103 protein-coding genes and 3 tRNA genes (2 of these 106 running past the window's edge) are annotated in these 113,349 nt (G+C 73.3%); 43 read left to right on the forward strand and 63 right to left on the reverse strand.

Annotation, left to right across the window (positions count from 1 at the left end; genetic code table 11):
- On the forward strand, window positions 1-1,195 hold the 3' portion of the coding sequence (ppdK, locus tag GFH29_RS18415; protein WP_153325201.1) for a pyruvate, phosphate dikinase. 1,475 nt of this gene lie to the left of the window's left edge; 1,195 of the gene's 2,670 nt are visible here — the last part of the coding sequence; the start codon falls outside the window, past its left edge; the stop codon is at window positions 1,193-1,195.
- Between the two features lie 258 nt (window positions 1,196-1,453).
- Here ppdK and GFH29_RS18420 read toward each other — a convergent pair whose 3' ends face one another.
- Both GFH29_RS18420 and GFH29_RS18425 read right to left on the reverse strand, forming a co-directional pair.
- The gene (locus GFH29_RS18420; RefSeq protein WP_153325202.1) at window positions 1,454-2,404 is read right to left on the reverse strand and encodes a universal stress protein; all 951 of its coding nucleotides are present in this window, start codon (window positions 2,402-2,404) and stop codon (window positions 1,454-1,456) included.
- A 129-nt stretch (window positions 2,405-2,533) separates the two neighbouring features.
- Window positions 2,534-4,252, reverse strand: coding sequence for a GAF domain-containing sensor histidine kinase (locus GFH29_RS18425; RefSeq protein WP_153325203.1), 1,719 nt, complete (start codon window positions 4,250-4,252; stop codon window positions 2,534-2,536).
- A gap of 204 nt (window positions 4,253-4,456) precedes the next feature.
- Here GFH29_RS18425 and GFH29_RS20525 point away from each other — a divergent pair, with 204 nt between their 5' ends.
- Window positions 4,457-4,885, forward strand: coding sequence for a pyridoxamine 5'-phosphate oxidase family protein (locus GFH29_RS20525; RefSeq protein ID WP_194289096.1), 429 nt, complete (start codon window positions 4,457-4,459; stop codon window positions 4,883-4,885).
- Window positions 4,886-4,909: 24 nt separating this feature from the next.
- Here the strand turns inward: GFH29_RS20525 and GFH29_RS18435 are convergent, their stop codons facing one another.
- Window positions 4,910-5,560, reverse strand: a complete 651-nt coding sequence (locus GFH29_RS18435) for a response regulator (protein ID WP_153325205.1) — start codon at window positions 5,558-5,560, stop codon at window positions 4,910-4,912.
- A gap of 193 nt (window positions 5,561-5,753) precedes the next feature.
- On the opposite strand from GFH29_RS18435, the gene GFH29_RS18440 reads away from it, so the two are divergent.
- From GFH29_RS18440 to cydD, 4 genes are all read left to right on the forward strand, one after another.
- Window positions 5,754-7,034 (forward strand): Acg family FMN-binding oxidoreductase, encoded by a 1,281-nt coding sequence (locus GFH29_RS18440; RefSeq protein ID WP_153325206.1) that lies wholly within the window; start codon window positions 5,754-5,756, stop codon window positions 7,032-7,034.
- Between the two features lie 158 nt (window positions 7,035-7,192).
- Window positions 7,193-8,641, forward strand: coding sequence for a cytochrome ubiquinol oxidase subunit I (locus GFH29_RS18445; RefSeq protein WP_153325207.1), 1,449 nt, complete (start codon window positions 7,193-7,195; stop codon window positions 8,639-8,641).
- A 31-nt stretch (window positions 8,642-8,672) separates the two neighbouring features.
- On the forward strand, window positions 8,673-9,692 hold the full coding sequence (gene cydB / locus GFH29_RS18450; RefSeq protein WP_153325208.1) for a cytochrome d ubiquinol oxidase subunit II: 1,020 nt from the start codon (window positions 8,673-8,675) through the stop codon (window positions 9,690-9,692).
- Between the two features lie 124 nt (window positions 9,693-9,816).
- Entirely contained in the window at window positions 9,817-13,182 is a 3,366-nt protein-coding gene (gene cydD, locus GFH29_RS18455) for a thiol reductant ABC exporter subunit CydD (protein ID WP_153325209.1), read from the forward strand.
- Window positions 13,183-13,201: 19 nt separating this feature from the next.
- Here cydD and GFH29_RS18460 read toward each other — a convergent pair whose 3' ends face one another.
- Window positions 13,202-13,642, reverse strand: a complete 441-nt coding sequence (locus tag GFH29_RS18460) for a pyridoxamine 5'-phosphate oxidase family protein (RefSeq protein WP_153325210.1) — start codon at window positions 13,640-13,642, stop codon at window positions 13,202-13,204.
- Between the two features lie 129 nt (window positions 13,643-13,771).
- Here GFH29_RS18460 and GFH29_RS18465 point away from each other — a divergent pair, with 129 nt between their 5' ends.
- Window positions 13,772-14,701, forward strand: coding sequence for a universal stress protein (locus GFH29_RS18465; RefSeq protein ID WP_153325211.1), 930 nt, complete (start codon window positions 13,772-13,774; stop codon window positions 14,699-14,701).
- Window positions 14,702-14,722: 21 nt separating this feature from the next.
- Here GFH29_RS18465 and GFH29_RS18470 read toward each other — a convergent pair whose 3' ends face one another.
- Window positions 14,723-15,799, reverse strand: coding sequence for a PP2C family protein-serine/threonine phosphatase (locus GFH29_RS18470; RefSeq protein WP_153325212.1), 1,077 nt, complete (start codon window positions 15,797-15,799; stop codon window positions 14,723-14,725).
- A 194-nt stretch (window positions 15,800-15,993) separates the two neighbouring features.
- Between GFH29_RS18470 and GFH29_RS18475 the strand changes: the two genes are divergently transcribed.
- Window positions 15,994-17,160 (forward strand): acyl-CoA dehydrogenase family protein, encoded by a 1,167-nt coding sequence (locus GFH29_RS18475; RefSeq protein WP_153325213.1) that lies wholly within the window; start codon window positions 15,994-15,996, stop codon window positions 17,158-17,160.
- Between the two features lie 18 nt (window positions 17,161-17,178).
- Here GFH29_RS18475 and GFH29_RS18480 read toward each other — a convergent pair whose 3' ends face one another.
- Both GFH29_RS18480 and GFH29_RS18485 read right to left on the reverse strand, forming a co-directional pair.
- Window positions 17,179-19,458: a SpoIIE family protein phosphatase gene (locus tag GFH29_RS18480; RefSeq protein ID WP_194289095.1), complete on the reverse strand. Its 2,280-nt coding sequence runs from the start codon at window positions 19,456-19,458 to the stop codon at window positions 17,179-17,181.
- A 100-nt stretch (window positions 19,459-19,558) separates the two neighbouring features.
- Window positions 19,559-20,116, reverse strand: coding sequence for a GNAT family N-acetyltransferase (locus GFH29_RS18485; protein ID WP_153325215.1), 558 nt, complete (start codon window positions 20,114-20,116; stop codon window positions 19,559-19,561).
- A 65-nt stretch (window positions 20,117-20,181) separates the two neighbouring features.
- Here GFH29_RS18485 and GFH29_RS18490 point away from each other — a divergent pair, with 65 nt between their 5' ends.
- Window positions 20,182-20,838: a PaaI family thioesterase gene (locus tag GFH29_RS18490; RefSeq protein ID WP_153325216.1), complete on the forward strand. Its 657-nt coding sequence runs from the start codon at window positions 20,182-20,184 to the stop codon at window positions 20,836-20,838.
- A gap of 27 nt (window positions 20,839-20,865) precedes the next feature.
- Here the strand turns inward: GFH29_RS18490 and GFH29_RS18495 are convergent, their stop codons facing one another.
- On the reverse strand, window positions 20,866-22,374 hold the full coding sequence (locus GFH29_RS18495) for an NAD(P)/FAD-dependent oxidoreductase (RefSeq protein WP_153325217.1): 1,509 nt from the start codon (window positions 22,372-22,374) through the stop codon (window positions 20,866-20,868).
- A 285-nt stretch (window positions 22,375-22,659) separates the two neighbouring features.
- On the opposite strand from GFH29_RS18495, the gene GFH29_RS18500 reads away from it, so the two are divergent.
- Window positions 22,660-23,595, forward strand: a complete 936-nt coding sequence (locus GFH29_RS18500) for an ATP-binding protein (protein WP_153325218.1) — start codon at window positions 22,660-22,662, stop codon at window positions 23,593-23,595.
- A 36-nt stretch (window positions 23,596-23,631) separates the two neighbouring features.
- Here GFH29_RS18500 and GFH29_RS18505 read toward each other — a convergent pair whose 3' ends face one another.
- The 4 genes from GFH29_RS18505 to GFH29_RS18520 all read right to left on the reverse strand — a co-directional run bounded on the left by GFH29_RS18505 (window position 23,632) and on the right by GFH29_RS18520 (window position 25,545).
- Entirely contained in the window at window positions 23,632-24,006 is a 375-nt protein-coding gene (locus GFH29_RS18505) for a metallopeptidase family protein (protein WP_194289094.1), read from the reverse strand.
- A gap of 118 nt (window positions 24,007-24,124) precedes the next feature.
- Window positions 24,125-24,201 (reverse strand) — tRNA-Asp (locus GFH29_RS18510).
- A 112-nt stretch (window positions 24,202-24,313) separates the two neighbouring features.
- Window positions 24,314-24,386: transfer RNA gene (locus GFH29_RS18515), tRNA-Glu, on the reverse strand.
- 67 nt (window positions 24,387-24,453) lie between these two features.
- Entirely contained in the window at window positions 24,454-25,545 is a 1,092-nt protein-coding gene (locus GFH29_RS18520; protein ID WP_194289565.1) for a dihydrodipicolinate reductase, read from the reverse strand.
- A 217-nt stretch (window positions 25,546-25,762) separates the two neighbouring features.
- On the opposite strand from GFH29_RS18520, the gene GFH29_RS18525 reads away from it, so the two are divergent.
- Window positions 25,763-25,839, forward strand: a tRNA-Phe gene (locus tag GFH29_RS18525).
- A gap of 87 nt (window positions 25,840-25,926) precedes the next feature.
- Here GFH29_RS18525 and GFH29_RS18530 read toward each other — a convergent pair.
- The gene (locus GFH29_RS18530) at window positions 25,927-26,718 is read right to left on the reverse strand and encodes a hypothetical protein (RefSeq protein WP_228387608.1); all 792 of its coding nucleotides are present in this window, start codon (window positions 26,716-26,718) and stop codon (window positions 25,927-25,929) included.
- Window positions 26,719-26,794: 76 nt separating this feature from the next.
- Between GFH29_RS18530 and GFH29_RS18535 the strand changes: the two genes are divergently transcribed.
- The 5 genes from GFH29_RS18535 (at window position 26,795) to GFH29_RS18555 (ending at window position 35,452) form a co-directional block, all read left to right on the forward strand.
- Window positions 26,795-27,571 (forward strand): SDR family oxidoreductase, encoded by a 777-nt coding sequence (locus GFH29_RS18535; RefSeq protein ID WP_153325220.1) that lies wholly within the window; start codon window positions 26,795-26,797, stop codon window positions 27,569-27,571.
- Between the two features lie 325 nt (window positions 27,572-27,896).
- Entirely contained in the window at window positions 27,897-29,207 is a 1,311-nt protein-coding gene (locus tag GFH29_RS18540; RefSeq protein WP_153325221.1) for an HNH endonuclease signature motif containing protein, read from the forward strand.
- A gap of 567 nt (window positions 29,208-29,774) precedes the next feature.
- A complete protein-coding gene (locus GFH29_RS18545) occupies window positions 29,775-32,903 on the forward strand; it encodes a response regulator (RefSeq protein ID WP_153325222.1) in 3,129 nt (1,042 codons plus the stop codon).
- Window positions 32,900-34,234 carry a hypothetical protein gene (locus GFH29_RS18550; protein ID WP_153325223.1) on the forward strand — a complete coding sequence of 445 codons (1,335 nt, stop codon included), beginning with the start codon at window positions 32,900-32,902 and terminating at the stop codon, window positions 34,232-34,234. The genes GFH29_RS18545 and GFH29_RS18550 overlap by 4 nt, the downstream gene beginning before the upstream one ends.
- 99 nt (window positions 34,235-34,333) lie before the next feature.
- Window positions 34,334-35,452: a Glu/Leu/Phe/Val family dehydrogenase gene (locus GFH29_RS18555; protein ID WP_228387609.1), complete on the forward strand. Its 1,119-nt coding sequence runs from the start codon at window positions 34,334-34,336 to the stop codon at window positions 35,450-35,452.
- A gap of 138 nt (window positions 35,453-35,590) precedes the next feature.
- Here GFH29_RS18555 and GFH29_RS18560 read toward each other — a convergent pair whose 3' ends face one another.
- The 3 genes from GFH29_RS18560 to purF form a co-directional block, all read right to left on the reverse strand.
- Window positions 35,591-35,779 (reverse strand): DUF3073 domain-containing protein, encoded by a 189-nt coding sequence (locus tag GFH29_RS18560; protein ID WP_153325225.1) that lies wholly within the window; start codon window positions 35,777-35,779, stop codon window positions 35,591-35,593.
- A 174-nt stretch (window positions 35,780-35,953) separates the two neighbouring features.
- The gene (purM, locus tag GFH29_RS18565) at window positions 35,954-37,057 is read right to left on the reverse strand and encodes a phosphoribosylformylglycinamidine cyclo-ligase (RefSeq protein WP_153325226.1); all 1,104 of its coding nucleotides are present in this window, start codon (window positions 37,055-37,057) and stop codon (window positions 35,954-35,956) included.
- Window positions 37,058-37,068: 11 nt separating this feature from the next.
- Entirely contained in the window at window positions 37,069-38,631 is a 1,563-nt protein-coding gene (gene purF, locus GFH29_RS18570) for an amidophosphoribosyltransferase (RefSeq protein ID WP_153325227.1), read from the reverse strand.
- A gap of 116 nt (window positions 38,632-38,747) precedes the next feature.
- On the opposite strand from purF, the gene GFH29_RS18575 reads away from it, so the two are divergent.
- Window positions 38,748-40,523 (forward strand): sensor histidine kinase, encoded by a 1,776-nt coding sequence (locus GFH29_RS18575; RefSeq protein ID WP_153325228.1) that lies wholly within the window; start codon window positions 38,748-38,750, stop codon window positions 40,521-40,523.
- 50 nt (window positions 40,524-40,573) lie between these two features.
- On the opposite strand, the gene GFH29_RS18580 is transcribed toward GFH29_RS18575, so the two are convergent.
- The 3 genes from GFH29_RS18580 to GFH29_RS18590 are packed head-to-tail and all read right to left on the reverse strand — an operon-like array spanning window position 40,574 to window position 43,355.
- A complete protein-coding gene (locus GFH29_RS18580; protein WP_153325229.1) occupies window positions 40,574-41,920 on the reverse strand; it encodes a dipeptidase in 1,347 nt (448 codons plus the stop codon).
- Between the two features lie 28 nt (window positions 41,921-41,948).
- The gene (locus tag GFH29_RS18585) at window positions 41,949-42,308 is read right to left on the reverse strand and encodes a sterol carrier family protein (protein WP_153325230.1); all 360 of its coding nucleotides are present in this window, start codon (window positions 42,306-42,308) and stop codon (window positions 41,949-41,951) included.
- 9 nt (window positions 42,309-42,317) lie between these two features.
- Window positions 42,318-43,355, reverse strand: a complete 1,038-nt coding sequence (locus GFH29_RS18590) for a helix-turn-helix transcriptional regulator (RefSeq protein WP_153325231.1) — start codon at window positions 43,353-43,355, stop codon at window positions 42,318-42,320.
- 61 nt (window positions 43,356-43,416) lie between these two features.
- On the opposite strand from GFH29_RS18590, the gene GFH29_RS18595 reads away from it, so the two are divergent.
- Both GFH29_RS18595 and GFH29_RS18600 read left to right on the forward strand, forming a co-directional pair.
- A complete protein-coding gene (locus GFH29_RS18595; RefSeq protein WP_153325232.1) occupies window positions 43,417-44,439 on the forward strand; it encodes an ABC transporter ATP-binding protein in 1,023 nt (340 codons plus the stop codon).
- Window positions 44,436-45,236 carry an ABC transporter permease gene (locus GFH29_RS18600; RefSeq protein WP_153325233.1) on the forward strand — a complete coding sequence of 267 codons (801 nt, stop codon included), beginning with the start codon at window positions 44,436-44,438 and terminating at the stop codon, window positions 45,234-45,236. Before GFH29_RS18595 ends, GFH29_RS18600 begins: the two co-directional genes overlap by 4 nt.
- Before the next feature lie 3 nt (window positions 45,237-45,239).
- Here GFH29_RS18600 and GFH29_RS18605 read toward each other — a convergent pair whose 3' ends face one another.
- The 4 genes from GFH29_RS18605 to purL all read right to left on the reverse strand — a co-directional run bounded on the left by GFH29_RS18605 (window position 45,240) and on the right by purL (window position 50,171).
- Window positions 45,240-45,971: an alpha/beta hydrolase family protein gene (locus GFH29_RS18605; RefSeq protein WP_153325234.1), complete on the reverse strand. Its 732-nt coding sequence runs from the start codon at window positions 45,969-45,971 to the stop codon at window positions 45,240-45,242.
- A gap of 125 nt (window positions 45,972-46,096) precedes the next feature.
- Window positions 46,097-47,344: an IS30 family transposase gene (locus GFH29_RS18610; RefSeq protein WP_153321564.1), complete on the reverse strand. Its 1,248-nt coding sequence runs from the start codon at window positions 47,342-47,344 to the stop codon at window positions 46,097-46,099.
- Window positions 47,345-47,473: 129 nt separating this feature from the next.
- A complete protein-coding gene (gene arfB / locus GFH29_RS18615; RefSeq protein ID WP_153325235.1) occupies window positions 47,474-47,899 on the reverse strand; it encodes an alternative ribosome rescue aminoacyl-tRNA hydrolase ArfB in 426 nt (141 codons plus the stop codon).
- Complete coding sequence (gene purL, locus GFH29_RS18620; protein ID WP_153325236.1) at window positions 47,892-50,171, reverse strand: phosphoribosylformylglycinamidine synthase subunit PurL; 2,280 nt, start codon at window positions 50,169-50,171, stop codon at window positions 47,892-47,894. Before purL ends, arfB begins: the two co-directional genes overlap by 8 nt.
- 246 nt (window positions 50,172-50,417) lie before the next feature.
- Here purL and GFH29_RS18625 point away from each other — a divergent pair, with 246 nt between their 5' ends.
- Window positions 50,418-51,827 (forward strand): glycoside hydrolase domain-containing protein, encoded by a 1,410-nt coding sequence (locus GFH29_RS18625; RefSeq protein ID WP_153325237.1) that lies wholly within the window; start codon window positions 50,418-50,420, stop codon window positions 51,825-51,827.
- A gap of 99 nt (window positions 51,828-51,926) precedes the next feature.
- Here GFH29_RS18625 and GFH29_RS18630 read toward each other — a convergent pair whose 3' ends face one another.
- Genes GFH29_RS18630 through purS form a run of 3 tightly spaced genes read right to left on the reverse strand, consistent with a single transcriptional unit; the run spans window position 51,927 to window position 53,301 of the window.
- Window positions 51,927-52,373 (reverse strand): DUF3817 domain-containing protein, encoded by a 447-nt coding sequence (locus tag GFH29_RS18630; protein ID WP_153325238.1) that lies wholly within the window; start codon window positions 52,371-52,373, stop codon window positions 51,927-51,929.
- Window positions 52,370-53,035: a phosphoribosylformylglycinamidine synthase subunit PurQ gene (gene purQ, locus GFH29_RS18635; RefSeq protein WP_153325239.1), complete on the reverse strand. Its 666-nt coding sequence runs from the start codon at window positions 53,033-53,035 to the stop codon at window positions 52,370-52,372. The genes GFH29_RS18630 and purQ overlap by 4 nt, the downstream gene beginning before the upstream one ends.
- On the reverse strand, window positions 53,032-53,301 hold the full coding sequence (gene purS / locus GFH29_RS18640) for a phosphoribosylformylglycinamidine synthase subunit PurS (protein WP_153325240.1): 270 nt from the start codon (window positions 53,299-53,301) through the stop codon (window positions 53,032-53,034). The genes purQ and purS overlap by 4 nt, the downstream gene beginning before the upstream one ends.
- Before the next feature lie 80 nt (window positions 53,302-53,381).
- On the opposite strand from purS, the gene GFH29_RS18645 reads away from it, so the two are divergent.
- The gene (locus tag GFH29_RS18645) at window positions 53,382-53,906 is read left to right on the forward strand and encodes a general stress protein (protein WP_153325241.1); all 525 of its coding nucleotides are present in this window, start codon (window positions 53,382-53,384) and stop codon (window positions 53,904-53,906) included.
- 13 nt (window positions 53,907-53,919) lie between these two features.
- Here GFH29_RS18645 and GFH29_RS18650 read toward each other — a convergent pair whose 3' ends face one another.
- The 3 genes from GFH29_RS18650 to GFH29_RS18660 all read right to left on the reverse strand — a co-directional run bounded on the left by GFH29_RS18650 (window position 53,920) and on the right by GFH29_RS18660 (window position 56,922).
- Window positions 53,920-55,488, reverse strand: a complete 1,569-nt coding sequence (locus GFH29_RS18650) for a long-chain-fatty-acid--CoA ligase (RefSeq protein WP_153325242.1) — start codon at window positions 55,486-55,488, stop codon at window positions 53,920-53,922.
- A gap of 133 nt (window positions 55,489-55,621) precedes the next feature.
- Entirely contained in the window at window positions 55,622-56,017 is a 396-nt protein-coding gene (locus GFH29_RS18655) for an SRPBCC family protein (protein ID WP_153325243.1), read from the reverse strand.
- 8 nt (window positions 56,018-56,025) lie between these two features.
- Complete coding sequence (locus GFH29_RS18660; RefSeq protein ID WP_153325244.1) at window positions 56,026-56,922, reverse strand: phosphoribosylaminoimidazolesuccinocarboxamide synthase; 897 nt, start codon at window positions 56,920-56,922, stop codon at window positions 56,026-56,028.
- Window positions 56,923-57,042: 120 nt separating this feature from the next.
- Here GFH29_RS18660 and GFH29_RS18665 point away from each other — a divergent pair, with 120 nt between their 5' ends.
- From GFH29_RS18665 to GFH29_RS18675, 3 genes are all read left to right on the forward strand, one after another.
- Window positions 57,043-58,488, forward strand: a complete 1,446-nt coding sequence (locus GFH29_RS18665) for an MFS transporter (protein WP_228387610.1) — start codon at window positions 57,043-57,045, stop codon at window positions 58,486-58,488.
- 40 nt (window positions 58,489-58,528) lie between these two features.
- Complete coding sequence (locus GFH29_RS18670; RefSeq protein WP_153325245.1) at window positions 58,529-59,971, forward strand: MFS transporter; 1,443 nt, start codon at window positions 58,529-58,531, stop codon at window positions 59,969-59,971.
- Between the two features lie 71 nt (window positions 59,972-60,042).
- Window positions 60,043-60,612: a hypothetical protein gene (locus GFH29_RS18675; RefSeq protein WP_153325246.1), complete on the forward strand. Its 570-nt coding sequence runs from the start codon at window positions 60,043-60,045 to the stop codon at window positions 60,610-60,612.
- An 11-nt stretch (window positions 60,613-60,623) separates the two neighbouring features.
- Here GFH29_RS18675 and GFH29_RS18680 read toward each other — a convergent pair whose 3' ends face one another.
- The 5 genes from GFH29_RS18680 to GFH29_RS18700 form a co-directional block, all read right to left on the reverse strand.
- Entirely contained in the window at window positions 60,624-61,661 is a 1,038-nt protein-coding gene (locus GFH29_RS18680; RefSeq protein WP_153325247.1) for a hypothetical protein, read from the reverse strand.
- On the reverse strand, window positions 61,658-62,224 hold the full coding sequence (locus GFH29_RS18685; protein ID WP_153325248.1) for an RNA polymerase sigma factor: 567 nt from the start codon (window positions 62,222-62,224) through the stop codon (window positions 61,658-61,660). The genes GFH29_RS18680 and GFH29_RS18685 overlap by 4 nt, the downstream gene beginning before the upstream one ends.
- A gap of 94 nt (window positions 62,225-62,318) precedes the next feature.
- On the reverse strand, window positions 62,319-63,749 hold the full coding sequence (purB, locus tag GFH29_RS18690; protein WP_153325249.1) for an adenylosuccinate lyase: 1,431 nt from the start codon (window positions 63,747-63,749) through the stop codon (window positions 62,319-62,321).
- Window positions 63,749-65,020, reverse strand: coding sequence for a phosphoribosylamine--glycine ligase (gene purD, locus GFH29_RS18695; protein ID WP_153325905.1), 1,272 nt, complete (start codon window positions 65,018-65,020; stop codon window positions 63,749-63,751). Before purD ends, purB begins: the two co-directional genes overlap by 1 nt.
- Before the next feature lie 82 nt (window positions 65,021-65,102).
- Window positions 65,103-66,386, reverse strand: a complete 1,284-nt coding sequence (locus GFH29_RS18700) for an adenylosuccinate synthase (protein ID WP_153325250.1) — start codon at window positions 66,384-66,386, stop codon at window positions 65,103-65,105.
- Window positions 66,387-66,524: 138 nt separating this feature from the next.
- On the opposite strand from GFH29_RS18700, the gene GFH29_RS18705 reads away from it, so the two are divergent.
- Together GFH29_RS18705 and lysS are read left to right on the forward strand one after the other, a co-directional pair.
- The gene (locus GFH29_RS18705; RefSeq protein WP_228387611.1) at window positions 66,525-67,442 is read left to right on the forward strand and encodes a diacylglycerol/lipid kinase family protein; all 918 of its coding nucleotides are present in this window, start codon (window positions 66,525-66,527) and stop codon (window positions 67,440-67,442) included.
- Between the two features lie 72 nt (window positions 67,443-67,514).
- Entirely contained in the window at window positions 67,515-69,233 is a 1,719-nt protein-coding gene (lysS, locus tag GFH29_RS18710; RefSeq protein ID WP_153325251.1) for a lysine--tRNA ligase, read from the forward strand.
- Between the two features lie 15 nt (window positions 69,234-69,248).
- On the opposite strand, the gene GFH29_RS18715 is transcribed toward lysS, so the two are convergent.
- A complete protein-coding gene (locus GFH29_RS18715) occupies window positions 69,249-70,217 on the reverse strand; it encodes a YeiH family protein (RefSeq protein WP_153325252.1) in 969 nt (322 codons plus the stop codon).
- A gap of 101 nt (window positions 70,218-70,318) precedes the next feature.
- Between GFH29_RS18715 and GFH29_RS18720 the strand changes: the two genes are divergently transcribed.
- Window positions 70,319-71,224: a LysR family transcriptional regulator gene (locus GFH29_RS18720; protein WP_153325253.1), complete on the forward strand. Its 906-nt coding sequence runs from the start codon at window positions 70,319-70,321 to the stop codon at window positions 71,222-71,224.
- A gap of 22 nt (window positions 71,225-71,246) precedes the next feature.
- On the opposite strand, the gene GFH29_RS18725 is transcribed toward GFH29_RS18720, so the two are convergent.
- From GFH29_RS18725 to fbaA, 3 genes are all read right to left on the reverse strand, one after another.
- Window positions 71,247-71,663 carry a DUF3151 domain-containing protein gene (locus GFH29_RS18725; protein ID WP_153325254.1) on the reverse strand — a complete coding sequence of 139 codons (417 nt, stop codon included), beginning with the start codon at window positions 71,661-71,663 and terminating at the stop codon, window positions 71,247-71,249.
- Window positions 71,664-72,009: 346 nt separating this feature from the next.
- Entirely contained in the window at window positions 72,010-72,729 is a 720-nt protein-coding gene (locus tag GFH29_RS18730; protein ID WP_153325255.1) for a hypothetical protein, read from the reverse strand.
- Window positions 72,730-72,948: 219 nt separating this feature from the next.
- Entirely contained in the window at window positions 72,949-73,980 is a 1,032-nt protein-coding gene (fbaA, locus tag GFH29_RS18735) for a class II fructose-bisphosphate aldolase (protein ID WP_153325256.1), read from the reverse strand.
- A gap of 206 nt (window positions 73,981-74,186) precedes the next feature.
- Here fbaA and GFH29_RS18740 point away from each other — a divergent pair, with 206 nt between their 5' ends.
- Window positions 74,187-74,939: a septum formation family protein gene (locus tag GFH29_RS18740; RefSeq protein WP_194289063.1), complete on the forward strand. Its 753-nt coding sequence runs from the start codon at window positions 74,187-74,189 to the stop codon at window positions 74,937-74,939.
- Window positions 74,940-74,959: 20 nt separating this feature from the next.
- Here the strand turns inward: GFH29_RS18740 and GFH29_RS18745 are convergent, their stop codons facing one another.
- Window positions 74,960-75,616, reverse strand: a complete 657-nt coding sequence (locus GFH29_RS18745) for a TrmH family RNA methyltransferase (RefSeq protein ID WP_153325907.1) — start codon at window positions 75,614-75,616, stop codon at window positions 74,960-74,962.
- 133 nt (window positions 75,617-75,749) lie between these two features.
- Between GFH29_RS18745 and GFH29_RS18750 the strand changes: the two genes are divergently transcribed.
- Entirely contained in the window at window positions 75,750-76,514 is a 765-nt protein-coding gene (locus GFH29_RS18750) for a DedA family protein (RefSeq protein WP_228387612.1), read from the forward strand.
- Window positions 76,515-76,544: 30 nt separating this feature from the next.
- Here GFH29_RS18750 and GFH29_RS18755 read toward each other — a convergent pair whose 3' ends face one another.
- Window positions 76,545-77,222 (reverse strand): DedA family protein, encoded by a 678-nt coding sequence (locus tag GFH29_RS18755; RefSeq protein ID WP_153325258.1) that lies wholly within the window; start codon window positions 77,220-77,222, stop codon window positions 76,545-76,547.
- Window positions 77,219-77,758, reverse strand: a complete 540-nt coding sequence (gene pyrE / locus GFH29_RS18760) for an orotate phosphoribosyltransferase (protein ID WP_228387613.1) — start codon at window positions 77,756-77,758, stop codon at window positions 77,219-77,221. The genes GFH29_RS18755 and pyrE overlap by 4 nt, the downstream gene beginning before the upstream one ends.
- A 54-nt stretch (window positions 77,759-77,812) precedes the next feature.
- Here pyrE and GFH29_RS18765 point away from each other — a divergent pair, with 54 nt between their 5' ends.
- Window positions 77,813-79,003, forward strand: a complete 1,191-nt coding sequence (locus tag GFH29_RS18765) for a pyridoxal phosphate-dependent aminotransferase (protein WP_153325259.1) — start codon at window positions 77,813-77,815, stop codon at window positions 79,001-79,003.
- 3 nt (window positions 79,004-79,006) lie between these two features.
- Here GFH29_RS18765 and GFH29_RS18770 read toward each other — a convergent pair whose 3' ends face one another.
- The 8 genes from GFH29_RS18770 to GFH29_RS18805 all read right to left on the reverse strand — a co-directional run bounded on the left by GFH29_RS18770 (window position 79,007) and on the right by GFH29_RS18805 (window position 89,057).
- Window positions 79,007-80,227: a hypothetical protein gene (locus GFH29_RS18770; protein WP_153325260.1), complete on the reverse strand. Its 1,221-nt coding sequence runs from the start codon at window positions 80,225-80,227 to the stop codon at window positions 79,007-79,009.
- 81 nt (window positions 80,228-80,308) lie between these two features.
- Complete coding sequence (clpB, locus tag GFH29_RS18775) at window positions 80,309-82,903, reverse strand: ATP-dependent chaperone ClpB (protein ID WP_153325261.1); 2,595 nt, start codon at window positions 82,901-82,903, stop codon at window positions 80,309-80,311.
- Between the two features lie 126 nt (window positions 82,904-83,029).
- Window positions 83,030-83,524 (reverse strand): VanZ family protein, encoded by a 495-nt coding sequence (locus GFH29_RS18780; protein ID WP_153325262.1) that lies wholly within the window; start codon window positions 83,522-83,524, stop codon window positions 83,030-83,032.
- Between the two features lie 12 nt (window positions 83,525-83,536).
- Window positions 83,537-83,971, reverse strand: a complete 435-nt coding sequence (locus tag GFH29_RS18785; RefSeq protein ID WP_153325263.1) for a heat shock protein transcriptional repressor HspR — start codon at window positions 83,969-83,971, stop codon at window positions 83,537-83,539.
- The gene (gene dnaJ, locus GFH29_RS18790) at window positions 83,971-85,149 is read right to left on the reverse strand and encodes a molecular chaperone DnaJ (protein WP_153325264.1); all 1,179 of its coding nucleotides are present in this window, start codon (window positions 85,147-85,149) and stop codon (window positions 83,971-83,973) included. Before dnaJ ends, GFH29_RS18785 begins: the two co-directional genes overlap by 1 nt.
- A gap of 113 nt (window positions 85,150-85,262) precedes the next feature.
- A complete protein-coding gene (grpE, locus tag GFH29_RS18795) occupies window positions 85,263-85,904 on the reverse strand; it encodes a nucleotide exchange factor GrpE (RefSeq protein WP_153325265.1) in 642 nt (213 codons plus the stop codon).
- Window positions 85,901-87,751 carry a molecular chaperone DnaK gene (gene dnaK, locus GFH29_RS18800; protein ID WP_153325266.1) on the reverse strand — a complete coding sequence of 617 codons (1,851 nt, stop codon included), beginning with the start codon at window positions 87,749-87,751 and terminating at the stop codon, window positions 85,901-85,903. The genes grpE and dnaK overlap by 4 nt, the downstream gene beginning before the upstream one ends.
- Window positions 87,752-87,974: 223 nt before the next feature.
- Window positions 87,975-89,057, reverse strand: coding sequence for a hypothetical protein (locus GFH29_RS18805; RefSeq protein WP_153325267.1), 1,083 nt, complete (start codon window positions 89,055-89,057; stop codon window positions 87,975-87,977).
- A gap of 359 nt (window positions 89,058-89,416) precedes the next feature.
- On the opposite strand from GFH29_RS18805, the gene GFH29_RS18810 reads away from it, so the two are divergent.
- Entirely contained in the window at window positions 89,417-90,187 is a 771-nt protein-coding gene (locus GFH29_RS18810; protein WP_153325268.1) for a M28 family metallopeptidase, read from the forward strand.
- 7 nt (window positions 90,188-90,194) lie between these two features.
- Here the strand turns inward: GFH29_RS18810 and GFH29_RS18815 are convergent, their stop codons facing one another.
- Complete coding sequence (locus tag GFH29_RS18815; protein WP_153325269.1) at window positions 90,195-91,574, reverse strand: CapA family protein; 1,380 nt, start codon at window positions 91,572-91,574, stop codon at window positions 90,195-90,197.
- A 9-nt stretch (window positions 91,575-91,583) separates the two neighbouring features.
- A complete protein-coding gene (locus tag GFH29_RS18820; RefSeq protein ID WP_228387614.1) occupies window positions 91,584-92,093 on the reverse strand; it encodes an NUDIX domain-containing protein in 510 nt (169 codons plus the stop codon).
- Between the two features lie 65 nt (window positions 92,094-92,158).
- On the opposite strand from GFH29_RS18820, the gene GFH29_RS18825 reads away from it, so the two are divergent.
- A complete protein-coding gene (locus GFH29_RS18825) occupies window positions 92,159-93,007 on the forward strand; it encodes an aldo/keto reductase (protein WP_153325271.1) in 849 nt (282 codons plus the stop codon).
- Between the two features lie 12 nt (window positions 93,008-93,019).
- Here the strand turns inward: GFH29_RS18825 and GFH29_RS18830 are convergent, their stop codons facing one another.
- Entirely contained in the window at window positions 93,020-93,526 is a 507-nt protein-coding gene (locus GFH29_RS18830; RefSeq protein WP_153325272.1) for a MarR family winged helix-turn-helix transcriptional regulator, read from the reverse strand.
- A 40-nt stretch (window positions 93,527-93,566) separates the two neighbouring features.
- On the opposite strand from GFH29_RS18830, the gene GFH29_RS18835 reads away from it, so the two are divergent.
- On the forward strand, window positions 93,567-94,514 hold the full coding sequence (locus GFH29_RS18835) for an EamA family transporter (RefSeq protein WP_153325273.1): 948 nt from the start codon (window positions 93,567-93,569) through the stop codon (window positions 94,512-94,514).
- A 6-nt stretch (window positions 94,515-94,520) separates the two neighbouring features.
- Here GFH29_RS18835 and GFH29_RS18840 read toward each other — a convergent pair whose 3' ends face one another.
- The 3 genes from GFH29_RS18840 to GFH29_RS18850 form a co-directional block, all read right to left on the reverse strand.
- Complete coding sequence (locus GFH29_RS18840) at window positions 94,521-95,054, reverse strand: hypothetical protein (protein WP_153325274.1); 534 nt, start codon at window positions 95,052-95,054, stop codon at window positions 94,521-94,523.
- A 135-nt stretch (window positions 95,055-95,189) separates the two neighbouring features.
- Window positions 95,190-95,684 (reverse strand): nitroreductase/quinone reductase family protein, encoded by a 495-nt coding sequence (locus GFH29_RS18845; RefSeq protein ID WP_228387615.1) that lies wholly within the window; start codon window positions 95,682-95,684, stop codon window positions 95,190-95,192.
- An 8-nt stretch (window positions 95,685-95,692) separates the two neighbouring features.
- On the reverse strand, window positions 95,693-96,163 hold the full coding sequence (locus tag GFH29_RS18850) for a nuclear transport factor 2 family protein (protein ID WP_228387616.1): 471 nt from the start codon (window positions 96,161-96,163) through the stop codon (window positions 95,693-95,695).
- A gap of 98 nt (window positions 96,164-96,261) precedes the next feature.
- On the opposite strand from GFH29_RS18850, the gene GFH29_RS18855 reads away from it, so the two are divergent.
- From GFH29_RS18855 to GFH29_RS18885, 7 genes are read left to right on the forward strand one after another with little or no spacing between them, the layout of a single operon-like run.
- Window positions 96,262-97,140, forward strand: a complete 879-nt coding sequence (locus GFH29_RS18855; RefSeq protein WP_153325276.1) for a TIGR03619 family F420-dependent LLM class oxidoreductase — start codon at window positions 96,262-96,264, stop codon at window positions 97,138-97,140.
- On the forward strand, window positions 97,137-98,336 hold the full coding sequence (locus GFH29_RS18860; RefSeq protein ID WP_228387617.1) for a hypothetical protein: 1,200 nt from the start codon (window positions 97,137-97,139) through the stop codon (window positions 98,334-98,336). Before GFH29_RS18855 ends, GFH29_RS18860 begins: the two co-directional genes overlap by 4 nt.
- Window positions 98,333-99,178 carry an SDR family oxidoreductase gene (locus GFH29_RS18865; protein ID WP_228387618.1) on the forward strand — a complete coding sequence of 282 codons (846 nt, stop codon included), beginning with the start codon at window positions 98,333-98,335 and terminating at the stop codon, window positions 99,176-99,178. The genes GFH29_RS18860 and GFH29_RS18865 overlap by 4 nt, the downstream gene beginning before the upstream one ends.
- The gene (locus GFH29_RS18870) at window positions 99,175-100,359 is read left to right on the forward strand and encodes a sulfotransferase family protein (protein ID WP_228387619.1); all 1,185 of its coding nucleotides are present in this window, start codon (window positions 99,175-99,177) and stop codon (window positions 100,357-100,359) included. The genes GFH29_RS18865 and GFH29_RS18870 overlap by 4 nt, the downstream gene beginning before the upstream one ends.
- A gap of 6 nt (window positions 100,360-100,365) precedes the next feature.
- Entirely contained in the window at window positions 100,366-100,830 is a 465-nt protein-coding gene (locus tag GFH29_RS18875; RefSeq protein WP_153325277.1) for an anthrone oxygenase family protein, read from the forward strand.
- Window positions 100,831-100,872: 42 nt separating this feature from the next.
- The gene (locus GFH29_RS18880; RefSeq protein WP_153325278.1) at window positions 100,873-101,340 is read left to right on the forward strand and encodes a GNAT family N-acetyltransferase; all 468 of its coding nucleotides are present in this window, start codon (window positions 100,873-100,875) and stop codon (window positions 101,338-101,340) included.
- Between the two features lie 21 nt (window positions 101,341-101,361).
- Window positions 101,362-102,150, forward strand: coding sequence for an acyl-CoA thioester hydrolase/BAAT C-terminal domain-containing protein (locus GFH29_RS18885; RefSeq protein ID WP_228387620.1), 789 nt, complete (start codon window positions 101,362-101,364; stop codon window positions 102,148-102,150).
- A gap of 46 nt (window positions 102,151-102,196) precedes the next feature.
- Here the strand turns inward: GFH29_RS18885 and GFH29_RS18890 are convergent, their stop codons facing one another.
- Together GFH29_RS18890 and GFH29_RS18895 are read right to left on the reverse strand one after the other, a co-directional pair.
- Window positions 102,197-102,595, reverse strand: coding sequence for a hypothetical protein (locus GFH29_RS18890; RefSeq protein WP_153325279.1), 399 nt, complete (start codon window positions 102,593-102,595; stop codon window positions 102,197-102,199).
- Window positions 102,596-102,631: 36 nt separating this feature from the next.
- The gene (locus GFH29_RS18895) at window positions 102,632-103,891 is read right to left on the reverse strand and encodes an HNH endonuclease signature motif containing protein (RefSeq protein ID WP_153325280.1); all 1,260 of its coding nucleotides are present in this window, start codon (window positions 103,889-103,891) and stop codon (window positions 102,632-102,634) included.
- 867 nt (window positions 103,892-104,758) lie between these two features.
- Between GFH29_RS18895 and GFH29_RS18900 the strand changes: the two genes are divergently transcribed.
- Window positions 104,759-105,013 carry a hypothetical protein gene (locus GFH29_RS18900; protein ID WP_153325281.1) on the forward strand — a complete coding sequence of 85 codons (255 nt, stop codon included), beginning with the start codon at window positions 104,759-104,761 and terminating at the stop codon, window positions 105,011-105,013.
- 13 nt (window positions 105,014-105,026) lie between these two features.
- Here the strand turns inward: GFH29_RS18900 and GFH29_RS18905 are convergent, their stop codons facing one another.
- Genes GFH29_RS18905 through GFH29_RS18915 form a run of 3 tightly spaced genes read right to left on the reverse strand, consistent with a single transcriptional unit; the run spans window position 105,027 to window position 107,940 of the window.
- Window positions 105,027-105,962 carry an alpha/beta hydrolase gene (locus GFH29_RS18905; protein ID WP_153325282.1) on the reverse strand — a complete coding sequence of 312 codons (936 nt, stop codon included), beginning with the start codon at window positions 105,960-105,962 and terminating at the stop codon, window positions 105,027-105,029.
- Window positions 105,959-106,561 (reverse strand): TetR/AcrR family transcriptional regulator, encoded by a 603-nt coding sequence (locus GFH29_RS18910; RefSeq protein ID WP_153325283.1) that lies wholly within the window; start codon window positions 106,559-106,561, stop codon window positions 105,959-105,961. The genes GFH29_RS18905 and GFH29_RS18910 overlap by 4 nt, the downstream gene beginning before the upstream one ends.
- Window positions 106,558-107,940 (reverse strand): flavin-containing monooxygenase, encoded by a 1,383-nt coding sequence (locus GFH29_RS18915; RefSeq protein ID WP_153325284.1) that lies wholly within the window; start codon window positions 107,938-107,940, stop codon window positions 106,558-106,560. The genes GFH29_RS18910 and GFH29_RS18915 overlap by 4 nt, the downstream gene beginning before the upstream one ends.
- A 129-nt stretch (window positions 107,941-108,069) precedes the next feature.
- Here GFH29_RS18915 and GFH29_RS18920 point away from each other — a divergent pair, with 129 nt between their 5' ends.
- Both GFH29_RS18920 and GFH29_RS18925 read left to right on the forward strand, forming a co-directional pair.
- Window positions 108,070-108,792 (forward strand): SDR family NAD(P)-dependent oxidoreductase, encoded by a 723-nt coding sequence (locus GFH29_RS18920; protein ID WP_153325285.1) that lies wholly within the window; start codon window positions 108,070-108,072, stop codon window positions 108,790-108,792.
- Window positions 108,793-108,845: 53 nt separating this feature from the next.
- Window positions 108,846-109,100 (forward strand): GlsB/YeaQ/YmgE family stress response membrane protein, encoded by a 255-nt coding sequence (locus GFH29_RS18925; protein WP_153337696.1) that lies wholly within the window; start codon window positions 108,846-108,848, stop codon window positions 109,098-109,100.
- 151 nt (window positions 109,101-109,251) lie between these two features.
- Here GFH29_RS18925 and GFH29_RS18930 read toward each other — a convergent pair whose 3' ends face one another.
- The 3 genes from GFH29_RS18930 to hutI all read right to left on the reverse strand — a co-directional run.
- A complete protein-coding gene (locus tag GFH29_RS18930) occupies window positions 109,252-112,185 on the reverse strand; it encodes a helix-turn-helix transcriptional regulator (protein ID WP_194289064.1) in 2,934 nt (977 codons plus the stop codon).
- Between the two features lie 91 nt (window positions 112,186-112,276).
- Window positions 112,277-112,420, reverse strand: coding sequence for a hypothetical protein (locus GFH29_RS18935; RefSeq protein ID WP_153325287.1), 144 nt, complete (start codon window positions 112,418-112,420; stop codon window positions 112,277-112,279).
- Window positions 112,421-112,630: 210 nt separating this feature from the next.
- Window positions 112,631-113,349, reverse strand: the 3' portion of a protein-coding gene (gene hutI, locus GFH29_RS18940; protein ID WP_153325288.1) for an imidazolonepropionase. 445 nt of this gene lie beyond the right edge of the window; only the last 719 of its 1,164 coding nucleotides appear in the window; its start codon lies off the right edge, out of view — the gene reads right to left on this strand; its stop codon occupies window positions 112,631-112,633.

The following is a 113,349-nucleotide window of genomic DNA, read 5'->3' on the forward strand; positions in this document are numbered from 1 at the left end:
CATCTCCATCGACGGCGCCACCGGCGAGGTCTTCGCCGGCGCGGTGCCGGTCTCCCCCTCCGACGTGGTGCGCTACTTCGAGGGCGAGGACGTCGACGCCGACGTCGTGCTGGCGGTCGATGAGGTCATGACCCACGCCGACTCCCGGCGCCGCATGAAGGTCCGCGCCAACGCCGACACCGCCGAGGACGCCGCCCGCGCCCGCCGCTTCGGCGCCGAAGGCATCGGCCTGTGCCGCACCGAGCACATGTTCCTCGGTGACCGAAGCGAGCTCGTCGAGCACCTCATCGTCGCCGAGGACGCCGCCGGGCAGGAGGCCGCGCTCGACGCGCTGTTGCCGCTCCAGCGGGCCGACTTCGCCGGCATCCTCGAGGCGATGGACGGCCTGCCGGTCACCATCCGCCTCATCGACCCGCCGCTGCACGAGTTCCTGCCCGACTACACCGAGCTTTCGGTCAAGGTGGCGCTCGCCGAGGCCGCCGGCGGCGCCGACGAGCGCGACGTACGACTCCTCGACCACGTACGCCGCCTGCACGAGCAGAACCCGATGCTCGGCCTGCGCGGCGTACGACTGGGCATCCAGATCCCCGGCCTGTTCGTGATGCAGGCCCGGGCGATCCTCGAGGCCGCCGCGGACCGCATCGAGGCCGGCGGAACCCCGCTGCCCGAGATCATGGTCCCGCTGGTGGCCAGCGTGCGCGAGCTCGACGTGGTCAAGCGCGACATCCTCGCGGTCGCCGAAGAGGTCCAGGCCTCCCGCGGCGTCGAGATCGACGTCAAGGTCGGCACCATGATCGAGCTGCCGCGCGCGGCGTTCCTCGCCGACCGGATCGCGGCCTCGGCGGAGTTCTTCTCCTTCGGCACCAACGACCTGACCCAGATGGCGTGGGGCTTCTCGCGCGACGACGTGGAAGCGGCGTTCTTCTCGAAGTACTTCGAGCACGGCATCTTCGACGTCTCGCCGTTCGAGTCGCTGGACCAGCGCGGCGTCGGCGGCATGGTCGAGATGGGCACCCAGAAGGGCCGGGCCACCAAGCCCGACCTCAAGGTCGGCGTCTGCGGCGAGCACGGCGGCGACCCGGTCTCGATCCACTTCTTCGAGTCCGTCGGGCTGGACTACGTGTCCTGCTCGCCGTTCCGGGTGCCGATCGCCCGCCTCGAGGCCGCCCGCGCGGTCCTCGGCACCGACGCCTGAGCCTTCCGCACCACCTGCGCGCCCCCGGTCACCGACCGGGGGCGCGTTGTCGTGCGCCATTGGTGCCGACTCGGCGCGCCATTGGCGCCGACTCGCGCAACCATTGGCGCCGACTCGGCGGGGAAGGTGAAGCAACGGCGGCCCGGGCGGGGGCCTCCCTCAAGGCTGCGGTGGGAGCGTGCTCGACCACCGCTCCCCGCACACGGGCCGCCGTACCTCCTCCCGAGGCTCCCTCAAGCCCAGGAGGAGGAGTCGTTGTCAGCGCAGGATCTGGCCGTCCTCCTCGAGCACCAGCCCGGGCACCAGGTCGTCGACGGGCCCGTCGGGGATCACCTCGACCGGCGCCTCGGAGAGCCGCAGCAGGGACCGCGCGACATTGCCCAGCGGCCAGATCCGTGCGGCGTCACGGCGCCGGCGCAGCACGACGACCACGTCGACGGCCGCGCTGTGCCGCACCAGCACCTCCGCGGGGGTGCCGTGCTCGGCGTGCATCTCGATGTGGACGTCGGGGTACTCCGCGCGCCACGGGGCGAGCAGCGAGGTCAGCATCCGCAGCCCCTCGTCACGCCACTCCTCGGGACGGACCCGCTGGGCGATCAGGTCGGAGTAGGCGTCCGGCATCCGCCAGGCGTGCACCACGACCAGCGTCGCGCCGCGCTCCCGCGCGAACTCGAAGGCCCGCGAGAGCAGGTGCGGCGAGACGGCGGGACGCTTCACGCCGAGCAGCACCCGACCGTGCCCCGCGGCCCCGGTCCAGTCCTCGGGGACGACCACCGCGCGGACCGGTGCGCGGGCCGCGACCGCTGCGGTGGTGGCGCCGGCGACCATGCGGTCCACGCCGGTGCGGGTCTCGCGACCCAGCACCAGGAGGTGTGCGGTGCCCGTGCCGCGCAACAGGCCGGTCACCCGCGACCCGGTCTCGTGAGCAGTCTCGATGAGCAGGTCCGGCTGGCGCTCGAGCGCCTCGCTGCGTGCCGCGGCGAGGACCTCCTCCGCCGCGCCCCGCAGGTCCGTGAGCGTCAGCGGCAGCGGCGCCATCGGGACGTAGGAGGGGCTCACGTGCACCAGGCGCAGCACCGATCCCTCGCGAGCGGCCACGTCCGCGGCGTACCGGATCGCGCCGACGCTGCGCGCGGTGCCGTCGACGCCGACCGCGACGACCTCCGCCGTGGGGTCGGTGCGGTGCTCGGACCTGTCCTCGGGGGACATCGCTGCTCCTGTGCTGTGCGGGCGGGACACTGCGATCCTCGCCGCGCCCGACCCGAGGGCCACAGGGTCCAACGTCCCGGATGCGCCGGGACGGGGGTCCGTCGGGGCCGCTCCGGGCTGCGGAGGCGCTCAGCAGCGGGCCGGCACGATCCAGGTCAGCGTGGTGCCCTCGCCGGGGGCGCTGCGCACCTCGCAGCGACCGCCCAGCTCCTCCGCGCGACGACGCATGTTGCCCAGCCCGCTCTCGCGTACGTCGGGGGGCAGCCCGCGACCGTCGTCGGCGACCCGCAGGACGATGTCGGCGCCGGCGGCCAGGCTGACCTCCACGCCCTGGGCCTCGGCGTGCCGGCTGGCGTTGGACAGCGCCTCGCCGAGCACCGCCAGCAGGTGCGGGGCGACGTCCTCGGAGACCAGCGTGCGCACCGGTCCGGTGAAGCGCAGCACCGGGCGGAACTTCAAGGTGCCGGCGGCCCGGTCGACCATGCGGGTCACCTCGGCCTGGATGTCGGAGGCGTGCTCCATCGCGCCGAGGGCGAAGATCGAGCGACGGATGTCCTTGATCGTGGCGTCGAGCTCGTCGACGCTGCCCTCCAGCCGCGCGGCCAGCTCGGGGTTGTCGGAGGTCTTGGCGGTGCTCTGCAGCGTCAGCCCGACCGCGAAGAGCCGCTGGATGACCAGGTCGTGCAGGTCGCGGGCGATCCGGTCGCGGTCCTCGAACAGCGCCAGACGCTGCTGGTCGGAGTGGGCGCGCGCGACCTGGAGGGCCAGCGCGGCGTGCTCGGCGAAGCTCGCCGGCAGCTGCGGGTCGATCTCGTGGTGCAGGGCCGCGTTCTCGAGGGTCCAGGCGAGACCCAGGGCGCCTTCCACCCCGTCGGGGGTGCGCAGCGGGACGATGACCGCCGGGCCCTGCGCGCCGTCGTCCAGGGAGAGCCGGTCGAGGGAGAGCGCCGTACCCGTGCGGACGACGGTGCGGGTGTGCTCGGCGGCCGCCGCGGCCTGGGTGCCGGGCTCGGTGCCCGCGGCACGGGCCACCACCTGGAGCAACAGGTCGTCCTCGTCGGAGCCGGTCACGATCCACGACAGGTCGGCCTCGGCGACCTCGCGGGCCCGGTCGGCGACCGCCTGGAGCGCGTCGAGCCCGTGCACCGAGCCGGCCAGCAGCCCGGTGATCTCGGCGGTCGCCGCGAGCCAGCGCTCGCGGCGCGCCGCCTCCTCATAGAGCCGCGCGTTCTCGATCGCGACACCCGCGGCGGCGGCCAGCGCGACCACGACCTCCTCGTCGCCCTCGGTGAAGTCGCCGCCGTCGGCCTTCTCGGTGAGGTAGAGGTTGCCGAAGACCTTGTCGCGGATCCGCACCGGGACCCCCAGCAGCGAGCGCATCGGCGGGTGGTGCGTCGGGAAGCCGTACGACTCGGGGTGCGCGGCGATGTCGTGCAGGCGCAGCGGCTCGGGGCGGTCGATGATCAGGCCGAGCAGTCCGTGGCCGTCCGGCAGCGCGCCGATCTTGGTGACCGTCTCCTCGTCCATCCCGTGGTGGACGAAGGTCCGCAGCCGCTTGTCGGGTCCGCTGCCGAGCACGCCGAGGGCGGCGTACTTGGCGTCGACGAGCCGGCTGGCGACCTCCACGATCCGGGTGAGCACCCCGTCGAGGCTGAGGTCGGCCGCCATCACCACCACGGCGTCGAGCAGCAGCCTCAACCGGGCCTGCTCGTCGCGCACTCCCCCGACGCGGGCCAGCACCTCGCGCAGCAGCTCATCGAAGGGGATCTCGTCCCGTGCGGGCGCTGGGTCCGTGGCCGGATGCGGCGCTCGCGGGTCCTCAGGCGGGGTCCCGTCGTTGCGCACCATCGGCGTGTCCTCCTCGGCGGATCCGGGGCGGCGCCCGCTTGCGACAGCACCGATCGGCCCCGGCAGGAACCGAGGTTAGCAACGCCAGCGCCTCCACACCGCCCCTCGCGCTCCACCTCACACCCCGACTCGCGGAAGGGGGTGACCGGGGTGGGGGCACGATGGGCGGCAGAGGTCCGAGGAGCGACCGGGATCGGAGGAAGCATGGACGCGCCACACGACGACGCACTGCGCTGGGGCACGGGGCCACTCATCGAGCTCGACGAGGGCGAGTGCTGGACGCTGCTGGCCTCCCGCGAGCTCGGGCGGATCGCCTGGACCGGCCCGAGCGGGCCGGCGCTGCGCCCGGTCAACCACGCGGTCAGCGACGGCGTGCTGTGGCTGCGGACCACGGCGTACTCCTCGCTCGCCCAGCAGATCGACGACAGCCCGGTCGCCTACGAGGTCGACGACCTCGACGACCGCACCCGCGCCGGGTGGAGCGTGGTGGTCGAGGGCACCGCCCGCCTGGTCTACCCGGGCCGCGAGGGCCCGAACCCGCCGGACCTGCAGACCTGGCCGAGCGGCCCGCGGCCGGTCTGGGTCGAGGTGGTCCCGCGCGCCGTCACCGGGCGCCGCCTGGTGGCGGGCTGACCCAGCGCGGACCCAGGACCGGGCTCAGTGCCGGTGCTTGGTGGCGTAGATCGCGGCCTGCGTGCGGCTGTCGAGCCCGAGCTTGGCGAGCAGCGAGGAGACGTAGTTCTTGATCGTCTTCTCGGCGAGGAACATGTGCTCGGCGATCTGCCGGTTGGTCATGCCCTCGGCGATCAGGTCGAGGATCTTCTGCTCCTGGCTGGTCAGCCGCTCCAGGTTGGAGTCGCGCGGCGGGCCGCTGCGCAGCCGCTCGAGCACCTGCGCGGTCACCGCCGGATCGAGCATCGACTGGCCGTCGGCCACCCGGCGGACCGTGTCGATGAGGTCGTTGCCCCGCACCTGCTTGAGCAGGTAGCCCGCCGCCCCGGCCATGATCGCGGCGAACAGGGCCTCGTCGTCGTCGTAGGAGGTCAGGATCAGCGCGTGCACCGACGGGTCCAGCGACCGCACCTCCCGGCACACGTCGATGCCGGAGCCGTCGGGCAGGCGGCCGTCCAGGATCGCCACGTCGGGGCGCAGCGCGGGGATCCGCGCGGCCGCCTCCTTGGCCAGGCCGGTCTCGCCGACGACCTCGATGTCGCCCTCGCTCTCGAGGAGGTCCTTGATCCCGCGCCGGACGATCTCGTGGTCGTCGAGCAGGAAGACGCGGATCGGCGTGGTGCGTGGCTCAGCCATGCGCCCGAACCTACCGGCTGACGTCCTCCGACGCCCGTCCCGATGGGAGACACGCGCGCATCGGGGGCGGTCCCGGTGGACGCCACCCCGTCGGATGGTCCCGTCGCACCGGGACCATCGGCCCTGTGCCGCCCCCAGGCCGCCGACCACGCTGAAGGCATTCGGACCGGAGCTTTGAGAGGAGGAGCGGACCATGTGCCCCCTGGCCGACACCGCTCGCGCCACGCCGCCGAGGCCCGTCCCAGACCCGCTCCGCACCCGCGCCAGCGCGCCGTACGAGGTGGTCGCGCTGGCCTGTCGCGCACCCAGCGTCCACAACACCCAGCCCTGGCGCTGGCGCGTCGAGGGCACCACCCTGGAGCTGTACGCCGACCGCTCCCGCGCCCTCCCGGCCGCCGACCCCCACGGCCGCAACCTGGTGCTGAGCTGCGGCGCCGCGCTGCACCACGCCCAGGCGGCCGCCTCGGCGCTGGGCTGGGAGCCGGTGGTCCGGCGCCTGCCCGACCCGGCCGACCCCGACCTGCTGGCCCGGATCCACCTGAGCCGCCCCGACCCCGGCGCCCCACAGCCCGCCACCGAGCCGGGAGGATCGCACCTCGACCCGGCCGCCGACCCCCACGGCCGCAACCTGGTGCTGAGCTGCGGCGCCGCGCTGCACCACGCCCAGGCGGCCGCCTCGGCGCTGGGCTGGGAGCCGGTGGTCCGGCGCCTGCCCGACCCGGCCGACCCCGACCTGCTGGCCCGGATCCACCTGAGCCGCCCCGACCCCGGCGCCCCACAGCCCGCCACCGAGCCGGGAGGATCGCACCTCGACCCGGCCGCCGTCCTGCGCGCGATCCACGAGCGGCGTACCGACCGGCGGCGCTTCACCTCCTGGCCGGTGCCGGCGGAGCGGCTGGCTCGCCTCGCCACCGAGGCGGTCGCCTACGGCGGGCTCAGCGAGCCGATCGTCGACGTCACCGCCCGCTTCCGCCTCGAGCTGCTGATCAGCCGGGCGATGAGCGCCCAGGAGGGCGACCAGCGCCTGCTCGCCGAGCAGCGCACCTGGATCGACCACAGCCGCGACGACGGCATCCCCTCCAGCTCGGTGCCCGAGGTGGGCTTCGGCCCCACGACCCGCCGCAACCGGTTCACCCAGGCCGCCCGGCCCGACGTGCCCGGCCCGGCCCGGGACCTGGTCGAGTCCTCCGACGGCGTGCTGGTGATCGGCGGCCCGGACGACACGATGGAGTCCTGGCTGCGCTCGGGGGAGGCGCTGAGCGCCCTGTGGCTGCTCGCCACCCGCACCGGTCTCTCCGTGGTGCCGCTCAGCCAGGTCGTCGAGACCGACGAGACCCGCCACGCCCTCCAGCACGACATCCTCGGCGACCGGTTGGTCCCCCATGTCGTCCTGCGCATCGGCTGGCAGGAGATCTCGCGCAGCACCCACTGCGCCACCCCGCGGCGTCCGCTGGACGACGTGCTCCTGCCCTGAGCCGGCGGCGCCACGACGTGGCTACAGACGTGTCCGCGGACACGTGACACCGCTGAGGACGAAGGTCCCCCGAACGGAGGACGGCGGACCGTGGGGCAGCGGGCCGACTTTTCCTACTGTCGGGTACGACCCAACAGCCCTCCCGCTCAGGAGCACCCGTGGACCCGCTCGACATCGCGCGATGGCAGTTCGCCATCACGACGGTCTACCACTTCTTGTTCGTCCCGATCACGATCGGACTGTCGGCGATGGTCGCCGGCTACGAGACCGCCTGGTTGCGCACCCGCAACCCGATGTACCTGCGGCTGACGAAGTTCTTCGGCAAGCTGTTCTTGATCAACTTCGCCATCGGCGTGGTGACCGGCATCGTCCAGGAGTTCCAGTTCGGCATGAACTGGTCGGACTACTCCCGCTTCGTCGGTGACGTGTTCGGCGCCCCGCTGGCGATCGAGGGGCTGTTGGCCTTCTTCCTCGAGTCCACGTTCCTCGGCCTGTGGATCTTCGGCTGGGACCGGCTGCCCGCCAAGCTGCACGCCGCCTGCATGTGGATCGTGCACCTCGGCACCCTCGCCTCGGCGTACTTCATCCTGGCCGCGAACTCCTGGATGCAGCACCCGGTCGGCTACGCGTTCAACCCCGACACCGGGCGCGCGGAGATGACCGACTTCGCCGCCGTGCTGTTCAACAAGGTCCAGCTGGTCACGTTCCCGCACGTCATCCTCGCGGCGTACATGACCGGCGCGGCACTGGTCGCCGCCGTGGCGTTCTGGCACCTGCGCCGTCACCGCGACGGCTCCCCGGACGCCACGATGTGGCGCAAGTCCCTGCGCACCGCCGCTGTGGTCGTGCTGGTCAGCGGCGCCGGCGTGGTCGGTGTCGGCGACATCCAGGGCAAGATCATGACCGACGTCCAGCCGATGAAGATGGCGGCCGCGGAGGCGCTCTACGAGACCGAGGCACCCGCGGAGTTCTCGGTCTTCACCTATGGCACCCCGGACGGCAAGGAGGAGAAGTTCTCCATCACCATCCCCAACGTGCTCTCCTTCCTGGCCACCGGCACCTGGGACGGCGAGGTCAAGGGCATCAACGAGCTGCGCGAGCAGTACCAGGAGACCTACGGCGAAGACCCCGGCACGACGTACTACTCCGCCGGCGACTACACCCCGAACATCCCGGTCACCTACTGGACCTTCCGGTTCATGATGGGCCTCGGCTTCGCCGCGATGATCGTCGCCGCCTGGGTGCTCTGGGCGACCCGCAAGGGCCGCATCCCCCAGCACCGGCTGCTCTACACGGCGATGCTCCTGCTGCCGTTCATGCCGCTGTTCGCCAACTCGACCGGCTGGATCTTCACCGAGATGGGCCGCCAGCCCTGGGCCGTGTTCGGCCTGATGACCACCCAGTCGGCCGTCTCCCCCGGCGTCACCGCCGCGCAGGTGCTGACCTCGCTGATCGCCTTCACCCTGGTGTACGGCGTCCTGGCGGTGGTCGAGGTCAAGCTGCTGCTCAGCGCGATCCGCAAGGGCGCCGACGAGATCGGCGAGGACGACCTGCCGCAGGTGCGCACCAAGGACGACGACGACAAGCCGTTCGCGTTCGCCTACTGAGCCTCGAGAGCACGAAGAGAGAACACGAGACATGGAACTCACCACCGTCTGGTTCGCGCTCATCGCGATCCTGTGGATGGGCTACTTCGCCCTCGAGGGCTTCGACTTCGGCGTCGGCATGCTGCTGCCGGTGCTGGGCAAGTCCGAGCGCGAGCGTCGCGTCCTGATCAACACCATCGGCCCGGTCTGGGACGGCAACGAGGTCTGGCTGCTGGTCGCCGGCGGCGCCACGTTCGCCGCCTTCCCGGAGTGGTACGCCACGCTGTTCAGCGGCTTCTACATGCCGCTCCTGCTGATCCTGCTGGCCCTGATCGTGCGCGGCGTCGCCTTCGAGTACCGCCACAAGCGCAACGATCTGACCTGGAGCCGGCGTTGGGACGCGGCGATCATCGTCGGCTCGGTCGTCCCGGCCCTGCTGTGGGGCGTGGCGTTCGCCAACATCCTGCGTGGCGTGCCGATCGACGCCGACCTGGAGTACGTCGGCGGGTTCTTCAACCTGCTCAACCCCTACGCCCTGCTCGGCGGCGCGATGACGCTGCTGCTCTTCCTCACCCACGGCGCGATGTTCATCGCGCTCAAGACCGACGGCCCGATCCGGTACGCCGCGCGCGGCCTGGCCGTCCGCATCGGCCTGGCCGCCGCCCTGGTCACCGTGGCGTTCCTGGTGTGGACCCAGGCCGAGACCGGGACCGGCGCCTCCGCCGTGGCCTTCGGGGTCGCCGCGGTCGCGCTGGTCGGCGGCCTGCTCTCGGTCCAGGCCGGACGCGAGGGCTGGGGCTTCCTCGGCACCTTCGTCGCGATCGCGCTGGGAGTCGCCGGGCTGTTCCTGGCGCTGTTCCCCGACGTCATGCCGACCTCGCTGATCGACGGCACCAGCCTGACCACCACCAACGCGGCGGCGACGACCTACACGCTGAAGATCATGACCTGGACGGCCGCGATCTTCACCCCGCTGGTGCTGGCCTACCAGGGCTGGACCTACTGGGTGTTCCGCAAGCGGATCGCGGTGCACCACATCCCCGAGGCCGAGCTCGCGGCCGCCCGCGACTGACCCGCCCCGCAGCCACCCGGCCCCTCCGGCCGGGTGGCTGCGGCGCACCCCGCACCGCCCCCCCCCCCACCCCCCCCCACAGCCGCCCGACACCGCCGCCCGACCGCCTGACCGGAGCACCGAGATGAAGCCCACCGACCCGCGCCTGCGCGCCCACCTCACCCCCGCGCGGCTCCCCCTCGCGGGCGTCCTGGCGGCCGGTGTCGTCGGTGCGGTGCTGATCATCGGGCAGGCCTGGGCGGTGACCGGCCTCGTGGTCGCGGCCGTCCGCGGCGAGGACCTCGCGCCCTGGGCGCTCGGGGTCGCAGGCGTCTTCGTGGCCCGGGCGCTGTCCTCGTGGGCCGGCGACCTCGCCGCGGCACGGGCCGCCTCGGTCGTCGGCACCCACCTGCGCCGGCAGGTGAGCGCCGCGCTGCTGCGGCGTCGTACCTCCGAGCCCGGCGACGCGGTGCTGCTCACCCGCGGCGTCAGCGCGGCCGAGCCCTACCTCACCCGCTACCTACCCGCCGTCGTGCTGGCCGGCGTGCTGCCCGCGCTGACGGTGGTCGTGATCGCGACCCAGGACTGGCTCAGCGCGCTCATCGTGGTGCTCACCTTGCCGCTGGTGCCGGTCTTCGGTGCCCTGGTCGGGGTGGCCACCCGCGACAAGGCGGAGAAGCAGTGGCGCGCGATGGCCTCGCTGTCCGGGCACTTCCTCGACGTCGTCCGCGGCCTGCCCACGCTGGTCGCCTACCGCCGGGCCCGCACCCAGTCCGACACCATCGCGCGCACCACCGACCGCTACCGCCGCGCCAGCGCCGCCACCCTGCGCATCGCCTTCGCCTCCTCGGCGATCCTCGAGCTCGTCGCCACCCTCTCGGTGGCCCTGGTCGCGGTGACGGTCGGCATCCGCCTGGCCCACGGCGGGATGGCGCTGGAGACGGCGCTGCTGGTGCTGCTGCTGGCCCCGGAGGCGTACTGGCCGCTGCGCCGGGTCGGCGCGGAGTTCCACGCCGCCGCCGAGGGCGTCGCGACCTTCGAGCAGGTCCACGACCTGCTCGAGACCGCCCCGCCGGAGGAGCCCGGCACCCCGGCGCCGGCCCGCGGCGACCTGGAGCTCCACGGCCTCACCGTGGTCCACCCCGGGCGCACCGTCCCCGCACTGGACGCCGTCGACGCCCGCATCCCCGACCGCGGGGTGACGGTCGTGGTCGGCCCCTCGGGCTGCGGCAAGTCCACCCTGCTCGGCGCCGTGGTCGGCCTGGTGCCGGTGAGTGCCGGCACCATCCGGGTCGGCAACCGCGAGGTCGGCGGCACCGCCTGGCGCAGCCAGGTCGCGTGGGTGCCCCAGCGGCCGGTCTTCGTCGCCGGCTCGATCGCCGACAACCTGCGCCCCGCCCGCCCCGACGCGTCGTACGACGAGCTGTGGGACGCCCTGCGCCGGGTCGCGCTGGAGGAGCGCATCCGCGCGCTGCCGGCCGGCCTGGAGAGCCCGCTCGGCGAGGACGGTGCCAGCCTCTCCGCCGGCGAGCGGGCCCGGCTCGCGCTGGCCCGCGTGGTGCTGGCCGACCGCCCGTGGGTGCTGCTCGACGAGCCGACCGCCCACCTCGACGACCTCACCGAGCGCGTCATCGCCGACACCATCGTCGAGCTCGCCCGCGACCGGGCGGTCGTGGTGGTCGCGCACCGCCCCGCCCTGATGACCCTGGCCGACCACGTGGTCACCCTGCCCGCCCCCGCACGTCCCCGTGCCGCCGACGACGTCGTGGTGACCGCGACCGCCGGTGCCCCCGTCCCCGCCGCGCAGGCGGCCCCGGAGCCGACCCCGGACCCCGCGCCCGCCCCCGAGCAGGAGCCGGTGTCCCGGCTCGGCCTCGGCGCCTCGACCGTGATCGGCGCCCTGGCGTCGCTGTCCGGCATCGCCCTGACCGCGACCGCCGGGTGGCTGATCGTGCAGGCCTCCACCCACCCGCCGGTGCTGACGCTGATGATGGCGGTGGTCGGCGTCCGCGCCTTCGGCCTGGCCCGCCCGGTGCTGCGCTACGTCGAGCGGCTGCGCTCCCACGACGTCGCGCTGCGGATGCTGGCCCGGCGCCGCGTCGAGGTCTACGACGCGCTGGTGCCGCTCGTGCCCGGCCGCCTCGGCAAGCGGCGCGGCGACCTGCTCGCCTCGGTCGTCGACGACGTCGACAGCGTCGTGGACGACGCGCTGCGGGTGAAGCTCCCGCTGCGCTCCTTCGTGCTGGTCGCGCTCGGCGCCACCGTGATCACCGCAGCGATCCTCCCGGTGGCGGGCGGGATCGTGCTGGCCACCTGCCTCACCGCCGGCGTCGCGGCCTGGGTGCTGGCCCGCCTCGGCGCGCGCACCGCCGAGCGCGCCTCGGTCGCCCAGCGCGCCGCGCTGTCGGAGGCCGCCGTGGAGATCGCCCAGGTCGCCCCGGAGCTGGTGATGTGGCAGGCCGGGGACCGCGCGGTCTCCCGGGTGGCCGCGCTCAGCGACCGGCTCGGCCGCGCCACGCTGAGCGCCGGCGCCTGGCTGGGCGCCGCCCGTGCGGCGGTCCTGATCACCTGCGGTGTCGGCGTGGCCGTCATGGCCTGGCGCGGCGCCCCGGCGTACGACGCCGGCGAGGTCTCGGCGCCCGTGCTCGCGCTCCTGATCCTGGTGCCGCTCGCCCTCGCCGACTCGATCGTGCCGATCGCCGAGGCGGGCGCCCTCTCCGCCCGCACCCGCGCCGCCACCGCCCGCCTCACCGCCCTCGAGCAGACCCCGCCCGCGGTGCGCGCCACCGTCGCCGACCCGCTGCCCCGCGACCACGACGTGGCGGTGCGCGAGGTCCGCGCCGGCTGGGGCACCGACCACAGCACCCGTCAGTGGGCCCTGGACGGGGTCGACCTGGCCGTCGCTCCCGGCGAGCGGGTCGGCGTGGTCGGCGCCTCCGGCTCGGGCAAGAGCACCCTGGCCGCCCTGCTGCTGCGCTTCCTCGACCCGGCCGAGGGCACCGTCGCGCTCGGCGGGACCCCGCTGACCCACCTCGACCCCGACGACGTACGCCGCGTGGTCGGGCTGGTCGATGACGACCCGCACGTGTTCTCCTCCACCCTGGCCGAGAACATCCGCTTCGCCCGGCCCGGCAGCAGCGACGCCGAGGTGGAGCAGGCGCTGCGACGCGCCCGCCTGGGCGACTGGCTCGACTCGCTGCCCGACGGGCTCGACACCTGGATCGGCGCCGGCCACGCCCAGGTCTCCGGTGGCGAGCGGGCCAGGATCGCGGTCGCCCGCTCCCTGCTCGCCGACCACCCGGTGCTGGTGCTCGACGAGCCGACCGCACACCTGGACCACGCGACCGCCACCGACCTGGCCGCCGAGCTTCTCACCGGACCGCGCAGCCGCAGCCTGGTGTGGATCACCCACGACGACGTGGGCCTCGACCTGCTGGACCACCGCCTCGACCTCGATGACCCGGCGGGGTTCCGCGCGCACCCTCGCGCCAGCCGGGCGCCGCGGTTCTGACAGCCCCGGGGCCGAGAGCTCAGAGCACCCGGCGGAAGTCCAGCTCGCGCAGCGGATCCCAGCCACCGCCGAGCTGGCGCCCGGTCAGCCGGGTCCAGCGCAGCCGCACGTGGTGGGGGCGCGACCCGGCGGCCCAGGGCCGCGGCGCCCAGACCCGCCCGATCTCGGCGAGCTCGGCCTCGTCGGTGACGTGCTCGGCGGGGCCGTGCGCGACGACGCTCCAGCCGCGCTGGTGCTCGTGGTCGATGCGGTCGATCTCGTAGGCGATCGGGGTGCCCGGGTCCACCCCGGCGAGCAACGAGTCCGGCGTCACCCGCACGAGCACGGCGTCGCCGACCACGGAGTGGTTCAAGGGCAGCACGTGCAGACCCGCCGGCGTCGCGAACGCCATCCGGCCCGCCACGGTGGTGCGCAGCAACGTCTCGCAGTCCTCAGCGGCAAGGTCGAGCAGGTCCTGCACGGGTACCTCCTGGGCCGGCGGTCGGGGCGCCAGTATCGCAGCAGCCGGGCCGCGCCACGGGTCCTAGGTCCCGGCGCGCCGGGCCGTCGGGCCGTGGACACCCACGGGGGCAGACGACAGGATCGCGACATGGAGACCACTACCCAGTTCGACCTTGACGACGTCCCCCACGGCAGCGTCGTCGTCGCCTTCGACGGTTCCGACCACGCCCAGAACGCCCTCTCCTGGGCGGCTGCGCAGGCGCGGTCGGAGAACCGGCGGCTGGCCATCCTCGAGGCCGTCGAGCCGATGAGCGCGAACACCCGCACGATGCTGCTGAGCACCGGCATCCACCCCGAGACCCTCCAGGACCAGATCATCGGCGAGGCCCACGAGCGGATCGCGACCGCCGCGCAGGAGCTCACCGAGGCCCACCCGGGGCTCGAGGTCATCTCGGTGGTCCGGGTCGGCGACCCCCGCGACCTGATCCTCGCCGCGGGCTCGCGCGCCGACGTCCTGGTGCTCGGCTCCCGCGGGCGCGGCCCGGTGCGCTCGCTGCTCCTGGGCTCCACCAGCGTCGCGGTGGCCCGGCACGCGACCTGTCCAGTGGTGGTCATCCGGCCCGACCAGCGCCCCGCGGGCACCCGTCACGGCGTGCTGGTGGGCGCCGACGGCACCGAGCACTCGCTGCCCGCGCTCGAGCGCGCCTACCGCGAGGCCGCCGCCCGCGACCTGCCGGTGACCGTCATGCACGCGTTCTGGGACCTGCTCGCCGCGGGCACCGCGGCCCACCTGGTGCCGCAGGAGCGCGGCCAGGAGGAGACCGAGGAGATGCAGGTGCTGCTCGCGGAGTCGGTCTCCGGGTTCTCCGAGAAGTACCCCGACGTCGAGGTACACCTCCAGCTGGCCCGTGGGCTGGTGGAGGAGGCACTCGCCTCCGGGGCCCGCGACGCCGACCTCGTGGTCGTCGGTCGCCACCGCACCGGCCCGCTGCGCGCGATCCTGCGCGGCTCGGTCTCGACCGCGGTGCTCGAGCACGCCGAGTGCCCTGTCATGGTCGTGCCCTCCGAGGACGACTGAGCGGCCGGGCTACGCGCTGGCTCAGCCACCCGCGCGGGTGACGCGCGCGTGGGTCAGATCCTCGACCAGCACGAGGGCCACGTCGTCGGTCACCCGGCCGCCGACGTGGGCACTCAGGCGCTCGACGAGCCTGTCCAACGCCGCGGGCAGCGGGCGACCGGTGAGCACCTGGGCGCCGGGGTCGAGGCCGAAGAACTCCCCCGCCTCGTCGCGTGCCTCGACCAGGCCGTCGGTGTAGAACAGCACCCGCCCGCCTGCGCGCCAGGGATGCACGACGAGCTCGGGGTCCGGCATCAGGCCGAGCGGCGGCGTGGGCTCGCCGGTGTCGAGCACGCGGGTGCCGTCGGCGTCGAGCAGCAGCGGCGGGTGGTGTCCGCAGTTCGCGAGCGCGATCGTGCCGTCGTCGCGGAACTCCGCGAACACCGCCGTCACGAACTCCTCCTCGTCGATCAGCCGCGAGATCACGTCGTCGACGCGCCGCGCGAGCGCGGCGGGGTCCGGGGCGCTCAGGGCCGCCTGCCGGAACGCCCCCAGCACCGACGCCGCGGTCTGCACGGCGGGCAGGCCCTTGCCGCGCACGTCGCCGACGATCACGCGCACGCCGAACGGCGTCGCGGCGATCTCGTAGAGGTCCCCGCCGATCGCGGCCTCCTCGGTCGCCGAGACGTAGCGGACCGCGAAGCCCAGCGTGCCGATCCGCTCGGGGGAGGCACGCAGCACCGCACGCTGTGCGGCGTCGGCGATGACGGTCAGCCGGCGCAGTCGGGCCTCACGCCGCTCGCGGGTCTCGGCCGACACAAGCGCGAGGACGCCGAGCGCCAGGCAGGTCAGGCCACGCACGGCGAACTCGGTGGGCCCGTAGTCGTCCGACCACGAACCCACGAGGAGCGTCGCCGCCAGGGCGACCAGCCCTACCCCGGCGGTACGACGAGCCGTGGAGATCATCGCGGTGACCAGCGCCCCGATGCCGAAGCCCCCGGTGAGTGCCACGACGGAGACCCGGTCGAGCATGGCGACGAGCAGGACGATGCTCAGCCCCGCCCACACCCCGGGGTCTCGCACCCACGAGGCAGGGACCTCCTCGACGGCCACACTCATGCGGCCAAGGATTCCAGAATCCGCAGCCGCCACGCACATCCGCCCTGCACAGGGAGGGGCCCCTGGAGGCCCTCCCCAGCACGTCGCCACCGGCCGGTATCGCCAACATCACCTCCCAGCCGACGGCCGCGCCCACCGCTGACGCAAGATCGAGGTTGTCCGAGCCCCACCGAGAGCCCAGGAGAACGATCCGCGTGAGCGCCCGCCGAGTCCTGCCCACCGACGAAGCCGCCGACCTGGTCCGCCTGGTCCGCCAGATCGCCGCGACCGAGCTGGCGCCGCGCGTCGCCGAGGCCGAGCGCACCGAGACCTTCCCGCGCGAGGTGTTCCGGATGCTCGGGCGCACCGGCCTGCTGGGACTGCCCTATCCCGAGGAGCACGGCGGCGGGGGCCAGCCCTACGAGGTCTACCTCCAGGTGCTCGAGGAGGTCGCCGCGGTGTGGGCGTCGGTCGGCGTGGGGGTCTCGGTGCACGCACTGTCCTGCTTCGGCCTGGCCACGCGCGGCACGCCGGAGCAACAGGCCCGCTGGCTGCCCGACATGCTCGGCGGCGAGCTGCTCGGCGCCTACTGCCTCTCCGAGCCGCACGCCGGCTCCGACCCGGCGGCGATGACCACCTCCGCGCGCCGCGACGGCGACGACTACGTCCTCACCGGCGCCAAGGCCTGGACGACGCACGGCGGCCACGCGGACTTCTACAAGGTGATGGCCCGCACCGGCGAGGACCGCAACGGCATCTCCTGCTTCCTGGTCCCCGCCGACAGCCCGGGCCTGAGCGCGGACCGGCCCGAGGACAAGATGGGCCTGACCGGCTCGGCGACCGCGACGATGCGCTTCGACGGGGTGCGGGTGCCGGTCGAGCGCCGTCTCGGCGAGGAGGGTGACGGTTTGCGGATCGCCCTGGCCGGGCTGGACGCCGGCCGGCTCGGCATCGCCGCGGTGGCGACCGGCCTCGCGCAGGGCGCGCTGGACCAGGCCGTGGCGTACGCCAAGGAGCGCGAGACCTTCGGGCGCCGGATCATCGACCATCAGGGCCTGGGCTTCGTGCTGGCCGACATGGAGGCGGCCGTGCAGACCGCGCGCGCGATGACGCTGCACGCGGCGCGGCTCAAGGACGCGGGGCGCCCGTTCTCCCGCGAGGCCTCGATCGCCAAGCTCGTCGCCACCGACAACGCCATGAAGGTCACCACCGACGCCGTGCAGGTGCTCGGCGGCTACGGCTACACCCGCGACTTCCCGGTGGAGCGCTACATGCGCGAGGCGAAGGTCATGCAGATCTTCGAGGGCACCAACCAGATCCAGCGCCTGGTCATCTCCCGCGGCCTCGCCGGTCCCGACGTCGCGCCGATCGAGCACGCCTAGGTCGGGCCTGGCGGGCCCTCAGCCGCGCGAGCGGACCCGGACCGCTAGCAGCGTGGTGTCGTCGTCGCGCTTGCCGGGTACGGCGGCCAGCAGCCGGTCGGCCCAGCGCTCGAACTCGCCGGGCTGCTCGGTGGGCGGTGCGATCGCGCCGAGCTGGGCCATGGAGACGCCGAGGTTGACGCCACGACGCTCGATCAGGCCGTCGCTGTAGAGCAGCAGCGTCGCGCCCGGCGCGAGCTGCACCTCGCTCTCCACGGCGGCGACCACGCCGAGGCCGAGCAGCGGTCGGCGTCCGACCTCCAGCTCGTGCGACGTATCGCCCTCGACCAGGAACGGCGGCGGGTGACCGGCCGCGGCCAGGGTGGCGCGTCCGCTCACCGGATCCACGATCGCGATCAGCGCGGTCGCGACCGCGTGCTCGAAGAGCCCGTCCATGAAGCGGTCCGTGCGGTCGAGCGCCGAGGCCGGGGACTCCCCCGCGAACAGGTGGGCGCGCACCGCGGAGCGGACCTGGGTCATCGTGGTGGCCGCCGCGACGCCGTGTCCGGCGACGTCGCCGACGACGAAGGCGACGCGTCCGTCGTCGAGGGGGAAGGCGTCCCACCAGTCCCCGCCGAGCTGGAAGGTGGAGGCCGGCACGTAGCGGGCGATCACGTCGAGGCCCTCGAACTGCGGTGCCGTCTGCGGGATGACGCTGCGCTGCAGCGACTCGGCCACGTCGATCTGCTCGCGGGCGTTGAGGAACAGCAGGCCGGCGAGGTGGCTGGCGAGGGCGACCGCGGCGTCGAGGTGCCACGGCTCCCACTGCGCGGCGCGACCCTGCACGACCTGCTGCCACTTCTCGAAGGACCTGCGCGGGCTCAGCCGCATCTCGGAGCCCTCGGCGCGGGCGAGCAGCTTGTTGGTCGGGTCGCCGCCCCAGGCGACGACGCGACGCAGCTCGGGCCGGAACCACACCAGCCACCGGTCGGGGGCCGAGCCGACGACCAGCGCGCCGGCCGCGACGTCGGCGTAGGGCGCGAGCTCGGGGTCGAGCTCGGAGAGGCGGGAGCTGGCGGCGGGCCGGTTGCTCTCCTGGCCCAGCAGCGCCGCGACCCGGCGTACGACGGCCTCCTCCGGCACCTCGCCCAGGGTGCTCACGACGCCGTCGAAGCACAGCGCGACGCCCGTGGCGCCCATCAGCGTCAACAGGTCCGGGTCGTCGAGCAGCGAGACGAGGGCGCGGGGGCCGCTCGCCGAGGTGCGCGCGGTGATCTCGCCGAGCAGGCGGCCGCTCTCCAGCTGCGCGTCGCGCAGGTCGGAGCGCTGACGCTCCGCGATCAGCTGGGAGGCCGCCTGGCCGAGGAACTCCGAGGCCGCACGGACGTCGTGTCCGGGCCGGTGCGGTCCGGAGTAGTGGTGGCACGCGATGAGCCCCCACAGCTCGCCGTCGATGACCAGCGAGACCGACATGGAGGCTGTGACGCCCATGTTGCCGAGGTACTCCAGGTGGATCGGCGACACGCTGCGCAACACCGACTGCGACAAGTCGAGCGGCTGCCCGGTGGCCGGGTCGCACCCCGGCGACAGCGCCACCGGCAGGTAGTCGACGTCCGCGATCAGCCGGGTCCAGTTGACGGTGTAGAGGCGCCGCGCCTGCGACGGGATGTCGGTGGCGGGGTAGTGCAGGCCGAGGAAGGGGTTGAGGTCGGCGCGTCGCTCCTCCGCGACCACCTCACCGTTCCAGTCCTCGTCGAAGCGGTAGACCATCACCCGGTCGAAGCCGGTCAGCCCGGCCACCTCGGTGGCGAGCTGGGCGCTGAGCTCGAGCACGGTGCTGGTGCGGGCCAGGCGCTGCATCGCGCCACGGGCCAGGCGGTAGGAGGGCATCGCGACGGCCACGTCGACGGCCGGCTCGATCTCGACGATGATCCGCTCGCCCGAGACGTGCACGTTGACGTCGAGCTCGGCACCCAGCGCACCGACACGCTGCGCCACCTCCTCGACCACCAGGCGCAGCGTCTCCCCGCCCGTGCGCTCGACCGACTCGGCGATGGTGCGGGCCGCGCGCTCACCCAGCACGTCGGCGAGCGGCGCGCCGAGCAGCCGGTCGAGGTCGAGCCCGAGCATCTCCTTGACGTTGTCCGAGGCCATCGCGACCCGGAGATCGGCGTCGAGGGCGAGCAGCACGCCGTGGGGCTGGATCGCGCCCGGGACGTGGATGGGCTCGCGCTCGCAGTTGGTGAGCGTCGCCGGCTCGTACGCCGGGGTGTGCGCCTCCGGCCGGCCCTGGGGCGCGGTGGCCTGACCAGACGTCATGGCCACCTCCCGATCCGGCCACCCTGGGTGGGCAGCAGCAGCCCACATCTTCGCAGCCGCGGCGGGGAAAGACCACTGGTCGCGGCGGGCGGAGCGACGCTCAGGCGCCGGTGTCGATCCAGTAGCGGCGCTTGGCGCCCCGGATGTCCTCGAGGACGCCGCCGTTGCCCTCGATGGTCCGCCGGGAGCCCTCGTTGTCCTCGTCGCACGTGACCAGGACCCGCTCCAGACCAAGCTCCCGCGCCTCGCGGAGCGCAAGGGTGAGGGCGCGGCCGGCGTGCCCCTCGCGGCGCCGGCTCGGGCGCACGGAGTAGCCGATGTGACCGCCGAACTCGTGCAGCCAGTCGTTGAGCTCGTGGCGCAGCGCCAGGTGGCCGACGACCTCCTCGGCCTGGTCGCTGTCCGAGCCCTCGGGCGCGTCAGCGCTGTCGGCGACGATCCAGAAGAACGTGCACGGCACCCGGTCATCGGGCAGCGGCGTGGCCGGGTCGGCCTGGGCGAGCAGGTGCTCGACCGCCCGCCGGCAGCCGGACTCCGTGGTGTCGAGGTCGGGGAGGTCACCGAGGCCGGACCCGTCGATGTGGCCGCCCTCGAACTCCGCGACCGTGGCCGCCCACGAGTCCTTCCAGGTGACGTCGGGGCGCACGAGACGAGTCATGGCCCCATCCCACCAGATGCCCCTGGCCGCCGCGCCGTCGGCGAGGGAGCCCTAGAGTGCGCGCCGTGAACGGCTACGAGCACGACCACACCACCGCCGAGGAGCTGCAGGCCGAGGTCGAGCTCTACTCGCCCTTCACCGCCGCGGTCCGCGACCTCGTCGACGCGAGCATCCGCTCCCTCGCCGGCCCCGAGGAGATCCGCGCCGCGCAGGCCGAGATCGAGGCGGTGACCGCGCGACTGCGGGCCGAGCAGCTGCCCGGCTCCTACGGCGTGCGGCTGCGGGACGACGGCACGGCCCGCTCCTGGGGCAACGCGGTGGTGGGGCTGCGCAACCCGGTCGCGCCCCCGCTGCGCATCCAGTCCGACGGCGAGAAGGTGTGGTCCGACTTCCACCTCGGCGCCGCCTACGAGGGCCCGCCGACGATGGTGCACGGCGGGGTGACCTCGCTGCTGCTCGACCAGCTCCTGGGCCACGCGGCGAGCGCCGCCGGTCGGCCGGGGATGACCGCGAGCCTGACGCTGAGCTACCGGCGCCCCACGCCGCTGGGCGACCTGCGCGCCGAGGCCTGGGTGGACCGCAGCGAGGGCTACAAGACCTGGGCGAAGGGCGTGCTCATCGGCCCGGACGGTGTGACGGTCGAGGCCGAGGGCCTCTTCATCCTGCCGCGCTGGGCGCGCGAGCAGGTCGCACCCGAGGACATCCCCGCGTCCTTCGAGTAGCCGCCCCGGGGGCCGGGGCGGCCGCGCTCAGTCCCCGACCTTGGTGCCGCGCTCGCGCTCGTCGGTGAGCCGGGCCTCCTCGGCGGCCTGGGCCTCGAGCTCGGATCGTCGCGCCTGCTCCGCGGCGTCGCGCGCCGCGTCGTACTCGCCGGGCTCGGAGACCAGGTCGGCCGCGCCTCCCTCGAGACGGCCGAGCGCGCTGCGTGCGAACACCTGCTGCTCGGTGGTGGTCCGCTCGGAGCGACCGCGGCCGATGAAGGAGACCGCCCAGCGCAGCACCGCCGTCACCCGGTTCTTGAATCCGGTGAGGTAGAAGAGGTGCACGACCAGCCACATCAGCCAGGCGATGACGCCGCTGAGGCGCAGGTTGCCGACCATCGCCACCGCACGGAAGCGGCTGATGATGGCCATCGAGCCCTTGTCGAAGTACTTGAACGGGCCCTGGGAGGGCTTGCCCCGCAGCCGGCCGTCGATCTCCTTGGCGGCGTACTTCGCGCCCTGGATCGCGACCTGCGCGACGCCCGGGAGGTTGTCGAGGGCGATCATGTCGCCGACGACGAAGACCTCCGGGTGCCCGGGGAGGGTGAGGTCGGGGTTGACGCCGATGCGTCCCGCGCGGTCGAGCGGCGCACCGGTCTGCTCGGCGAGGGTGCGGCCGAGCGGGCTCGCCTGCACGCCCGCGGCCCAGATCTTGGCGACGCTCTCGATCCGCTCGACGCGACCGTCCTTGAACTTCATCTGCAGGCCGCGCTCGTCGACGTCGGTGACCATCGCACCGAGGATCACCTCGACACCGAGCTTGGACAGCTCGCGCTCGGCCTTGGTGCCGAGCTTGGTGCCGAACGGCGGCAGCACCTGGGGTGCGGCGTCGACCAGGACCACCCGGGCCTGGTGGGTGTTGATGGCACGGAAGTCCCGGCGCAGGGTGCGGTGCGCGAGCTCGGCGATCTGGCCGGCCATCTCCACGCCCGTCGGCCCCGCGCCGACGACCACGAAGGTCAGCAGGTGGTCGACCGGCTCGCCGCGACCGGCGGCCAGCTCGGCCAGCTCGAAGGCGCCGAAGATCCGCCCGCGCAGCTCCAGGGCGTCGTCGATGCTCTTCATCCCGGGCGCGAACTCGGCGAACTGGTCGTTGCCGAAGTAGGACTGCCCCGCGCCGGCGGCGACGATCAGGGAGTCGTACGGCGTGACGCTCTCGCGTCCCAGCACGTGGGAGACGACCTCGCGGCGCTCGAGATCGATCTGGGTGACCTCGCCGAGCATCACCTGGGCGTTCTTCTGCCCCGAGAGCACCTCACGGGTCGGCGGCGCGATCTCGCCCTCGGACAGGATGCCGGTGGCCACCTGGTAGAGCAGCGGCTGGAAGAGGTGATGGGTCGTCTTCGCGACGACCGTGACGTCAACGTCGGAGTCATGGAGCGACTTGGCCCCGAAGAGGCCCCCGAAGCCGGAGCCGATGATCACGACACGGTGTCGCCCGGGTCGACCGGGCCGCTCCGGTTGTCCGGTGCCGTCGTTCGCTGCCAGCGCTGCCATGAAGTGACCTTTCTGCGGGGATCAGCCCATTGTCCCGCTGCCTGGGGCCGGGACCACACCCCGGTGCCCCATCTGGTGAGTCACGACACCGCTGGCCGACACGTCTCGCCGCAGCGGGGCGTGTGGACGGGCATACTCGATTCGCGCCACACTTTCGACTACTTTCAACGACATGGCGTTTGCCTCCAGCCAGCCCGGGGTAGACGTCGAAGGCGGGGCGATCCGCACCTCCTCGCCCGCCCACGACAACCACCGCCCGCCTCGGCCAGAACCAGGAGCGCCTCTGTGCCCTTGAACCGGCCCGCCCTCTCGCTGGGCATCGGCCCACGGGGCGTGCAGGAAGCGCGCCGGTGGGTCGTCGACACCTGTCGTGACATCGGCCGCGACGACCTCGCCGAGTGTGCCGAGCTGGGCGTCTCCGAGCTGGTGACCAACGCACTGCTCCACGGCACCCACCCGATCACCGTGCGGGTCCGCGGCACCGCGGAGCACCCGCGCGTGGAGGTGCGTGACGGCTCCCGCGAGCGCCCGCAGCTGCCGACGGAGACCGACCCCGAGGACGACCTGCTCCTCACGTTCGGGCGCGGGCTGAGCATCGTGGCGCGCTGCGCCGACGCCTGGGGCGCGGCGATCGAGGACGACGGCAAGATCGTCTGGTTCGCCCCGGCTCGCGAGTTCGCCGAGGACGACGGCGCCACCGGTGTGATCACCGGCGACGACGAGGACCCCGCCACGCCGCCCCAGGACCCGGTCGCGATCGAGATCCGCGGCGTCCCCCTCGACGACTACCTGGCCTTCCAGCGCCACTTCCGCGAGCTCGGCCGCGAGGTCCGCCTGCTGGCCCTCGCGCACCAGTCCGACTATCCGCTCGCGCAGGACCTCAGCGACCTGTTCGGCGCCCTCGACCGTCAGCTGCGCGAAGGCGTCGGCCTCGACTCGCTCGAGGAGGCGACCGCCGCCGGCGCCGAGCTCACCGACGTCGACCTGGTCACCTCACGGGCCACCACCCGCACGATGGCCCGCTTCATCGACATGCTCGACCTGGCCGATGAGTTCTGCCGCCAGCAGCGGCTGCTCTCGCTGGCCCGCAGCCCGCGTCAGCGGGCCTTCCAGCGCTGGTACCTCGGCGAGTTCGTGCGCCAGGGCCTCGGCGAGGCCCCGATGGCCTGGCAGGAATTCGCCGCCGAGGAGCTCGACGATCAGCACTCCCGCGCCTCCTGAGTGACTCACTGAGGCGGGTGACCCCGGCCGACGGCCTCAGGCGTACCCGAGCTCGTGCAGGCGCTCGTCGCTGATCCCGAAGTGGTGCGCCACCTCGTGCACGACGGTGATCCGCACCTCCTCCACCAGTTCCTCCTCGGACGCACAGAACTCCAGCAGCGGGTTGCGGAAGATGAAGATCCGGTCCGGCAGCGTGGCGCCGTACATGCTGTCGCGCTCGGTCAGGGCCACCCCGTCGTAAAGACCGAGCAGGTCGGAGGGCTCCCCCTCCGGCGGCTCGTCCTCGACCAGCACGACGACGTTGCGCACCAGTGAGGCGAGCTCGTCGGGGATCTGGTCGAGCGCGGAGTCGACGAGGGCGTCGAAGCGGGCAGGGTCGATCTCGAGGCGGTCGACAGGTTCGGAGGGCACCAGGCCATTCTCCTGATCGCCGGTTGTCCGCGCACGCGGACCAGCGGCACGGCGAGCGCGATGGCCGCGAAATGACGAAAGGTCCCGGCCCACTCTCGTGGACCGGGACCCTCCGTGCTGGCGACCCCGACGGGACTCGAACCCGCGGCCTCCGCCGTGACAGGGCGGCGCGCTAACCAACTGCGCTACGGGGCCTCGCTTTGCTCTCCCTCACTGGGCGAGCGATGGAACTCTAACCCACGATCCGCGCGGACTCCCAATCGGGACCCCACCCGCACCCGGCCGGCTCTGACGAACCGACCTTCAGCACCCCCAACGGGATTCGAACCCGTGCTACCGCCGTGAAAGGGCGGGGTCCTGGGCCGCTAGACGATGGGGGCAGGACAGGAAGAAGCATAGAAGACGCGCGCCCCCGAGTTGCACACGCCACCCGCTGGGCGGACCCACCTAGGCCTTGAACCGCCCCGCGAAGCCACGCAGGCTCACGTCGGCGCTGGTGAGGATGCCGGGCGGGGCCGCCACGACGCTGCGGATGACGTTGAGCGCCGGCAGCCCGGTGACGGTCATGCCGATCGAGGCGAACGCCGCGGGATCGGAGAGGTCCTGGCCGGAGCGCGGGAAGATCATGTGCTTGGCGTAGACGCAGGGGTCGCCCTGGACCTGGGTGAGGTAGCAGCCCTTGATCTCCCAGCTCGGCGCGGTCTGCGGGGTCATCTGCCACTCGAGGTGCGACTCGATGCGGGGCACCCCGTCGACCATCCCCTGGTACTTGATGTAGCTGGCGCCCAGCGAGCCGACCGGCAGGCGGTACCAGCCGAGGTCGACGTCCTTGGTGCAGGCGCCCAGCTCGGCGGAGAACCGCACCTCGTCGAGGGCGAGGTCGAAGCAGTCGGCCATCAAGTAGACGGCATCGGCGAAGACCCGGGTGTACTTCTCCAGCATCGCCGGGAGGTCGGGGTCGTCGACCGGGCGTCCGTAGCCGACCTCCTGCCAGGTCTCGCGGGAGTGGTGGCAGGAGACGTCGACGGACTCGATGACCGTGACGTTCTCGATGTCGATCACGTCGGCGGTGCTCACCACGCCGAGGACCTGCGCCAGGCCGGGGTTCATCCCGGTGCCGTAGAAGGTCGCGCCGCCACGCCGGCAGGCAGCCTCGATCACCTCGCTCACCGGGCGACCCGACGGATGGGGATGGTTCTGGTCGCGGTGATGGCCGGTGATCCAGTCGGCGGTGGTGACGATGTCGATCCCCGCCTCGAGCACCTCGACGTACAACGCCTCGTCAGGGAAGACGCCGTGGAACGTCACGACGTCCGGGCGCGCGGCGACGATCTCCGCGACACTGCCCGTCGCGACGATCCCGAGCGGCGCCAGCCCGGCCAGCTCGCCGATGTCGCGCCCGACCTTGTCGGGTGAGTAGCAGTGCACGCCGACGAGCTCGAGGTCCGGATGCTGGCCCAGCCGACGGATCATCTCGGTGCCGACGTTGCCGGTGGCGACCTGGAAGACGCGGATCGCACGGGTCGGGGAGGTGCTCACGATGTCGGCCCTTCGCCGGGAATGTGACAGGGGTCACGGTGCGGGCGAACCTAGCAGCGCGGAGCGCGGGCGACAACGGTCTGCGAGGCCGGCGGCGCCAGCCCGACGGCGGGGGTGGTGCGAGTCGAGACCCGGGCCCATGTATAGTTCTGCGAGTCCGGGACGCTCTCCGAACGTCTTCCTGTGCTGGTCACAGGTGGTGTCGGAGCCCGGAGTGGGGCAGGTAGCTCAGTTGGTACGAGCGTCCGCCTGAAAAGTGGAAGGTCGGCGGTTCGACCCCGCCCCTGCCCACCAGCACGCAGGTCTCGATCTGCACCGAACGCCCCGCCGGATCCCGGCGGGGCGTTCGTCATCTCTGTCGTCTCCCAGGGACGCGCCTGCTCAGCGGTGCCCGGCGAGCTGGCCCATCCGTGTGGCGAGGGCGTCGAGGTAGGCGTCGCGGCGCTCCGGCGAGATCGGCCCGCCGGCCTCGACGCGGCTGCAGACGGGAAGCACGTCGATCGACAGCTTCGCGGCGCCGGCGAGCGCGCGCAGCTCATCGAGCCGGTCGCCGAAGGGGGTGCCGCTCCCCGGGGAGTAGGCGTGCACGACCTCCTCGACCCGGTCGGGGAAGAGATCGACCTTGGTCACAGCCACCACCAGCCAGGTCGGCCGCGGGCGGCGTACCGCCATCGAGGCGATGCGGTGTGCGGTGACCGTCCAGTCCTCGAGCTCGCGGGCCAGCTGCTCCTCCCGGTCGACGGCACGAGCACCGGAGGTGCCGGCGGCACGACGTCCGGTGGCGTAGCCGTGGGCGACGACGTGGAGCACTCCGTCGACGGGATCGTCGTGGAAGACCTCATCGAGTGCGCCGAGCCGGGTCGCGGCGTTCTCGCCGGGCACGACGCGGAACCGGAAACCGTGCAGACCGCGGCCCCGACGCACCCGCCGCTCCAGAACGGCGGATCCCGCCTCGGCGATCTCGCCCTCGGGGCGGGGGCGGCCCACGAGGTGCTCGACGAGCTCGCTCTTGCCGACGCCCGTCATCCCGGTGACCGCTACCGTGGGATATCGGTGCTGGAACACCCCGACCATCCGCTCGCGTCCGCGCGAGAGCGACGCCGGAACGGCGCGCAGCCCCCGCCGGGCGTCGGCTCGGGCTTGCTGACGGGCCAGATGACGGGGGTCGACCACGGCGCCAACGTACCGGACAGCACTCCGGCCGGAGTGCTACCTTCAACTAGAATTCATTCTACTTCAGGAGGACCCCATGCCCCGTCGAGCCGTCGTCACCGGAAGCGCCTCCGGCATCGGTCTGGCCGTCGCCACCCTCCTTCGCGAGCGCGGCGAGGAGGTCATCGGCATCGACCTGCGCGACGCCGAGGTCATCGCCGACCTCAGCACCCCCGAGGGTCGCGCCGAGGCGATCGAGGCCGTGCGCGAGCGCAGCGGAGGGACGATCGACTCGGTCATCACCTGCGCCGGCGTCGCCCGCCCCGGCGAGCTCATGGTCCGAGTCAACTACTTCGGCACCACCGAGGTCGTCGAGGGCCTGCGCCCGCTCCTCGCCGGCTCCCCCGCACCCCGGGTCGCCGTGGTCGGCTCGATCAGCGCGACGCAGACCCCGGACCCCGAGGTCCTCGCCGCCTGCCTGGCCGGCGACGAGACCGCCGCGACCGCCGCCGCAGCCCTCGCCGTGCAGGGACCGGGAGCGAATACCATCTACCCCGCCACCAAGGCCGCCCTCGCCCAGTGGGCGCGGCGTACCGCGATCGCCCCGGGGTGGGCCGACGCCGGGATCCCGATCAACGTCGTCTCCCCCGGCGTGGTGCTCACCCCGATGACGACGGCGCTCTTCGAGGACGACGCCATGCGCAAGGTCATGGACCAGGCCGTGCCGATGCCGCTGCACGGCTACGCCAAGCCCGAGGACGTCGCGCGCGTGCTGATCTGGCTGGCCGAGCCGAGCACCACCCACATCACCGGCCAGGTGATCTACGTCGACGGCGGCGCCGAGGCGACGCTGCGCCCCGCGGACAGGTTCTGACCCCACGCTCGTCGATCGAGCGGCGCCCGTCGGTCGGCGGCATCCGCCGGCCGGGGGGCGCCCCGTCGGGCGAGCGCCGCCCGTCGGGCGAGCGCCGCCCGTCGGGCGAGCGCCGCCCGTCGGTCGAGCTGGTCGAGACCGCGGCTCGGGGTCGGCGAGCGGCGCACCGTCGGTCGAGGTCAGCGCGACCACGGCCGCCCCGTCGGTCGCGCTCGTGGTGACCGCGGCGCCCCGTCGGGCGAGCTCGTCGAGACCGCGTCGAGGAACCTGAAACCAGCGGCGGAGAAACCCTTGTCCTCGAACATGTGTTCGAGTATGATGAGGCATGGCCTCCCCCGAACTCCCCGACTGCGACACTCCAGCCGCCGTGCTGGCGTTCGCACAGCGCCGGCGGGCTGCGGCCCAGCGGGCGGAGATCGAGGTCTTAGAGGCCGCTCTGGTGTGGGCGTCGATGCACCCGGAGGAGTCGGTCGCCGACGCGGCGCCGACCACCGGGTTGGTCTTCGGCGAGTTCGCGGTGCCCCTTGCTGGGGAGGGTGCTCCGCTGGTGGCGGAGTTCGCGCCGATGGAGTTCGGTGCCGCGCTCGGCTTGTCGACCGACTCCGCCCGCTCGCTCGTCGGTGACGCGCTCGAGCTGGCCCACCGGCTCAAGCGCACCTGGAAGCTGGTCCGCGCCGGCAAGGTGCCGCTGTGGAAGGCCCGGCGACTCGCGCAGCTGACCACCACCCTGCCGCTGGAGGGCGCCGATTTCGTGGACCGCCAGGTGGCCGGCTTCGTGGGGAAGATCAGCTGGGCCGGGATCGAGCGACTCGTCGACCAGGCGCGCGTGGCCTTCGACCCCGAAGGCGCGGAGAAGCAGCGCCTCGCTGCCGCTGACGGGCGTCGCTTCGACGTCCACACCCGCGAGGCCACCCACGACGGCGTCGTCCACGTCGACGGGGTCCTCGACCTCGCCGACGCGATCGACCTGGACACCGCGATCCGCCAGGGCGCCGACGAGCTCGCCGCGCTCGGCTCCACCGAGTCCCTCGACATACGCCGCTCGATGGCCGCCGGCGAGCTCGCCCGACGCCAGCTCGCCTTCGACCTCCGGGCGGAGGCCGGCGACGGTGCCGCACCGGTGGTCAAGCCCCGCCAGGTCGTCATCCACGTGCACCTTTCCCACGCAGCGATCTCCCGCGATGAGGCCGGGATTGCGCAGGTCGAGGAGACCCACAGCATCGTGTCGACCGAGCAGGTCCGCGAGTGGTGCAGCGGCGACGCCCAGGTGGTCATCAAGCCGGTCATCGACCTCGAAGCCCACCACCACACCGACGCCTATGCCATCCCCGACCGGCTCATCGAGCAGACCCGTCTGGCCCAGCCGGTGTGCGCCTTCCCGTGGTGCGAACGCCCCGCCCGACGCTGCGACACCGACCACGTCACCGCCCACGGCACGGGATCGACCGGCGGTCCGACCTGCAGCTGCAACCTGGCCCCGCTCTGCCGGCGACACCACCGCGCGAAGACCCACACGGGTTGGACCTACGACAAGACCGACGCGGCCACCTACGTCTGGCGATCACCCCACGGGCTCCACCTGGTCAAGGACCACGGGACCACCCGGCTCGTCACCGCACACCCGCCCGACGACTGACCGGTCGATCCCGTCGAGACCCGGACCCCGCCGGCATCACGCCGGCAGGGGGCCCACCGCTGCCTGGGACCCTCGATGTCTTGGTCAAGGGGTGTGGGGCGGGGGTTCTCGCCTTCGCTGGCGCAGTGGGGGTAGTCGCGAGTCGGCTCGGGTGGGACCAGGCGCACAGCACGGCCGCGATGGCTCTCTCATGGCCCGCGGCTGCGCTCCATCAGCTCGTCGGCACCGTGGGCATCGATCACCGTCGCGGCGTGGACATGCACGCGGGTTGTTGACGCAGATGACGACACCGACCACGGGACCACCCGCCTCGTCACCGCCCACCCACCCGACGAGTAGATCCACCGCCCCGGACCCCGCCAGCACCCCGCAGGCGGGGCCACATCCCTGTCCGCCTGCGGTTTCTCCCGACTGGGACGCTCCGGTGTCTGGCGTGGACCCGAAGGGTGGCCATCCTGACGGACCTAACCGCTGTCTGCACCACGCACGCAGCATCGGGGAAGCTCAGCGGTGGGGCGGGCGGCAGGGGATGATGGGCGCGAGCCGACCGCGTCTGGAGGAGACCACGTGGCCCAGTCCGGGGACTTGTTCCGCACGATCACCGAGGGCAGCCCCGACGGGCTGTGGCTGATCGACCCGAGCGGATCCACCCGCTACGCCAACGCCGCGATGGGTGGGCTGCTCGGATGCGACGTGGCGACGATGACCGGCCGCCCGGCACTGGAGGCGATGCAGCCCTCGGACGCCGCGGTGCTGCGGGTGCACCTCGCCCGGCTGGCCGCGGTCGACCCGAGCGACCCGAGTGCGGGCGCCGGGCACGCCGAGACCGCGATCAGTCGCGCCTCCGGTCCGATCACCTGGTGCCTGGTCAGCTGGGGACCGCTGGTGGAGGACGGCGTCCTGCTGGGGTGGCTGCACCGGTTCACGCCGTACGCCGGGCCCACGGAGCTGGCCGCGCGCACGCGCGCCCGCGAGCGCCGGCTCAACGGCGCCCCGCCGATCGGCCGGCTGGCCGCCTGGGAGGGCGACCTCGCCACGGCGTCGGTCAGCGGCACCGACCAGCTGCGCCAGATCCTCGGACTCGCGGCCGGGGCCCGGATCCCCGCCGGGCGGCGCTTCCTCGACCTCATCCACCCCGAGGACCACGCGGCGGTGCGCGCCGCCTACGACCGCGCCCTCACCGACGGCGGCCAGGTCGACCTGGCCGTCCGCTTCCTGCTGCCCGACGGCGGGCTGCGGTGGCTGCACGTCCTCGGTGTGTCCGACCGCACCGGGCCCGGCGGCGACTCGCGCCTGCTCGGCACCGTGCACGACGTCACCGACTCCCAGCTCGCCGAGGAGCAGGCCGCGCACACCGCGCGCCGACTGCGCCTGCAGCAGCAGATCGCCACCATCGCGAACCGCGCCACCACCCTCAGCGAGGCGGTCCGCCTCGCCGGCGCCAGCCTCCCGGAGAACGCACCCGGCTGGGCGGCGGTCGCGATCTTCGACACCACCGGACCCGAGCCCGTGCTGGTCGAGGTCTATGACACCGACACCCCGCCCGACCCCGCGCTCGCCGCGCAGACCCGTCGTACGGCGGGGGTGGCCACCTGCCCCCTCGACGGCGTCGGCAGCCGGGTCGCCCTGCCCGTCCTCGTGCACACCGACGTGGTCGCGGTGATCGAGCTGCGCACCGACGAGGTCCCGCCCGACGACGCCTCGCACGCGATGCTCGGCCAGGTCGGCGCCCAGCTCGGGGTCGTGGCGACGCGCGAGCGCGCCGCCCGCGAGCTCGCGATCGCGCGCGACGAGGCGGTGCAGGCCTCGCGGCTGAAGTCGGAGTTCCTCGCCACGATGTCGCACGAGATCCGCACCCCGATGAACGGCGTCGTCGGCCTCACCGACCTGCTGCTCTCCACCGACCTCGACGAGCAGCAGCGCCGCCTCGGCGAGGGGCTGCAGGCCGCCGGCCTCGACCTGCTCGCGATCATCAACGACATCCTCGACCTGTCCAAGGTCGAGTCCGGCAAGCTCGAGCTCGAGGTCACCGACTTCGATGTCCGCACGGTCCTGGAACGCACCGCGTCGGTGATGCGCGGCGCCGCCTATGCCAAGCGCCTCGAGCTCGTGGTGGGGTGCGACGCCGAGGTGCCCGCGCTGCTGCGCGGCGACGCGACCCGGCTCGGCCAGGTCGTGGCCAACCTGGTCTCCAACGCCGTGAAGTTCACCGAGAGCGGCGAGGTGGTGGTCCGCGCCAGCGTCGCGCAGGCCACCGACAGCCACGTCGTGCTCCGCGTCGAGGTCCGCGACACCGGCATCGGCATCCAGCCCGCCGCGCAGGAGAGCATCTTCGAGGCCTTCACCCAGGCCGACCTGTCCACCACCCGCCGTCACGGCGGCACCGGCCTCGGCCTGGCGATCTCGCGCCAGCTCGTCGAGGCGATGAGCGGCACCCTCGCGGTCGTGTCCCGCCCCGGCGTGGGCAGCACCTTCACCTTCACCGCCCGCCTCCAGCGGCCCGTCGCCCCGTGCGCCGCCGAGACCCCCACCGCCCTGCGCGGTCGCCGGGCACTCGTCGTCGTCGACAACGCCTCCGCCCGCGCCGCGCTCGTCGACCAGCTCCGGGCGTGGGGGATGGACGTCGCCACCGCACCCGACGCCGAGCAGGCCCTGACCGTGCTGCACCAGGCCGCCCGCCTCGCCAAGCCGTACGCCGTGGCGCTGGTCGACGCCGCGCTGCCGGTCGCCGACGGGGTCGAGCTGGCGCGGCGGGCCGCGGAGCACCCGGGCCTCCGCGACCTGGCGGTCGTGCTGCTCAGCGCCGACCCGCTGTGGCTGCGCGAGAACCTCGACACCACCGGAGGGGTGGCCCACGTGCTCGGCAAACCGGTGCCGCACGCCGAGCTCCGCGACACCCTGCTCGCGCAGCTGCGCGGGCGCGACGAGGCGCCGCCGCCTGACCGCCGGGACGGTGCCGCCGAGGACGCCCGGCGACGCCTCGACGTCTCGGTGCTCGTCGTCGAGGACAACGCCGTGAACCAGATGGTGGCGACCGGCATCCTGGAGAACCTCGGGGCGCGGGTGCAGCTCGCCGATGACGGCCGCGCCGCGGTGGCCGCGCTGGCCGGCGAGCACGGCTTCGACGCCGTGCTGATGGACTGCCGGATGCCGGTGCTGGACGGCTTCGACGCGACCCGCGCGGTGCGCTCCGCCGAGGCCCCCGGGTCGCGGGTGCCGATCATCGCGATGACCGCCTCCGCGATCGAGGGCGAGCGGGAGCGCTGCATCGGTGCGGGCATGGACGACTTCATCACCAAGCCGGTCGACCCCGAGCACCTCGCCCGCGTGCTGCGCCGCTGGACCGTCGACGGGCCGGCGCTCGACCCGGCCCGGGTGCGCATGCTCGACGAGCTCGTGAAGGACGGGGTCAGCTTCTTCGACCGCACCGCCCGGTCGTTCATGAGCCGCATCGAGGAGCAGCTCGCAGCGATCTGCGACGCCATCGAGGCGGCCGAGGCGATGCGCACCTTCACCTCCGCGCACCTGGTCAAGGGCAGCGCGCTCAACCTGGGGCTCCCCCGGGTCGCCGCCGCGGCGGCGCGGATCGAGGCGCGCGCCGACACCGGCGCCACGGACGGCTACGCGCCGCTGGTCGAGGCGTTGCGTCACGAGATCGACCACGCGGTCGCGGTCCTCGCGGACGCGGTGCGGTGAGCCTCACCGACACCGGATTCGAGGTCGTGGCCCGGCATCGTCCGGTCACCCTCGTCCAGGGCGACCTGCCCGCGGGCGCGGCCGCGGCGCCGTACGTCGCGGTCGAGGCGCCCCTCGTCGCCGGCCAGCCGCTCGCGGTGCGCCTCACCGGGCGCGACGTCGTCGTGGAGGCCAGCCACGACCCCGGGCCCGGGCGGCACGGCCGGGTCCGCCTCACTGCACGCGTGCGGGACCGGACGGTCCGCCGCGCCCCGCGCGAGCTCGCCGGGGCCCTGCGCCACCGGCACCGCGCCCTCGCCCGGCCCGACGCACCGGTCCAGACCCTCGGTCTCGCGCTCACCGGCACCCACGTCACCGCGCTGACCCGCGGCCCGGGCGGCTGGACCGCGCGCGCCCGCCTCGACCTGGCCGGCCACCTCGACACCCGCGACGAGGACTGGCTGAGCACCCTGGGCGCCGCGAGCAGCACCGGCGCCCACCGGTGGGGCCGCTTCGGCCAGCTCGGGCTGCGCGACCTGCGCCTGGCCACCCACGCCGACGGCACGACGTACCACCTCGACGACGGGCGGCTGCTGCTCACCGCGACCAGCGCCGGGCCGGGGTTCTTCGACACCGCGCACACCTCGGTGTGGGCGTTGGACCCGGTCACGCTCGGGCTGGCGCACCGCGGCGACCTGTTCTTCCGCCGCCCCGACGCCCCGGGCGTCTTCGGCGACCACGCCTGCCACCTGGTGCGCGACGGCGCGGGCTGGCTGCTGGCCACCAGCACCTGGGGCGACTTCGACACCTCGCGCCCGATGCGGATCACGCTCGCCGAGTCCGGCGCCGACCTCACCCGCGGCCAGCACGTCCTCGACACCCGCCCGCTCGAGGTGCCCACCACCGGCGTGCCCGCGGTCGGCGTCTGGGACCCGCACCTGGTCCGCGACGGGGACCGCTGGCTGGTCGGGTACGTCGTGGCGACGCGCTACTTCCGCTTCGGCCCCGCGCTCGCCACCGGCCCGGCGCTCGACGCGCTCACCCTGCGCTCCGTCGACACCGCGTCGCGGGAGTGCGAGGGCACCACGCTGCTGCGCGACCCCGGCGCGGGCGACGCATGGCGGCTGCTGGCGAGCAGCAAGGACCGCCAGGCCTATCCGGTGTGCGACCTCGACCTGACCCGGCTCGGCGACCTCGCCGCGCCGTACCCCTCGAACATCCCGTGGCCCACCCTCGCCCGCACCGGCGACGGGTGGCTGCTGGCGGGCTTCGACGGCACCGAGCACGGGGGCCGGCTGACGGGATACGGCACCCACGGCGACGTGGTGCTCATGCGGTCCGTCCCGCGCTGAGCGCGCGACCTAGGGTGGGTGGTGACCCGCACCACACCCGCGGGTCCGCACTCGCCGCCCACCCATGGCGGCCCGACAGGACGGACAGCACCCATGCCCGTGAGCACGACCCCCGACCACCCCGCCGGCATCGACGACGTCTTCGAGCTCGCCGCCCAGCACGAGCAGGTCGTCTTCGCCCAGGACCCGGCGAGCGGCCTGCGCGCGATCATCGCGATCCATTTCACCGCGCTCGGCCCGGCCCTCGGCGGCACCCGGTTCCACCCCTACGCCTCCACCGGCGCGGCGCTGCGCGACGTGCTCGACCTGTCGCGTGGGATGACCTACAAGGCCGCCCTCGCCGGGCTCGACCTCGGCGGCGGCAAGGCAGTGATCGTCGGCGACCCGCGCACCGAGCGGTCCGAGGCGCTCTTCCGCGCCTACGGGCGCTTCGTGGACTCCCTCGGCGGGCGCTACGTCACCGCCTGCGACGTCGGCACCGACAGCGCCGACATGGACGACGTGGCCCGCGAGACCCGGCACGTGAGCGGGCTCAGCACCGAGCACGGCGGTGCCGGCGACAGCTCCGTGCTCACCGCGTACGGCGTGCACCGCGGCATGCTGGCCGCCGCCGAGCACGCCTGGGGCGCGACCCCCGGGCCCGGCGCCCTCGAGGGACGCAGCGTCGGCGTGGCCGGGGTCGGCAAGGTCGGGCGGCACCTGGTCGCGCTGCTGCTCGAGGACGGCGCCGACGTCACGGTCACCGACGTCTCCCCCGAGGCGGTCGACCGCGTGCGTCAGGAGCACCCACAGGTGCGCGTGGTCGCCTCGACCCCCGAGCTCGTGGCCTCGCCGCTCGACGTCTACGCGCCCTGCGCGCTGGGCGGCGCGCTCACCGAGGAGGTGGTCGCGGCCCTGCAGGCGCGCGTGGTGTGCGGCGCGGCCAACAACCAGCTCGCCGGTCCCGGGGTCGAGAAGGAGCTCACCGACCGCGGCATCGTCTACGCCCCGGACTACTGCGTCAACGCCGGCGGCCTGATCCAGGTCGCCGACGCGCTCGACCCGGCAGGATTCTCCTTCGAGCGCGCCCGGCTGCGGGCAGGCGGAATCCTGGACACCACCCGCCGCATCCTCGAATGCGCCGCGCGCGACGGCGTACCGACGGCGACCGCGGCGGACCGGGTCGCCGAGACCCGGATCCGCGACATCGCTCGACTGCGCGGGATCTGGGTCGGCTGACACCGCATCGCCCCTCTCAGACCGGTAGGTCGGAGAAGGACATGGCGAACAGCACCGTGCCGTCAGGCCGAGGCCTGGCGGCACGGTGGAGGTCGTCAGATGCGGTTCAAACCACGTGATGACACCATCGACGCGGCGTCAGTCGCGGTGCGGTTCGGAGTAGTCTGCCCACTTCTCCAGGACCTCGGGATCTACCGGGTCCTCGGTGTGGTTCTTCTCACCGCCGTGCAGCTCTTGGGCCAACTTCCCGAAGTCCGTCTCGTGAGTGCGGTACTTCAGGTCGCGGGCGACCTTCGTCTGCTTGGCCTTTGCTCGGCCGCGCCCCATAGGGTCAGCCCCCTCGCACCTCGGCCGGGGCACTGTGGCTCCCGGGCTGTCCTCAGAAAATTCTCGTGAGGGCAACGCTACCTGCTGGCCGATGTTCCTGCACGTCCGGACCGCCCTTCGGCTTCCGCCGTGGGCGAACACCGCCTCTCGCGGGGGCCTCGCGGCCCGTGCGGGTCAGCTCCAGCCGGGGTGCTGGCCGATCAACCTCACCCGTCCTCCGTCGGTCTCCGAGGCGGTCACCTCGCCGGCGACCCAGGCCTGGATGCCGAAGCCGTCGAGCACCCGGATCGCCTCGTCGACGTCCTCGGGGTGGGTCAGCGAGACCATCCCGACGCCACAGTTGAGGGTCATCTCCAGGTCGGCCTGGGAGAGCTGGCCCACCCGGCGTACGACGTCGAAGATCGGCTGCGGGGTCCAGGAGGCGCGGTCCAGCGTCGCGGTGAGCTCGGCGGGCATCACCCGCTCCAGGTTGGCCGCGAGGCCGCCACCGGTCACGTGGGACATCGCGTGGGTGCGGGTGCGCCGGGCGAGCTCGAGGCAGGCCTTGGCGTAGATGCGGGTGGGGACCAGCAGCTCGGTGCCCAGGGCGCCGCCGAGCTCCTCGACCTCGCGGTCCAGCGCCCAGCCGGCCTGCTCGAGGAGCACGTGGCGCACCAGGGAGTAGCCGTTGGAGTGCAGACCGCTGGCGGCCATCGCGATCACCACGTCGCCGGGGCGGACCCGGCCGGGGCCGAGCAGGTCGTCGGCCTCGACGACACCGGTGGTCGCGCCCGCCACGTCGTACTCGTCGGGCGCCAGCAGGCCGGGGTGCTCGGCGGTCTCGCCGCCGACCAGCGCGCAGCCGGCCTCGACGCACGCCTCGGCGATGCCCTTGACGATCGCAGCGATCCGCTCGGGGACGACCCGGCCGGTGGCGATGTAGTCGGTCATGAACAGCGGCTCGGCGCCGCAGACCACGAGGTCGTCGACGACCATGCCGACCAGGTCGAAGCCGATCGTGTCGTGGACGTCCATGGCCTGCGCGATCGCGACCTTGGTGCCGACGCCGTCGGTGGAGGTGGCCAGCAGCGGGCGCTTGTACTTCGTCAGCGCGGAGGCGTCGAAGAGCCCGGCGAAGCCGCCCAGGCCACCGATCATCTCCGGGCGGCGGGCCTTCTCGACCCAGCCCTTCATCAGGTCGATCGCGCGGTCGGCGGCCTCGATGTCGACGCCGGCGGCGGCGTAGGCGTTCGCGGCGCTGTTCTGGCCGGCAGCGGTGCCAGTGGGGGTCTCGGTCACGGGGTCGGTCCTCACGGGTTGTTCAGCACGGGCAGCGCCTTGCCCACGGTCGGGGAGATGAGCGTCGCCTCGAGCAGGTGCTTGCCGAGCTGACTCTCGTCGGGGAGCGGCACGGGGTACTCCCCCGTGAAGCAGGCCTGGCACAGCTGCTCGGCCGGCTGCTTGGTGGCCTCGATCATCCCGTCGAGGGAGATGTAGCCGAGGCTGTCGGCACCGACGCTGTGGGCGATCTCGTCGACGTCGATGCCGTTGGCGATCAGCTCCGCGCGGGTCGCGAAGTCGATGCCGTAGAAGCACGGCCACTTCACCGGGGGGCTGGAGATGCGCACGTGCACCTCGAGGGCGCCCGCCTCGCGCAGCATCCGCACCTGGGCGCGCTGGGTGTTGCCGCGGACGATGGAGTCGTCGACCACCACGATGCGCTTGCCGCGGATCATGTGGTCGAGGGCGTTGAGCTTGAGCCGGATGCCGAGCTGGCGCAGGGTCTGGCTGGGCTGGATGAACGTGCGCCCGACGTAGGCGTTCTTGACGAAGCCCTGGCCGAAGGGGATGCCGCTCTCCTCGGCGTACCCGGCGGCGGCCGGCGTACCGGACTCGGGCACCGGCATCACCAGGTCGGCCTCGACGGGGAACTCGCGGGCCAGCTGGCGGCCCATCTCGACGCGGGCCTCGTGGACGCTGCGCCCGCTGATGGTGGCGTCGGGGCGGGCGAGGTAGACGTACTCGAAGACGCAGCCCTTGCGGTCGGGCTCGGCGAACTTGTGCGAGCGCAGGCCCTGGTCGTCGATGACGATCATCTCGCCGGGCTCGACCTCGCGCACGACGCTGGCGCCGATCGTGGCCAGGGCGGCGCTCTCGGAGGCCACCACCCAGCCACGCTCGAGACGGCCGAGCACCAGCGGACGGATGCCCTGGGGGTCGCGGGCGGCGTAGAGGGTGTCCTCGTTCATCCACACGAAGCAGTACGCCCCGCGCAGCATCGGCAGCACCTCGAGCGCACGCTCCTCGAGCGTGCCGTCGGGGTGGTGGGCCATCAGGGCGGTGACCAGGCTGGTGTCGTTGGTCGCCTCGCCCTGCGGACGCTGGAGGTCGAGCTCGTCGGCCGGGCCGGGCAGTGCCGCCACCAGCTCGCGCAGCTCGTGGGTGTTGATGAGGTTGCCGTTGTGGCCCAGCGCGATCGAGCCGTGCCCGGTCGGGCGGAACGTGGGCTGCGCGTTCTCCCAGGTGCTCGCGCCGGTGGTGGAGTAGCGCGCGTGGCCGATCGCGAGGTGGCCGCGCAGCGAGCTGAGCGTCGACTCGTCGAAGACCTGGGAGACCAGCCCCATGTCCTTGTAGACCAGGATCTGGCGCCCGTTGCTCACCGCGATGCCGGCCGACTCCTGGCCGCGGTGCTGCAGGGCGTAGAGACCGAAGTAGGTCAGCTTGGCCACGTCTTCGCCGGGGGCCCAGACACCGAAGACGCCACAGGCGTCCTGGGGTCCCTGGTCCTGCGGGTCGATCGCGTGGGTGAGGCGGCCGTCGCCGCCCCGCCGACCAGCACTGGAAGAGCTGCCACTGCTGCTGAGGAAGGGCACGCCCTCAGTCTAGGGCGTCGCGGCCGCGCATCCCGCGTCGGTGACGGTGCTTGGACTTCGAAGACAGGCGACGAGACGCGCCGTAGGCTGTGGCGGCCACCACTCCCTGAGGAACGATGACCATCTTGCAGACCGCATCGACGTCGCACCTGGCGGGGATCACCGCACCCTCGCGTGATGCGTTGCAGCTGATCGCCGACGGGGTCACGCAGGTCGCCGGGTTCGGGGTCGCCGCGATCAGCGTCGTCCGCGACGCCACCCACATGCAGATCGTCGCGGTGGCCGGCAGCGAGGAGGCCCGCCGGTCGCTCGAGGGCAGCCGCACCCCCATCGCGGAGCTCATGGAGGAGATCGCGGTCGCCGACGACTGGGGGCTGTTGAAGTTCGTGCCCCACGAGCGTCTCGACCTCGAGGACGACCAGTGGGGCTGGGTGCCTGACATCGAGCCGATCGACGCCCCGGACGCCTGGCACCCGCTGGACCTGCTGGTCGCGCCGCTGGTCGACACCGAGGGCATGCTGTGCGGGATGCTGAGCATGGACCTGCCCGCCGACGGCCGGCGTCCCGGCCTCGACCAGCGCCGGATGCTCCAGGTGTACGCCGAGCAGGCCGGGCGCGCCGTCGTCACGGCGTTGGAGCGCGAGGCGCTCGCCGAGCAGGTCCGCCTCGCCGAGGCCGCGCGTGGGGTGATCCGCAACGCCTCCAGCCACCTCGCGCTCGAGGACGTGCTCAGCGAGTGCCGGGTCGCGCTCGCCGAGGGCTTCCGTGCCCGCGGGGTGTGGGTGCAGACCTTCGGTGAGGAGATCCGGCGTTCCGGCGCGATCTACGCCATCAACGAGGCCGCCCCGGTGCTGGGCCCGGAGCTGGAGGCGCTCGCCGAGATCTCGGCCATGCGTGCCTGGGAGTCCCAGCGCGCCATCGTGGTGAGCGTCGATCCCGGTGAGCGCGCCGCGTCGACGGGGCTCACCACGAAGCAGCATCGACTCGTCGTCGACTTCCTCCAGGGCATCGAGATCAGCACGATGCTCTTCGTGCCGCTCGGGGCCGGGCGCGACTGCGTGGGCAACCTGGTGCTCACCCGCGCGGTCGGCGAACGGCCCTGGACCGAGACGGAGGCCGCCGCGGCCCTCGACGTCGGCCACGACCTGGGCCGGGCGGTGCTCAACGCCCGCACGTTCGAGCGCGAGCACCTCCTCGTGCAGGAGCTGCAGGCCCTCGACACCTACAAGAGCCAGCTGATCGCGACGGTGTCGCACGAGCTGAAGAACCCGCTCACCGCCGTGCTCGGGCACCTCGAGATCCTCGAGTCGGTCGACGTACCCCGCCCGGTGCGCACCTCGCTGTCGGCGATGGAGCGCGGCGCACGACGCCTCGCCCGGGTCGCGGACGACCTGCTCCTGCTCGCCCGGATGGACGACCCGACCAACCCGGTGCACCGGCGGGCGGTCGACCTGCGCTCGGTGGTCGACGACGTCGTCGACCTCACCGCGGTGTCCGCCTCGCGGCGCGACCTCACCGTGCGGGTCGAGGCCCCGAACGGCCAGGTCGTCGCGATGGGCGACCCCGACGAGCTCGACCGGGTGCTCACCAACCTGCTGAGCAACGCGGTGAAGTACTCCCCCGACGGCGGCACGATCGTGGTCAACCTCGACCGCACCCCCGACGAGGTCGTCCTGAGCTGCTCCGACGAGGGCCTCGGCATCTCCGAGGCCGACCAGGAGCAGCTGTTCACCGAGTTCTTCCGCTCCAGCAACCCGGCCGCCGTCGCCCAGCCGGGCACCGGCCTCGGGCTGGCCATCGTGCAGCGCATCGTGCGCCGCCACGGCGGTCGGATCGAGGTCGAGTCCGAGCTCGGCTGCGGCAGCACGTTCCGGGTCCTGCTGCCGGCCTGAGCGCCCTTGGCGCCGAGTCGACGCGCCATTGGCGCCGACTCGGCGTGGGGTCAGCCCTGGGCGAGGTTGCGCAGGAGGAGGGCCTCGGCCAGCACGACGCGCTCGAACTCCGCGAGGTGCAGGCCCTCGTTGGCGCCGTGGGCGCGGGTGTCGGGGTCCTCCACGCCGGTGACGAGCACGCTGGCCTCCGGGAAGGTCTCGAGGAACTCCGCGATGAACGGGATCGAGCCGCCCACGCCCATGTCGACCGGCGCGGTGCCGTCCCAGGCCTCGGTGAACGCCGCGCGTGCCGCGTCGTACGCCGGGCCGGTGGCGTCGATGGCGGTGGCCTCGCCGGTGTCGACGACGGTGAAGGTCAGCTCGGCGCCCCACGGGACGTGCTGCTCGCAGTGGCGGCGCAGGCACTCCACCGCGTTGGCGGCGGTGTCGCCCGGGGCGATGCGCAGCGAGACCTTGGCGCGCGCGGAGGCGACCAGGGTGTTGCTGGCGCCGTCGACCTTGGGGGCGTCGAGGCCGGTGATCGAGAGCGCGGGCTGGGTCCACAGCCGCTCCACCACCGGGCCGGAGCCGATCCACTGCACGCCCGGGTTGACGCCGGACTCGGCCTGCAGGCGGTCCTCGGGGTACTCCACGTCGGCGGCGGGGCCGCTGTGCAGGCCCTCGATGAGCAGGTTGCCGGCGTCGTCGTGGAAGGAGGCGATCAGCCGGCTCAGGGTGATCAGCGAGTCGGGAACGAGCCCGCCCCACATGCCGGAGTGCACGGCGTGGGTGAGGGTGCGGACCTCGATGTCGGCGCGGACCAGGCCGCGCAGGCTGGTGGTCAGCGCGGGGACGCCGATGTCCCAGTTGCCGGAGTCGGCGATCACGATGACGTCGGCGGCGAGCCGGTCGCGGTGCTGGCGCAGCAGCTCGGGCAGGGTGTCGGAGCCGACCTCCTCCTCGCCCTCGATGAACATCGTGACGCTGACCGGCAGCTCGTCGCCGAAGACGCGCAGCGCACCGAGGTGGGCGGCGATGCCGGCCTTGTCGTCGGCCGCGCCGCGGGCGTAGAGCCGGTCGCCGCGCTCGGTGGGCTCGAACGGCGGGGAGTCCCACTCGGCGTGGTCGTTCTCGGGCTGCACGTCGTGGTGGGCGTAGAGCAGCACCGTCGGCGCACCGGCCGGGCCGGCCTTGTGCGCGATGACCGCCGGGGCGCCGCCGTCCTCGCGGGCGCTGACGATGTCGACGGTGTCGAAGTTCTCGGCCCGGAACAGCGCGGCCACCGCCTCGGCGCTGCGCTGCACCTCGGCGGCGCGCGCGGGGTCGGCGCTGACCGACTCGATGCGGACGAGGTCCTCGAGATCCCGGCGGATCCCGGGGAGGAGCTGCTGGACCCTGGCGTGGATGTCGAGACTCATGGCATCCAACCTAGGCGCTCCCCCGTGCTCACCCCAGCGGCAGGTACGCCGTGAGGTCGGCGCGCTCCCCGCTGGCGTGCACCCGCCCGGCCGCGTCGGCGTCGGCCCAGGCGAGCGTGCCGGTGGCCAGGTCGATCCAGGTCAGCGCGTCGGTCTCGACCACGGCCGGCGGGGTGCCGCGGGTGTGGCGCACGCCCGGGATGACCTGCACCGCGGCGTACGGCGGGACGCGCACCTCCACGGAGTGGCCCGGCGCGCGCTGCTCGAGCACGGCAAGGAAGTGCTTGACCAGCAGCCTGAGGTCGGGCTTCTCGGCCTCCCCGGCGCGCAGCCGGGTGAGCGCGTCGCGGACCTCGGAGGCGGGCGCGGGCTTCAGACGGGCGGGCACGCCACCAGCCTAGGAGGTGGCCGACGGCGGCCGGGGCCCACCCGATCCCGATCCCGATCCCGATTCCGACCCCGGCAGCGCGGCCCGGGTGAAGACCGCCGCGGTCCGCGCGACCGTCTCCCGCAGCTCCGGCGGCGACTCCACGACGAAGTCGGCACCGACCTGGGCGAGCACCACCACCGGCCAGGCGAGATCGTCGACGCCCATCTCGAGCACGCACGAGCCGGGCTCGTCCTCGAGCGGCACCGCCCGCCCCCACTGACCGACCGCGGCGGCCACGGTCGCGGCCGGCGCCGCCACCCGCACCCGTACGGCGTAGCGGTGCGGCATGCCGCGGATGCCCGCCTCGACGAAGGCGACCGCGTCGGTGGCCGGGAGCTCGCGGCGTCGGAAGCGCTGCCCGGTGGTGCCGACCTCGGCGATCCGGTCCACCCGGAAGGAGCGCCAGTCCTGGCGGTCGCGGTCGTAGGCGACGAGGTACCAGCGGCGACCGAGGGTGACCAGGCGGTGCGGCTCGACGCGACGCCGGGACGGCTCGGCAGCGCCGCCACCGCGGGCCGCCGGGGTGTAGGTGAAGTCGACGGGCTCCTCGTCGCGGCAGGCCTGGGCGAGCGTGGTGAGGGTGCCGGCGTCGAGCACCGGGGCACCGCGCCACGGGCCGGGCGACTCCGTCTGCGAGCGCACCGCCTCCATGCGCCGGCGCAGCCGGGGCGGCATCAGCGCGATCACCTTGGTGAGCGCCTGCACCGAGGTCTCCGCGAGCCCCGCGGCGGACCCGGTGGTCGCCTGGCGCAGCCCGACCGCGATCGCGACCGCCTCCTCGTCCTCGAGCAGCAGCGGCGGCAGCGCGCCGCCCGCCTGCAGCTGGTAGCCGCCGTCGACGCCGCGCGCCGCCTCGACGGCGTACCCGAGGTCGCGCAGCCGCTCCACGTCGCGCCGCAGGGTGCGGGGGCTGACCTCGAGTCGGGCCGCGAGCTCGGGGCCGGGCCAGTGCCGGTGGGTCTGCAACAGGGAGAGGAGGCGCAGCATCCGGGCAGCGGTGGACATCTCCCCAGGTTAGGTCGGAAAGCGGCCGGAAACTGTCCTGATCGCTCGGGAGGCTGGGGTCATGAGCCAGTCACCAGTGATCCGGACCCGGGGTCTCACCCGGCACTTCACCCGCGACAAGTTCACGATCGAGGCCGTCCGCGACCTCGATCTCCAGGTCGCCCCCGGCGAGCTCGTCGCCTTCCTCGGCCCCAACGGCGCCGGCAAGTCCACGACCCTGCGGATGCTGACCACCCTGCTCCCGCCGACCTCCGGCAGCGCCGAGGTGGCCGGCTTCGACGTGGTGACCCAGCGCCGCGACGTACGCCGCAGCATCGGGTACGTCGGCCAGGGCAACGCGGCGGCGCACGCCCAGCGCGGTCGCGACGAGCTGGTCAGCCAGGGCCGGGCCTTCGGGCTCTCTCGGGCCGCGGCCCGGGAGCGCGCGGCCGAGCTGCTCGCGGACTTCGACCTCACCGAGCACGCCGACCGGCCGGTCTCGACCCTGTCCGGTGGTCAGCGGCGGCGCCTCGACGTCGCGATCGGGCTCGTGCACGCCCCGCCGCTGATGTTCCTCGACGAGCCGTCGACGGGGCTGGACCCGCAGAACCGGGTCAACCTGCAAGAGCAGGTGCTGCGCCTGCACCGCGAGCACGGCACCACCGTCGTGCTCACGACGCACTACCTGGAGGAGGCCGACTCGATCGCCGACCGGGTGGTGGTCATCGACCACGGCACGGTCATCGCCGACGACAGCGCCGCCCGGCTCAAGGCCGGGCTCGGCGACCTGGTCTCGCTCGGGTTCGCCACCGCCGCGGACGCCGGGCGGGCCGCGGAGCGGGCCGGTCGCGTCCCGGAGGCGACGGTGAGCGTGCAGGACCGCGAGGTCACGGTGCGCGTCGCGCACGGCCGCGACCTCGTCCCCGGGCTCGTCCTCGACCTGGCCGCGACGGGCGTCCCCGTCACCCGCCTCGAGGTGGTCGGTCCGACCCTCGACGACGTCTTCCTCGACCTCACCGGCCGCAGCCTGCGCGACGCCCATGCCGACGCCGCACCCGGCGCCGCCCCCGCCCCCGCGACCGCGACCGAAGGAGCGGCGGCATGAGCGCCGTCGCCACCTACTCCACCGGCCGCCCGGGCCGCCCCGGTCCCGCCGCTCCTGGCTTCCTGGCCGACACCTGGAACGTCATGGTGCGCGAGCTGCGGCCGGTGTGGCGCGAGCCGGTGTCGGTGCTGTTCGCGATGGTGCAGCCGCTGGTGTTCCTCGCGCTCTTCGCCCCGCTGCTGCCCGAGGTCTCCGGTGGCTCGGCGCTGCAGTGGTTCGTCCCCGGCATCGTCGCGATGACCGCGCTGATGGGCGCCTCCTTCACCGGCGCCAACCTGACCGCGGAGATCCAGTCCGGCTCCCACGAGCGGCTGCTCGTCTCGCCGTTGTCGCGCTCCGCGCTGCTCGTCGGGCGCGCGCTCAAGGAGGTGGTCCCGCTCCTGATGCAGACCGCGATCATCCTGGTGGTGGTCACGCCGTTCAGCTACGACCTGCACCTGCCCGGCGTACTCCTCGGGCTGGTGGTGCTGGCCGGGTTCAGCATCGGGGTCGGGGCCCTGTCCTTCGCCCTGGCACTGGCCAGCAAGGACCAGGACTGGCTGTTCTGGACCGTGCAACAGACGGCGATCTTCCCGCTGCTGCTGCTCGCCGGGGTGCTGCTCCCCCTCGAGGGCGCCCCGCGCTGGCTGGCCTTCCTGGCCGACCTGAACCCGCTCGCCTACGTCGTCGACGCCGTCCGCGAGCTGTTCGCGGGCTCCTTCGACCCCGGCGTCGTCGGCGCCGGTTTCGCGGCCTCGGCCGTGGTCGCCGCACTCGGCCTGGTCGTCGGGCTGCGCGCGATGAACCGGTCCGCCTGAGGGCTATCCGAGCCCGGCCAGCAGGTCCACGGTCCGTGCCCAGGCCGGCGAGTCGGGGTCGACCAGGGCCATGTGCGGGTCCGCGAGGTCGTCCTCGATCACGAGCAGGTCCGCGTCGCCGCCGGCGGCGCGGGCCCGCGCGACGTACTCCTCGGACTGCGCGAGCGGTACGACGTCGTCGGCGCGGGCGTGCACGCAGCGCACCGGGACGTCCAGCGGCACCTGGGCGACCGGGTCGAAGGCCGCCTCGGCGGCGCCGGGCGGGTGGCCGAGGAACGCCTCGACCGCGCCGTCGCCCAGGTGCTCGCGGTGGGCGGCGGCCAGGTCGAGGACGCCGGCCTGGGCCACCACGTGGGTCAGCGGCGAGCCGGGCTGCGCCGCCGCCCAGGCGACCAGGTGCCCGCCGGCGGAGTGGCCCAGCCCGACGACGCGGGACAGGGACACCCCGTGGGCGGGGGCGTGCTCGCGCAGGGAGACCAGCGCCGCGGCCACGTCCCCGCAGGTCGCCGCGGCGCCGACGCCGCGGCGGTACTCGAGGTTCCACACCGCCCAGCCCCGGGCCGCCAGGTCGGCCGCGAGCGGGCGCCCCAGCGCGCAGTCGTAGGTCGGTTTCCAGAAACCGCCGTGCACCACCGCCACGATCCCGCGGGAGTCGCTCGCGGACCCCGCGGGCAGGGTCAGCTCGGCGTACTGGTCGGGGTGCGGGCCGTAGCCGATCCGCTGAGCGGGACGCATGGGGTCATCGTGCCCGCGGGCCGACGCCTGGGGTCGGTGCTGCGGCGGGTGGTCGGTGCTTTTCGGCGCAATTGCGCCGAAAAGCACCGCTACCGGCGGGCGAGGTCAATCGGTGGAAGCAACGGTCATGCTGCTGCCGGGTTGGCGAGCAGCTCGGCCAGCGCTTGGGCTGGGGTCCGTAGGTCCAGGGTAGGGCGGGGTCGCTTGTTCAGGGTCGCGGCGATGCGGGCGAGGTCGTCGGCACTGTGGGTTGAGAGGTCGCTGCCCTTCTCTAGCCAGAACCGGAGGAGTCGGTTGGTGTTCTCGTTCGACCCGCGCTGCCAGGGCGAGTGGGGGTCACAGAAGAAGACCGGCATCTCCAAGGCGGCCTCGACATCGCGGTAGTTAGCCAGCTCGCTGCCGCGGTCCCAGGTCAGCGAACGACGCAGATGCACCGGCAGCTGACCCATCTCGCGGATCATCGCCTGGGCCACTGACTCTGCGTCGTGGCGACCGGGCAGGTGCAGCAAGAGCACGAACCGCGTCGAGCGTTCGACCAGGGTCCCGACCGCGGAGCGGTTGCCGGCACCGAGGATCAGGTCACCCTCCCAGTGCCCGGGCACGGCCCGGTCAGCGACCTCGGCGGGGCGTTGGCTGATGGTGAAGGCCTCGCGGTACAGCCCTTTCCTGCGCCCGTCGGGGTCGGCGTGCGGCTTGCGTGCGCGGCGTTTGGTCAGCAGCTGCGCGGCCAGGTCCTTGCGCAGGCTCCCGCGGGTCTGGACATACAACGCCCGGTAGATCGTCTCGTGCGACACACGGGCCATCCTCGCTGCTGGATCGTGACCGGGGTGGGCGTGGCGCAGCATCGACGCGATCAGTCCTGGCGACCACCCGTCGTCCATCCAGGTCTCGATCCGACGACACAGCCCGGGGTTCTCGATCAGCTTGAACGCCTTGGGTCGGCGTCGCCGTTCGTGCGCGACACGATGCGCGATCGGGGCCCAGTAGGAGCCGTCGGGGCCGCGGTTGCGCGCGACCTCGCGAGAGACCACCGACTTGTCGCGCCCGATCAGTGTCGCGATCCGGGTCAACGCCCACCCTGCACGCAACCCTGCCGCGATCACCGCACGGTCCTCGCTGCTCAACGCCCGCCGTCGGCGTGGGCCTTCTTCGGGATTGCGTATCCCTGGCACTCCTACGGGAGCGCTTCCGGGCAGGCCACCGATCGCACCGAATTGGATGACTGGGCTCACAAGCCCCGAGGATCGCCACCAGTACGTCGCGGTTCGATGCGACACACCGACCCGATCCGCGGCAGCCTGCAGCGCGAACCCACCACAGACCAACGCGAAGAACTCCTCACGAACCTCGTACGGCACGTACCGCCTGCCCATCGCAACACCACCATCACTCGGCGTTGCTTCGACCGATGGACTCCGCCGCGGGTAGCAGGTACCAAACCCAGCAATTGCGCGGAAAGACACGCACCCGAGGCCCCCGAGCGAGCAACGGAGCCGGCCCGATCAGTCGAAGCGGCCCTGCCGGCCGCGCTTGATGTCCCCGCGGCGCTTCTTGGCGCCCAGGCGACGCTCCTTCGACCCACGCGTCGGGCGGGTGGGGCGGCGCTTGGCGGGCGGGGGCGCGGCGGCCTCGCGCAGCAGCTGCGCGAGGCGCTCGCGGGCGGCCTTGCGGTTGGCCAGCTGGGTGCGGTGCTCGCTGGCCACGACCGTCAGCACCCCGTCGACCAGGCGCCCGGCGAGCCGGTCGAGCACCCGGTCGCGCAGCGTCTCCGGCAGGGACGCCGACCGGGCCAGGTCGACGGAGAGCTCGACGCGGCTGTCGGTGGTGTTGACGCCCTGGCCGCCGGGGCCCGAGGACCGGGAGAACCGCTCGGTCAGCTCGGCCGCGGGAAGCACCCACGACCGGCTGACGGGCAGGTCGTCAGCCAAGCGCCGCCGGGATCGTCGCCATCCACGCCGCCCGGACCTCGAGCAGCGGGGCGTCGAACTCCCCCTCCACCGACACCGCGTCGCCGCCGGTGACGCCGAGCTCGGTGAGCGGTACGCCGTGGCGCGCGGCGAGCGCGGCGAGGCGGTCCTCCGCGCCGGCCGCGACGGTGACCAGCACCCGACCCGCGGACTCGGAGAACAGCGCCACGAACGCGTCGTCGGCCACGTCGGCCACCGAGACCCGGACACCGACCATGCGGTCCAGCGAGGACTCGACGAGCGCCTGGGCCAGGCCGCCATCGGCGAGGTCGTGGGCGCTGGTGAGCAGCCCGCGGCCCTCGGCGAGCAGCTCGGCGAGCGCCTTCTCCGCGGCCAGGTCGACGCGCGGCGGGATGCCGCCGAGGTGACCGTGGACCACGTGGGCCCACTCCGAGCCCGAGAGCTCCTCGCGGGTCTCGCCGAGCAGGAAGACCCGCTCGCCGGCCGCGCCGAAGCCCGAGGGGGTGCGGGTGGTGACGTCGTCGATCACGCCGAGCACCGCGACCACCGGGGTCGGCAGGATCGCGGTCTCGCCGGTCTGGTTGTAGAGGCTCACGTTGCCGCCGGTGACCGGGATGCCGAGCTCCAGGCAGCCGTCCTTGAGCCCGCGGCAGGCCTCGGCGAACTGCCACATCACGTCGGTGTCCTCGGGCGAGCCGAAGTTGAGGCAGTCCGAGATCGCCAGCGGCGTGGCGCCGCCGGTCGCGACGTTGCGGTAGGACTCCGCAAGCGCGAGCTGCGCGCCGGCGTACGGGTCGAGCTTGGCGAAGCGGCCGTTGCAGTCGGTCGAGACCGCCACGCCGAGGTTGGTCTCCTCGTCGATGCGCACCATGCCGCTGTCGGAGGGCTGGGCAAGCACGGTGTTGCCGCGCACGTAGCGGTCGTACTGGTCGGTGATCCAGGACTTGTCGCACAGGTTCGGGCTGGCGACCAGGCGCAGCAGGGTCTCCAGCAGCTCCGCACCGGTGCCGGGGCGGGGCAGGTCCTCGGCGCGGTCGCCCTGGAGGGCGTCCTGCCAGGTGGGGCGGGCGTAGGGGCGCTCGTAGGTCGGGCCCTCGTGGGCGACGGTGCGCGGCGGCACGTCGACGACCCGCTCGCCGTGCCAGTCGATCTCGAGGCGGCCGGTGTCGGTGACCTCGCCGATCACGACGGCCTCGACGTCCCACTTGGCGCAGATGGCCATGAACGCCTCGACGTCGCCGGGCTCGACGACCGCCATCATCCGCTCCTGCGACTCGCTCATGAGGATCTCCTCGGGAGCGAGCGTGGAGTCGCGCAGCGGCACCCGGTCGAGCTCGACGTGCATGCCGCCGTCGCCGGCGGAGGCGAGCTCGGAGGTGGCGCAGGACAGGCCCGCGCCGCCAAGGTCCTGGATGCCGGCGACCAGTCCGGCGGCGAAGATCTCGAGCGTGCACTCGATGAGCAGCTTCTCCATGAAGGGGTCGCCGACCTGCACGCTGGGCCGCTTGGCCGGGCCGTCGGCGTCGAAGGTCTCGCTCGCGAGCACGGAGACGCCGCCGATGCCGTCGCCGCCGGTGCGGGCGCCGTAGAGGATCACCTGGTTGCCGACGCCGGAGGCCTTGGCGAGGTGGAGGTCCTCGTGGCGCAGCACGCCGACGCACAGCGCGTTGACCAGCGGGTTGCCGGCGTAGCTCGCGTCGAAGACCGCCTCGCCGCCGATGTTGGGCAGGCCCAGGCAGTTGCCGTAGCCGCCCACGCCGGCCACGATCCCGGGCAGCACCCGGTGGGTGTCGGGGGCGTCGAGCGGGCCGAAGCGCAGCGGGTCCATGACCGCGACCGGGCGTGCGCCCATCGCGAGGATGTCGCGGACGATGCCGCCCACGCCGGTCGCGGCGCCCTGGTAGGGCTCGACGTACGACGGGTGGTTGTGGCTCTCGACCTTGAAGGTGACGGCGTAGCCCTGGCCGACGTCGATGACGCCGGCGTTCTCGCCGATGCCGGCCAGCATCTTGCCGGCCGGGGTCTCCTGCGGGATCTCGGAGAACTGCTTGAGGTGCACCTTGGAGGACTTGTAGGAGCAGTGCTCGCTCCACATCACCGAGTACATCGCCAGCTCCGAGCTGGTCGGGCGGCGCCCGAGGATCTCGCGGATCCGGGCGTACTCGTCGGCCTTCAGACCGAGGTCCGACCACGGCTGGGGCCGGTCGGGGTCGGTGGCGGCGGCCGCGACGGTGTCGAGGGTGGACGTGGCGGGACGCTGCTGCTTCGGCACGGGGTCAATCTACCGGCGCACTGCCACCGCCCCTCCGCGGGCGTCCGCGCACCGGTCCCCGGGGGCGCCCGGCGCTCGGCACGGCGCTGACCTGCACAGACGCCCGCGTGAACTACACACCTGTAGTTCACGCGGAAGGCTGGGACTGCTGTGACTGCTGTGGTTAGGGTGACGAGGCTCGACTCACGAGCCGACTGCCAGAACCCCGACCCGGCCCTGGCCCCGGTCCTGCCCTGGAGCTTCCCCATGCGTCACCCGTCCTTTCGCACGTCCCGCGCCCGCACCCGCCCGGGCCGCCGCCTCGCCGGCGCCCTCGCCGCGATGCTCGCCCTCAGCGTCGCCGGCACCACCACGGTGCTGACCACCCCGCCGCCCGCCGCCGCAGCCGCGTCCGCCTCCGCGTCGAACCCGCCCACGCCGGGCAGCTTCACCGGCTACGGCTTCGACCAGTGCCTGACCCCGACCCAGCAGGCGATGAACACCTGGCTGCGCACCTCGCCGTTCCTCGCGGTCGGCGTCTACATCTCCGGCGCCTCGCGGGCCTGCCGGGACCAGCCGAACCTCACCCCGACCTGGGTCAAGAAGCAGCTGGCCAAGGGCTGGCGGCTGCTGCCGATCACGCTCGGCCCGCAGGCGTCGTGCCAGCCGCGCTTCCCGCGCTACGGCAACGACCCGACGATCAACCCCGCGCCCGGCAAGCACGGCCTCTACGGCCAGGCCCGCACCATGGGCCGCGCCGAGGCCGACTCGGCCGTCGCCGCCGCGAAGCGGCTCGGGATCGTGCCCGGCAGCACGCTGTTCTACGACCTCGAGGGCTACGACAACACCAACACCCACTGCCGTGAGTCCGCGCTGGCGTTCCTGACCGGCTGGACCAACCGGGTCCGCGCCCAGGGCTACCTCTCCGGGGTCTACTCGAGCGCCTCCTCCGGCATCGTGGCGCTGGACAAGGCCCGGCGTACCAAGCAGCGCGCGATCGTGGTGCCCGACCAGATCTGGATCGCCCGCTGGGACGGCATCGCCAACACCTCCACCACGTACATCCCCGAGGACGGGTGGCGTCCCGGTGGCCGGCTCAAGCAGTACCGCGGCGGGCACGACGAGACCTGGGGCGGGGTGCGCATCAACATCGACAGCAACTACCTCGACCTGGGCCAGGGCTCGGTGGCCGCGCGCGAGACCCACTGCGGCGGCGTCCGGGTGGACTTCGAGCGCTACCAGGCCCTCCAGGCGCCCACCGCCGGCCGGGTCGCCCCGGCCGCGCAGGTCATGGCGCTGCAGTGCCTGCTGACCGAGCAGGGCATCTACACCGGTCGCCTGCACGGCACCTACAACACCCGCCTGATCAAGGCGGTCAACCAGTGGCAGCGCGAGGCCGGCCAGCCGGTCAGCCGGAGCTGGACGCACAAGAACTGGATGTCGCTGACCGCGGCCGGGCCGCGCGCGGTGCTCAAGCACGGCTCCGCGGGCACCATGGTGCGCCGCGTCCAGCGGGCCCTGAACGCCGCCCGCCCGGCGGCCGCGATCGCGGTGACCGGCACCTTCGAGGCCACCACCACCGCCGCGGTCAAGGGCTACCAGAAGAAGGTCGGGCTCCCGCAGTCCGGCGTGGTCGAGGGCCGGACCTGGCGCCACCTGGCCAAGGGCGTGCGCTGAGGCCCGCTCCCCCGCACAGCACCACGCACAGCACGAAAACGCCGTACGCCGGCACCGCTCAGGCGGTGCCGGCGTACGGCGTCTCAGGTGGGGAGCCGGTCAGCCGACCGGCGGGCCGGCGACCAGCGCGACGCCGAAGAGCACACCCACCGCGACGAGGCCGGTGACCACGCCCTGCAACGGCTTGCGGATGAACCAGGCGGCGACCTTCTCGAGGAAGCCGCCGGGCTCCTGGGTGCGCAGCCGCCACGTGTCGGCGAGCAGCCCGCGACGCTCGGCGTGGATCTCGAAGGGCACGGTCGCGAACGGCGGCACCGCCGCGACCAGGCCGAGGGCGGTCTGCTTGAGCGGCCAGCGCTGGTCCAGCGCGACCAGGACGGTGCTCAGGCAGTAGGCGATGAACACCGCGCCGTGGACCATGCCGCCGATGCGGACGCCGAGCTCGGTGGTGTCGGTGACGTACTTGAGGAACATCCCGCCCAGCAGCAGCGCCCAGGTCACGGCCTCGGCGCGGGCGATGAAGCGGTAGAGACGGATCGGGGTCATGCAAACACTCCAGCTGCGAGTGAGGTGAAGAAGCCGAGACCGTCGGTCCCGGTGCCGGTCAGGTCCTCGACCGAGTGCTCCGGGTGGGGCATCAGGCCGACGACGTTGCCGCGCTCGTTGCAGATGCCGGCGATGTCGCGCAGGGAGCCGTTGGGGTTGCCGACATAGCGCGCGACGACCTGGCCCTCGCCCTCCAGACGATCCAGCGTCTCGGTGTCGGCCACGAAGGCGCCCTCGCCGTTCTTGAGCGCGATCACGATCTCCGCGCCCTCGTCGTACGACGAGGTCCACGGGGTGCGGTTGTTCTCGATGCGCAGCGGCTGGTCGAGGCAGAGGAACCGCTGCTCGGTGTTGCGGATCAGCGCGCCGGGCAGCAGGTGGGACTCGCACAGGATCTGGAAGCCGTTGCAGATGCCCAGCACGGGCATGCCGCGGCGGGCGGCCTCGACGACCTCCGCCATGACCGGGGAGAAGCGCGAGATCGCCCCGCAGCGCAGGTAGTCGCCGTAGGAGAAGCCGCCGGGCAGCACCACCGCGTCCACCCCCTGCAGGTCGTGGTCGCCGTGCCACAGCGCGACGGCCTCGTGGCCGCCGATGCGGACCGCGCGCTGCGCGTCGACGTCGTCCAGCGAGCCGGGGAACGTGACGACGCCGACCTTCACGCGAGCACCTCGGCGCCGCTGGCGTCCTCGACCCGCACGGTGAAGTTCTCGATCACCGGGTTGGACAGCAGCGTCTCCGCCATCTGGTGGACCTCGGCGAGGACGGCCTCGCTGGCCTCGCCCTCGATCTCCAGCTCGAAGCGCTTGCCCTGGCGCACGTCGACGACGCCGGAGAAGCCCAGGCGGGGCAGGGCGCCGAGCACGGCCTTCCCCTGCGGGTCGAGGATCTCGGGCTTGGGCATGACGTCGACGACGACTCGGGGCACGTGAGGCTCCTGGGAAGCAGGGGTGGGTGTGCCGCCATTCTACGAGGGATCGCTCACCCCCGGTCCGGCACACTGGAGCCATGAGCATGCCCACCCCCGGCGCCGGCAGCGGCGTCCCCGGACCGGGAGCGAACCCGCTACGCCTGGAGTTCCCCCAGTCCCTCGCCGTGTACGACGACTACGCGGCCGCTCAGAGGGCCGTGGACTACCTCTCCGACCGCAAGTTCCCCGTGCAGCAGTGCATGATCGTCGGCACCGACCTCAAGCGCATCGAGCGGATCACCGGCCGCCTCACCACCGGCAAGGTGGCCCTCGGCGGCGCGGCGTCCGGGGCGTGGCTCGGCCTCTTCGTGGGCCTGCTGTTCGTGCTGTTCACCACCGAGGGCGCCCTGGCGGTGCTGATCTCAACGCTGCTCTTCGGCGCCCTCTTCGGCGTCATCTGGTCGCTGGTCGGGTACGCCGCCACGCGCGGGCGCCGCGACTTCTCCTCGGTCACCCAGGTGGTCGCGACCCGCTATGAGGTGCTGGTCGAGCACAAGGTGGCCGCCCAGGCCCGCGAGCTGCTGGCCCAGCTGCCGGGCAGCCAGCCCAACCCGTTCGCCTGAGCAGCGCCCGCGCTCAGCTCAGCTCGCGCTTGAGGATCTTGCCGGTCGCGGTCATCGGCAGGCTCTCGCGGAACTCCACGAGGCGCGGGTACTTGTAGCCCGCCATCTGCTCCTTGGCCCACGCGACCAGCGCGTCCTCGGTGAGGTCCGAGCCGGGGGTGCGGATCACGATCGCCTTGATCTCCTCGCCGTGGGTGTCGTGGGGCACCCCGATGACCGCGCACAGCGAGACCTCGGGGTGGGTGAGGAGCACCTCCTCGATCTCGCGCGGATAGACGTTGAACCCGCCGCGGATGATCATCTCCTTGGCCCGGTCGACGATGTAGTACCAGCCGTCCTCGTCCTTGCGGGCCAGGTCGCCGGTGCGGAACCAGCCGTCGGCGTCGATCGCCTCCGCGGTCGCCTCGGGGCGGGCGTAGTAGCCCTTCATCACGTTGTGCCCGCGGACCGCGATCTCGCCGATCACGTCGGCGCCGGGGCCGTCGCCGGTGACCTCGACACCGTCGCTGCCGACCAGCCGCATCTCCACGCCCGGGATCGGCACGCCGATCGACCCGGGTCGCGCCGGGGCGCCGTACTCGGAGAACGAGGCGACCGGGGAGGTCTCGGAGAGGCCGTAGCCCTCGAGGATCGTGACCCCGAAGCGCTTCTCGAACTCGCGGTGCACCTCGACCGGGAGCGCGGAGCCGCCGGAGACCGCGACCCGGAGGCTCTCCGCGATCGCCTGGGCGTCGATCCCCTCCTCGAGCGCGCCGAGCAGGGCCCAGTACATCGTGGGGACGCCGGCGAAGAAGGTGATCCGCTCGCGGCGCATCAGCTCCAGCGCGGCGACCGGCTCGAAGCGCGGCAGCATCACGACCGTGCCGCCGAAGGCGAAGGCGCCGTTCTGGCACACGGTCTGGCCGAAGGAGTGGAACAGCGGCAGCACGCACAGGTAGGTGTCGGGGTTCGCAGCGTCGGCGCCGAAGAGGGCCTCGCTGGCGAGTGCGTTGTCGCGCATGTTGCGGTGGCGCAGCTCGGCGCCCTTGGCCTGCCCGGTGGTGCCGGAGGTGTAGAGGATGACGGCCGTGTCGTCCTCGTCGGTGGCGACGGTCTCGAACGCGCCCGGGTGCGTCATCGTCGCCCCGGCCATCGTCTCGGTGCCCTCGATCGGCGAGGGGGCGCCGAGGTCGGCGGTGATGACGAAGAAGTGCTCGCAACCGTCGACGGCCTCGAATCCGGCGTGGCCGTTGACGCCCATCGGCAGCTCGGGGGTGCCCTCGAAGCAGAAGTAGGCCTTCGCGTCGGAGTCCTCGAGGTGGTAGGCGATCTCGCGGCCCTTGAGCAGCACGTTGAGCGGGACCACCGTCGCCCCGGCCTTGAGGATGCCGAAGTAGACGATCGTGAAGTACGGCGTGTTGGGGCAGCTCAGCGCGACCTTGTCGCCGGGGCCGATGCCGCGCTCCACCAGCAGGTTGGCGCACATGTTGGCGAAGGCGTTGATCGAGGAGTAGCTCAGGCGGGTGTCACCGAGGACCACCGCGTCCCGGTCGGGGTACTTCGCGGCGCTGTCCTCGAGCAGGGACGAGAGGTTGTACGACAACGGAGCCTCCAACGGCTGGGGTGTGGGGACAACCTACGTGCCGGTCCCCGCCCGGGACAGGGCCCGCGCCGGCCCGTCGTTCCGCCATTGGCGCCGACTCGCGCAACCACAAGAGCCGACTCGGCGCGGAGGGTCAGGCGAGGAGGCGGGCAGCGCGGCGCAGGTCGGCGCGGACGGCGTACGGCGCGAGGCGGGCCAGCAGCGCGGCCAGCGGGCGGGCCGGGCCATCGGCGCGGAGCGTGAGGGTGGGCTCGACCTCGCAGCCGCCCGGTGCCGGGGCGAAGGTCAGGGTCAGCTCGGCGGCGAAGGAGCGCCAGGTGCCGCGCTCGGTCCAGCGGTGCGGGCGCTGCAGCACGGTGGTCTCCATCCGCGGGCGCAGCCCGGGCCTGGTGACGTCGACCCAGGTCTGGCCGACCCGGGGCGCGCCGTCGACGTCCTCGACGCGGGCCAGGCTGGACTGCCAGGCCGGCCGGTGGCGCGGGTCGACCAGGAAGTCGAAGGCGACCTCGGGCGCGACCGGCAGGCGCATGGCGGGCCCTAGAACCGCTCGCCGGTGAGCAGCTCGTAGGCCTCGACGTAGCGGGCCCGGGTGTGCTCGACGACCGCGGGCGGCAGCGCCGGCGGCGGCACGTCGGAGCGCGGGTCCCAGCCGGACTCCGGAGAGGTGAGCCAGTTGCGGACGTTCTGCTTGTCGTAGGAGGCCTGGGTCCGCCCAGGCTGCCAGTCGGCGGCCGGCCAGAACCGCGAGGAGTCCGGGGTGAGGACCTCATCGCCCAGCACCATCACGTCGTCGGCGCGCAGGCCGAACTCGAACTTGGTGTCGGCCAGGATGATGCCGCGCTCGCGGGCGATGCCCTCGGCGCGCTCGTAGACCGCGAGGGTCAGCTCGCGCAGCGACGCGGCGGTCTCCTCCCCGACCGTGCGGACGACCGCGTCGTAGGAGACGTTCTCGTCGTGGTCGCCGAGCTCGGCCTTGGTGGCCGGGGTGAAGATCGGCTCGGGCAGCCGGCTGGCCTCCTCCAGGCCAGCCGGCAGCGCGATGCCGCACACCTCGCCGGTCGCGCGGTAGTCGGCCAGCCCGGAGCCGGTGAGGTAGCCGCGGGCCACGCACTCGACCGGGAACATCTCCAGGCGCTCACAGATCACCGCGCGCCCGCGGACGGCCTCGGGCACGTCGGTGGAGAGCACGTGGTGCGGGACCAGGTCGGTGAGCTGATCGAACCACCACAGCGACATCCGGGTCAGGATCTCGCCCTTGTCCGGGATCGTGCTGTCCAGCACCCAGTCGAAGGAGGAGATCCGGTCGCTGGCCACCATCAGCAGCTGCCCGGCGTGCTCGCCGGTCTCGATCTCGTAGAGGTCGCGCACCTTGCCCGAGTGCAGGTGCCGCGCACCCTCGATCGCCGGGGCGGGTGGGATGTTCGGCTCGGCCACGGCGCCAACCCTAGAGCCCGCGGGTGGGCGCCTCCCCCGCCGCCACCGAACCCGGACACCGTGCCGCGGTACGGAACGCGGCAGCAGCGCGCGGCGCCCAGCCACGGCAGGCTCGCGTGCGTGACCGCCGTCGAGCCCGCCCCCACCGCCGGCACGTCGTACGTCGAGGACCCGCGGCGCTGGCGGATCCTGGCCACGGTGCAGGTGCTGGGCTTCATGTCGCTGCTCGACGTGAGCATCGTCAACGTCGCGCTGCCCTCGATCCGCTCCGACCTGGCCATCTCCACCGAGACCGCGCAGTGGGTGGTCTCGGGCTACACGCTGGCGTTCGGGCTGACCCTGGTCGCGAGCGGTCGGCTTGGCGACGCCTACGGACGCCGCCGGATGCTGCTGATCGGCCTCGGTGCGTTCGTGGCCAGCAGCATGCTGGTCGGGCTCGCGCCCACCCCGGAGCTGCTGATCGCCGCCCGGCTGGCCCAGGGTGCGGCCGCCGGGATCCTCTCCCCGCAGTCGACCGGACTGATCCAGCAGCTGTTCCGCGGCGCGGAGCGGGCCCGGGCCTTCGGCCGCTTCGGGCTGACCATCTCGCTGTCCTCGGCGGTCGGCCCGCTGATCGGGGGGCTGATCCTCGGCGTGGCCGGCGGACCGGAGGGCTGGCGCTGGATCTTCTGGGTCAACGTCCCGATCGGGCTCATCGCACTGGTCGCCATCGCCCGGACCCTGCCGGCCAAGCCGCGCGTGCCCGACGCGGACGGCCGCGTCGACGTGCCGGGGGCGCTGCTGCTCGGCCTGAGCGTGCTGTGCCTTCTCTACCCGCTGGTCGGCGCGCGCTCCGGGATCGGCTGGTCGATGCTGCTGGCCCCCACCGCGGTGCTGGTGGGCTGGGCGTTCCTGCGCTGGGAGCGGCACACCCAGGCCGCCGGCCGCCCGCCGCTGCTGGACGTGGCGCTGTTGCGCCGCCTGCCCGGCTACGGCATCGGAATCGCGGTCGGGGCCACCTACGTCACCGCCTTCACCGGCATCACGCTCGTGCTCTCGGTCCACCTCCAGGAGGGCCGCTCCCTGGGCCCGCTGGAGACCGGGCTGCTGCTGACCCCTCTGGCGGTCGGCGCGGCCGTGATCGCGCCCGTGGCCAGCCGCGGTCTGGGGGTGCTCGGGCGCCGGATCACGGTGCTGGCGCTGCTGGTGATGCTCGCGGCCACGCTCGCGACCGCGCTGGCCGTCCCGGGGCGCGGCGACACCGCGCTGTGGTGGGTGCTGGTGCCGCTGCTGCTGGTCGCCGGCCTCGGCGGCGGCGCGGTCATCCCGCCGAACTTCACCCTCACCCTCGCCGAGGTACCGCCCGCTATGGGCGGGGCCGCCGCGGGCGTGGTGCAGACCGCCCAGCGGATCGGCGCCTCCCTCGGCAGCGCCCTGCTGATGACGGCGTACGGCCTGGGCGGGCCCGACCCCGGGCAGGCGCTGCGCGTGGCGCTGCTGGTCGCGGTCGTGGTGCTCCTGCTCGCGCTCGCCCTGGCGGTGGGCGCGGCCCGCGCCGGGCGACGTACCCCGGTGTCGGGCGGCTGACCCCGTGTCGTCGGACCCAGGAGAGGGAACCTGCACCTCGATGAACGAGCAGACCCCGCCGCGGCACGCCCCGGCCTCCCCCGGTGTCGTCGACGACGCGTTCGTCGCGGACCCGCGACGCTGGCGGATCCTCGGGGTCAACCTGGTGGTCGGGTTCATGTCGCTGCTCGACGTCACGGTCGTCAACGTCGCACTGCCCTCGATGCGCGAGGCGCTGGACACCTCGACCTCCACGGTGCAGTGGGTGGTCTCGGGCTACGCGCTGACCTTCGGGCTGACCCTGGTCGCGGGCGGCCGGCTCGGCGACGCCTACGGCCGGCGCCGGCTGATGACGCTCGGGCTGATCGGCTTCATGGCCTCCAGCGTGCTGGTCGGCCTGGCGCCCAACGTCGAGACCGTGATCCTCGCCCGGCTCCTCCAGGGCGCCTCGGCCGGCCTGCTCACCCCGCAGAACACCGGCCTGATCCAGGACCTGTTCCGCGGCGCCGAGCGCGGGCGCGCGTTCGGCATGTTCGGGGTCACGGTCGCGACCGCCTCCGCGCTGGGCCCGGTCATCGGCGGCCTGATCATCGCCCTGGCCGGCGAGGAGGACGGCTGGCGCTGGCTGTTCTGGATCAACGTCCCCATCGGCCTGGCCGCCCTGATCGGCATCCTGCGCCTCACCCCCGGCCGGCGCGGCGAGGGGCGGCCCTGGATCGACGTGGTCGGCGCCGTGCTGCTCGGGCTGACCGTGCTCACCGTGCTGTGGCCGATGGTGCTCGCCGAGGGCGGCGCCCGGCTCCCGCTGCTGCTGATCCCCCTCGCCGTACCGCTGGGGTGGGCGTTCGTGCGCTGGGAGGCGCGGCTGCGCCGGATCGGTCGCCCGCCGCTGCTGGAGGTCGGGCTGCTGCGCCAGGTGCCCGGCTATGCCGACGGCCTGGTCATCGGCACCCTCTACTTCACCGGGTTCACCGGCATCTTCCTGGTGCTCTCGGTGCACCTGCAGGAGCACCTCGGGCTCTCGCCGCTGGAGGCCGGCCTGCTGATCACGCCCTTCGCGGTCGGGTCGGGGGTCACCTCGCCGGTCGCGGGTCGCCTGGTCAGCCGGATCGGGCGCCGGATCACGGTCTGGGCGCTGGTGATGATGATGTCCGGCATCGTGCTCGTCGCGCTGCTCGCGCCGGGTCGCGAGGGCGCCTCGCTGGCACTGGTGCTGGTGCCGTGCCTGCTGCTGGCCGGCATCGGCGCGGGCGGGGTGATCTCGCCCAACTTCACCCTGACCCTCGCCGACGTCCCGCCCGTGATGGGCGGTGCCGCCGGTGGCGCGGTGCAGACCGGGCAGCGCATCGGCACCGCCTTCGGCGCCGCGCTGCTAATGACCGCCTACGGCACCGGCTCGGCGACCTCGGCCGCCGTCGGCCTGCGCGCCGCGCTGGTCACCGCGCTGGTGCTGCTCAGCCTCGCCCTGGTGGTGGCGATCCGCTCGGCGCGCGCCGAGCACTGACTCGCGCTCGGCGCAGCGGACGCCACTGAAGGGGTCTTGACGCTCCTCGCCCACCGGGTGTCGAGTGGCTCATGGCTTTCCTCCACGACGCTCCGGACACCCCGGAGGCGCAGGCGCTGTACGACGCGGACGTGGCCGACGACGGCTACATCATGGATCTCTCGCGCCTGTGGGCCCACCACCCGCCCGCGCACGACGGGCTGTTCACGCTGCTCGACGACGTCGTCGCGGCGGGCGAGCTCACGCTGCGTCAGCGCGGGATCCTGGTCGCGGCGTGCGCCTCCACGATCGGCGACTCCTACTGCGCGCTGGCCTGGGGCGGGAGGCTCGCGACCGTCGCGGACCCCGACCTCGCCGTCGCCGTGCTGACCGGCTCCCACGACGGGCTGAGCCCCGCGGAGCGGGCGATGGCGGCCTGGGCGCGGGCGGTCGCCCGGGACGCCAACGCCACCACCGCCGGCGACGTCGAGGAGCTGCGCGCCGCGGGCTGGACCGAGCGGCAGATCTTCGCGATCACCGTCTTCGTGGCGCTGCGCGCGGCGTTCTCCACCGTCAACGACGCTCTCGGCGCGGTGCCCGACCCCGAGCTGCGTGCCGGCGTGCCGGCGCCGGTCCGCGACGCCGTCACCTGGGGACGCTGAGTGCTGCCGCCTCAGCGCGGGCAGCCCAGCGCCTCGCGGTAGCGCGGGAGGCGGCCCTCGGCGACGTCGTCGGCGAACTGCCAGACCACCTCGGCGTAGTCCCCCTCGTCGCGCATCTCCACCAGCACCGGCCAGTCGCGGGAGGTGCCCAGCGCGGTCACCGCGGTGGCCGCCCGCTCGTCCTGGCCGGCCCGCCGTGCGGCGCGGTACTCCCCGAGCCAGGCGCAGGCCACCGCGCCGGCGACGTCGGCACCCAGGTGGTAGGGGTCGACCTGCTCCGAGGTGATCGACGCGGGGTCCAGGCCTGGCGGCAGGGCGGGGTCGGCCACGGAGCGGATCGCGTCGAGGATCTCCGCGATCGCCTCGGCACGCTCGGCGCTGGTCACGGCCTCTCCGCTCAGCACCGCCTCGAAGCCGGCCAGGTCGACCTGCCGCAGCCGGGTGAGCAGGCCCTCGTAGGCCTCGCGGTCCATCCCGCTGCCGCGGACCTCCGCCCAGTGCCCGTGCTGCACCGGCCGCAGCACCGTGTGGTCGGTGGCGCCGTAGGCCCACAGCCGGGACTCCAGGCCGAGCACCACGATCGGCTCGCCGGGCGAGCGCGGGTCGGTGATGTGCTCGCGGTCGACGAGGTAGTCCTCGTAGGAGTCGGCCTCGCCCCACATCACCGAGACCACCTGCGTGCCGCGCTCGTAGGTCAGCTCCGCGCTGGCCTCCTCGACGGCCGAGGTGACCAGGGTCCAGCCCGGGGCGTCGAGGACCACCCGGTAGGACTCCGCGGCGACGGGCTCGTGGCCGGTCCGCTGCCCGACGGCCGTCCCGGCCGGACCGCCGGTCCCGTCGCCGCCCCCGCCCCACCACAGCGGGACGAGCGCCAGCGCCGCCACGGTGGCAGCGACCAGCGGCGCGACCCAGCGGGTGCGGCCTGCGCGGACGACGGACGGCTCGGTGCGCTCGCGGAGCGGCGTGCTCACGATCTCCTCGAGGAGGTCGGCGCGCCCGCGGGACAGCGGCAGCGAGGCCACTGCCTCGTCGGTCAGCTTGGGGTTCACGGCGTCTCCTCCTGGGCGGCGAGCAGGTCTGTGGAGTGGTGGTGTCCGGCCGGCTCCGGATCGTTGCCGAGCGCCTCGCGCAACCGGGCCCGGGCCCGGGAGAGGCGCGGGCGGACCACTACCGTGGTCAGCCCCAGAACCTCGGCGATCTCCCGCGGCTGGAGCCCCTCCCACAGGTGCAGCTCGAGCACCTCCTGGTCCCGGCCGCTCAGCCGGCGCATGGCCTCGGTGACGTCGGCGCGCTGCACGACGTCGGCGGACGGGTCCGGGAGGGCAGCGGGCAACTCCCGGCGCAGGCGCGCGCCGAGGTCGCTGCGGCGGTGCTCCCCGCGGCGGTGGTTGGCCAGGGTCCGGCGCGCGACGCCGTAGAGCCAGGGCCGAGCCTCCTCCCCCGGCGGCACGTGCGCGAGCCGTCGCCAGGCGACCAGGAAGGTCTCCGCGGTGACGTCGGCGGCGTCCTCCGGGCGGTCGGTGCGCCGCAGGGCGTAGCCGAGCACGGCGTCGAAGTACGCGGCGTACAGCCGGCGGAACTCCTGTTCACGTCCCTCGGGGAACTGGCTCATGTCCCCACCATGTCCGGCACGGGACCGAGCGTTGCGGCTCCACGCGCTGACGCGTGTCGTCGTGGCGGGGCGGTCAGCCCCGCCGCGGGCTACCTCAGAGGATCTCGCCCGGCACGTACGCCGCGGCCTCGGGGTGACGCGCGGCGATCTCGCCGACCCGGCGCACGACCTCCTGCACCTGCGCCACCGCGGCGCCGGTGAAGGTGATCGGCTCGGCGACCAGCGAGGCCAGCTGCGCGGCGTCGAGGCCCAGGCGGGGGTCGGCGGCGAGCTTGTCGAAGACGTCGTTGTGGGCCTGTCCGCGGCGCATGTCGAGCGCCGTGCCGACCGCGGCTTCCTTGATCGCCTCGTGGGCGGCCTCGCGGCCCACACCGTTGCGCACCGCTGCCATCAGCACCTTGGTGGTGGCCAGGAACGGCAGGTAGCGGTCCAGCTCGCGCTGGATGACGGCTGGGAACGCGCCGAACTCGTCGAGCACGGTGAGGAAGGTCTGGAACAGCCCGTCGGCGGCGAAGAACGCGTCCGGCAGCGCCACGCGGCGCACCACGGAGTCGGAGACGTCGCCCTCGTTCCACTGGTCACCGGCGAGCTCGCCGATCATCGAGACGTGGCCGCGCAGCACGACGGCGAGGCCGTTGACGCGCTCGCAGGAGCGGCTGTTCATCTTGTGCGGCATCGCCGAGGAGCCGACCTGGCCCTCCTTGAAGCCCTCGGTGACGACCTCGATGCCGGCCATCAGGCGCACCGTGGTGGCCAGGTTGGAGGGCGCCGCCACCAGCTGGGCCAGCGAGGTGACCACGTCGTAGTCGAGCGAGCGCGGGTAGACCTGCCCGACGCTGGTGAACACCCGGTCGAAGCCGAGGTGGGCCGCGACCCGGCCCTCGAGGTCGGCGAGGCGGGCCTCGTCGCCGTCGAGCAGGTCGAGCATGTCCTGGGCGGTGCCCATCGGGCCCTTGATGCCGCGCAGCGGGTAGCGGCCCAGCAGGTCCTCGACCCGCTCGATGCCGACCATCAGCTCGTCGGCGGCGGTCGCGAAGCGCTTGCCCAGCGTGGTCGCCTGCGCCGCCACGTTGTGGCTGCGCCCGGCCATCACGGTGACCTCGTGCTCGGCGGCAAGCCGGCCGAGGCGCACCAGGGCGGCCACCGCACGGTCACGGACCAGAGCGAGCGACTGGCGCACCTGGAGCTGCTCGACGTTCTCGGTGAGGTCGCGCGAGGTCATGCCCTTGTGGATGTGCTCGTGCCCGGCGAGGTCGCAGAACTCCTCGATGCGGGCCTTCACGTCGTGGCGGGTGACCCGCTCACGGGCGGCGATCGAGGCCAAGTCGACGCCGTCCTCGCCGCGGTCGACGACGGCCTGGTAGGCCTCGATCACACCGTCGGGGACCTCGATGCCGAGGTCGCGCTGGGCCCTCAGCACCGCCACCCACAGCTGGCGCTCCAGCACGATCTTGTGCTCGGGCGACCAGATCCGGGCCAGCTCGGCGCTCGCGTAGCGGGTGGCCAGCACGTTGGGGACGCTCATCAGGACTCCTTGACGGAGGCGCCTTCGACGACGCCCAGGGGTTCGGCTGCGATGTCCGAGCGGCACTGGAGGCCCTCGAACGAGATCTTCTCGGCGGCCGCGTAGGCACGGGCCCGCGCGTCGGCCACGTCGGTGCCGGTGGCGCGCACGGCGAGCACCCGCCCGCCGGCGGTGACCAGCTCCTCGTCCACCAGCGCGGTGCCGGCGTGGATGACGTCGACGTCCGGCTCCGCGTCGGCGAGGGAGACCCCGTCGATCACGTCGCCCTTGGAGGAGGACTCGGGGTAGCCGGCGGAGGCCAGCACCACGCTCACGGCCGCCTCGTCGCGGAAGCGCGGGGCCTCCACCTCAGCCAGGCGCCCCTCGGCGGCGGCGAGCAGCAGCCCGCCCAGCGGGGTGTCCAGCACCGCCAGCACCGGCTGGATGTCGGGGTCGCCGAAGCGGACGTTGAACTCGATGACCCGCGGGCCGGCCGCGGTCAGCGCGAGACCGACGTAGAGGCAGCCCACGAACGGCGCCCCGCGGCGGGCCATCTCGGCGAGGGTCGGCTGCACCACCGTCTCGACCACGGTGCTCGCCAGGTCGGCGGGCGCCCAGGTCAGCGGGGTGTAGGAGCCCATGCCGCCGGTGTTGGGGCCGCGGCCGCCGTCGAAGATCCGCTTGAAGTCCTGCGCCGGCTGCAGCGGGTAGGTCGTGGTGCCGTCGCAGACCGCGAACAGCGAGACCTCCGGGCCGTCGAGGAACTCCTCGACCACCACGCGCCCGCACCCGGCGGCGTGTGCGAGCGCCTCGTCGCGGTCGGTGGTCACCACGACGCCCTTGCCGGCGGCCAGCGCGTCGTCCTTCACGACGTACGGCGCGCCGTAGGCGTCCAGCGCGGCCGCGACCTGCTCGGGGGTGTCACAGGTGGCCGAGCGGGCGGTCGGCACGCCCGCGGCGGCCATGACCTCCTTGGAGAACGCCTTGGAGCCCTCGAGCCGGGCCGCCTCCCGCGAGGGGCCGAAGCAGGCGATGCCGGCGGCGCGCACCGCGTCGGCCACGCCGGCGACCAGCGGCGCCTCCGGGCCGACCACGACCAGGTCGGCGCCGATCGCGGTGGCCAGCGCGGCCACCGCCGCCGGGTCCATCGCGTCGACCTCGTGCAGGGTCGCGACCTCGCCGATGCCGGGGTTGCCCGGTGCGGCGTGCACCTCGGCGACGCCGAGGTCACGGGAGAGCGCGAGCGCCAGGGCGTGCTCGCGGCCACCCGTGCCGATCACGAGGCAGCGCAGGGAGGTCGTCACGTGAGGGGGTCCTTGTCGCGAGGTGCGGGCCCGGCCCGCGGTCAGCGGGCCGGGTCTGGGGCGGAGCGGGTCAGCCGTTGACGACGATGGTCTGCTCGCGGCCCGGTCCGACGCCCACGCCCCAGATCTTGGCCCCGGAGATCTTCTCCAGCGCCCGGACGTAGATCTGGGCGTTGGCCGGCAGGTCCTCGAAGGTGCGGCAGCCGGAGATGTCGGTCTGCCAGCCCTCGAAGTACTCATAGACCGGCGTGGCGTGGTGGAACTCGGTCTGGGTCATCGGCATCTCCTCGACCCGCTGACCGTCGATCTCGTAGGCCACGCAGACCGGGATCCGCTCCCAGCTGTCGAGCACGTCGAGCTTGGTGAGGAAGAACTCCGTGAGCCCGTTGACCCGGGCGGCGTAGCGCGCGACCACGGCGTCGTACCAGCCGCAGCGGCGGGTGCGGCCGGTCGAGACGCCGATCTCGCCGCCGATGCGCTGCAGCGCCAGGCCGTCCTCGTCGAACAGCTCGGTCGGGAACGGACCCGAGCCGACGCGGGTGGTGTAGGCCTTGATCACGCCGATGACCCGGTCGATGCGGGTCGGTCCGACGCCGGAGCCCACGCACACGCCGCCGGCGACCGGGTTGCTGCTGGTCACGAACGGGTAGGTGCCGTGGTCGACGTCGAGCATCGTGGCCTGGGCGCCCTCGAACAGCACCGTCTTGCCCTCGTCGAGGGCCTTGTTGAGCAGCAGCGAGGTGTCGGCGACCATCGGGCGCAGCCGCTCGGTGTAGGAGAGCAGCTCCTCGAGGACGGTGTCGACCTCGATGGCGCGGCGGTTGTAGATCTTGGTCAGCAGGTGGTTGCGCACGTCGAGCGCCGCCTCGAGCTTCTCGCGCAGGATGCCCTCGTCGAAGAGGTCAGCGATGCGGATGCCGATCCGGCCCACCTTGTCGGAGTACGCCGGGCCGATGCCGCGGCCGGTGGTGCCGATCTGGTTCTTGCCGAGGAAGCGCTCGGTGACCTTGTCGATCACCGAGTGGTAGGACGCGATGACGTGGGCGTTGGCCGACACGACCAGGTCCGCCACCTCGACGCCGCGCTCGATGAGCCCGTCGAGCTCGCGGAACAGCGCCTCGGGCGAGACCACGACGCCGTTGGCGATGACGCTGGTGGCGCCGGGCGTCAGGATCCCGCTGGGCAGCAGGTGGGTGGCGAACTTCTCGCCGTTGACCACGATCGTGTGGCCGGCGTTGTGACCACCGGAGGTCCGGACGACGAAGTCGATGGGGTCGGTCGTCGCCAGCAGGTCGGTCGCCTTGCCCTTGCCCTCGTCACCCCATTGGGCTCCGAGCACGACAACAGCGGGCATGAGGGTCCCCTCATCGTAGGTTGCAGAGAAATGCAACGGGCCCCGACGACAAGTGCATCGGGGCTCTTGCGACGCGATGCTAGCAAACTGCGGCGACGAGGGCCCGTCCTCCCCGCGCCGCGAGATAGTGTCCGCGACGTGGACCCGATCCTGGTGATCAAGAACAGCGACGCCGGCAGCGCCGACGAGGAGACCCTGGACCGGGCCCTCGCGATCCTGCGCGAGCACGCGTCGGTGGAGGTCCAGACCACCTCGAACCCCGGCGAGCTGGACGGCGCGCTGACCCGGGCGGGCTCGCGGCGCATCGTCGTAGCCGGCGGGGACGGCAGCCTGCACGCGGTGGTCGCCGCGCTGCACCGGCGCAACGACCTGCACGACGCCGTGCTGGGCCTGCTGCCGCTCGGCACCGGCAACGACTTCGCGCGCGGCAACGACATCCCCCTCGACGTCGAGAAGGCCGCCCGGGTGATCGTGGAGGGCGAGGTGCGCCGGATGGACGTGCTGCTCGACGAGGTCGGCCAGGTGGTGGTCAACAACGTGCACGCCGGCGCGGGCGCCCAGGCCAGCCGCCGCGCGATCCGGTGGAAGGCCCGGCTCGGCACCATCGGCGTCGGCAAGGTCAACCTCGGCCGCCTCGGCTACCCGATCGGCGCGGCGCTGGCCGCGATCCGCCCCCCGTTCGTGCGGCTGCGCGTGGAGGTCGACGGTGCGCTGGTGTGCGACTGGGACCAGCCGGTGCTGATGGTGGCGGTCGGCAACAGCAGCCACGTCGGCGCCGGCACCGCGCTCAACCCCGACGCCGAGGCCGACGACGGCCGGATCGACGTCGTGGTGTCGCTGGCGACCGGCCCGCTGGCGCGGATCGGGTACGTCGTGGGCCTGATGCGCGGGCGGCACACCGAGCGCGACGACGTGCTGCACCTGCGCGGCTCGTCGGTCTCGATCAGCGGCGAGAGCTTCTGGTGCAGCGCCGACGGGGAGATCTACGGCCCGGAGCGCTCCCGCACCTGGCACGTCGAGCCGGCGGCGTACGCGATGACGATGCCGCGCGCCTGAGGCCGGCCGGCGCCCACGCGGTAGCGTGGCGGGTCGAGTCCCACCCCCGCACGCACAGGAGAACGCAGCGCCATGGCCCGAGGCAACAAGACCGGCGACCCCGTCGACTGGGTGACCCGGGCCGCCGATGACGCCATCCGGCACGCCCGCGAGAACGGCGGTGAGGACCGCGTCATCACCTGCGCCTCCGGCGCCAGCCCGTCGGGCCCGATCCACCTGGGCAACCTGCGCGAGTTCCTCACCACGCACTTCGTGACCGAGGAGATCCGGCGCCGCGGCATCGAGGTGCGTCACCTGCACAGCTGGGACGACTTCGACCGGTTCCGCAAGGTGCCGGCCGGGGTGCCCGAGTCGTGGGCCGAGCACATCGGTCGGCCGCTCTCCGCCGTACCGGACCCGTGGGAGTGCCACGCCTCGTGGGCCGAGCACTTCAAGGCCCCGCTGCGCGCCGCGCTCGCCGAGCTCGGCGTGGAGATGGTGGAGATCGACCAGACCGAGCAGTACCGCTCCGGCGCCTACACCGAGCAGGTGCTCCACGCGCTGCGCCACCGCGACACCATCGAGGAGGTGCTGGCCAAGCACCGCACCAAGAAGGCCGAGCCGGTCGCCGAGAGCGACCAGGAGGCCGAGGCGCTGGCCGACTCCGTCGCCGACGACGCCGACGAGGAGACCGGCCCCGCCGGCTCGCTGGCGCGCTTCCCCTACAAGCCGTTCTGCCGCGAGTGCGGCCGCGACACCGTCGAGGTCACCTCCTACGACGACGAGACCACCGACCTGGGCTACACCTGCACCTCCTGCGGGTTCACCGGCGTCACCAACGTCGCGACCCAGCACGAGGGCAAGCTGGTCTGGAAGGTCGACTGGCCGATGCGCTGGGCCTTCGAGGGCGTCGACTTCGAGCCCGGCGGGCTCGACCACTCCACCCCCGGGTCGTCGTACACCGTCGGCAAGGAGCTGGTGAAGCGGATCTTCGACCACCGCGCGCCCTCCTACGCCGCCTACGCCTTCGTCGGCTTCGCCGGCCTGCAGAAGATGTCCTCCTCCAAGGGCGGCGTGCCGACCGCGGCCGACGCGCTGCGGATCCTGGAGGCGCCGATCCTGCGCTGGCTCTACGTGCGCCGCCAGCCCAAGCAGGCCTTCAACGTCGACTTCGGCGCCGAGGTGGTGCGCCTCTACGACGAGTGGGACGCGCTGGCCCGCAAGGCCGCCGACCCCGAGCGCCGCGACGCCCAGACGCTCGCCTACTCCCGCGCGGTGGCGACCACCACCGCCGGCACCCTGCCCGCGCCGGCGACGCCGGTGTCCTTCCGGCTGCTCTCCTCGGTCGCCGACGTGACCGCGGGCAGCGCCGAGCAGATCAGCCGCATCGTCAACGAGGTCGGCCACAGCCACGCCAGCGTCGCCGACCTCGAGCCGCGGCTGTCCAAGGCGATGACCTGGACCGCGGACTTCGTGCCGGCCGAGGACCGCACCACGGTGCGCACCGAGCCCGACACCGCCCGCCTCGCCGCGCTCTCGGTCGAGGAACAGCGCTGGATCACCGAGCTGCTGGACCGGCTGCCGGACTCCCCCGACAGCGACGAGGTCACGGCGCTGATCTACGGCGTGCCCAAGCTCGCGCGCGGCCTGGGCCTCGACGACGCCCCGACGGATGAGGTGAAGGCGGACCAGAAGGCGTTCTTCCGACTGCTCTACAACCTCCTGGTCGACGCCGACCGCGGCCCGCGACTGCCCACGCTGTTCCAGGCGCTGGGCTCCGAGCGGGTCCGCACCCTGCTCACCCCCGCGTGACCTGCTCCTGACCCGCTAGACGAGGTACGCCGCGGGCAGCGCCACCACCGTCACCAGCGCGGTGGCGCCCGCGGCGAGCCGGACCAGCGGGCGCCCGGTGCGCCGCAGCGCCCGCGGGTCCACCGAGCAGCCCAGCGCGAACATCGCGGCGGCCAGGGCGGCCGACTGCACGGCCCCGGCGGCGTCGAGCACGCCCGCGGGGACGTCGAGCACCGAGCGGACCACGGCCAGGGCGATGAACGCCAGCACGAAGGCCGGCACCAGCGGCGGCCGGCGTCCGGTTGCGAGCGCCTCGCGGCGCGAGTGCCAGGAGACGACCGCGAGCACCGGGGCGAGCATCAGCACCCGGGCCAGCTTGACCACGACGGCGACCTTGAGGGCCGCGCCGCCCAGCAGCCCGCCCGCGACCACCACCTGGCCGACCTCGTGGACCGCGGCGCCGGACCAGGCGCCCGCCGCCTCCTCCCCGAGGCCGAGCAGGCCGCCCAGGGCGGGCACGGCCAGCATCGCAATGCTGCCGAAGACCACGACCAGGGAGACCGCGCGGGCGACGTCCTCCTCCCGGCTGCGGCGCACGCCCTCGACAGCGGCCACCGCGGCGGCTCCGCAAATCGAGAACCCGCACGCGACCAGCAGCCCCTGGTCGCGGGGGACGCCGATGACGCGGGCCAGGGCCAGGGTGCCGAGGATGCCGACCACGACCACGGCGACCACCACGAGCAGCAGCCCCCAGCCCAGGTCGAGCACGTCGCCGAGCACCAGCTCCAGGCCGAGCAGCGCCACCCCGACGCGCAGCACGTGGCGCGACACGAGGGCCAGGCCCGGGCGCACCCGGTCGCGGACCAGACCGGCGGCGCCGAGGGCGAAGCCGAGGACGATCGCGACCAGGGTGGTGCCGAGGTAGGGCACCAGGGCGTGCACGAGCAGCGCGGCGGCACCGCCGACGGCGGCGAGGACGAGTCCGGGGAGGCGGTTCACGAGCACGCTTCCACGATCGCGCCGGGCCGGCCTCCGCGGTAGCCGTCAATCGACTAGCGACTCATGCGCTATTGATATGAGCAGGACTCCAGTCATATCGTGAGGACATGAGCAGACCGGACCTCGTGGCGTTCGACCTGCTGGTCCGGGTGGCCGAGACCGGGTCCCTCGGCGCTGCCGCCCGCGCCCTGGGGATGGCGCAGCCGAACGCGAGCCGGGCGGTGCAGCGCCTCGAGCGCCAGCTCGGTCTCGACCTCGTGGTGCGCTCCCCGGGCGGGTCCCGGCTGACCACCGAGGGCGAGGTGGTGGTGACCTGGGCCCGTGAGGCCCTGGAGGCGGTGGACCGGGTGGTGCTCGGCGCCCGGTCGCTGGCCGCCGAGCGCGCAGCGCACCTGACCGTGGCTGCCAGCCTCACCATCGCCGAGCACCTCGCGCCGGCGTGGTTGGCCCGCTTCGGGACCCTGCGCCCGGACCTGCACGTCAGCCTGCGGGTGGGGAACTCCGTGGAGGTCCTGGCCCTGCTGCGTGCAGGGACGGTCCCGCTGGGCTTCGTGGAGTCCCCCGGCGTACCGACCGGGGTGGGGTCGAGCGTGGTGGCCGCCGACTCGCTGGTGGTGGTCGTGGGCCCCATGCACCCGTGGGCGCGACGGCGTACGCCGGTGGGCCCGGCCGAGCTCGCGGGCGCCGAGCTGGTGCTGCGCGAGGAGGGCTCGGGCACCCGCGACACCCTCGCCCGGGCGCTGGCCGACGCCGGCGTGGCGCTCGGCGAGGCCCGTCTGGAGCTGGCCAGCACCGCGGCGGTGAAGGCCGCGGCGGCGGCCGGTGGCGCGGCGGCGGTGCTCAGCGAGCTGGCCGTGGCCGCCGAGGTGGCGACCGGACGGCTCGTGGTGGTCGAGGTCGAGGGCCTGGAGCTGCGCCGGCAGCTGCGCGCGGTCTGGTTGCGCGAGCGGCGCCCCGACGGCGCCGCCGCCGAGCTGGTGCGGGTGGCGCGCGCCGTGGGGCGCCCGGGCTGAGGCTGTCCTGCCGGGGCGCCGGTCAGCCGGCGAGCAGTGCCTCGTAGGCCTCGGGGCTGGACTCGCGCAGGAACGTCGAGCAGCGCTCCCACTCGTCGGTCTCGCCGATCGCGCGGGCGGCCAGCGCGAGCGCGGCCAGGCAGCGCAGGAAGCCGCGGTTGGGCAGGTGCTCCCACGGCACCGGGCCGTGGCCCTTCCAGCCGTTGCGGCGCAGCATGTCGAGGCTGCGGTGGTAGCCGACGCGGGCGTAGGCGTAGAGCGTCACCTCGTCGGCGCCCTGCTCCCGCGCCTCGTCGGCCAGCGCGGCCCAGGCGAACGGCGAGGACGGCAGCGCCCGCACCACCGCGGCGGGGCTCTGCCCGGCCTCGAGGAGCGCCACGGCGGGGTCCTCCGGCAGGCGGGTGGCGGGCGGCTGGGCCATCAGGTCGAGGGGACTCATGGCGCCATTGTGGCGCGCGGCCCGCAATCCCCTGTAACGCGGGGTTATCGTCGCTCCACACGCGGTATACCGCTGCGGAAGCGTCCACAGTCCGTGGGAAGTCGGCCTCGGGGCGGCGCGGGGGGCCAGTACGCCGCCGGCGGGCGGATCGGCGGCGAGGTGCGCGGGAGCCTCAGGCGGAACGAGGCTCCACGACGCCGGGCCGCGCGCGCATCGGCCAGGCGGGCAGCCGTGGCGCGCAGGTGCGGGGCGAGCGCCACGCCGTACCGGCGCTGGCTGACCGCGATCTCCCCGGCGAGGCGGACCAGTGCGCGCTCGCGGGCGCGGCCCCACAGGTCCTCCCAGATCAGCCGGGAGACGCCGAGGCCCTCGGCGGCGACCGCGCGCTCGCGGCGTTTCTCCTCCCACACGACCGAGACCCAGCTCGAGCACGAGCACGTGTGAGGCTCTCCGCCGGCCCCTCGGCACCGGGGTCGGCGGCCTCGGCGGCCGCGCGCGCTCGGGTGACGTGCGGCCAACAGCGCATCAGCTTCAATTCGGCGGCGAGATCTCCGCTGCTCACTCCTCGGCGCAGCACCGCGTCGCAGGCACAGACCCCCGCGGCGAACCCATGCTCCCGGGCCAGGTCGAGGGCGGTGCGAGCCAGCGCCGTCACCCGCATCCCGTCCAGCTCTACCTCGGGCGAGGGAAGTGGCCGGGCGAGGTGGTGCTTCACGCCGTGCTCGGTGCGCGACCCGAAGACGCCCGGACGCACCAGGTGGGTGAGCGGGCGGACCGGCGCCAGCAGCGGCAGCCGGTGGGCGCGCGCCGCGGAGTCGGTGCTCATCAGGTGCTCGACCCCGGTGGTCAGGTCCACGGCCCTGTCGCGGAGCCGCCAGCGGTCCTCTTCGGTCGCCGCCTCCCACTGCTCGGTGGTCACGTAGACCCCGCGGCGTACGACCGTCCACGGCCCGTGGACCGCGACCCGGCTGCGTAGCTCGCGCTCGGAGTAGTCCGCCGCCACCGCCTGGTGGCGCAGGACCAGGCCGGACTGGCGACGGGCGTGGGCGGCGAGCTCGGGGCGCATGCCCGCACCGTCATACGCCGCGCTCCCCCGCGCCCCCGTCGTACGCCGTGGCTGGGGATCAGTCTGCGGCCGGCTGTGAGCGCCTCGCGGCCCGTCCCGGAAACGGGGCGGCGAGGCCCGAAAACAGCTGTAACGCGGGGTTATCGTCGCTGCACACGCCGTATGCGGCGGGTGCAGCGTCAATAACCCCGCGTTACAAGCGGCGGGGGTGAGACCAGCTCAGCCGATCGAGCGGCCCGCGGAGCGCAGGTTCTGGCAGGCCTCGACGATGCGGGCGGCCATGCCGGCCTCGGCGGCCTTGCCCCAGGCGCGGGGGTCGTAGAGCTTCTTGTTGCCGACCTCGCCGTCGATCTTCAGCACGCCGTCGTAGTTCGAGAACATGTGGGCGGCGACCGGGCGGGTGAAGGCGTACTGGGTGTCGGTGTCGATGTTCATCTTCACGACGCCGTAGTCGACCGCGTCGGAGATCTCCTGGGCGGTGGAGCCGGAGCCGCCGTGGAAGACCAGGTCGAAGGGCTTGGCGTCCTCGGCGAGGCTGAGCTCGGCGGCGACCGCGGCCTGGGCGGCCTTGAGGATCTCCGGGCGCAGCTTGACGTTGCCGGGCTTGTAGACGCCGTGCACGTTGCCGAAGGTCAGGGCCGTCATGTAGCGGCCCTTCTCGCCGACGCCGAGCGCACGCGCGGTGGCCAGCGCGTCCTCGGGGGTGGTGTAGAGCTTCTCGTCGATCGCGCCGACGATGCCGTCCTCCTCGCCACCCACGACGCCGATCTCGATCTCGAGGATGATGTTGGCCGCGGCGCACTTGGCGAGCAGCTCCTCGGCGATGATGAGGTTCTCCTCCATCGGCACGGCCGAGCCGTCCCACATGTGCGACTGGAAGAGCGGGTTCTCACCGCGCGCGACGCGCTCGGCGGAGAGCTCGATCAGCGGGCGCACGAAGCCGTCCAACTTGTCCTTGGGGCAGTGGTCGGTGTGCAGCGCGATGTTGACCGGGTAGTTCTTCGCGACCTCGGCGGCGTACGCCGCGAAGGCGGCCGAGCCGGTGACCATGTTCTTGATCGACGGGCCGGACAGGTAGTCCGCGCCACCGGTCGAGATCTGGATGATGCCGTCGGAGCCGGCGTCGGCGAAGCCCTGCAGGGCGGCGTTGAGGGTCTGCGACGAGGTCACGTTGATCGCCGGGAAGGCGAAGGCGCCAGCCTTCGCGGCGTCCAGCATCTCGGCGTACTTCTCGGGGCTGGCGATGGGCATCTGAGGATCTCCTCGCAAAAAGCTGATCGGTGAAACGGATGTCGCGCGTCGCCCCGAGCCTAGTGCGTGCCCGACCCGAGGTCTGCCGGGTCCCGCCGAGCGGTGCGCAGGTGGTTCCCGGATTCCCCGACCGGCACCCGGCGAGGGCCCTAGTGTGGCCTGGCTCGCGTCGCCTGGACGCGCCCTCGCCAGTCTCGGAGAATCCTGTGACCTCTCGCGTCCCCGTCCTGCGACGCCTCGCCGCGCTCGCCCCGGCCCTGCTCATCGCCGGGCTGTTGACCCAGCCCGCCAGTGCCGCCACGGCCGCCGAGGAGGACCGTCCCGTCGTCGGGGAGTGCCGCACCCTCACCGTCGCGGAGGCCGCCGCAGCGAGCAGCACCTCGGCACCGGTGGACTGCTCGCAGCGCCACAACGCGCGCACCATCAAGGTCGGCACGCTGCCGGACGCCCTGGACTGGGACGACGACCTCGTGAAGCTGGGGGCCGCTGTCGCACGGCGGTGCGACCCCGCACACGACCGGGCGCTCGGGCGCACCCACCGGGTGCGGGCCGGGGCGGCGTACCGCTGGGTCTGGTTCATCCCCACCAAGACCCAGCGCGAGGCCGGGGCGCGGTGGTACCGCTGCGACCTCGTCCTGTCCGGCGGCACGACGTACCTGCCGCTGCCGACCACGGCCTCCCCGGCGCTCCCGAAGGGCCGACTGCCCGACTCGATCGCCAGCTGCACGACCGCGCGCGGCGTCCTCACGACCTGCGCCCGCACGCACGCCTGGCGGGTCACCGGCACGTTCGTGCACCGGGCACGCACGATCCCGAGCGACAAGAAGCTGCGCATCGCGGCCATCAGGAGGTGCCCGTCGCTGACCACCACCGACTCGTTCTCCTACGCCCGGCCCTCCGCCCTCGACTGGAAGCTCGGCAACCGCGTGATCACCTGCTCCAGCAAGACCCGCCGGTAGTCGGCGGGGGGCTGGGTGCCTCAGCCGCGCCAGGCCTCGTCGCCGGAGAGGTCGGCGTGCTGGCGCACCCAGCCGTGCATCGCGATCGCGGCGGCGGCGGAGGCGTTGATGGAGCGGGTGGAGCCGAACTGCGCGATGGAGAACGTCGCGTCGCAGCGCGCGCGGGCCGCCTCGGAGAGCCCCGGTCCCTCCTGGCCGAACAGGAAGCAGACCCGGCGCGGCATCTCCATGGTCTCCAGGTGCAGCGAGCCCGGCAGGTTGTCGATGCCGAGCAGCGGCACCGGGCCGCCGTCGAGGTCCGCGAGGTAGTCGGCGAGGTCCTCGACGCTCGGGTGGTGGCGCACGTGCTGGTAGCGGTCGGTCACCATCGCCCCGCGGCGGTTCCACCGGCGGTTGCCGACGATGTGCACCTCCCGGGCCAGGAAGGCGTTGGCCGAGCGCACGATGGTGCCGATGTTGAAGTCGTGCTGCCAGTTCTCGATCGCGACGTGGAAGTCGTGGCGCCGGGTGTCGAGGTCGGCGCGGATCGCCTCGAGCGACCAGTAGCGGTAGCGGTCCACCACGTTGCGCCGGTCGCCTTCGGCCAGCAGCTGCTCGTCGTACACCTCGCTGCCGGGACCGGACGGCCACGGGCCGGGCCACGGCCCCACCCCGACCTCGGCCGGACCGTGGGGCATCGGGTCGTACGGCGCGCGCCGCTCGGGGTCCTCGCGGTGCTCCTCCACCGGCGCATCGTACGGGTCGGCCAACCGCCGCCTGCACCCGCGATACTGGTCGGTGCCAGGGGGTGGTGGCGGTTAGGCTGAAGGCGTGAGCGCGCTCCTGGCAGGTATGGCGCTGCCCCACCCGCTCCTGTTCGGTATCGACTACCTCGATCCGCAGTGGCTGCTGGCGCAGTTCGGAGCGGCGCTGTTCTGGATCAGCCTGCTGATCATCTTCGTCGAGTGCGGGCTGTTCTTCCCGTTCCTGCCCGGCGACAGCCTGCTGTTCGCCCTCGGCATCTTCATCGCCACCGGTCAGATCGACCTGTTCCCGGGCAGCCGGCTGGTCGAGCTGGTGATCGCGGTGACCGTGATGACGATCGCGGCCTGGCTGGGCAACGTGTGCGGCTATGAGATCGGGCGCCGGGTCGGGCCACGCCTGCGCCAACGCGAGGGCCGGGTGCTGAAGCAGAAGTACTTCGACCAGACCGAGGTGTTCTTCGAGCGCCACGGCAACAAGGCGCTGGTCATCGGCCGCTTCGTGGCGTTCGTGCGCACCTACATCACCGTCGTCGCCGGCATCACCTTGATGCCGCGCCGCCGCTTCTACGTCTGGAGCGCCGTCGGCGGCATCGCCTGGGTCGTGCTGGTCACCGGCCTGGGCTACTTCCTGGGCCACGCGGTGCCGTGGCTGGAGCACAACATCGACCTGATCTTCTTGATCATCCTGGCCTTCACCGCGGTCCCGATCGCCTTCGAGTGGTGGCGCCGCCGGCGCACCGACTCGGTCGGGGCGGCCGACAACGACCACGACGGCCGCCCGGACCGCGACATCAGCGGCATCACCGTCCCGCCGCGAGGCCGGCGCAAGTGAGCCCGCTCAGGACTCGGCTCAGGAGTCCGCTCAGGACTGCGCGCGTGAGGACCGGTTGCGGCGCACCCGCTGCACCAGCCACCAGCAGACCCCGAGCACGACTGCGACGATGACGACCTTCTGGAAGGTCCCGGCGACGCCCTCGACGCGGTGCCACTGCTCGCCCAGCCAGTAGCCGGCGAGGACGAAGGTGATGTTCCAGATCGTGCTGCCGGCGGTGGTGAGCAGCAGGAACTGCCCGAACGGCATGCGCTCGACGCCCGCCGGCACCGAGATCAGGCTGCGGAAGATCGGGACCATCCGGCCGAAGAAGACCGCCTTGCGCCCGTGCCGGGCGAACCACGCCTCGGTGCGCTCCAGGTCCTCGGTCTTGACCAGCGGCAGCCGCTCCCAGACCCAGTACATCCGGTCGCGGCCGAACACCGCGCCGAGGGCGTAGAGGGCGACCGCGCCGATCACCGAGCCGGCGATCGTCCACAGGATCACCTCGACGAGGCCGAAGGTGCCGCGGCTGGCGGTGAAGCCGGCCAGCGGCAGGATCACCTCGCTGGGCAGCGGCGGGAAGAGGTTCTCCAGCGCGATGGCCAGGCCGGCGCCGGGGGCGCCGAGCCTCTCCATCAGGTCGACGGCCCAGCCGGCGACGCCGCCCAGCTCCTCGCCGGTGTCGGCCGCCGCCAGCACGGCACGGTCGGTGAGGCTCAGGCTCATGCGCCGGCCCGCGCGGCGTCGAGCTCGGCCTTGGTCAGCACGGGGCGGACCTCGAGACCGACGTCGGCCAGCGGGTTGGTGTCGGCCGGGCTGCGGTCGATCGCGCAGACCACGACCTCCACGATCGCCCCCGCCGCGCGCAGCTCACGCGTGGCGTCGCGGACCGCGCCGCCGGTGGTGATCACGTCCTCGATGAGCGTGATCCGGCGACCGGCCACGTCCGGGCCCTCGGCGAGCTTGCAGGTGCCGTACTCCTTGGCCTTCTTGCGCACGAACAGCGTGCGGTGGCCGGTGAGGTAGCCGACCATCGTCGCGATCGGCACGCCTCCCAGCTCCAGGCCTCCGAGCAGCTCGGTGTCGGCGGGCAGCAGCTGCACCATCTCGCGCGCGACCCGCGAGAGCAGCGCGGGATCGGCCTCGAAGAGGTACTTGTCGAAGTACTCCGAGGAGACCTGGCCGGACCGGAGCGTGAAGCTCCCGGTCAGGCGGCAGGTGGCGTCGATGTCGGCAGCGAGGTCGGTATCGGCGGTCGTCACCCCGTCATTGTCGCGTACGCCGCGCAACGCCGGGCACGCCGTACGGTGGGGCGCATGCCCGACTCGCCGTCCCGCACCACCGCGACGCCCCGCCTGGCCCGCCGTCTGCACGGCATCGCACCGACGATCTTCACCCAGATGTCGGCGCTCGCGGCCCGCACCGGCTCGGTCAACCTCGGCCAGGGCTTCCCCGACGTCGACGGCCCGCCGAGCGTGATCGCGGAGGCCGTGGAGGCGCTGCGCACCGGGCACAACCAGTACGCCCCCGGCCCCGGGGTCCCGGCGCTGCGCGAGGCGGTCGCGCGCCACCAGCAGCGCCACTACGGCCTCGAGCTCGACCCGGAGACCGAGGTCGTGGTCACCACGGGGTGCACCGAGGCGATCGCCGCGGCCCTGCTCGGCCTGGTCGACCCCGGCGACGAGGTGATCGTGCTCGAGCCCTACTACGACTCCTACACCGCGATGATCCAGATGGCCGGCGGCGTACGCCGTCCGGTCACGCTGCGCGCCCCGGACTTCCGCCTGGACCCCGAGGAGCTGCGCGCCGCCGTCGGTCCGCGGACCCGGTTCGTGCTGCTCAACAGCCCGCACAACCCGACCGGCACGGTGCTGACCCGCGCCGAGCTGCAGGCCGTCGCCGACGTCGCGATCGCCCACGACCTGGTGGTGATCACCGACGAGGTCTACGAGCACCTGACCTTCGACGCCGAGCACGTGCCGCTGGCCACGCTGCCCGGCATGCGCGAGCGCACCCTGACCCTGTCCAGCGCCGGGAAGTCCTACTCCTTCACCGGCTGGAAGGTCGGCTGGGCCAGTGGGCCCGCCGAGCTGGTCGACGCCCTGCTGGCCGCCAAGCAGTGGCTGACGTTCACCTCCGGCTCCCCGCTGCAGCCGGCGGTCGCGCACGCGCTCGAGGAGGAGCCGGACTTCCCGCGCGCGCTGGCCGCCGACCTGCGCGGTCGCCGCGACCTGCTGTGCGCGGGCCTGGCGGACGCCGGGCTGCGGGTGCGCGTGCCCGAGGGCACCTACTTCGCGACCACCGACATCAGCGATCTCGGCTGGCGCGACGGGCTGGAGTTCTGCCACGCCCTGCCCGAGCGGGCCGGGGTGGTGGCGGTCCCCGAGCAGGTCTTCCACGACGACCAGGAGGCCGGGCGGCACCTGGTCCGCTGGGCGTTCTGCAAGGACCCCGAGGTCCTCACCGAGGGCGTACGCCGCCTGGGCGCGGCCGACCTGACCCGCTGAGACTCAGCGCCCGGCGTACCACTCGGTGACCTCGGGGCGCATCAGCAGCGCCATGGCGCCGACGCACGCGGCGAGCGGCACCACCAGCAGCGGCGAGCCGAGCACGGTGCCGAGGAGGCACACCAGCGCGGCGACGCCGGCGGAGACCATCAGCAGCACCCGGCCGACCGGGACCCGGCGCAGCGCGAACACCGCGACCAACGAGGCGAGCACACACCACAGCACGATCACGCCGGCGACCACCAACAGCGCCACGCGCAGGTCGTCCTCGGTCATCCCGGCGCTGCTGAGCAGCTCGGGGTCGCGGCGGTCCAGCTCCTCGAACAGCGGCCCGGGCGCCGCGGCGAGCGCGAGCGCGGTGAGCCCCATCCCGAGGCCGACCAGGCCGCTCATCACCCAGGTCAGCACGCACGCCCAGACGACCGGCTGCGGCGCGGGACCGCGACGGGCGCTCCGCTCCTGCGAGGAGTACGCCGCGGGCTCCGGCTGCCGGGTCACCGGCGGGTAGGTGACCGGCGCGCCGGCGCTGCCGGTGCCGGCGGTCCCGAAGCCGGACCACGGCCGGGGGGCGTCGGACCCGGCGGGCTCCTGGCCTGACTGCTGGCCGGACTGCTGGCCGGGCTGCTGGCCGACCGGGGCCGACACGACCGGCGGCACCTGGGCGGCGGACGGGTAGGCCTGCTGACCCTGCTGACCCTGGTGGTGGTCCTGCGGACCGGGCTGCACGGGCCCGTGCTGGGCCTCGCTGCTCGGCGGGAGCCGGTCGAAGCGGGTGTCGCGGGTGGCGGCGGCCGCCTCCTTGCCGTTGAACCAGTCACGGGCCGGCTGGACCCACAGCATCACCACGGCCGCGGCGACGAAGGAGGACATGATCCCGCCGACGACCAGCCCGCACACGAACAGCGGCACGGCCAGCACCGAGAGGGCCAACCGCGCGCTGCGCGAGCGCTGGAGCACCTGGATGCCGAGGATCAGGCTGGCGGTCGCGCACGCGCCGGTGATCAGCACCAACACCCGCATCGTGTCCAAGACGTCCTGCACCCCGACCCCGAGGCCGTCGGCCGGAGGCTCGGCGAGGAAGTCCTGCACCGCGCGGCGGGTGTCCAGCGACTGCACCCCGGCCATCTGCTCGAAGGCCGAGACCAGCACGAACAGCGACCCGCCCATGATCAGCCAGGCGGCGAAGCTCACCTGGCGCGGACGGGACGGACTGCTCTCACTCATGGGCTCATTCAACTAGAAGGACCCACATCGGCGGTCGTCCGCCTCCGTGGGTCCTCCCAGCAACCGGTTCCGAGCGCGTCCTCAGCCGGCGGCGGTGAGCGCCAGACCGTCCTCGGAGCGGTCCACGCGCACCGTGCCGCCGTCGACGACCTCGCCGCCGATCAGCATCTTGGCGAGCGGGTCGCCGATCGCCGACTGGATCAGCCGGCGCAGCGGGCGCGCGCCGTACGCCGGGTCGTAGCCGGTCTCGGCCAGCCAGGTCTTCGCCGCGTCGCTCACCTCGATGGTGATGCGCCGCACCGCGAGCCGCTTCTCCAGCAGCCCGAGCTGCAGGTCCACGATGTGGGTCAGGTCCGCGAGCGTGAGCGCGTTGAACATGACGATCTCGTCGAGGCGGTTGAGGAACTCGGGGCGGAACGACGAGCGCACCGTGGCCATCACCGCCTCCCGCTTCTGCTCCGGGTCCATCGTGGGGTCGACCAGGAACTGCGAGCCCAGGTTGGAGGTCAGGATCAGGATCGAGTTGCGGAAGTCCACCGTGCGGCCCTGGCCGTCGGTCAGCCGGCCGTCGTCGAGCACCTGCAGCAGGATGTCGAAGACCTCCGGGTGGGCCTTCTCGACCTCATCGAGCAGCACCACCGAGTACGGCCGGCGCCGCACCGCCTCGGTCAGCTGGCCGCCCTCGTCGTACCCGACGTAGCCGGGGGGCGCGCCGACCAGCCGCGAGACCGAGTGCTTCTCGGAGTACTCGCTCATGTCGATGCGCACCATCGCGCGCTCGTCGTCGAAGAGGAAGTCGGCCAGCGACTTGGCCAGCTCGGTCTTGCCGGTGCCGGTCGGGCCCAGGAACAGGAACGAGCCGGTGGGCCGGTTCGGGTCCGCGATGCCGGCGCGCGAGCGGCGTACGGCGTCCGCGACGGCTGTCACCGCCTCGCTCTGGCCGACCAGGCGATGGCCGATCACCTGCTCCATCTCGAGCAGCTTGGCGGTCTCGCCCTGGAGCATCCGGCCGGTCGGGATGCCGGTCCAGGCCTCGACGACCTCGGCGACCTGCTCGGCGCCGACCTCCTCACCGACCAGCGGCTCGACCTGCTCGGACTTCTCGACCTCGGCGGCCTCGGCGATCTGCTGCTCCAGCGCCGGGATCCGGCCGTACTGGATCTCGCTGGCCGCGGCCAGGTCGCCCTCGCGCAGCAGCCGGTCGGCCTCGATGCGCAGCTGGTCGAGCTGACGACGCAGCTCGCCCTCGCCCTCCAGCGAGGCCTTCTCCCGCTCCCAGCGCGCCTCGAGGGCCCGCAGCTCCTCCTCGTGGTCGGCCAGGTCGGCGCGCAGCCGCTCCAGGCGCTCCATCGAGGCGGGGTCGCTCTCCTTCTCCAGGGCGAACTGCTCCATCTTGAGCCGGTCCACCTGGCGGCGCAGCTGGTCGATCTCCTCCGGGGAGGACTCGATCTCCATGCGCAGGCGCGAGGCGGCCTCGTCGATGAGGTCGATGGCCTTGTCGGGCAGCTGGCGCCCGGTGATGTAGCGGTCCGAGAGGGTCGCGGCGGCCACCAGCGCGGCGTCGGTGATGCGGACGCCGTGGTGGGCCTCGTACTTCTCCTGGATGCCGCGCAGGATCTGCACGGTGTCCTCGACGCTGGGCTCACCGACGAAGACCTGCTGGAAGCGGCGCTCCAGGGCGGGGTCCTTCTCGATGCGCTCGCGGTACTCATCCAGGGTGGTCGCGCCGATCATGTGCAGCTCACCGCGCGCGAGCATCGGCTTGAGCATGTTGCCGGCGTCCATCGAGGAGTCGCCGCCCGCCCCGGCCCCGACGACCGTGTGCAGCTCGTCGATGAAGGTGATCACCTGGCCGCCGGCCTGCCGGATCTCGTCGAGGACGGCCTTGAGCCGCTCCTCGAACTCGCCGCGGTACTTCGCGCCGGCCACCATCGCGGCCAGGTCGAGGCTGAGCACGCGGCGGCCCTTGAGGGAGTCGGGGACGTCGCCGGCGACCACGCGCTGGGCGAGGCCCTCGACCACCGCGGTCTTGCCGACGCCCGGCTCGCCGATGAGCACCGGGTTGTTCTTGGTGCGTCGCGACAGCACCTGGACCACCCGGCGGATCTCGGCGTCGCGGCCGATGACCGGGTCGAGACGACCCTCCTGGGCGGCGGCGGTGAGGTCGACGGAGTACTTCTCCAGCGACTCGTAGGTGTCCTCGGCCGTCTGGCTGGTGACCCGCCGGTTGCCGCGGACGGCGGTGATCCCCTCGCGCAGCGCGGACTCGGTCAGCCCCGCGTCCTCGAGCACGCGCTTCGCGCTGCTGTCGGTGCCGGCGAGGGCGACCAGGAGGTGCTCGGAGGCGACGTAGTCGTCCTTCATCTCCGCCGCCAGCTCGAGGGCCCCGGCCAGCACCCGGGTGAGCGCGGCGGAGGCGGCGGGCTGCTGCACGGTCGCGCCGCTGGCGCGCGGCAGCACGCCGAGCTGGCCCTCGGCGCGGGCGAGGAGAGCGTCGACGTCGACCCCGGCGCGGGTGACGACGCTGCGCGCCACCCCGTCCTCCTGGCGCAGCAGCGCCACCAGCAGGTGGATCGGATCGGTCGTGGTGTTGCCCGCGGAGGTCGCGGCGAGCTGGGCAGCCTCGATCGCCTCGCGGCTGCGGGTCGTGAACTTGTCGGCGCCGAACTGGCTCATCTGCACACTCCTTGGCTCACACGTTCGAACTGGATCACGCGATCGGCACGAGCGCCCGGGACGGGCGACCCTGCCGCTGCCACAACATCGGCAGAGTTGAGTCTGTTCCACTCAACTTTAAGAACGTCATCGGCGACTCGCCACCTGGCGGTCGGACTGCGCGGCGGCGCGGCGCGCGGCGGCGCGGCGCGCGCCCACCTCGCGGAACCACTCCCCGACGGTGAGCACCCACCCGAGCGCGACACCGATGACGGTGCCGAGACCGTTGGAGACGACGTCGCGGGGGTCGCTGACCCGCCCCGGGATCTCCTGCTGGGCGACCTCGATGCCGAGGGTCAGCACCAGACCGGCCAGCACCGCCAGCCACCACTGCCGGCGGCCCAGCAGGAGCAGGAAGAACACGCCGACGGGGACGAACATCGCGACGTTGGCGGCGAACTCGATGTCGGCGGCGCTCAGTCCCGCGGTCGGCTCGTAGGCACCCAGCTCGCGCACCACCCGATCGGCGACGCGGGTCATCAGCGAGGTGCCGGTCGAGGCCTGCGGGGTGAGCGTCATCCACCCGACGAAGCCGAGATAGGCGAAGGTCAGGAGGCTCAGCAGCGGGTGACGGTGGAACACGTGGCCCCGATCTCAGCGGCCCCGCCGCCAGACCACGACCGAGCCGGCCTGGGTCTGACGGAGCACGGGCAGCTTGTTGGCGGGCACCTCGCGGGGGCGTCCGGTGTGGGCCTGGCCGAGGGCGTCGCGCAGGGCTTTGAGCTCGGCGAGCAGCTCCTCGTTGTGCTTGGCCACGGCGGCGAGCTCCGACTCCAGCTCGACGATGCGGCGTACCCCCTGCAGCCCGACGCCGGAGGCGGTGAGGTCGGCGATCTCGCGCAGCCGCTCGATGTCGCGCGCGGAGTAGCGCCGCCCTCCCCCGCCGGTGCGCTGGGGCGTGATCAGCCCGAGCCGCTCGTAGGTGCGCAGGGTCTGCGGGTGCAGCCCGGTCAGCTCCGCGGCCATGCTGATCACGAACACCGCGGCGTCCGGGCCCGGCGGGCCGCCGAACGGCTGCCGGGCCGCCATCAGGAGCCGGCCTTCTCGAACAGGTTGGCGCGCAGCGGGCGCCCCGCGGTCGCTTCGCGGTACGCCGTGACCGCCGCCCGGGCGTCCTCGTCGAGGACCGCGGGGACGACCACCTCGACGGTGGCGAGCAGGTCGCCGACCGTGCCGTCGCTGCGGCGCGCCCCCTTGCCGCGCACCCGGAAGGTGCGCCCGTTGGGGGTGCCGGCGGGGATGCGCAGGGTGACCGGCGCGCCGCCGAGGGTGGGGATCTTGATCTCCGAGCCGAGCGCGAGCTCGTCGAAGGAGACCGGGACGTCGAGGGTGAGGTTGTCGCCCTTGCGCCCGAAGACGCGGTGCGGGCTCACCTTGACGGTGACGTAGAGGTCGCCGGCCGGGCCGCCGTTCTCGCCGGCCGCGCCCTTGCCGCGCAGCCGGATCCGCTGGCCGTCCTTGACGCCGGCGGGGATGCGGGCCTGGATGGTGCGCGCCGACATGCCGCGCCCGGAGCCGTGGCAGGTGGGGCAGGCCTCGTCGTACACGAGCTGGCGCCCGCCGCAGGTCGGGCAGGTCTCGTTCATGGAGAACGCGCCGCCCACCGAGCCGGTGACGTAGCCGGCGCCCTCGCACTCGGGGCACACGTGCGGCTTGGTGCCGGGCTTGCCGCCGGTGCCGTTGCAGTCCGGGCAGGGCGCGTCGGAGGTCAGCCGCAGCGAGATGGTGACGCCGTCGATGGCGTCGGTGAAGCTGATCGTGGCGGTGGTCTCGGCGTCGGCGCCCTTCTGCGGGCGACGCGTCTGCTGGCGGCGACCGAAGCCACCACCGCCGCCGAAGATGTCGCCGAACATGTCGCCGAAGCCGCCGCCCGCGCCGCCGCGGTCGCGCAGCAGGTCGTCGAGGTTGAAGCCGCCCTGGCCGCCCTGGCCGGTCGGGAACCCGCCGAAGCGGCCCGAGGCGTGCAGGGAGCGGAACTCGTCGTACTTCGCGCGCTTGTCGCGGTCGCCGAGGACGTCGTAGGCCTCCGCGACCGCCTTGAACTTGTCGTGCTTGGCGGTGTCGCCGGGGTTGGAGTCGGGGTGGTTGGCCCGGGCCAGCTTGCGATAGGCCTTCTTGATCTCCTCGGCGCTCGCGTCCTTCTTCACGCCGAGCTCGGCGTAGAAGTCCTTCTGCGCCCAGTCGGCGCGGTAGCCGTCGTCACTCACGTGCCCTCCTCCCAACGATGTGGCCGGTCATGTGCTGGTCATCTGTGGTGCTGGCGCGGGCCCCGGGGGCTGCGCCACCGGGCCCCGCGCGTGGCGGGGCCCGGTGGGGCTGCTCAGGACTCGGACGCCTCGTCGGCGGGGCCCGCCGGGTCGGCGCTGCCGGCCGCCGGGTCGACCACCAGGACCTGCGCCGCGCGGACGACGCGGTCGCCCATCCGGTAGCCGGCCTTGGCGACGACCTTGCAGGTCACCACGTCGACGTCGGGGTCCTCGCCGAGGTGGCTCAGCGCCTCGTGCAGGGACGGGTCGAACGGGTCACCGGGGACGCCGAACTTCTCCAGGCCCTGGTTGGCCACGACCCGCTCCAGCTGCTCGGCGACGGCCTTGAAGCCGCCCTCGAGCTCGGCGTGCTCGCGGGCCCGGTCGATCGTGTCCAGGACCTCGACGACCGGGGCGAGCACGACGTACGCCGCGTTCTGCTTGACCAGCTCGCGGTCGCGGTCGACGCGGCGCTTGTAGTTGAGGAACTCCGCCTGGAGGCGCTGCAGGTCGCTGGTGCGCTCGCCGAGCTCCATCTTGAGCGTCTCGACCTCGTCGCGTGCCGCCTGCAGCGGGTCCGCCTCGGCGGGCTCGGAGTCCGGCGCCTCACCGGCGGCGGGAGCGGCCGGGTCCTCCGAGCGCTCCGCCGCCTCGTCGACGCCCTCGCGGGCCGGGTCCCCGGGGGGACCCTCGTCGTGCCGGTGCTCGTCGGTCACTTGCGCTCACCCTCGTCGGTGGACTCGTCCACGACCTCGGCGTCGACGATGTCGTCGTCGCTCTCGCCGGTCGCGCCGGTGGTGCCACCGGCCGCGGCGTTCTCGGCCTCGGCCGCGGCGTACATCGCGGCGCCCATCTTCTGGCTGGACTCACCGAGCTTGGTGATGCCGGCGTTGAGCTCCTCGGCCGACGCGTCCTCCTTCTCCAGGGTGGACTTGAGGGAGTCGACGTCGCCCTGGACCTCGGTCTTCACGTCGTCGGGGATCTTCTCGCCGTTCTCGGCGAGGAACTTCTCCGTCGTGTAGACCAACTGGTCGGCCTGGTTGCGGACCTCGATCGCCTCGCGACGCTTGGCGTCCTCCTCGGCGTACTGCTCGGCCTCCTTGACCATCCGGTCGATGTCGTCCTTGCTCAGCGCGGAGCCGCCGGAGATCGTCATCGACTGCTCCTTGCCGGAGCCCTGGTCCTTCGCCGAGACGTGCACGATGCCGTTGGCGTCGATGTCGAAGGTGACCTCGATCTTCGGCACGCCGCGCGGAGCCGGCGGGAGGCCGGTGAGCTCGAAGTTGCCCAGCGGCTGGTTCTGCGACCACATCTGACGCTCGCCCTGCGCGACCTTGATCTCCACCGAGGGCTGGTTGTCGTCGGCGGTGGTGAAGATCTCCGAGCGCTTGGTCGGGATCGTGGTGTTGCGCTCGATCAGGGTGGTCATCACGCCGCCCTTGGTCTCGATGCCGAGCGAGAGGGGCGTGACGTCGAGGAGCAGGACGTCCTTGACCTCACCCTTCAGCACACCGGCCTGCAGCGCCGCGCCGAGCGCGACGACCTCGTCGGGGTTCACGCCCTTGTTGGGGTCGCGGCCGGTGAGGTCCTTGACCAGGTCGCTCACGGCCGGCATGCGGGTGGAGCCACCCACGAGCACGACGTGGTGGATGTCCTTGAGCGCGACACCGCCGTCCTTGAGGACGTTCTGCACCGGCGCCTTGGTGCGCTGGAGCAGGTCCTCGGTGAGCTTCTGGAACTCGCTGCGGGTCAGGCGCTCCTCGAAGTGCAGCGGGCCCGACTCGCCGTGGGTGATGTAGGGCAGGTGGATCGTGGTCTCGGCCGAGGACGACAGCTCGATCTTCGCCTTCTCCGCGGCCTCCTGGAGGCGCTGCTTGGCGATCTTGTCGGCGCCCAGGTCGACGCCGTTGTTGTCCTTGAACTTCTTGATCATCCACTCGACGATCCGGGAGTCCCAGTCGTCGCCACCGAGGTGGTTGTCGCCGGAGGTCGCCTTGACCTCGACGACGCCCTCGCCGATCTCGAGCAGGGAGACGTCGAACGTGCCGCCACCGAGGTCGAAGACGAGGATGGTCTGGTCGTCGCCCTTGTCGAGGCCGTAGGCCAGCGCGGCCGCGGTGGGCTCGTTGACGATGCGAGCGACGTTGAGGCCCGCGATCTCACCGGCCTCCTTGGTGGCCTGGCGCTGGGCGTCGGAGAAGTACGCCGGGACGGTGATCACCGCGTCGGTGACGGGCTCACCGAGGTACGCCTCGGCGTCGCGCTTGAGCTTCTGGAGCACGAAGGCGCTGATCTGCTGGGGCGTGAACGTCTTGTCGTCGATCGTGGTGGTCCAGTCGGTGCCCATGTGGCGCTTCACCGAGCGGATGGTGCGGTCGACGTTGGTGACCGCCTGACGCTTGGCGACCTCGCCGACGAGCACCTCGCCGGACTTGGCGAACGCGACGACCGACGGGGTCGTACGGGCCCCCTCGGCGTTGGCGATGACGGTGGGCTCGCCACCCTCGAGGACCGACACGACGCTGTTCGTCGTACCGAGGTCGATGCCGACTGCACGTGCCATGGGACTACCTCCGTTGGATTTCGCAGCGCACTTGGGCTGCGGGTCTGACGTTGGCGGGGCGCATACGAGCCCCGCCGGGACCAGTCTGCGTCGCGCGACTCAGACTGGCAAATAAGTTGAGTCGTTGCAACTCAACTTTCTTCACAGGACAGAACGCCCCGGACCCCGGGGGATGTTCCCGGTCCGGACGAGAATTTCTCGGACCCCTGGTCCGAGCGCGGCGTCAGCCGGCGAGGTCGGTCCACTCACCTCCGAGGTCGGTGGAGACGTACGCCGCGCCGCCGACCCAGTCCAGGGCGTACAGCCGCTCCCCCGCGAGCTCCAGCAGCCAGCCGTGGTCGCCGGCGGCGGGCAGGGCGAGCTCCTCCCAGCTGTCGTCCTCGGGGTCGACGACCTGGGCGACGTCGACGTCGTCGAAGACCAGCAGCCGGCCGTCCGGGAGCCCTTCGACGGTGGCGGAGAACCAGCTCGACCCCAGACCGTCCGGCGCCTCGAGCCGGCGCCAGGCGGCGTCGGCACCGCTGCGCGGACGCACCAGCAGCGCGTCGAGCTGGTCACCGGCGCCGCGGGTGACCGCGACGGGGACCACGACCAGGTCGTCGGTGACCGCCAGGCCGATCGGGTAGCCCCGGGCGGGCAGCTCGAGGGGCGACTCCTGCCAGGTGGTCGCCCCGGCGGGCAGGTGGAGCAGGACCGCGTCGCTCGGGCTCGCGGCGCTCTCCGGCAGCGCCCAGGCACCGCCGTCGGCGTCGATCACCAGCTCCACGGCCACCGCACCGCCGGGCAGCGGCGGCGTCGGGGCGATGGTCCCCTCGATCGGGGAGTACACCGCCCGCGCGCCCTCGACGGCGACGTCGCCGGGACCGAGGGCCCGCGGGGTCTCGACCTCCTCGACCGGGGTCAGCTCGCCGTCGGCGTCCAGCAGCTCGTAGCGGCCGTTGCCGCCGAGGTCGACCAGGAAGCCGTCGGCCAGCGGCCACACACCCGGGATCGAGCTCTCGTTGCGCACCTGGCGGCCCGGCCCCTCGGCGAGGACCTCACCGTCGGCGTCCTGCAGGCGCCAGGCCGCGGCGACGCTCGTGCGGGGTCCCTCCTCGACGAGGTGGGCGACCAGCAACCGCCCGGCGCCGTCCTCGGCGACCGCGACGGGGCGGCCCACCTCGAGGACCTCCGACACGGTCGTAGGCACCGCGGAGGAGGCCGTCCGCGCCGAGGCGTCGCCCCCGCCGTCGCCGTCATCGGTGCCACACGCGCCGAGCGTCGTCGCCAGCAGGAGAGTGGTCAGGGCGGCGGATGCGGTGCGCATCCATCCATCATGCCCCGCGTCACATGGGCCCCGGTGCTCTACTGGGGCGATGACGGGGCCCACGGGACGGATCGCGCGACCGGCCACCCGGCCGGGAGGCAGCACTGCCGCCCGCCGCGCCCTGCGCCTCGCGCTCGGCGCAGCGGCCATCGGCGCGCTGGCCACCGGAGCACTGGCCGCCGGGTGCACAGTGACCGACCGCTCCCCCGCCGCCCCGTCCTCACGCCCGCCCTCCGCACCCGCGTCCGCCACGACCGGGCCCACCGTGACGCCCGGGACGCCCCGCACCCAGCCCCCGTCGACCGTGGCGCCGCCGCGGGTCCCCGGGTGGCCCCCGACGACGTCCGGTCGAGACGGCCGTGGCCGCGGTGCGCCACCTGGCCGGGCGGATCGGCCCGCGTCCGGGGACATCGGCGGCGTACCGCCGGGCCGCGTCGTGGGTCGAGCACCGCCTGGTCGAGACCGGCTGGCGCGTCGAGCGGCAGCGGTTCGCGACGCCCGCCGGCGTGTCCTGGGGGGTGCCGGTGCCGGCCGGCACGTCGCTCAACCTCCTCGCCACTCGTGGCGAGATCCGCGCCGGGCGCCCGTGGCTGCTCGTCGGCGCCCACCTCGACACGGTGCCGCAGGCCCCGGGCGCCGAGGACAACGCCTCCGGTGTCGGGGTGCTGCTCGCGGTCGCCGAGGCGCTCGCGGACCGGCGGACGCGGCTGCCGGTGGTGCTGGTGGCCTTCGGCTCCGAGGAGCCGCGCGGCCCGGGCGACGAGGACCACCACTACGGCTCGCGGGCCTACGTCGCGCGCCTCGACCCCGTGCAGCGCCGGACCCTGCGCGGGATGATCTCGCTGGACCGCGTCGGTGTGGGGGCGGCGCTGCCGGTGGGCAGCGCCGACGACCCCGACCCGCTGCACGCCGAGGTGCTGGCGGCCGCGCGCCGCGCCGGCGTGGCGACGCAGCCGGAGACCGACCAGCGCTCGAGCGACCACTGGTCCTTCGTGCGCGCCGGCCTGCCGGGCGTGCGCCTCGGCAGCACGCCGTACGCCGGCTACCACTCGGCCGGCGACGTCCCCGGCGTGGTCGAGGCCGCCCAGCTGCGCCGCGCCGCGCGCACCGTGGCGGCCTGGCTGGGCTGACCCGTCCTCAGCGTGCGAACGGCCCGGTGGAGGCCCGCCACACCTCGCCCAGGATCCGCGTCCCGGCCGCGCCACCGACGGGGCGCGGCGCGAAGGTCCCGGGGTCCATCACATAGGGCACCAGGCGCATCGCCGCCAACCGGTCGCCGAGGAACGTCGCCTCCAGCATGACGCCCTCCATCGTCTGGGTCATGAAGTCCATGTCGAAGACGAGGTTGCCCAGCGAGTGCAGCACCGGCACCGCGGCGTCGGGACCCTCGACGACGTCGATGCCCTGCACCCAGTGCGGGTGGCCCCCGACCACCAGGTCGGCGCCGGCCGCGACGAGGGCACGGGACACCTCGCGCTGCACCGGCTCCGGCTCATGGGTGTACTGCGTGCCCCAGTGCGGCAGCACCACGACCACGTCGGCATGCCTCCCGGCGCGCCGCACCAGCCCGGTGACGTGCTCGAGGTCGGCACGGACCAGCGGGCCGGTGCGCGGCGGCATCCGCACCGAGAGCGCTCCCGGCCCGGACCGGGTGGCCCGCGGGGTCTCGCCGATCGCGTTGAAGCCCAGGAAGGCGAAGCGCACCCCGCCGCGCTCGACGTACGCCGGGCGGCTCGCCGCCGCGAGATCGGCTCCGGCGCCGAACACCGCCAGCGGGCTGCGACGCAGGGTGGCGACGGTGTCCAGGAACGCGCCGGTGCCGTAGTCGCCGGCGTGGTTGTTGGCCAGGGAGACCGCGTCCAGGCCCGCGCGGCGAAGGTGCCCCACGAGCCCGGGGCCGGCGCCGAAGGAGTCCGACCCCTGGGTGGGGGCGCCCGCGGTCGACAGCGTGCTCTCCAGGTTGCCGACGACGAGGTCGGCGCGGTGCAGCCGGGGCGCCACCTTCGCCAGGGCGCGCGCCGGGTCGGGCACCCCGCGCACCAGCATCAGGTCGCCGACGACGGTGAGGTGGACAGCGGCGGGGGCCGTGCGCACCGGGTCGCTCCCGGCAACGAGCGCGGCACGCACGCTCGGACGCACCTGCGCCAGCGGCACCACCCCGAGCGCCTCCGGGTCCCGCTCGACGCGGTCCAGGGCGCGTGCGGCGGCGCGGGGGCCGACACCACGGTGCACCGGGCGGCCCCGCCAGCGCGACGGGGAGGTAGCCGGCGCGGCCACCAGCCGACGGGCCTCGCGCGGTCGCAGCCGGAGCACGGGTGCCGTCGCATGGGTGACCACGACCAGCCGCTCGTCGGCGCGCGGCTGCGACCCCACCCCGGTCCCGTCCTGAGCCTGGTCCTGAGGCTGATCCCGGGACTGGTCCTGGGGCTGGTCCTGCGCCGGGACGGACGGGCCCGTGCCGGCGCTGCAGCCGGCCAGCACCAGGACGGCCGCCGCGAGCAGCGCCCTGCGGGACATAGCGCGATCCTAGGGCCGGGCGGTGCTGCGGCGCTGCAGCTCGAGGGCCACGTCGACGGTCCCCACGCGCGGCAGCGCCTCGACCTCGGAGAGCGGGTGCCAGCGCGCCTCGTCGGTGCTGCCGTCCAGCTCGGCGGTGAGCTCACCGCCGATGACCCGCGCGGCGTACAGCACCCGCACCGCCTTGAGCGGACGTCCCTCGCCCTTGAGCCGGCGCGACGCAGGGATCACCCCGGTGTCGACGCCGAGGAGGCCGAGCAGCTCCACGTCGTACCCGGTCTCCTCGCGCACCTCGCGGACCACGCCCTCCTCGGGGGTCTCGTGCAGGTCGACGCCGCCACCGGGCAGGGTCCAGCGCTTCTGGGCGGGCTCGTTCCACAGCGCCAGCAGCACCCGGTCGTCCTCGTCGAGCACGACGGCGTACGCCGCCAGCCGCGTGTCGTAGGGCGCCTCGCTGGGCTGGGTCGTCCGCTGGGTTGTCGGCTGGGCCGTTGGCTCGGTCGGTCGGTCGGTGCTCACGTGAGCATTGTCGCGGAAGGGCGTGTCGGGGGAATGGGCTTCGACGGCTCGGGCATTGGACATTCATGACCGTTCCGAGCATCACCCTGAACGACCAGACCACCATCCCGCAGCTCGGCTTCGGGACCTACCAGGTGCCGCCGGAGCAGACCGCCGAGACGGTGGCGGCCGCCCTCGAGGTCGGCTACCGCCACATCGACACCGCGCAGATGTACGGCAACGAGCGCGGCGTCGGCGAGGCCGTGCGCGCCTCGGGGATCCCCCGCGACGAGCTCTACCTCACCAGCAAGCTGCACAACCACGTGCACCGTCCCGACGATGCGAAGCGCGCCTTCGAGGAGACCCTGAGCGCCCTGGGGGTCGACCGGCTGGACCTGTTCCTCATCCACTGGCCGCTGCCGACGCGCTACGACGGCGACTACGTCTCGACCTGGCGCGCCCTCACCGAGCTGCTCGCCGACGGGCGCGTGACCTCGGTCGGCGTGTCGAACTTCCAGCCCGAGCACCTCGACCGGATCGTGGCGGAGACCGGCGTCGTGCCGGCGGTGAACCAGATCGAGGTGCACCCCTACTTCACCAACGAGGCGGCCCGTGCGGCCTCGATCCGCCACGGCGCGGAGGTCGAGGCCTGGTCCCCGATCGCGCAGGGCCAGGTGCTCGGCGACCCGGTGATCAACCGGATCGCCCAGGCCCACGACCGCACGCCCGCGCAGGTCACCCTGCGCTGGCACATCGAGCGCGGCGACATCGTCTTCCCCAAGTCGATGAGCCCGGAGCGGATGCGGGAGAACTTCGAGATCTTCGACTTCACCCTCACCGCCGACGAGGTCGCCGAGATCGCGGCCCTCGACCGGGGCCCCGAGGGGCGCACCGGCCCGGACCCCGACACCTTCGACTGGGTCCCCGAGGCCTGATCCAGGCCCGGTTCAGGCGTCCAGCGCCCGGCCCCACACCTGGAGCAGGTGTGCGAGCCGGGCGCGGTCGTCCGGCGCGAGCATCCCCACCAGCCGGTGCTCGTTTTCCAGGTGGGCGGCCACCGCCCGATCGATGAGGGCACGACCCTCCTCGGTCAGCGCAACCACCCGGCCCCGGCCGTCGGTGTCGCTGGCCCGGCGGGTGACCCAGCCGCGCGCCTCGCAGCGGTCGATCCGCTTGGTCGCGGCACCCGAGGTCACCATCGTGCCCGCGGCCACCTCCGAGGGCGTCAGCTCGTACGGCGCTCCGGAGCGGCGCAGCGTCGCGAGCACGTCGAACTCCCCCTCGCCGAGCCCGTGCTGGGCGTAGACGGCGACCAGCTCCTCGGTGAGCCGCAGCGCGACGCGGTGCAGGCGTCCGATGACCCCGATCGGCGAGGGGTCGAGGTCGGGCCGCTCGCGCGACCACTGGGCCATCACCCGCGCGACGTGGTCAGGCTCACTGCGATCAGGGGTCATGCGCGGGAATCTATCTGACCTGGAAGGCATTATGTCTTCCATGGAAAGCAAGTGGCAGGTTCTCGCCGTCACCGCGATCGCCCCGGTGGCGTGGGGGTCGGGGTACTACGTCGCCGACGCCTATCTCCCGGCCGACCGGCCGCTGTTCAGCGCCACCGTGCGCGCCCTGCCCTTCGGCCTGCTCGTGCTCGCCCTGCGACCGCGACTGCCGCAAGGCAGCTGGTGGTGGCGCGCGGGGGTCCTGGGCGTGCTCAACATCGCGGCGTTCTTCGTGCTGTTCTTCGTCGCCGCCGAGCGGCTCCCCGGCGGTCTGGCCGCCACCCTGACCGCGACCGCCCCGATCGCGATCATGCTGCTGGCGTGGGGCCTGGTCCGCGAGCGCCCCCACCCCGCCTCCCTGTTCGGCGCCGTCCTCGGCGCGGTCGGCGTCGCCCTGCTCGTGCTGCGCGGCAGCAGCGGCGTGGACTGGGTGGGCGTCGCGGCCGCGCTCGGCGCGGTCGCCCTGTCCTCGGTCGGGTTCGTGCTGGTCAAGCGGTGGCGCGCCCCGGTGGACATGCTCACCATGACCGGTTGGCAGCTGGTGCTCGGTGGTCTGGTCCTGCTGCCCGTGGCGCTGCTGGTCGAGGGCGCGCCGCCGGCCCTGGACGCTCCCGCGATCGGCGGCTACCTCTACCTCGGCCTGCTCGGCACGGTCGTCGCCTACGCGGTGTGGTTCCGCGGGCTGCGCGAGCTCCCCGCGGCCGCCGTGTCCCTGGTGGGGCTGCTCAACCCGGTCGCCGGCACGGTCGTCGGGGTGGCGCTGGCCGGGGAGGTCTTCGGGCCCGTCCACGCGCTCGGGATGCTGCTGGTGCTCCTCGGCGTACTGACGGGTCAGCCGGCGGTCATCGCCGCCGTACGCCGGCACTTCACCGCCACGCCCGAGACGAGCCCGGACCCGGACGCCTCACAGCCGACGGACGCTCAGCGGCGGGACTGCGCGCTGGTCTGAGGTGGCTCAGCCGACGCGGACCTTGACCTCGTTGGACAGCTCGCCGTTGCTGGTGTCGCGCATCCGGAAGCGGTTCTCGCCGCTCTGGCCGGTCTGGACGTAGGTCGAGAAGGTGCCGCCGCTGACCGAGGCGGTCACCGGGAAGTCGGTCCAGCCGCCGTCGACGAACCGCTCGACCTGGAGAATCGCGCCCTCGCCGTCGGGGTAGACCCCGGTGAGGTCGATCTGCTCCATCGCCGCGACCGAGCTCTGCACGCTCTGCAGGGTGATCCCCTTCTCGGCCTTCTCCGACTCCGAGGGGCTCGCGCTGGGCGACCCCTCACCAGAGCTCTCCTCGTCGCCGGGAGCCAGGGTGATCCGCGGCCCCGAGTCGTCGGTGGTGCGCACCGGGTCGGGGATGTACATCGACTGCTGAGCGCCGGCCCGCCCGCCCTCGTCGTCGCCGCCGATGCCGAGCAGCCGGATGCCGGCCAGGGCCACGAGCCCGATCACCACACCGACCACGACCCCGACGCCCGCGAGCGCGAGCAGTCCGGTCACGACAGGGCGGTCTTGGTTCTGGGCCACGGTGTCGTCACTCCCGGAGGTGGTCGGCGCGGGACGGCCGTGCGGTGTCCGTCCGGGGCCATTGTCGTGGACGCGACCAAGCCGCACCACTCTGGGCCTGATCAGGACTCAGCGGGACTCGAGCACCACCACCGGGATCTCCCGGTCGGTCCAGCGGGCGTACTTCTCGAAGTCGGCGTAGAGCTCCACCAGACGCGGCCACAGGGCGGCGCGCTCCTCGGCCCCGGCGACCCGCGCGTGCACCCGGCGCACCTCCCGGGGCAGGTGCACGGTGGTGTCCGGGGAGGCGAGCAGGTTGCGATACCACTGCGGGTGCTGCGGCAGACCGCCCTGCGAGCCCACCACGACCAGCCGCTCCTCAAGCCCGGCGCCGTCGCGCAGGTAGAGCAGCGGCGTGGTGAACCGGGTCCCGGACTTGCGGCCGACGTGGTCGAGCAGCAGCGTCGGCACCGGCTTGCGCCAGCCCGCCCCGACCCGCCAGGTGTTGCCGACGCGCCCGCCGGTGAGCCGGAAGACCCGCACCTGCACCCGCGACATCCACTTGATCCCGCGCACCGCCCACGGCGAGTCCAGCCCGGCCGGCCGCTCCTCGGGCATGTCCATCAGCCCCATCAGAGGGCCGCCCTGGTCTCGCGCTTCCAGACCAGCTCCTCGTGCAGCCGGCGGCTGCGCCAGCCCTCGGGGGTCCGCACCATCCGGTGGTGGTAGATCCCGCCGTACTCCACGACCTTCGCCTCGGGGCCCTCCCCCACCGGCATCGGGTTGTGGAAGTACGCCGTGACCTGCGCGGCGTCGCGGTCGCCGTCGGGCGCGAGCTCGACCATCACCTGGTGCAGGGAGTGCATGCGGCGCGGGAAGAACGCCGGCAGCACCTCGGCGAGCCAGGCCTTGACCACCGGGTAGCGGTCGGCGATGCCGCCGGTCTCGGTGTAGTCGATCTCGGCGTCGGGGGTGAACACCGTGTCCAGCAGGTCCCAGCGGTCGTCGGCGTCGACGGCCCGGGTGTAGCGGTGCAGCACCTCGGTGATCTCCATGCGGTCGCACAGCTCGCGCAGGCGCGGGTCGGTCTGATTCGAGTCCACGGGACGAACTGTGGCACAGGAGTGGAACGCGTTCTATGTTTCGTCCAGCGCGCCGTCCCGGGCATCGGGGCCGTGCGAGGACGACATCGAGGAGAGCAATGCGGTTCACCTACGCCGAGGCCATGACCCGGGTCGAGAACTACGCCCCGCTGGCCCAGGCCGCGGAGGCGGCCGGCTACACGAGCATGACCATCGCCGACAGCCTGGTCTACCCGCGTGAGTCGGACTCGACCTACCCCTACACCGACACCGGCGACCGCGAGTTCCTCGAGGGCAAGGACTTCATCGAGGCGATGATCCTGTGCGCGCACCTGTTCGCGGTGACCAGCACCCTGCGCCTCACCCCGTTCGTGCTCAAGCTCCCGGTGCGCCCGCCGGTCCTGGTCGCCAAGCAGGCCGCCTCGCTGGCCTACCTGTCCGGCAACCGCCTCGGCCTCGGCGTCGGCCTCTCACCCTGGCCCGAGGACTTCGTGGCGATGGGGGTGCCGTGGGCCAAGCGCGGCAAGCGGATGGACGAGTGCCTCGACATCGTGCGCGGCCTGACCAGCGGCGGGTTCTTCGGCTACGAGGGCGAGTTCCACTCCTTCGCGCCGGTGCAGCAGTGCCCCGCGCCGACCGAGCCGATCCCGCTGCTGGTGGGCGGGCACGCGGACGCCGCGCTGCGCCGCGCCGTACGCAAGGGCGACGGGTGGATGCACGCCGGCGGCGACGGCGAGGAACTGGACCGGATGCTCACCCGGCTGCGCGAGATCCGCGCCGAGGAGGGCGACACCCGCGAGAACTTCGAGGTGCACGTGATCTCCACCGACGCCTACACCCCCGACGGCATCAAGCGCCTCGAGGACAAGGGCGTCACCGACTGCATCGTGGGCTTCCGGGTGCCCTACATCCTCGGCCCGGACATCGAGCCGGTCGAGAAGAAGGTGGAGGCGCTGGAGCGGTTCGCCGAGCGCGTGATCGCGAAGGTCAACCCGTGAGCGGCCACGCGCACTGGGGCCTGGAGGACGGCCCCGGCGCGGGCGAGAACCTCGACCTCACCCGGCCGCTGGCCGAGGCGATCACCGAGGCCGAGCAGCTGATCGCCGGCGCGCCGTTCATCCGCACCGAGGCCGACCTGCTGGAGGGCTACGACTACCTGGCCGGCCGGATCCGGATGGCGGTCCAGGCGGCGTTCGACTACGACCTCGAGCAGCCCCTGTTCATCAACCCCACCCACCAGTTCTCCCGCCAGGGCCTGGACAACCCCGACGCGATCTACTTCCACGCCTACCTCTCCGAGGGCGTGGAGTACGTCGTGCGCGGGCGCCGCGGCACCACCGCCGACCTGTCCTTCCAGGTGATGGGCGGGGGCTACCAGGCCGACTCCGCACCGCCGTCGCTGATGGCCTTCGACGACCGCGAGCTGGAGATCGCCGAGGACGGCACCTTCTCCTTCACCTACGTCGCCGAGCCGGGCGCGAAGACCCTGATCGTGCGCGAGGTCTTCAACGACTGGGACACCGAGGAGCGCGGCACCCTCACCATCGAGCGCACCGACACCATCGGGCGCCCGCGCGCCCCGCTGGCCCGCGAGGGGCTGGCCCGGCGCTACGAGGTGGCGGCGCGCTCGCTGATCAGCTCGATCCGCACCTGGTTCGCGTTCCCGCACTTCTTCCAGTACGCCCAGCCGGTCAACACCCTCACCCCGGCGCAGTCCACCCCCGGCGGGCTCTCCTCGCAGCGCTCCTCGATCGGGCACTACGCGATCGGCGAGGACGAGGCGCTGGTGATCACGGTGCCGCACTGGGAGGACTGCGCCTACCAGGCCGCGCAGATCGGCTCGGACTGGTACGCCTCGACCGACTACGAGACCCACCAGACCTCGCTCACCAAGGCCCAGGCCGTGACCGACCCCGACGGGATGATCCGCTTCGTCGTCTCCGAGCACCCGCCGCTGGACGGGCGCCCGACCGCGAACTGGCTGGAGACCACCGGGCACCGCACCGGCGCGGTGATGCTGCGCTGGCAGCGCCTGGAGCGCGACCTGGGCGCCGACGACGGGCCCCGCACCGAGGTGGTGCCGCTCGCCGAGGTCGCGGCCCGCCTGCCCCACGCCGTACCGCTCACCGACGAGGAGTACGCCGCGCGGATCGCCGCACGCCAGCGCTCCGTGGCCCGAAGGATGATCAGTTGAGCCCGCAGACCGCCGCCGTCCACCTCGAGACCGACGCCGAGGTCGAGGCCCGCTACCGTCCCCTGCCGCTGCTGGAGGGCAAGGTGCTGGTGCTCTCCGGCGTCGGCCCCGGCCTGGGCCGCGCGCTCGGCGAGGAGGCCGCCAAGATGGGCGCCGACCTGGTGCTGGCCAGCCGCACCGAACGCCGCCTGGACAAGATGGCCGAGGTGGTCCGTGGACTCGGGCGCCGGGCGCTCGTCGTCCCCACCGACATCACCGACGAGGACTCCCGGCGCCGGCTGGTGGAGCGCTCGCTGGAGGAGTTCGGACGCGTCGACTGCCTGCTCAACAACGCCTTCGGCATCCCGCCGATGGACCCGCTCACCACCCTCGACCTCGACGGGCTGCGCGCGGCCAACGAGACCAACGTCTTCGCGCCGCTGCGGCTCACCGCGCTGTTCGCCGACGCGCTCGCCGCCACCCGCGGCTCGGTGCTGATGGTGAACTCCTGCGTGCTCTACCAGTCCCAGGAGGAGTACGCCGGCTACAAGCTCTCCAAGGGCGCACTCGAGCACCTGTCCTCCTCGCTGGCCACCGAGCTCGGCCCGCGCGGGATCCGGGTCAACAGCGTCGCGCCGTCCTACATCTACGAGGACGTCAACAAGGGCTACTTCGACTGGATGGCCTCGGAGTCGGGCCGCACCCACGACGAGGTGTACGCCGAGAAGGCCGCCCCCACCGACCTCAAGCGGCTGGCCAGCCCCGCCGAGGTCGCGCGGGCCGCGCTGATGCTGGCCAGCGACCTGAGCTCGGCGGTCACCGGGCAGGTCCTCAACGTCGACTGCGGGGAGTTCCACCGATGAGCACCGGGGACCTGGACACGGGCGGCCTCAACGTCATGGCGCGCACCCGCCCCGACGTCGGCTCCTACGACGACATCGCCGCCGCCGCGATGCGCACCACCGGGCTGAGCGACTTCGGCGGCGACGCCCACGAGGAGGGCCTGCGGATCCTGGTCGACGACCTCGCCTCCCCCGAGGCGGGCCTGACCCCGCTGGGCAACTACTTCCAGCGCTCGGAGGTCAAGAGCGCCCTGGTCGGACGGCTGCTCACCCAGGCGCAGTTCGCGGCCCGCCCCGAGCACGCCGACGTCGCGATCGAGCGCCCGATCTTCCTGATGGGCCTGCCCCGCACCGGCACCACCGCGCTGCACCGGCTGCTGCACGCCGACCCCACCACCCAGGGCCTGGAGATGTGGCTGACCCAGTTCCCCCAGCCGCGTCCCCCGCGCGAGACCTGGGAGGCCGACCCGATCTTCGCCGCCATGCAGCAGGGCTTCGCCGCACACCACGTGGAGAGCCCGGACTACATGGGGATCCACTACATGGATGCCACCACCGTCGAGGAGTGCTGGCGGCTGCTGCGCCAGACCGGCAAGTCCAACTCCTATGAGTCCCTCGCGCAGGTCCCGCGCTACACCGCATGGCTGGCCGAGCAGGACTGGACCGACGCCTACGCGCGCCACCGCCAGAACCTCCAACTGGTCGGCCTGAACGACCCCGAGAAGCGCTGGGTGCTCAAGAACCCCTCACACATGACCGCCCTCGACGCCTTGATGAGCGTCTATCCCGACGCGCTGATCGTCTACACCCACCGCGACCCGGTCGTCTGCCTCGCCTCGTCCTGCTCGCTGTCGGCCGAGACCACCGCCGGGCACTCCACGACGTACGTCGGGGAGACGATCGGGCGCACCCAGCTGGACCTGTGGTCGCGCTCCTTCCACGCCTTCCACGACGCCCGGGCCCGCTACGCCCCCGAGCAGTTCGTCGACATCGCCTTCGCCGACCTGCGCCGCGACCCGCTCGGCACGGTGGGGCTGATCCACGAGCGGTTCGGGCTCGAGTGGACCGACGAGGCCCGCGCGGCGGCCGCGGAGATCGACCGGGAGTCCAAGGAGGGCAAGGCGGCGCCGTCGCACCACTACTCCCTCGACGACTACGGGCTCACCGAGGCCCAGGTGCGCGCGGCCTTCGACCGCGGGTAGCCGGACGTGACCGACACCGTCCTCGCCGTCGCCCTGGTGCTGGCCCTGGTCCTCGGCGGCCTCCAGGCCGGGACCTACTACGCCTGGGCCAGCGGGGTGATGCCCGGGCTGGCCCGGGTCGAGGACCACGCGTTCGTCGAGGTGATGCGGCAGGTGAACCTCGCGATCGTGAACCCGGTCTTCCTGGCCAGCTTCGTCGGGGCCCCGCTCACTGCCGCGGCCGCTGCCGCCCTCGCCGACGGCACCGCGCGCTGGTGGGCGATCGGCGGCGCCGTCCTCGCGGTCGCGACCGTCGTGGTCACCGTGGCCCGCAACATCCCGCTCAACGACGCGCTGGAGGCCGGCGGCACGGGCGACCCGGCGGTCGCGCGCGCCGGCTTCGAGCGCGCGTGGCGGCGCTGGAACGTCGTGCGCGCGCTCACCTCGACCGCCTCGGTGGCCTGCCTCGGCGTCGCGGCGTACCTGTCCTGAGGTGGGGTGCCGCGCCTGTCCGCCGTCCGGAAGGATCTGCCCATGACCGCTGCCCCCGTGCTCGGCCCGGACGACCCGCGCGCCGACGACGTCCGCGCCCTGCTGGCGCGCCACCTCGCCTTCGGCCACCAGCGCAGCCCGCCCGAGGACGTGCACACCCTCGACGTCGGCGGCCTGCTCGGACCTGAGATCACGTTTCGCTCGGCCCGGGTCGACGGCACGCTGGTCGCGGTCGGCGCGCTGCGCGACCTCGGCGACGGCCACCTCGAGCTGAAGTCGATGCACACCGCCAGCGAGCACCGCGGCCAGGGCCACGGCCGCCGGATGCTGCTCCACCTGCTCGCCCTCGCCCGCGAGCGCGGCGCCACCCGGGTCAGCCTCGAGACCGGATCGATGGACGCCTTCGCGCCCGCCCGCACGCTGTACGCCGCCGCGGGCTTCGTCCCGTGCGAGCCCTTCGGCGACTACTCCCCCAGCCGGAACAGCAGCTTCTTCACGCTGGTGCTCTGAGGCGTGCGGCCGGTACAGCTCGTGGACGTCGAGGGCGTGCGCTGGATCCCCGATTCGCCCTCGGGCACCGCAGCCCTGGTCCTCGCGGGCTCCAGCGGCCGCGTCGACTCGGCGCGTGCCGAGCTGCTGGCACGCCACGGAGTCCTCGCCGAGTCGATCCGCTGGTTCGGAGGAGCCGGCCAGAACGAGGGGCCGTGGGAGATCCCGCTGGAGCTCTTCCTCGCACGCGTGGACGACCTCGCCCGGACCTCCGATCGAGTCGTGGTCCTCGGCACCTCGTTCGGAGCTGAAGCCGCGCTCCTGACCGGCGCTCACAGCCCGCACGTCAGCGCCGTTGCGGCATTCACGCCCTCCGACGTGGTCTGGGCGGGCGTCCGACCCGACGGAAGCCTGACGTCGCACTGGACCCTCGGCGGCACCCCACTGCCCTACGTCGACCTCGTCGACGACTGGGAGCCCGACACCGACCCACCCGCCTTCCGCGGCCACTACGAGGTGTCCCGGGACCGATTCCCCGAGGCGCTCTCCACGGCCGCGATCCCGGTCGAGCACATCGATCAGGTGCTCCTGGTCGCCGGCGGTGACGACCAGGTATGGCCCTCTCAGACGATGGCTGAAGCCATCACGGCACGGCGCGACGCGCAGGGCCTGGAGACGATCCTTGTCCTCGATCCCGATGCTGGCCATCGCACCGTGTTGCCCGGCGAACCCGTCGCCGCGGGAGGAATGCGGATGCGACGCGGCGGCACCCCCGCGTCGGACGCCAGGCTCGGAGCGGTCGCATGGAGTCAGCTCAGCACTCTGCTCTGAGGGCCACCCTCGTGTTCGGAGAGCGACTCGTTGAGCAGACAGCGAGTCACGCGATGCTCGCGAGCCATTCGTCGACCGCCGTCATCCGCTGCACAGCAGGGTGAAAGTAGAAGACGCTCTCCTGCCTGATCGGGCCCAGGAGCACCACGTGTTGAAGCTCCCCCCGGTGCGCTCGGGCCAGCGCAGCGCCCAGCTCGACGAACATCCCCTTCCCTTCCTCGTCGGACATGACGACCAGCACTGCGTCGGCAGTGAGCACTGCCTCCAGGTCGTCGGCGGCCAGACTGGCCGACAGCGCAAGGTCTGATCCGTAGTCCTCCACGAACGTCGCGTCTAGACCTTGTGTCCAGTCCAGGGCGAGCTCGTGCCCGGCCGCCATCACCGCGGCCTGGACCGCCTGCACCGCAGCGATGTCCGTCAACGGCCCGGCGACGTAGATCTTCACGCCGCGACAATCCCACAGGAAGTCATGCTGCAGTCCTCACGTCCGCCGGGCGAATCGAATATCGCCGTTCGGCATCCGTTGATGCAGATAACGGTCATCGTGGATCAGATGGTGATGGTGCGAGCAGAACAACAGTCCATTGTCGAGATCGGTCTTTCCGCCCGCTGACCACGGATCCACATGATGCGCCTCGCACCAGGTCGAGGGAATCGTGCAGCCGTCGGCGCGGCATTCTTTGTCTCGAATTGCCAAGGCCTTTCTCTGACCCGGACTGAAGAGCCGGTTCGCGCGACCGAGATCGAGCGGCACCGAGCGGGTGCCGAGGACGGCGGGGACGAGATTGGCCGTGCAGGCCAGGCGGCGGGCCTCACCGGCGGTGATCCGCGAGCCGTCCGCGAGCGTGGCGGACCCGAGCCCCTCGACCAATGCCTTGAGGTCCATCGTGATCACCAGTGTCGTGGCGTCGCCGCCGTGCAGCGGGAGGCGGGTCGGGTCGATGGTCTCGAGCAACGAGCAGAACGCCTCGCCCAACCGCCGCTCGTAGGGCACCCGCCGCCCGTCCGCCGCAGGCTCGTCCGCTGCCCGGCGGGGGTTGGTGAACGACTCCAGCATCGTGGTCAGTCGCAGCGCGATGCTCTCCGGCACCTGCGCCCTGATGATCGCGGAGCCGTCGCCGAGGTGCTTCACACCCAGCGTCGTACGCCGCCGGGCTCGGCGTTCCGCGGCGCGCAGTTGCTCCTCCTCGACCTTCTCCGCCCACTCCGGCGCGACCACCTCCAGCAGCCGCTCGGCCAGGCGGCCCAGCTCGCGCGGCCCGAAGTCGGCGGCCTGCTCCACCAGGTAGGTCTCCGCGCGGGCCAGCATCGCCGCCCACTCCTCCGCGGTCGCCTCGACCAGCGAGAACGCGTCGGTCAGGTCGTCGAGCGCAGCGACCATCACATGCCCCTGGTCGAGGCTGACATGCCCGCCCGCGAGCGCGGCGCCGACGCGGTGCCAGCGCCGCTCGCACGCCACCCCGAGCCGCTGCAACCGCCGCGCGGACGGGCCCGAGGTGTGGGTGCGGTGCGCGACCCACGCGGCCACGTCGCGACAACCATCGGCGTCAGCCACGTCGTCGGCGCACGCGATCACCCGCGCGTGCATCGCCTGCGCCCGCGAGGCCAGATGGGCCGTCATCCGCAACGCCTGACGCTTCTCCGAGATCGACAGGAAAGTCGGATCACGGTCGGCGATCTTGTCGAGAAACGCCTCCGCGCACCCCACATCGGCGAGGTAGGGATGAGCCGTGCCGGCCATCGTCGCCTCCCGAGAAGGACGTAGTGGAGAAGTGGTTCCGTGGACCCCATTCTACCGATGTTCGAAAGCGTTCGAAATGGCCTGGAAGGTAAAGACTGAATCTGTGGAAAACTCCGCGCCTGCACCCCTGTGCAATTGAGGTGTGATAGCCGCCGTCGCGCAACTGGCACGGCGACGCCCGGTCCGCGGCAGAGCCGGATCGCCGCGGGCGCACGCCACGCGGCAGGGCCGTGCGCTCACTCAATCCGGAAAGTCACCACCTCAGTGGTGCCACACGAAGCAGGCACCTTGAAGCCGACCTGGTCGATGGCGGCATCGAAGACGCCCCCAGCTCCCTTGAGACTCTCCCCAGCACTCACTGCACCAAGTCCCGGTATGCGCAGGGTCAGAGGCGACTCGCTCACGACCTTCGTTCCGAGAGGCCATGCCGCGACTGCGTCGCCGATGCCAGCGCAGTCCCCCACGCGGGTCAGGGGACCGGAGACGATTGCATCCCGACCTCCTGCCATCACGAGCACTTTCGTTGCCCCAGGTTCCCCTGTCGCAGCTGCGGTCACCTCTCGGGGCTGAGATTCCTCTGCGGCACTTGCAGGCTCTGTGGGGGTGGACTGTGCTTCACCGCAGGACGTAGCGCCGAACGTGAGCAGCGCACTCAGCACGGACGCGACCTTCAACCGTGGTGTCATGATGCCTCGGACGTCAGCGGTTGCCGTGTGGTTCCGCCCGCTCAGCCGCCGTCCGGAACCGCCGGCCGGGAGATCGCGTCCCACGGGCATGAAGCCGTTCGTGCCCGTGAGTGTCGCCTTGCTGGCTTGCGGGTCGTTCAGCGCGTGCGCGCAGGCCGGAACCAGCCCCGGCGACGACTGCGTGAGCCGCTACGAGCCGGTCGCAGAGGCCGCGACCTGGCAGGGCCTGCGGGACGCGATGGTGAAGGACGACGAGCGTGGTCGCGTCGCGTCCCTGCGAACACGGGACCGCGGGGAGGACGTCGGGGTCGGCGACGAGGACGCCGTACGCGTGGTCGATCTGGTGAGCCGCAACGGCCGGCGCCTCGCCCAGGTCGAGGTCTGGCGCACCGACGGCCGGTGGCACGCGGGCGAGTGGAGCCAGTGCATCGACTGAACGCCTCCAGCCCTCACCCCACCCGCAGGTGCCGCACCAGGAAGTCGACCTGGTGCCGCACCGCGGGCTCGAAGCACTCCTTGCCCTCGAACAGGTCGAAGTGGTCGGCCGGGTAGTGACGCACCTCGGCGCGCCCGGCGACCGCCGCCTTGGCCGCGGCGTGCGGCGGCGCGCTGCGGTCGAAGTCGGCGATCTGCACCAGCAGCGGGCAGCGCAGGTGCCGCGCCTCCTTGCCGGGCCGGTGGTTGCCGAGCTCGAGGCCGACGGCCGCGTCCACCTCGTTTCGCCACGTCGGGCCGGCGACGGACAGGTAGTCCTCGTAGAGACCCGGGAGCGTGAGCGCACCGACCTCACCCGGCCGGGCCACGACCGGGATCGTCACCCGCCGTCCGACCCGGCTGCGTACGCCGGCGGCCGAGGAGCGCAGCAGGGCGGTGGGCTTGTGGTGGCGCACCGCCAGCCGCGCGGCGGCGAGCCCGTCGACGAGCGGCACCATCGAGATCACGGCCGCGACGTCGTCGCGCCGCGCCCCCGCGGCGAGCACGTGGCCGCCGGCCAGCGAGACGCCCCAGAGCACGAGGCGCTGCGGGTCGACGCCCGGCAGTCCGGCCGCAGCCGTCATCGCGGAGCGGTAGTCGGCGAGCTGGGCGGCCATCGAGACCGTCTGGCGCGGCTCGCCCTCGCTGGCGCCGAAGCCGCGGTAGTCGAAGGCGAGCACGTCGAGCCCGGCCGCGGCCAGCCGCTCGGCGAACGGCGCCAGCCCGCTGTCCTTGGTCCCGCCGAGGCCGTGGGCCATCACCACGACCGGGCGCCCGGCCGGGGTGGCGAGCGCCTCGCCGTCCCCGGGGAAGTGCCAGGCGTGCAGCCGGACCCCGTCGGGGCCGCGGAACCACGTCTCGGCGTACCGCCCCGAGGTGGGGTGCGCCTGTGTCCCCTGTGACGTGCTCATGCGTTCCTCCCGTAGATCGTGCTCAGCCAGACATGGACGACCGCATCGACGTGGCGCTCCCAGTCGAGCTCGGCGGCGTCCTGGACGAGCCGGGCCAGCGCCCGGTCGTTGACGTCGAGGAGCACGGTGGCGACTGCGTGGGCGTCCGGCCCGGGCGGCGCCAGGCCGGCGCGCCGCTCGGCGTCGATGACGTCGGCGGCGATCCGCACGAAGCCCTCCTGGGCGCTGTCCCAGCGCTCCCGCACCCCCGGGCTGGTCGCCCGGGCCTCGAGCATCGCGCGGTAGACGTGGCGGCGTCGTTCCCAGCCCGAGAGCACGGTGCGGATCGCCGCCGCGACCTGGTCACGGACCGCGCCGTCCCCGGCGAGCAGCTCGGCGGCGCTCAGGCCGTCGTCGTGCATCTCCTCCAGCAGGCCCGCGACCGCGTCGGCCTTGTTGTCGAAGTAGAAGTAGAACGCCGAACGGGTCACGCCGGCACGCCGCGACAGGTCAGCGACGTTGATGTCATCCAGGCGGGCGTCGGGCCCGGCGTCGCGCAGGTGCTCGTCGAGCGCCTCCAGCAGGGCGCTGCGGCGCCGGTCGCCGCGGCTCGCGATCACGCCAGCGCCGCCCCGGCCGCCTGGGCCTGCTGAGCGACCCGGGTGAGCAGCGGCGGCGGGCCCTGCACCCGCGCCCGCTCGACCCCGGCGGGGATCTCCTTGGCCCGCAGGTCGTGCTCGTAGATGAAGTAGTCCAGCTGCTGGGTGTGGCGCGGGCGGTCCAGCACGTGGCCGGTGTACTTGGCCTGGTCCTCATCGATCGCCCGCTCCATCGCCGCGGGGTCCGGCAGCCGGTAGCGCCCCACGGCGTACGCCGCGAGCAGCCGGGTCTGGGACTCCACGAACGGGAACAGCGTCGGCGTGGCCTGGGCCAGGCCGACGAAGGCGAGGTCCTCCAGACCGGGCTTGAACATCCGCTTGAACAGCCGGATCCGGTTCTCCGGCGCGCTCAGGAACTCGGGGTCGAAGAACGGGAAGGTGATGTTGTAGCCGGTCGCGTAGACGATCACGTCGAAGTCGTCGCAGGTGCCGTCCTCGAAGTGCACGGTGGAGCCGTCGAGGCGCGCGACGTTGCCCTTCGGGGTGATGTCGCCCGAGCCGAGCCGCAGCGGCAGCTCGACCGACTGCGTCGGGTGGGCCTCGAAGAACTTGTGGTTGGGCGCCGGCAGGCCGTAGAGCTCGGGGTTCGAGCCGGTCATGAACTGCATCTTCTGCATCGCCCAGCGCTGCCACTTCAGCGGCAGGTACGGCGTGGTCGCGTAGTACTTGTCGGCCGGCAGGCCGTAGGTGTACTTCGGCACGATCCAGGCGCTGGAGCGCGTCGAGAGCGTGACCTCGTTGCTCAGCGAGCGGCTGGAGAGCTCGACGGCGATGTCGGCGGCGCTGTTGCCGATGCCGACCACCAGGATCCGCTTGCCGTGGAAGTCCAGCGGGTCGCCGGGGTCGATGTAGTGGTGGGAGTGGATCGACTCCCCGGTGAACTCGCCGGGGAAGTCGGCGTAGCGCGGGTCCCAGTGGTGGCCGTTGGCGACCACGAGCAGGTCGAAGTGCCGCGTCGCGCCGGCCTGGTCGGTGATCTCCCAGCCGCCGCCGTCGAGGCGCTCGGCGTGCTCGACGCCGTTCTCGAACTCGATGCGGTCCAGCAGCCCGAACGCCTCGGCGTAGGAGTCGAGGTAGGCCTTGATCTGGGTGTGGTGCGGGAAGTCGGGGTAGTCCTCGGGCATCGGGAAGTCCTTGAAGGACAGCCGGTGCTTGGAGGTGTCGATGTGCAGCGAGCGGTAGGCGCTGCTGTGCCCGTTGGGGTTGCCGAAGGCCCAGTTGCCGCCGATCCGGTCGGAGGCCTCGAAGCAGGTGTACGGCACGCCGTAGTCGCCGAGCATCTTGCCGGCGGTGAGGCCGCTGATGCCGGCGCCGATGACGGCGGTGGTGGGACCGGGCACGTGTCCTCCAAAGGGGAGCGCGGATGTCCACCCCTGGTGCAAGGATGTGACCTGAGGCACAGTAGGGGCGCACTTGACACGCGTCAACGCCGACCAGACACGCACGGCCGACCGGGGGGGACCCACACGATGAGCACTCAGCAGACGGCCGCGGTGATCGGGGGTGGCTCCGGGATCGGGGCGGCCACCGCCTTCCTGCTCGACGCGACGGGCTACGACGTCGCGATCGGCGACCTCACGACCTCCCCGGGCGTGGACGTGACCGACGAGGCCAGCGTGGCGGACTTCCTCGACGGGGTGGTGGCGGCCCACGGGCGCCTCGACGCGGTGGTCAACACCGCCGGCACCAGCACCCTCGCGGCGGTGGCCGACCACGACGTCGCCGACTTCCGCCGGGTGCTCGACGTCAACCTCACCGGCGCCATGACCGTGCTCAAGCACGCCGCGCGGGTGCTCGGCCCCGGCGGCGCGATCGTCTCCGTGGCCTCGCTCAACGCCCGGCAGCCCGGCGCCGGGATGGCGGCGTACTGCGCCTCCAAGGCGGGTCTGACGATGCTGACCGAGGTCGCCGCCCTGGAGCTCGGACCTCGCGGGATCCGGGTCAACGCGGTCTCCCCCGGCCTGGTGCCGACACCGCTCACCGCGCCGGCCCTGGACATCGACGGGATCGAGGCCGACTACCTCGCGAACACCCCCCTCGGGCGGGCCGGCACGCCCGAGGACGTCGCCGAGGCGATCGCCTACCTGCTCCGCGCGGGATGGCTCACCGGGGAGAACCTCGACCTCAACGGCGGGGCCCATCTGATGCGCTACCCCGACCTCCCAGGGCACGTCGCCCGCGCCTTCGGCTGAGCGCGTCACGACACACATGTGGCATGCCGGGCCGAACGGGGTACTCGGTCAGCATGTCAATCATCGGTTTCCTCGTCTTCGGTCTCGTCGTCGGCGCGCTGGCGCGCCTGATCAAGCCCGGCAAGCAGAACCTCTCGATCCTCGCCACGCTCGGCCTCGGTGTCGTGGGCTCCGTCATCGGCGGCCTGATCGCCTCGGCGCTCGGCACCGGCGACATGTGGGAGCTCAACATCCTCGGCTCGATCGTCGCCATCGTCGCGGCGGTGCTGCTGATCGGTGTCGCGGAGAGCGTCACCAGCAAGCGCTGACCCGGCGACCGCGCCCCACCCCCACGGAGCGCGCCGCCCAGATCCACCTGTGAGAAGCCCGCGCCGGTCCGGCGCGGGCTTCTCGCGCGTGCGCACCGCGGACCCGGGCGCCATTGGCGCCGACTCGCGCCGCCATTGGCGCCGACTCGCGTCAGTCGACCAGGCCCCGGCGCCGCGCGATCGCGGCCGCCTCGGTGCGGCCGGCAGCGCCGAGCTTGGCCAGGATCCGCGACACGTGCACCGACACCGTCTTGGCGCTGATGAAGAGCTGGCGTGCGATCTCGCCGTTGGAGCGGCCCTCGGCGACCAGCGCCAGGATCTCCGCCTCCCGGGGGGTCAGCGCGTCGGGCTCGGTCTCGGCACGCACCGGCGTCGAGCCGAGGGCGCGCAGCTCCTCGAGCAGCGGGCGCGCACCGAGGGCGCGCGCGGCCTCGCGGGCCAGGTCGGCGCTGACCCGGGCACCGGCGAGGTCCCCGCTCGCGCGCAGGATCCCGGCGAGACGCGTGCGCACGACCGCCAGCTCGTGGACGTGGCCGAACTCGCCGAACGCCGCCTCGGTCGCGTGCCAGGCGGCCACGAGCGTGTCCACCGGCGTCGGCTCCCCGCACAGCCACCGCGCGCGCAGCACCTCCGCGTCCAGGCGGTGCTCCCAGGCCCGTCCCTCCGGACCCCAGTGGCCCGAGGGGTCGGTGTACTGCTCACGCACCGTGCGGCCGTCCGCGTGCAGCCGCGCCACCCGCTCACCGATGAGCGCCCGCTCCGCCGTGCTCGCCCGCGGCACCAGTGCCGCGAGCTGCCCCGCCGCCACGGCCGCGAGCCGGATCCGCGCGCTGAACCACTCGTGCCAGATGCTGCCGAGCACGCCCACCGCCTCGTCGTACGCCGTGCCGACGGCGGCGGGGTCCCCCGAGCGCCCCGCCTCGATGATCTGCAGGCCACCGGCGTGGATCACGATCGCGCCCTCGCGGTGCCACAGGGCGCGCAGCGGCCGCAGCGCGGCGCTCACGTCGGCGCCGCGCGCCTGCTCGACGAGCAGGCGCGTCGCGGTCAGGATCGCGGCCGGGATCGGCGGGGCGTGCTCACCACAGTCGGTGAGGGCCAGCACCTCGTCCCACCGCCCTCGGACGTACTCGATCCACGCCAGCTGCCAGCGCGCCTCGAAGCCGTACGGCCCCCACTGCAGCCCGGTCTCGGCGGCACGCTCGACACCGCGCCGGAACCCCTCGGCCGCGACGTCGAGCTCCGCCCAGTCCGCATGGGAGCGGGCCAGCAGGAACCGGCCGCGCAGCTCGGCACTGACCACGCCGGCCTCCTCCGCCTGCGAGATCGCGTCGCGCAGCGCCGCGCGCAGGCCCTGCACCGGGCCGGCCTTCTTCAACCCGGAGAGGGTGGTGACGGCATCGGAGACGTGCTCGTGGAGGTTGAGGCGCTCGGCGAGGGCGAGCGCATCCATGCCCACCGCCTCGGCCTCGTCGTAACGGTCGACCGAGGCCAGGATCCGCGCGTGGATCGCCAGCGTCCGGGCGCGCAGCGCGCTGTCGCCCTCCGGGGCGAGCGCGACCGCCTCGGCGGAGATCAGCGAGGGGTCGGTGTCGGTCTCGGTGATGTAGAGCGCGTTGGCCTGGGCGGCCAGCATCCGGGCGCGCTGGGCGTCGGTCGCATCGGGCATCCGGCGCAGGTGGTCGGCGATCAGGGCGACTGCCCGCTCGGGGTCGCCGCTCGCGGTCCGCGCCTCGGCGGCCCGCACGACCAGACGGGAGGGCTCGACGTCGCGGCAGGCCAGGCAGCGCTCGGGGTCCGCGATCAGCTCGAGCGCCTGCTCGTAGTGGTACGCCGCCTCGTCGGGGCCACCGACCCGTGTCGCCTCCTCGCCGGCCTGGATGCTCGCGCTCAGTGCGGTGTCGAGGTCGTTGGCCAGCCGGGCGTGGCGGGCCAGCTCCGCGGCCGTGCCCCGGGCCGCGCCCTTCTGCAGCGCCGCGCCGTACGCCGCGTGCAGGCGGACCCGCTCGCCGGGCAGCAGGTCGTCGTACACCGCCTCGCCGAGAAGGGCGTGGCGGAAGGAGTAGGTGCCGCGCTCGGGGATCAGCACGTTCATCTCCACCGCGCCGCGCAGGCCGGCGTCGAGCGCGATCGGGTCGAGCCCGGAGACGGCCTCGACCATCTCGTGGGCGACGGAGCGACCACCCACGCTGGCGGTGCGCACCACCTGCCGGGCGAGGTCGTCGAGGCGATCCAGACGCAGCAGCAGCACGTCGGCGAGGTCGGCGGGCAGCCAGCGCTCGGGACCGGCGGCGGCGCTGGTGAGCTCCTCGACGAAGAACGCGTTGCCCTCGGCGCGCACCACCACGCTGTCGCTGAGCGCGTCGAGCTCCGCCCCGCCGAGCCCGGGCGGGGCCAGCTCCGCGACCAGCCGGCGTACCGCGTCGTCGTCCAGCGGGCCGAGCGCGAGGCGGGCGACGCCTCGCACGCGCGACCATTCCGCCACCTGGCGACGCAGCGGGTGGCGGCGGAAGAGGTCGTCGGAGCGGTAGGACACGACCATCACCACCGGCCCCACGAAGGCACGGGAGAACAGGAAGCTCAGCAGGTCGCGGGTCGAGCGGTCGGCCCAGTGGGCGTCCTCGACGACGAGCAGCAGCGGCGCCTCCGCGGCGACTCGCTCGAGCAGCACGTGCACGGCCTCGAACAGGTCCCCGCGGTCGAGGGTCGCCGCGTCGATGTCGCTGGGCTGCGCGGCCAGCACGCGGCGCCCGGGCTGGAGCCGCGCGAGCGCCGGGTGGCTGCGCGCGACGGTCTCGACGACCTCGGGACGGGTGACGGCGAGGTGCCCGAGCACCTCCGAGAACGGCAGGTACGGCAGCGCGCTGTCGCCGAAGTCCAGGCAGTGCCCGGCCGCGACCTGCCAGCCGGCGGCCACCGCGAGGTCGCGCAGCTCCATCAGCAGCCGGGTCTTGCCGACCCCGGCGTCCCCGGCGAGCAGCACGACGCCGCTCGCCCCGCCCGGACGCCCGTGCACGCCCAGCAGGGCGGCGAGCTCGGCGAGCTCGGCGTCGCGGCCGACGAGGGTCCCGCTCGGGTGAGGCACGTCCTCCATCTTGACGGTTTCGAGCCCCGATCGCTCGCGAGTATCGGTCATCGATCGGGTCGGTGGTTCGGCGCCGCCGGCGGCACGCTGCTCAACGGGCGTTGTCGGTGGCCTCGGCGGGCCGGCGCGCGCGGGCGCGGCGGCGGCCCCGGCGGCGGCTGCTGGCCCCGGCGCGGATCCGCTCGTTGCGGTAGTCCATCTCGGCTCGCCAGAACTGGTTGGTGCTCTCGTACATCTCTGCTCCCGTGCTCGCCCTCACCGGCTCTCGGTGATGACGCCGACACTGCGCGCCTGAGGGAGATCCCCGCATCGGGCAGTTGCCCTATGCCCGACCGCCCTGGCCTCCCCCACCCCGGCCTGAGGTACCCCTGAGGTAGTCGCCGAGTCGGCGCCAGTGGTGGCGCGAGTCGGCGCCAATGGTGGCGCGAGTCGGCGCCGATGGCGATCAGCCGATCGGTCGGCCACCGATCCAGGTGCTCCGCACCAGCGGTACGCCGGGGCGGTAGGCGAGATGGACGTGGCTGGGCGCGTCCAGCACCTGCAGGTCCGCGCGGCGCCCGGGCGCCAGCACTCCGACGTCGTCGCGGTCGAGGGCCGCGGCGCCCACCACTGTCGCGGCCCGCACCGCCTCCGCCGGCGTCATGCCGAGCTCGCGCACGGCCAGCGCGACGCAGAACGGCAGGCTCGAGGTGTACGACGAACCCGGGTTGCAGTCGCTGGCCAGGGCCACCTCGACCCCGGCGTCCAGCAGCCGGCGCGCGTCGGACCAGGGCTGCCGGGTGGAGAACTCGACCCCGGGCAGCAGGGTGGCGATCGTGCCGGAGTCGCGCAGCGCGTCGACGTCCGCGTCGGTGAGGAACGTGCAGTGGTCGACCGCGACCAGCCCCAGCTCGGCGGCGAGCCGCACCCCGGGGCCGGCGCCGAGCTGGTTGGCGTGCAGGCGTCCCCGCAGCCCGGCCGTCGCACCGGCCGCGAGCACCTCCCTCGCCTGGTCGGCGTCGAAGGCGCCCTCCTCGCAGAAGGCGTCGACCCAGCGGGCGTACGGCGCGGCCGCCTCGAGCATCGGGCCGGTGACCAGCGCGACGTACTCCTCGGGCGTGCTGTCCTCGGGCACCACGTGCGCGCCGAGGAAGGTCGTCTCGTCGGTGAACTGCCGCGCGATCG

The organism is Nocardioides sp. dk884, assembly GCF_009557055.1.
Lineage (GTDB): Bacteria > Actinomycetota > Actinomycetes > Propionibacteriales > Nocardioidaceae > Nocardioides.

What these genes read in the sequence shown, in the direction of transcription:
- GFH29_RS18420 (WP_153325202.1), bottom strand. Translation starts at nt 2,404, where the DNA reads ATGTCCCCCGAGGACAGGTCCGAGCACCGCACCGACCCCACGGCGGAG.
- GFH29_RS18425 (WP_153325203.1), bottom strand. Translation starts at nt 4,252, where the DNA reads ATGGTGCGCAACGACGGGACCCCGCCTGAGGACCCGCGAGCGCCGCAT.
- GFH29_RS20525 (WP_194289096.1), top strand. Translation starts at nt 4,457, where the DNA reads ATGGACGCGCCACACGACGACGCACTGCGCTGGGGCACGGGGCCACTC.
- GFH29_RS18435 (WP_153325205.1), bottom strand. Translation starts at nt 5,560, where the DNA reads ATGGCTGAGCCACGCACCACGCCGATCCGCGTCTTCCTGCTCGACGAC.
- GFH29_RS18440 (WP_153325206.1), top strand. Translation starts at nt 5,754, where the DNA reads ATGTGCCCCCTGGCCGACACCGCTCGCGCCACGCCGCCGAGGCCCGTC.
- cydB (WP_153325208.1), top strand. Translation starts at nt 8,673, where the DNA reads ATGGAACTCACCACCGTCTGGTTCGCGCTCATCGCGATCCTGTGGATG.
- cydD (WP_153325209.1), top strand. Translation starts at nt 9,817, where the DNA reads ATGAAGCCCACCGACCCGCGCCTGCGCGCCCACCTCACCCCCGCGCGG.
- GFH29_RS18465 (WP_153325211.1), top strand. Translation starts at nt 13,772, where the DNA reads ATGGAGACCACTACCCAGTTCGACCTTGACGACGTCCCCCACGGCAGC.
- GFH29_RS18470 (WP_153325212.1), bottom strand. Translation starts at nt 15,799, where the DNA reads ATGAGTGTGGCCGTCGAGGAGGTCCCTGCCTCGTGGGTGCGAGACCCC.
- GFH29_RS18480 (WP_194289095.1), bottom strand. Translation starts at nt 19,458, where the DNA reads ATGACGTCTGGTCAGGCCACCGCGCCCCAGGGCCGGCCGGAGGCGCAC.
- GFH29_RS18485 (WP_153325215.1), bottom strand. Translation starts at nt 20,116, where the DNA reads ATGACTCGTCTCGTGCGCCCCGACGTCACCTGGAAGGACTCGTGGGCG.
- GFH29_RS18495 (WP_153325217.1), bottom strand. Translation starts at nt 22,374, where the DNA reads ATGGCAGCGCTGGCAGCGAACGACGGCACCGGACAACCGGAGCGGCCC.
- GFH29_RS18535 (WP_153325220.1), top strand. Translation starts at nt 26,795, where the DNA reads ATGCCCCGTCGAGCCGTCGTCACCGGAAGCGCCTCCGGCATCGGTCTG.
- GFH29_RS18540 (WP_153325221.1), top strand. Translation starts at nt 27,897, where the DNA reads ATGGCCTCCCCCGAACTCCCCGACTGCGACACTCCAGCCGCCGTGCTG.
- GFH29_RS18560 (WP_153325225.1), bottom strand. Translation starts at nt 35,779, where the DNA reads ATGGGGCGCGGCCGAGCAAAGGCCAAGCAGACGAAGGTCGCCCGCGAC.
- GFH29_RS18575 (WP_153325228.1), top strand. Translation starts at nt 38,748, where the DNA reads ATGACCATCTTGCAGACCGCATCGACGTCGCACCTGGCGGGGATCACC.
- GFH29_RS18580 (WP_153325229.1), bottom strand. Translation starts at nt 41,920, where the DNA reads ATGAGTCTCGACATCCACGCCAGGGTCCAGCAGCTCCTCCCCGGGATC.
- GFH29_RS18590 (WP_153325231.1), bottom strand. Translation starts at nt 43,355, where the DNA reads ATGTCCACCGCTGCCCGGATGCTGCGCCTCCTCTCCCTGTTGCAGACC.
- GFH29_RS18595 (WP_153325232.1), top strand. Translation starts at nt 43,417, where the DNA reads ATGAGCCAGTCACCAGTGATCCGGACCCGGGGTCTCACCCGGCACTTC.
- GFH29_RS18600 (WP_153325233.1), top strand. Translation starts at nt 44,436, where the DNA reads ATGAGCGCCGTCGCCACCTACTCCACCGGCCGCCCGGGCCGCCCCGGT.
- GFH29_RS18605 (WP_153325234.1), bottom strand. Translation starts at nt 45,971, where the DNA reads ATGCGTCCCGCTCAGCGGATCGGCTACGGCCCGCACCCCGACCAGTAC.
- GFH29_RS18610 (WP_153321564.1), bottom strand. Translation starts at nt 47,344, where the DNA reads ATGGGCAGGCGGTACGTGCCGTACGAGGTTCGTGAGGAGTTCTTCGCG.
- GFH29_RS18625 (WP_153325237.1), top strand. Translation starts at nt 50,418, where the DNA reads ATGCGTCACCCGTCCTTTCGCACGTCCCGCGCCCGCACCCGCCCGGGC.
- GFH29_RS18630 (WP_153325238.1), bottom strand. Translation starts at nt 52,373, where the DNA reads ATGACCCCGATCCGTCTCTACCGCTTCATCGCCCGCGCCGAGGCCGTG.
- GFH29_RS18645 (WP_153325241.1), top strand. Translation starts at nt 53,382, where the DNA reads ATGAGCATGCCCACCCCCGGCGCCGGCAGCGGCGTCCCCGGACCGGGA.
- GFH29_RS18655 (WP_153325243.1), bottom strand. Translation starts at nt 56,017, where the DNA reads ATGCGCCTGCCGGTCGCGCCCGAGGTCGCCTTCGACTTCCTGGTCGAC.
- GFH29_RS18670 (WP_153325245.1), top strand. Translation starts at nt 58,529, where the DNA reads ATGAACGAGCAGACCCCGCCGCGGCACGCCCCGGCCTCCCCCGGTGTC.
- GFH29_RS18675 (WP_153325246.1), top strand. Translation starts at nt 60,043, where the DNA reads ATGGCTTTCCTCCACGACGCTCCGGACACCCCGGAGGCGCAGGCGCTG.
- GFH29_RS18685 (WP_153325248.1), bottom strand. Translation starts at nt 62,224, where the DNA reads ATGAGCCAGTTCCCCGAGGGACGTGAACAGGAGTTCCGCCGGCTGTAC.
- purB (WP_153325249.1), bottom strand. Translation starts at nt 63,749, where the DNA reads ATGAGCGTCCCCAACGTGCTGGCCACCCGCTACGCGAGCGCCGAGCTG.
- GFH29_RS18700 (WP_153325250.1), bottom strand. Translation starts at nt 66,386, where the DNA reads ATGCCCGCTGTTGTCGTGCTCGGAGCCCAATGGGGTGACGAGGGCAAG.
- lysS (WP_153325251.1), top strand. Translation starts at nt 67,515, where the DNA reads ATGGCCCGAGGCAACAAGACCGGCGACCCCGTCGACTGGGTGACCCGG.
- GFH29_RS18720 (WP_153325253.1), top strand. Translation starts at nt 70,319, where the DNA reads ATGAGCAGACCGGACCTCGTGGCGTTCGACCTGCTGGTCCGGGTGGCC.
- GFH29_RS18725 (WP_153325254.1), bottom strand. Translation starts at nt 71,663, where the DNA reads ATGAGTCCCCTCGACCTGATGGCCCAGCCGCCCGCCACCCGCCTGCCG.
- GFH29_RS18730 (WP_153325255.1), bottom strand. Translation starts at nt 72,729, where the DNA reads ATGCGCCCCGAGCTCGCCGCCCACGCCCGTCGCCAGTCCGGCCTGGTC.
- fbaA (WP_153325256.1), bottom strand. Translation starts at nt 73,980, where the DNA reads ATGCCCATCGCCAGCCCCGAGAAGTACGCCGAGATGCTGGACGCCGCG.
- GFH29_RS18745 (WP_153325907.1), bottom strand. Translation starts at nt 75,616, where the DNA reads ATGCCCCACGGTCCGGCCGAGGTCGGGGTGGGGCCGTGGCCCGGCCCG.
- GFH29_RS18755 (WP_153325258.1), bottom strand. Translation starts at nt 77,222, where the DNA reads ATGAGCCTGAGCCTCACCGACCGTGCCGTGCTGGCGGCGGCCGACACC.
- GFH29_RS18765 (WP_153325259.1), top strand. Translation starts at nt 77,813, where the DNA reads ATGCCCGACTCGCCGTCCCGCACCACCGCGACGCCCCGCCTGGCCCGC.
- GFH29_RS18770 (WP_153325260.1), bottom strand. Translation starts at nt 80,227, where the DNA reads ATGAGTGAGAGCAGTCCGTCCCGTCCGCGCCAGGTGAGCTTCGCCGCC.
- clpB (WP_153325261.1), bottom strand. Translation starts at nt 82,903, where the DNA reads ATGAGCCAGTTCGGCGCCGACAAGTTCACGACCCGCAGCCGCGAGGCG.
- GFH29_RS18785 (WP_153325263.1), bottom strand. Translation starts at nt 83,971, where the DNA reads ATGGCGGCCCGGCAGCCGTTCGGCGGCCCGCCGGGCCCGGACGCCGCG.
- dnaK (WP_153325266.1), bottom strand. Translation starts at nt 87,751, where the DNA reads ATGGCACGTGCAGTCGGCATCGACCTCGGTACGACGAACAGCGTCGTG.
- GFH29_RS18805 (WP_153325267.1), bottom strand. Translation starts at nt 89,057, where the DNA reads ATGCGCACCGCATCCGCCGCCCTGACCACTCTCCTGCTGGCGACGACG.
- GFH29_RS18815 (WP_153325269.1), bottom strand. Translation starts at nt 91,574, where the DNA reads ATGTCCCGCAGGGCGCTGCTCGCGGCGGCCGTCCTGGTGCTGGCCGGC.
- GFH29_RS18825 (WP_153325271.1), top strand. Translation starts at nt 92,159, where the DNA reads ATGACCGTTCCGAGCATCACCCTGAACGACCAGACCACCATCCCGCAG.
- GFH29_RS18830 (WP_153325272.1), bottom strand. Translation starts at nt 93,526, where the DNA reads ATGACCCCTGATCGCAGTGAGCCTGACCACGTCGCGCGGGTGATGGCC.
- GFH29_RS18835 (WP_153325273.1), top strand. Translation starts at nt 93,567, where the DNA reads ATGGAAAGCAAGTGGCAGGTTCTCGCCGTCACCGCGATCGCCCCGGTG.
- GFH29_RS18845 (WP_228387615.1), bottom strand. Translation starts at nt 95,684, where the DNA reads ATGGACATGCCCGAGGAGCGGCCGGCCGGGCTGGACTCGCCGTGGGCG.
- GFH29_RS18855 (WP_153325276.1), top strand. Translation starts at nt 96,262, where the DNA reads ATGCGGTTCACCTACGCCGAGGCCATGACCCGGGTCGAGAACTACGCC.
- GFH29_RS18870 (WP_228387619.1), top strand. Translation starts at nt 99,175, where the DNA reads ATGAGCACCGGGGACCTGGACACGGGCGGCCTCAACGTCATGGCGCGC.
- GFH29_RS18880 (WP_153325278.1), top strand. Translation starts at nt 100,873, where the DNA reads ATGACCGCTGCCCCCGTGCTCGGCCCGGACGACCCGCGCGCCGACGAC.
- GFH29_RS18895 (WP_153325280.1), bottom strand. Translation starts at nt 103,891, where the DNA reads ATGGCCGGCACGGCTCATCCCTACCTCGCCGATGTGGGGTGCGCGGAG.
- GFH29_RS18905 (WP_153325282.1), bottom strand. Translation starts at nt 105,962, where the DNA reads ATGAGCACGTCACAGGGGACACAGGCGCACCCCACCTCGGGGCGGTAC.
- GFH29_RS18920 (WP_153325285.1), top strand. Translation starts at nt 108,070, where the DNA reads ATGAGCACTCAGCAGACGGCCGCGGTGATCGGGGGTGGCTCCGGGATC.
- GFH29_RS18925 (WP_153337696.1), top strand. Translation starts at nt 108,846, where the DNA reads ATGTCAATCATCGGTTTCCTCGTCTTCGGTCTCGTCGTCGGCGCGCTG.
- GFH29_RS18935 (WP_153325287.1), bottom strand. Translation starts at nt 112,420, where the DNA reads ATGTACGAGAGCACCAACCAGTTCTGGCGAGCCGAGATGGACTACCGC.